At 59.6% G+C, this 114,940-nt stretch carries 114 protein-coding genes (2 of these 114 cut by a window edge); 91 read left to right on the forward strand and 23 right to left on the reverse strand.

Annotated elements, in window-relative coordinates; translation table 11 throughout:
• The 3 genes from BZL43_RS23025 to BZL43_RS23035 form a co-directional block, all read right to left on the reverse strand.
• Positions 1-11, reverse strand: partial view of a translation initiation factor 2 gene (locus BZL43_RS23025; RefSeq protein WP_095634423.1) — the 5' portion only. Its footprint begins 400 nt before the window's first position; 11 of the gene's 411 nt are visible here — the first part of the coding sequence; it begins with the start codon at positions 9-11; the stop codon falls past the left edge of the window.
• Between the two features lie 110 nt (positions 12-121).
• Positions 122-421 (reverse strand): YciI family protein, encoded by a 300-nt coding sequence (locus BZL43_RS23030; protein WP_095634424.1) that lies wholly within the window; start codon positions 419-421, stop codon positions 122-124.
• Position 422: 1 nt separating this feature from the next.
• Positions 423-1,019, reverse strand: coding sequence for a septation protein A (locus tag BZL43_RS23035; RefSeq protein ID WP_095634425.1), 597 nt, complete (start codon positions 1,017-1,019; stop codon positions 423-425).
• An 87-nt stretch (positions 1,020-1,106) separates the two neighbouring features.
• Here BZL43_RS23035 and BZL43_RS23040 point away from each other — a divergent pair, with 87 nt between their 5' ends.
• The 5 genes from BZL43_RS23040 to rluB all read left to right on the forward strand — a co-directional run bounded on the left by BZL43_RS23040 (position 1,107) and on the right by rluB (position 6,005).
• On the forward strand, positions 1,107-1,970 hold the full coding sequence (locus BZL43_RS23040) for a PHP domain-containing protein (protein WP_095634426.1): 864 nt from the start codon (positions 1,107-1,109) through the stop codon (positions 1,968-1,970).
• A 13-nt stretch (positions 1,971-1,983) separates the two neighbouring features.
• Positions 1,984-2,613 carry an L-threonylcarbamoyladenylate synthase gene (locus BZL43_RS23045; protein ID WP_095634427.1) on the forward strand — a complete coding sequence of 210 codons (630 nt, stop codon included), beginning with the start codon at positions 1,984-1,986 and terminating at the stop codon, positions 2,611-2,613.
• A gap of 60 nt (positions 2,614-2,673) precedes the next feature.
• Positions 2,674-3,432, forward strand: a complete 759-nt coding sequence (locus BZL43_RS23050) for a ScpA family protein (RefSeq protein WP_177409351.1) — start codon at positions 2,674-2,676, stop codon at positions 3,430-3,432.
• A gap of 11 nt (positions 3,433-3,443) precedes the next feature.
• Positions 3,444-4,424 carry an SMC-Scp complex subunit ScpB gene (gene scpB, locus BZL43_RS23055; RefSeq protein WP_095634429.1) on the forward strand — a complete coding sequence of 327 codons (981 nt, stop codon included), beginning with the start codon at positions 3,444-3,446 and terminating at the stop codon, positions 4,422-4,424.
• 315 nt (positions 4,425-4,739) lie between these two features.
• Positions 4,740-6,005 (forward strand): 23S rRNA pseudouridine(2605) synthase RluB, encoded by a 1,266-nt coding sequence (rluB, locus tag BZL43_RS23060; RefSeq protein ID WP_095634430.1) that lies wholly within the window; start codon positions 4,740-4,742, stop codon positions 6,003-6,005.
• A 195-nt stretch (positions 6,006-6,200) separates the two neighbouring features.
• On the opposite strand, the gene BZL43_RS23065 is transcribed toward rluB, so the two are convergent.
• On the reverse strand, positions 6,201-7,166 hold the full coding sequence (locus tag BZL43_RS23065) for a leucyl aminopeptidase (protein ID WP_095634431.1): 966 nt from the start codon (positions 7,164-7,166) through the stop codon (positions 6,201-6,203).
• A gap of 67 nt (positions 7,167-7,233) precedes the next feature.
• Positions 7,234-7,371 (reverse strand): hypothetical protein, encoded by a 138-nt coding sequence (locus tag BZL43_RS28335; RefSeq protein ID WP_168185136.1) that lies wholly within the window; start codon positions 7,369-7,371, stop codon positions 7,234-7,236.
• Between the two features lie 946 nt (positions 7,372-8,317).
• Here BZL43_RS28335 and BZL43_RS23070 point away from each other — a divergent pair.
• On the forward strand, positions 8,318-9,739 hold the full coding sequence (locus BZL43_RS23070) for an amino acid permease (RefSeq protein ID WP_095634432.1): 1,422 nt from the start codon (positions 8,318-8,320) through the stop codon (positions 9,737-9,739).
• Between the two features lie 221 nt (positions 9,740-9,960).
• Positions 9,961-10,374: an alternative ribosome rescue aminoacyl-tRNA hydrolase ArfB gene (gene arfB, locus BZL43_RS23075; RefSeq protein ID WP_008074893.1), complete on the forward strand. Its 414-nt coding sequence runs from the start codon at positions 9,961-9,963 to the stop codon at positions 10,372-10,374.
• Here the strand turns inward: arfB and BZL43_RS23080 are convergent.
• The 6 genes from BZL43_RS23080 to phhA all read right to left on the reverse strand — a co-directional run bounded on the left by BZL43_RS23080 (position 10,371) and on the right by phhA (position 14,757).
• A complete protein-coding gene (locus tag BZL43_RS23080; RefSeq protein ID WP_095634433.1) occupies positions 10,371-11,570 on the reverse strand; it encodes an MFS transporter in 1,200 nt (399 codons plus the stop codon). The genes arfB and BZL43_RS23080 overlap by 4 nt on opposite strands.
• A gap of 103 nt (positions 11,571-11,673) precedes the next feature.
• Positions 11,674-11,856: a hypothetical protein gene (locus BZL43_RS23085; protein WP_095634434.1), complete on the reverse strand. Its 183-nt coding sequence runs from the start codon at positions 11,854-11,856 to the stop codon at positions 11,674-11,676.
• A 75-nt stretch (positions 11,857-11,931) separates the two neighbouring features.
• A complete protein-coding gene (locus BZL43_RS28660) occupies positions 11,932-12,063 on the reverse strand; it encodes a hypothetical protein (RefSeq protein WP_256348506.1) in 132 nt (43 codons plus the stop codon).
• A 250-nt stretch (positions 12,064-12,313) separates the two neighbouring features.
• The gene (locus BZL43_RS23090) at positions 12,314-13,510 is read right to left on the reverse strand and encodes an amino acid aminotransferase (protein WP_095634435.1); all 1,197 of its coding nucleotides are present in this window, start codon (positions 13,508-13,510) and stop codon (positions 12,314-12,316) included.
• Positions 13,510-13,866, reverse strand: coding sequence for a 4a-hydroxytetrahydrobiopterin dehydratase (locus tag BZL43_RS23095; RefSeq protein ID WP_095634436.1), 357 nt, complete (start codon positions 13,864-13,866; stop codon positions 13,510-13,512). Before BZL43_RS23095 ends, BZL43_RS23090 begins: the two co-directional genes overlap by 1 nt.
• A 105-nt stretch (positions 13,867-13,971) precedes the next feature.
• Positions 13,972-14,757, reverse strand: a complete 786-nt coding sequence (gene phhA, locus BZL43_RS23100; protein WP_095634437.1) for a phenylalanine 4-monooxygenase — start codon at positions 14,755-14,757, stop codon at positions 13,972-13,974.
• Positions 14,758-15,038: 281 nt separating this feature from the next.
• Between phhA and BZL43_RS23105 the strand changes: the two genes are divergently transcribed.
• The 65 genes from BZL43_RS23105 to BZL43_RS23430 all read left to right on the forward strand — a co-directional run bounded on the left by BZL43_RS23105 (position 15,039) and on the right by BZL43_RS23430 (position 85,656).
• Positions 15,039-16,598, forward strand: a complete 1,560-nt coding sequence (locus BZL43_RS23105) for a sigma-54-dependent phenylalanine hydroxylase transcriptional regulator PhhR (protein WP_007902506.1) — start codon at positions 15,039-15,041, stop codon at positions 16,596-16,598.
• Between the two features lie 354 nt (positions 16,599-16,952).
• Positions 16,953-17,693, forward strand: a complete 741-nt coding sequence (locus tag BZL43_RS23115) for a flagellar basal body rod protein FlgF (protein WP_008074885.1) — start codon at positions 16,953-16,955, stop codon at positions 17,691-17,693.
• A 45-nt stretch (positions 17,694-17,738) separates the two neighbouring features.
• The gene (gene flgG / locus BZL43_RS23120; RefSeq protein WP_008011001.1) at positions 17,739-18,524 is read left to right on the forward strand and encodes a flagellar basal-body rod protein FlgG; all 786 of its coding nucleotides are present in this window, start codon (positions 17,739-17,741) and stop codon (positions 18,522-18,524) included.
• Between the two features lie 52 nt (positions 18,525-18,576).
• Positions 18,577-19,272, forward strand: coding sequence for a flagellar basal body L-ring protein FlgH (gene flgH / locus BZL43_RS23125; RefSeq protein ID WP_095634438.1), 696 nt, complete (start codon positions 18,577-18,579; stop codon positions 19,270-19,272).
• Positions 19,273-19,290: 18 nt separating this feature from the next.
• The gene (locus tag BZL43_RS23130) at positions 19,291-20,400 is read left to right on the forward strand and encodes a flagellar basal body P-ring protein FlgI (RefSeq protein ID WP_008072568.1); all 1,110 of its coding nucleotides are present in this window, start codon (positions 19,291-19,293) and stop codon (positions 20,398-20,400) included.
• Positions 20,401-20,411: 11 nt separating this feature from the next.
• Positions 20,412-21,719 (forward strand): flagellar assembly peptidoglycan hydrolase FlgJ, encoded by a 1,308-nt coding sequence (gene flgJ / locus BZL43_RS23135; RefSeq protein WP_095634439.1) that lies wholly within the window; start codon positions 20,412-20,414, stop codon positions 21,717-21,719.
• Between the two features lie 23 nt (positions 21,720-21,742).
• Positions 21,743-23,803, forward strand: a complete 2,061-nt coding sequence (flgK, locus tag BZL43_RS23140; RefSeq protein WP_095634440.1) for a flagellar hook-associated protein FlgK — start codon at positions 21,743-21,745, stop codon at positions 23,801-23,803.
• Positions 23,804-23,816: 13 nt separating this feature from the next.
• A complete protein-coding gene (locus BZL43_RS23145) occupies positions 23,817-25,382 on the forward strand; it encodes a flagellar hook-associated protein 3 (protein WP_095634441.1) in 1,566 nt (521 codons plus the stop codon).
• Positions 25,383-25,476: 94 nt separating this feature from the next.
• Positions 25,477-29,049: a glycosyltransferase gene (locus BZL43_RS23150; protein ID WP_095634442.1), complete on the forward strand. Its 3,573-nt coding sequence runs from the start codon at positions 25,477-25,479 to the stop codon at positions 29,047-29,049.
• A gap of 254 nt (positions 29,050-29,303) precedes the next feature.
• Positions 29,304-30,077 carry a glucose-1-phosphate cytidylyltransferase gene (gene rfbF, locus BZL43_RS23155; RefSeq protein ID WP_095634443.1) on the forward strand — a complete coding sequence of 258 codons (774 nt, stop codon included), beginning with the start codon at positions 29,304-29,306 and terminating at the stop codon, positions 30,075-30,077.
• Positions 30,059-31,141, forward strand: coding sequence for a CDP-glucose 4,6-dehydratase (gene rfbG / locus BZL43_RS23160; RefSeq protein ID WP_095634444.1), 1,083 nt, complete (start codon positions 30,059-30,061; stop codon positions 31,139-31,141). Before rfbF ends, rfbG begins: the two co-directional genes overlap by 19 nt.
• Entirely contained in the window at positions 31,138-31,698 is a 561-nt protein-coding gene (locus BZL43_RS23165; RefSeq protein ID WP_095634445.1) for a dTDP-4-dehydrorhamnose 3,5-epimerase family protein, read from the forward strand. The genes rfbG and BZL43_RS23165 overlap by 4 nt, the downstream gene beginning before the upstream one ends.
• Positions 31,695-32,921 carry a class I SAM-dependent methyltransferase gene (locus BZL43_RS23170; RefSeq protein WP_095634446.1) on the forward strand — a complete coding sequence of 409 codons (1,227 nt, stop codon included), beginning with the start codon at positions 31,695-31,697 and terminating at the stop codon, positions 32,919-32,921. Before BZL43_RS23165 ends, BZL43_RS23170 begins: the two co-directional genes overlap by 4 nt.
• A complete protein-coding gene (locus BZL43_RS23175) occupies positions 32,918-33,775 on the forward strand; it encodes an NAD(P)-dependent oxidoreductase (protein WP_095634447.1) in 858 nt (285 codons plus the stop codon). Before BZL43_RS23170 ends, BZL43_RS23175 begins: the two co-directional genes overlap by 4 nt.
• Positions 33,765-34,835 carry a class I SAM-dependent methyltransferase gene (locus BZL43_RS23180; protein WP_095634448.1) on the forward strand — a complete coding sequence of 357 codons (1,071 nt, stop codon included), beginning with the start codon at positions 33,765-33,767 and terminating at the stop codon, positions 34,833-34,835. Before BZL43_RS23175 ends, BZL43_RS23180 begins: the two co-directional genes overlap by 11 nt.
• 17 nt (positions 34,836-34,852) lie before the next feature.
• Complete coding sequence (locus BZL43_RS23185) at positions 34,853-35,590, forward strand: cephalosporin hydroxylase family protein (protein WP_095634449.1); 738 nt, start codon at positions 34,853-34,855, stop codon at positions 35,588-35,590.
• Positions 35,591-35,641: 51 nt separating this feature from the next.
• A complete protein-coding gene (locus BZL43_RS23190) occupies positions 35,642-38,578 on the forward strand; it encodes a TIGR00180 family glycosyltransferase (RefSeq protein ID WP_095634450.1) in 2,937 nt (978 codons plus the stop codon).
• 30 nt (positions 38,579-38,608) lie between these two features.
• Positions 38,609-39,610 (forward strand): UDP-N-acetylglucosamine 4,6-dehydratase (inverting), encoded by a 1,002-nt coding sequence (gene pseB, locus BZL43_RS23195; protein ID WP_095634451.1) that lies wholly within the window; start codon positions 38,609-38,611, stop codon positions 39,608-39,610.
• Positions 39,607-40,770: a UDP-4-amino-4,6-dideoxy-N-acetyl-beta-L-altrosamine transaminase gene (gene pseC, locus BZL43_RS23200; RefSeq protein WP_095634452.1), complete on the forward strand. Its 1,164-nt coding sequence runs from the start codon at positions 39,607-39,609 to the stop codon at positions 40,768-40,770. Before pseB ends, pseC begins: the two co-directional genes overlap by 4 nt.
• A 6-nt stretch (positions 40,771-40,776) precedes the next feature.
• The gene (pseF, locus tag BZL43_RS23205; protein ID WP_095634453.1) at positions 40,777-41,472 is read left to right on the forward strand and encodes a pseudaminic acid cytidylyltransferase; all 696 of its coding nucleotides are present in this window, start codon (positions 40,777-40,779) and stop codon (positions 41,470-41,472) included.
• Positions 41,469-42,968 carry a UDP-2,4-diacetamido-2,4,6-trideoxy-beta-L-altropyranose hydrolase gene (pseG, locus tag BZL43_RS23210; protein WP_095634454.1) on the forward strand — a complete coding sequence of 500 codons (1,500 nt, stop codon included), beginning with the start codon at positions 41,469-41,471 and terminating at the stop codon, positions 42,966-42,968. The genes pseF and pseG overlap by 4 nt, the downstream gene beginning before the upstream one ends.
• On the forward strand, positions 42,965-44,017 hold the full coding sequence (gene pseI, locus BZL43_RS23215; protein WP_095634455.1) for a pseudaminic acid synthase: 1,053 nt from the start codon (positions 42,965-42,967) through the stop codon (positions 44,015-44,017). Before pseG ends, pseI begins: the two co-directional genes overlap by 4 nt.
• 229 nt (positions 44,018-44,246) lie before the next feature.
• Entirely contained in the window at positions 44,247-45,173 is a 927-nt protein-coding gene (locus tag BZL43_RS23220; protein WP_095634456.1) for a ketoacyl-ACP synthase III, read from the forward strand.
• Between the two features lie 83 nt (positions 45,174-45,256).
• A complete protein-coding gene (locus tag BZL43_RS23225) occupies positions 45,257-46,549 on the forward strand; it encodes a motility associated factor glycosyltransferase family protein (protein ID WP_095634457.1) in 1,293 nt (430 codons plus the stop codon).
• On the forward strand, positions 46,546-46,815 hold the full coding sequence (locus BZL43_RS23230) for a hypothetical protein (protein ID WP_095634458.1): 270 nt from the start codon (positions 46,546-46,548) through the stop codon (positions 46,813-46,815). Before BZL43_RS23225 ends, BZL43_RS23230 begins: the two co-directional genes overlap by 4 nt.
• Before the next feature lie 253 nt (positions 46,816-47,068).
• Positions 47,069-47,920 (forward strand): flagellin domain-containing protein, encoded by an 852-nt coding sequence (locus BZL43_RS23235; protein ID WP_008072599.1) that lies wholly within the window; start codon positions 47,069-47,071, stop codon positions 47,918-47,920.
• A 71-nt stretch (positions 47,921-47,991) separates the two neighbouring features.
• On the forward strand, positions 47,992-48,357 hold the full coding sequence (locus BZL43_RS23240; protein ID WP_095634459.1) for a flagellar protein FlaG: 366 nt from the start codon (positions 47,992-47,994) through the stop codon (positions 48,355-48,357).
• 82 nt (positions 48,358-48,439) lie between these two features.
• Entirely contained in the window at positions 48,440-49,870 is a 1,431-nt protein-coding gene (gene fliD / locus BZL43_RS23245) for a flagellar filament capping protein FliD (RefSeq protein ID WP_095634460.1), read from the forward strand.
• Between the two features lie 128 nt (positions 49,871-49,998).
• Entirely contained in the window at positions 49,999-50,394 is a 396-nt protein-coding gene (gene fliS / locus BZL43_RS23250) for a flagellar export chaperone FliS (RefSeq protein ID WP_095634461.1), read from the forward strand.
• A gap of 10 nt (positions 50,395-50,404) precedes the next feature.
• On the forward strand, positions 50,405-50,701 hold the full coding sequence (locus BZL43_RS23255; protein ID WP_008006639.1) for a hypothetical protein: 297 nt from the start codon (positions 50,405-50,407) through the stop codon (positions 50,699-50,701).
• A gap of 169 nt (positions 50,702-50,870) precedes the next feature.
• Entirely contained in the window at positions 50,871-52,346 is a 1,476-nt protein-coding gene (locus BZL43_RS23260; RefSeq protein ID WP_095634462.1) for a sigma-54 dependent transcriptional regulator, read from the forward strand.
• A 128-nt stretch (positions 52,347-52,474) separates the two neighbouring features.
• Positions 52,475-53,680, forward strand: a complete 1,206-nt coding sequence (locus BZL43_RS23265; RefSeq protein ID WP_168185140.1) for a PAS domain-containing sensor histidine kinase — start codon at positions 52,475-52,477, stop codon at positions 53,678-53,680.
• A 5-nt stretch (positions 53,681-53,685) separates the two neighbouring features.
• Positions 53,686-55,071 (forward strand): sigma-54 dependent transcriptional regulator, encoded by a 1,386-nt coding sequence (locus BZL43_RS23270; protein WP_095634571.1) that lies wholly within the window; start codon positions 53,686-53,688, stop codon positions 55,069-55,071.
• A gap of 336 nt (positions 55,072-55,407) precedes the next feature.
• Positions 55,408-55,737 (forward strand): flagellar hook-basal body complex protein FliE, encoded by a 330-nt coding sequence (gene fliE, locus BZL43_RS23275; protein WP_095634464.1) that lies wholly within the window; start codon positions 55,408-55,410, stop codon positions 55,735-55,737.
• A gap of 15 nt (positions 55,738-55,752) precedes the next feature.
• The gene (gene fliF / locus BZL43_RS23280; protein WP_095634465.1) at positions 55,753-57,540 is read left to right on the forward strand and encodes a flagellar basal-body MS-ring/collar protein FliF; all 1,788 of its coding nucleotides are present in this window, start codon (positions 55,753-55,755) and stop codon (positions 57,538-57,540) included.
• A complete protein-coding gene (gene fliG / locus BZL43_RS23285; protein WP_007894195.1) occupies positions 57,533-58,552 on the forward strand; it encodes a flagellar motor switch protein FliG in 1,020 nt (339 codons plus the stop codon). Before fliF ends, fliG begins: the two co-directional genes overlap by 8 nt.
• Positions 58,553-58,559: 7 nt before the next feature.
• The gene (fliH, locus tag BZL43_RS23290) at positions 58,560-59,369 is read left to right on the forward strand and encodes a flagellar assembly protein FliH (RefSeq protein WP_095634466.1); all 810 of its coding nucleotides are present in this window, start codon (positions 58,560-58,562) and stop codon (positions 59,367-59,369) included.
• Positions 59,359-60,717, forward strand: a complete 1,359-nt coding sequence (fliI, locus tag BZL43_RS23295; protein ID WP_095634467.1) for a flagellar protein export ATPase FliI — start codon at positions 59,359-59,361, stop codon at positions 60,715-60,717. Before fliH ends, fliI begins: the two co-directional genes overlap by 11 nt.
• A gap of 6 nt (positions 60,718-60,723) precedes the next feature.
• The gene (fliJ, locus tag BZL43_RS23300) at positions 60,724-61,173 is read left to right on the forward strand and encodes a flagellar export protein FliJ (protein WP_095634468.1); all 450 of its coding nucleotides are present in this window, start codon (positions 60,724-60,726) and stop codon (positions 61,171-61,173) included.
• 218 nt (positions 61,174-61,391) lie between these two features.
• Positions 61,392-61,697: an STAS domain-containing protein gene (locus BZL43_RS23305; protein ID WP_095634469.1), complete on the forward strand. Its 306-nt coding sequence runs from the start codon at positions 61,392-61,394 to the stop codon at positions 61,695-61,697.
• 5 nt (positions 61,698-61,702) lie between these two features.
• Positions 61,703-63,406, forward strand: a complete 1,704-nt coding sequence (locus tag BZL43_RS23310; RefSeq protein WP_095634470.1) for a fused response regulator/phosphatase — start codon at positions 61,703-61,705, stop codon at positions 63,404-63,406.
• Between the two features lie 31 nt (positions 63,407-63,437).
• Complete coding sequence (locus BZL43_RS23315; RefSeq protein WP_095634471.1) at positions 63,438-63,785, forward strand: Hpt domain-containing protein; 348 nt, start codon at positions 63,438-63,440, stop codon at positions 63,783-63,785.
• A gap of 254 nt (positions 63,786-64,039) precedes the next feature.
• The gene (locus BZL43_RS23320) at positions 64,040-65,392 is read left to right on the forward strand and encodes a flagellar hook-length control protein FliK (RefSeq protein ID WP_095634472.1); all 1,353 of its coding nucleotides are present in this window, start codon (positions 64,040-64,042) and stop codon (positions 65,390-65,392) included.
• Between the two features lie 218 nt (positions 65,393-65,610).
• Positions 65,611-66,114: a flagellar basal body-associated protein FliL gene (gene fliL, locus BZL43_RS23325; RefSeq protein WP_008072628.1), complete on the forward strand. Its 504-nt coding sequence runs from the start codon at positions 65,611-65,613 to the stop codon at positions 66,112-66,114.
• 9 nt (positions 66,115-66,123) lie between these two features.
• The gene (fliM, locus tag BZL43_RS23330) at positions 66,124-67,092 is read left to right on the forward strand and encodes a flagellar motor switch protein FliM (RefSeq protein WP_008072629.1); all 969 of its coding nucleotides are present in this window, start codon (positions 66,124-66,126) and stop codon (positions 67,090-67,092) included.
• 67 nt (positions 67,093-67,159) lie between these two features.
• The gene (fliN, locus tag BZL43_RS23335; protein ID WP_095634473.1) at positions 67,160-67,618 is read left to right on the forward strand and encodes a flagellar motor switch protein FliN; all 459 of its coding nucleotides are present in this window, start codon (positions 67,160-67,162) and stop codon (positions 67,616-67,618) included.
• Positions 67,619-68,080 carry a flagellar biosynthetic protein FliO gene (fliO, locus tag BZL43_RS23340; RefSeq protein WP_095634474.1) on the forward strand — a complete coding sequence of 154 codons (462 nt, stop codon included), beginning with the start codon at positions 67,619-67,621 and terminating at the stop codon, positions 68,078-68,080.
• Positions 68,080-68,838: a flagellar type III secretion system pore protein FliP gene (gene fliP / locus BZL43_RS23345; protein WP_095634475.1), complete on the forward strand. Its 759-nt coding sequence runs from the start codon at positions 68,080-68,082 to the stop codon at positions 68,836-68,838. The genes fliO and fliP overlap by 1 nt, the downstream gene beginning before the upstream one ends.
• Positions 68,835-69,104 (forward strand): flagellar biosynthesis protein FliQ, encoded by a 270-nt coding sequence (gene fliQ / locus BZL43_RS23350; RefSeq protein WP_063342917.1) that lies wholly within the window; start codon positions 68,835-68,837, stop codon positions 69,102-69,104. Before fliP ends, fliQ begins: the two co-directional genes overlap by 4 nt.
• Positions 69,105-69,106: 2 nt before the next feature.
• Positions 69,107-69,889 (forward strand): flagellar biosynthetic protein FliR, encoded by a 783-nt coding sequence (fliR, locus tag BZL43_RS23355; protein ID WP_095634476.1) that lies wholly within the window; start codon positions 69,107-69,109, stop codon positions 69,887-69,889.
• 3 nt (positions 69,890-69,892) lie between these two features.
• Positions 69,893-71,032, forward strand: coding sequence for a flagellar biosynthesis protein FlhB (flhB, locus tag BZL43_RS23360; protein WP_095634477.1), 1,140 nt, complete (start codon positions 69,893-69,895; stop codon positions 71,030-71,032).
• A 223-nt stretch (positions 71,033-71,255) separates the two neighbouring features.
• Complete coding sequence (gene flhA / locus BZL43_RS23365) at positions 71,256-73,385, forward strand: flagellar biosynthesis protein FlhA (protein ID WP_095634478.1); 2,130 nt, start codon at positions 71,256-71,258, stop codon at positions 73,383-73,385.
• 11 nt (positions 73,386-73,396) lie between these two features.
• Complete coding sequence (gene flhF / locus BZL43_RS23370; RefSeq protein ID WP_095634479.1) at positions 73,397-74,725, forward strand: flagellar biosynthesis protein FlhF; 1,329 nt, start codon at positions 73,397-73,399, stop codon at positions 74,723-74,725.
• Positions 74,726-74,841: 116 nt separating this feature from the next.
• On the forward strand, positions 74,842-75,672 hold the full coding sequence (fleN, locus tag BZL43_RS23375; protein WP_003222917.1) for a flagellar synthesis regulator FleN: 831 nt from the start codon (positions 74,842-74,844) through the stop codon (positions 75,670-75,672).
• The gene (gene fliA, locus BZL43_RS23380; protein ID WP_007894214.1) at positions 75,669-76,409 is read left to right on the forward strand and encodes an RNA polymerase sigma factor FliA; all 741 of its coding nucleotides are present in this window, start codon (positions 75,669-75,671) and stop codon (positions 76,407-76,409) included. The genes fleN and fliA overlap by 4 nt, the downstream gene beginning before the upstream one ends.
• 168 nt (positions 76,410-76,577) lie before the next feature.
• Positions 76,578-76,949 carry a chemotaxis response regulator CheY gene (locus BZL43_RS23385; RefSeq protein WP_024012118.1) on the forward strand — a complete coding sequence of 124 codons (372 nt, stop codon included), beginning with the start codon at positions 76,578-76,580 and terminating at the stop codon, positions 76,947-76,949.
• Between the two features lie 30 nt (positions 76,950-76,979).
• Positions 76,980-77,768, forward strand: a complete 789-nt coding sequence (locus BZL43_RS23390; RefSeq protein WP_095634480.1) for a protein phosphatase CheZ — start codon at positions 76,980-76,982, stop codon at positions 77,766-77,768.
• Positions 77,769-77,794: 26 nt separating this feature from the next.
• A complete protein-coding gene (locus BZL43_RS23395; RefSeq protein ID WP_095634481.1) occupies positions 77,795-80,038 on the forward strand; it encodes a chemotaxis protein CheA in 2,244 nt (747 codons plus the stop codon).
• A gap of 49 nt (positions 80,039-80,087) precedes the next feature.
• A complete protein-coding gene (locus BZL43_RS23400; protein WP_095634482.1) occupies positions 80,088-81,221 on the forward strand; it encodes a chemotaxis response regulator protein-glutamate methylesterase in 1,134 nt (377 codons plus the stop codon).
• Positions 81,221-81,961, forward strand: a complete 741-nt coding sequence (locus BZL43_RS23405) for a flagellar motor protein (RefSeq protein WP_008014925.1) — start codon at positions 81,221-81,223, stop codon at positions 81,959-81,961. The genes BZL43_RS23400 and BZL43_RS23405 overlap by 1 nt, the downstream gene beginning before the upstream one ends.
• 12 nt (positions 81,962-81,973) lie before the next feature.
• Positions 81,974-82,867 (forward strand): flagellar motor protein MotD, encoded by an 894-nt coding sequence (gene motD, locus BZL43_RS23410; RefSeq protein WP_095634483.1) that lies wholly within the window; start codon positions 81,974-81,976, stop codon positions 82,865-82,867.
• A 43-nt stretch (positions 82,868-82,910) separates the two neighbouring features.
• Positions 82,911-83,699 (forward strand): ParA family protein, encoded by a 789-nt coding sequence (locus tag BZL43_RS23415; RefSeq protein ID WP_095634484.1) that lies wholly within the window; start codon positions 82,911-82,913, stop codon positions 83,697-83,699.
• A 115-nt stretch (positions 83,700-83,814) separates the two neighbouring features.
• Positions 83,815-84,690: a CheW domain-containing protein gene (locus BZL43_RS23420; RefSeq protein ID WP_095634485.1), complete on the forward strand. Its 876-nt coding sequence runs from the start codon at positions 83,815-83,817 to the stop codon at positions 84,688-84,690.
• 87 nt (positions 84,691-84,777) lie between these two features.
• Positions 84,778-85,263: a chemotaxis protein CheW gene (locus BZL43_RS23425; RefSeq protein WP_095634486.1), complete on the forward strand. Its 486-nt coding sequence runs from the start codon at positions 84,778-84,780 to the stop codon at positions 85,261-85,263.
• Positions 85,264-85,656: a DUF2802 domain-containing protein gene (locus BZL43_RS23430; protein ID WP_095634487.1), complete on the forward strand. Its 393-nt coding sequence runs from the start codon at positions 85,264-85,266 to the stop codon at positions 85,654-85,656. It begins immediately after the preceding gene.
• Between the two features lie 170 nt (positions 85,657-85,826).
• On the opposite strand, the gene BZL43_RS23435 is transcribed toward BZL43_RS23430, so the two are convergent.
• Together BZL43_RS23435 and BZL43_RS23440 are read right to left on the reverse strand one after the other, a co-directional pair.
• Positions 85,827-86,156: an EscU/YscU/HrcU family type III secretion system export apparatus switch protein gene (locus BZL43_RS23435; protein ID WP_095634488.1), complete on the reverse strand. Its 330-nt coding sequence runs from the start codon at positions 86,154-86,156 to the stop codon at positions 85,827-85,829.
• Positions 86,153-87,727, reverse strand: coding sequence for a flagellar hook-length control protein FliK (locus BZL43_RS23440; protein WP_095634489.1), 1,575 nt, complete (start codon positions 87,725-87,727; stop codon positions 86,153-86,155). Before BZL43_RS23440 ends, BZL43_RS23435 begins: the two co-directional genes overlap by 4 nt.
• A gap of 197 nt (positions 87,728-87,924) precedes the next feature.
• On the opposite strand from BZL43_RS23440, the gene ccmA reads away from it, so the two are divergent.
• The 12 genes from ccmA (at position 87,925) to BZL43_RS23500 (ending at position 96,305) form a co-directional block, all read left to right on the forward strand.
• Positions 87,925-88,560 carry a cytochrome c biogenesis heme-transporting ATPase CcmA gene (gene ccmA / locus BZL43_RS23445; protein WP_095634490.1) on the forward strand — a complete coding sequence of 212 codons (636 nt, stop codon included), beginning with the start codon at positions 87,925-87,927 and terminating at the stop codon, positions 88,558-88,560.
• Positions 88,557-89,225, forward strand: coding sequence for a heme exporter protein CcmB (gene ccmB, locus BZL43_RS23450; RefSeq protein WP_008072659.1), 669 nt, complete (start codon positions 88,557-88,559; stop codon positions 89,223-89,225). The genes ccmA and ccmB overlap by 4 nt, the downstream gene beginning before the upstream one ends.
• A 90-nt stretch (positions 89,226-89,315) precedes the next feature.
• Entirely contained in the window at positions 89,316-90,071 is a 756-nt protein-coding gene (locus BZL43_RS23455) for a heme ABC transporter permease (RefSeq protein ID WP_095634491.1), read from the forward strand.
• The gene (gene ccmD / locus BZL43_RS23460) at positions 90,068-90,244 is read left to right on the forward strand and encodes a heme exporter protein CcmD (protein WP_007894243.1); all 177 of its coding nucleotides are present in this window, start codon (positions 90,068-90,070) and stop codon (positions 90,242-90,244) included. The genes BZL43_RS23455 and ccmD overlap by 4 nt, the downstream gene beginning before the upstream one ends.
• Positions 90,241-90,696 carry a cytochrome c maturation protein CcmE gene (ccmE, locus tag BZL43_RS23465; protein ID WP_095634492.1) on the forward strand — a complete coding sequence of 152 codons (456 nt, stop codon included), beginning with the start codon at positions 90,241-90,243 and terminating at the stop codon, positions 90,694-90,696. Before ccmD ends, ccmE begins: the two co-directional genes overlap by 4 nt.
• Positions 90,697-90,699: 3 nt before the next feature.
• The gene (locus BZL43_RS23470; protein WP_095634493.1) at positions 90,700-92,688 is read left to right on the forward strand and encodes a heme lyase CcmF/NrfE family subunit; all 1,989 of its coding nucleotides are present in this window, start codon (positions 90,700-90,702) and stop codon (positions 92,686-92,688) included.
• Positions 92,685-93,221 (forward strand): DsbE family thiol:disulfide interchange protein, encoded by a 537-nt coding sequence (locus BZL43_RS23475; RefSeq protein ID WP_008073023.1) that lies wholly within the window; start codon positions 92,685-92,687, stop codon positions 93,219-93,221. Before BZL43_RS23470 ends, BZL43_RS23475 begins: the two co-directional genes overlap by 4 nt.
• Positions 93,218-93,691, forward strand: coding sequence for a cytochrome c-type biogenesis protein (locus tag BZL43_RS23480; protein WP_007894247.1), 474 nt, complete (start codon positions 93,218-93,220; stop codon positions 93,689-93,691). Before BZL43_RS23475 ends, BZL43_RS23480 begins: the two co-directional genes overlap by 4 nt.
• Complete coding sequence (gene ccmI / locus BZL43_RS23485; RefSeq protein ID WP_095634494.1) at positions 93,684-94,883, forward strand: c-type cytochrome biogenesis protein CcmI; 1,200 nt, start codon at positions 93,684-93,686, stop codon at positions 94,881-94,883. The genes BZL43_RS23480 and ccmI overlap by 8 nt, the downstream gene beginning before the upstream one ends.
• A 14-nt stretch (positions 94,884-94,897) precedes the next feature.
• Complete coding sequence (locus BZL43_RS23490; protein ID WP_095634495.1) at positions 94,898-95,299, forward strand: hypothetical protein; 402 nt, start codon at positions 94,898-94,900, stop codon at positions 95,297-95,299.
• A 389-nt stretch (positions 95,300-95,688) separates the two neighbouring features.
• Positions 95,689-95,901: a type II toxin-antitoxin system HicA family toxin gene (locus BZL43_RS23495; RefSeq protein ID WP_095634496.1), complete on the forward strand. Its 213-nt coding sequence runs from the start codon at positions 95,689-95,691 to the stop codon at positions 95,899-95,901.
• Positions 95,901-96,305: a type II toxin-antitoxin system HicB family antitoxin gene (locus tag BZL43_RS23500; protein WP_095634497.1), complete on the forward strand. Its 405-nt coding sequence runs from the start codon at positions 95,901-95,903 to the stop codon at positions 96,303-96,305. Before BZL43_RS23495 ends, BZL43_RS23500 begins: the two co-directional genes overlap by 1 nt.
• Positions 96,306-96,395: 90 nt before the next feature.
• Here the strand turns inward: BZL43_RS23500 and BZL43_RS23505 are convergent, their stop codons facing one another.
• From BZL43_RS23505 to gcl, 9 genes are all read right to left on the reverse strand, one after another.
• The gene (locus tag BZL43_RS23505) at positions 96,396-97,601 is read right to left on the reverse strand and encodes an MFS transporter (RefSeq protein WP_095634498.1); all 1,206 of its coding nucleotides are present in this window, start codon (positions 97,599-97,601) and stop codon (positions 96,396-96,398) included.
• A 184-nt stretch (positions 97,602-97,785) separates the two neighbouring features.
• Positions 97,786-98,784: a sulfate ABC transporter substrate-binding protein gene (locus BZL43_RS23510; RefSeq protein ID WP_095634499.1), complete on the reverse strand. Its 999-nt coding sequence runs from the start codon at positions 98,782-98,784 to the stop codon at positions 97,786-97,788.
• 106 nt (positions 98,785-98,890) lie between these two features.
• Positions 98,891-99,715, reverse strand: coding sequence for an ion transporter (locus BZL43_RS23515; protein WP_095634500.1), 825 nt, complete (start codon positions 99,713-99,715; stop codon positions 98,891-98,893).
• 21 nt (positions 99,716-99,736) lie between these two features.
• Positions 99,737-100,651: an urea transporter gene (locus BZL43_RS23520; protein ID WP_095634501.1), complete on the reverse strand. Its 915-nt coding sequence runs from the start codon at positions 100,649-100,651 to the stop codon at positions 99,737-99,739.
• Between the two features lie 139 nt (positions 100,652-100,790).
• Positions 100,791-102,206: a pyruvate kinase gene (pyk, locus tag BZL43_RS23530; RefSeq protein ID WP_095634503.1), complete on the reverse strand. Its 1,416-nt coding sequence runs from the start codon at positions 102,204-102,206 to the stop codon at positions 100,791-100,793.
• Complete coding sequence (locus BZL43_RS23535; RefSeq protein WP_095634504.1) at positions 102,196-103,476, reverse strand: glycerate kinase; 1,281 nt, start codon at positions 103,474-103,476, stop codon at positions 102,196-102,198. The genes pyk and BZL43_RS23535 overlap by 11 nt, the downstream gene beginning before the upstream one ends.
• A 201-nt stretch (positions 103,477-103,677) precedes the next feature.
• Positions 103,678-104,568, reverse strand: a complete 891-nt coding sequence (locus tag BZL43_RS23540; protein WP_095634505.1) for a 2-hydroxy-3-oxopropionate reductase — start codon at positions 104,566-104,568, stop codon at positions 103,678-103,680.
• 134 nt (positions 104,569-104,702) lie between these two features.
• Positions 104,703-105,485: a hydroxypyruvate isomerase gene (gene hyi, locus BZL43_RS23545; protein ID WP_095634506.1), complete on the reverse strand. Its 783-nt coding sequence runs from the start codon at positions 105,483-105,485 to the stop codon at positions 104,703-104,705.
• Between the two features lie 141 nt (positions 105,486-105,626).
• The gene (gene gcl / locus BZL43_RS23550; protein WP_095634507.1) at positions 105,627-107,402 is read right to left on the reverse strand and encodes a glyoxylate carboligase; all 1,776 of its coding nucleotides are present in this window, start codon (positions 107,400-107,402) and stop codon (positions 105,627-105,629) included.
• A 266-nt stretch (positions 107,403-107,668) separates the two neighbouring features.
• On the opposite strand from gcl, the gene BZL43_RS23555 reads away from it, so the two are divergent.
• The 5 genes from BZL43_RS23555 to BZL43_RS23575 all read left to right on the forward strand — a co-directional run bounded on the left by BZL43_RS23555 (position 107,669) and on the right by BZL43_RS23575 (position 112,632).
• On the forward strand, positions 107,669-108,109 hold the full coding sequence (locus BZL43_RS23555) for a heme-binding protein (RefSeq protein ID WP_095634508.1): 441 nt from the start codon (positions 107,669-107,671) through the stop codon (positions 108,107-108,109).
• A 346-nt stretch (positions 108,110-108,455) separates the two neighbouring features.
• The gene (gene kynB, locus BZL43_RS23560) at positions 108,456-109,121 is read left to right on the forward strand and encodes an arylformamidase (protein ID WP_095634509.1); all 666 of its coding nucleotides are present in this window, start codon (positions 108,456-108,458) and stop codon (positions 109,119-109,121) included.
• Complete coding sequence (gene kynA / locus BZL43_RS23565) at positions 109,118-109,972, forward strand: tryptophan 2,3-dioxygenase (RefSeq protein WP_095634510.1); 855 nt, start codon at positions 109,118-109,120, stop codon at positions 109,970-109,972. Before kynB ends, kynA begins: the two co-directional genes overlap by 4 nt.
• A gap of 97 nt (positions 109,973-110,069) precedes the next feature.
• Positions 110,070-111,473: an amino acid permease gene (locus BZL43_RS23570; RefSeq protein WP_095634511.1), complete on the forward strand. Its 1,404-nt coding sequence runs from the start codon at positions 110,070-110,072 to the stop codon at positions 111,471-111,473.
• A 145-nt stretch (positions 111,474-111,618) separates the two neighbouring features.
• Positions 111,619-112,632: a helix-turn-helix domain-containing protein gene (locus tag BZL43_RS23575; protein ID WP_095634512.1), complete on the forward strand. Its 1,014-nt coding sequence runs from the start codon at positions 111,619-111,621 to the stop codon at positions 112,630-112,632.
• A 119-nt stretch (positions 112,633-112,751) separates the two neighbouring features.
• On the opposite strand, the gene BZL43_RS23580 is transcribed toward BZL43_RS23575, so the two are convergent.
• Positions 112,752-113,225 carry an Lrp/AsnC family transcriptional regulator gene (locus BZL43_RS23580; protein WP_095634513.1) on the reverse strand — a complete coding sequence of 158 codons (474 nt, stop codon included), beginning with the start codon at positions 113,223-113,225 and terminating at the stop codon, positions 112,752-112,754.
• A gap of 210 nt (positions 113,226-113,435) precedes the next feature.
• Between BZL43_RS23580 and kynU the strand changes: the two genes are divergently transcribed.
• Both kynU and BZL43_RS23590 read left to right on the forward strand, forming a co-directional pair.
• Entirely contained in the window at positions 113,436-114,686 is a 1,251-nt protein-coding gene (gene kynU, locus BZL43_RS23585) for a kynureninase (protein ID WP_095634514.1), read from the forward strand.
• Between the two features lie 106 nt (positions 114,687-114,792).
• A protein-coding gene (locus BZL43_RS23590) for an OprD family porin (protein ID WP_095634515.1) crosses the window boundary here: on the forward strand, positions 114,793-114,940 show its start. It continues 1,166 nt past the right edge of the window; 148 of the gene's 1,314 nt are visible here — the first part of the coding sequence; its start codon is at positions 114,793-114,795; its stop codon lies off the right edge, out of view.

A 114,940-nucleotide genomic window follows, 5' to 3' on the forward strand; every position in this document is an offset into this window, starting at 1 on the left:
CCTTTGCGCATCGCAACTCCTGATTCCAATACGGGTATTGGGCAGGTTGTCGGCCGGTAAACGAGAATAATGAGCGATTGAACGCGCGATGAACCGACAAGGCCCATCGCGCGACAGGGTACTAAGGCAGGACTTGCTTGAAGGGCTTGACCAAAACATTGGCGTAGACGCCTGCGGCAATGTACGGATCAGCGTCGGCCCAGGCTTGGGCGGCGCTCAAGGAATCGAATTCGGCAACGATCAGGCTGCCGGTGAAACCCGCCGCGCCCGGATCATTGCTGTCGACGGCCGGGTGCGGACCGGCCAATACGATGCGACCTTCACCTTTAAGCACTTGCAGGCGCTCAAGGTGCGCAGGCCGTGCGGCCAGGCGGGCTTGCAGGGAATCGGCAACGTCTGTGGCAATGATTGCGTAAAGCATGTCAGTCCTCGGTTTTTGGTGTTGTGGTGTCGGCATCGTGCAAGTGGCGGGACAGGTAAATGCCCTGGCCGACCAGGAACAGCAACGTCATGCCCAGGCTGCCGAAGACCTTGAAGTCGACCCAGTAGCTCTGGAAGGTGAACGCAACAAACAGGTTAGCGGCGCCGCAAAACAGGAAAAAACCGATCCAGGCGATGTTCAGGCGGGTCCAGACCGGCTCTGGCAGTGTCAGCGCGTGGCCCATGATGCGTTTGATCAACAGTTGATCACCGATGAAGTGGCTACCGATGAACGTGAGGGCGAACAGCCAGTTGACCACCGGAGCTTTCCATTTCAGGAACGTCTCGCTGTGGAACGCCAGGGTCAGGCTACCGAAGACCAGGCAGGCGATGAGGGTCAGCCACTGGCTCTTCTCCAGTGTGCGCTGCTTGATGAACAGCGTGCCGTAGACCACCAGGGAGCTGATGATCAGTACGGCGGTGGCGCTGTAAATGCCACCGATAGACAGTTGAAAGCCGCCGATGTCGACGATCTGTGGATCGATTTTGAAGGCGATGAAAAACAGCAGAAGCGGGATGAAGTCGATGAATTGTTTCACAGTGGCAGCCAGAAGCAGGATGTGGCGGCATAATAACAAACATATTGACGCGCGATAGCGCCAGCTGATTTGAGGTTACACAGTCCTGTGAATGTTGATTTGCACTGCCATAGCACGGCTTCCGATGGCGCCCTCGCGCCGGCGGCACTGGTTGCGCGTGCGTTCGAGAAAGGTGTGCGAGTCCTGGCCTTGACCGATCACGATACCCTTGAAGGCCTCGACGAGGCCCGTAGCGCCGCGACGGCGCTGGGCATGCAGCTGGTCAATGGCGTTGAATTGTCCTGCACCTGGGGCGGGGCGACCATTCATGTTTTGGGCTACGGTTTCGACGTCAAAGCGCCGCCGTTGGCCGAGGCCATCGCAAAATTGCACGATGGCCGCTGGCTACGGTCCGAAGAAATAAGCCGCAAGTTGGCGCTTAAAGGCATGCCGGGGGCGCTCGAGGGCGCCCGGGCCATCCAACAGGAACTGGGCGACAGCGGTAACGCGCCGGCCCGTCCGCATTTCGCCGACTGGATGGTGCGTGAAGGTTTCGTCAAGGATCGCGCCGAAGCGTTTCGCAAATGGCTGGGCGCCGGCAAGTTGGGGGACGTCAAACAACACTGGCCAACCCTCGAAGACACCGTCGCCACCCTGCGCGCCGCGGGTGCCTGGGTCAGCCTGGCGCATCCCTGGCACTACGATTTCACTCGCAGCAAGCGTCGCCGCCTGATTGCCGACTATATTCAAGCAGGGGGCCACGCGATTGAAGTGGTCAATGGCCATCAGCCCGCCGAACAAGTGGGCAGCCTGGCCATTCTTGCCCGCGAGTTTGGTCTGCTGGTCAGCGCCGGCAGTGATTTTCATGGCCCTGGAGGCTGGTCCGAGATCGGTGAATACCGCCCGCTTCCAGAGGATCTGCCACCACTGTGGTGTCGATTCAAACATGACCCAATTATTGCCGTCGTCTGAACAGGTAGAGAATGTGAGTCAATTTTTCCAGATTCATCCGGAAAACCCGCAAGCGCGCCTGATCAAACAGGCTGTCGAGATCATCCGCAACGGCGGGGTGGTGATTTATCCCACAGACTCGTCCTACGCAATTGGTTGCCAGATCGGCGACAAAAACGCCGTGGAGCGCGTGCGCCGGCTGCGTCAGCTGGACGAGAAACACAACTTCGCGCTGATTTGCAGCGACCTGTCGCAGTTGGGGCTGTTTGCCAAGATCGATACCGGCACCTTTCGGGTGCTCAAGGCTCACTTGCCGGGTCCTTACACCTTCATTCTTAACGCCACTCGCGAAGTCCCGCGGTTGTTGCTGCATCCAAAAAAACGCACCATCGGCCTGCGTGTGCCCAGCCATCCGATAGCGCTGGCGTTGCTGGAACAACTCGGTGAGCCGCTGATGAGCGTGACCCTGATCATGCCCGGCGACACTGACCCGTTGACCGATCCTTATGAGATGCGTCAGCTGCTTGAGCATCAAGTGGACCTGATCATCGACGGCGGTTACGGCGGGATCAAGGCATCCACCGTGATCAGCCTCGCCGACGGCGAACCGGAAGTTCTGCGTGTCGGTTGCGGCGACCCTGCGCCTTTCATGGCCGAGGCCTAGATGTCTGCAGTAGAACCCGTCGACAGCCAGGCCGGTGCCCAGCAAGAACTGCCTTTCGCCATGGTCTATGGCCAGGCAGTCATGGAAATGCCCCTGGACCTGTACATCCCGCCGGATGCGCTCGAGGTCTTTCTTGAGGCCTTCGAAGGCCCGCTCGACTTGCTGCTGTACCTGATCCGCAAACAGAACATCAACATCCTCGACATTCCGGTGGCGGAAATCACCCGTCAGTACATGGGCTATGTCGAGTTGATGCAGTCGGTGCGCCTGGAGCTGGCCGCCGAGTATCTGGTGATGGCCGCGATGCTGGCCGAGATCAAGTCGCGGATGTTGTTGCCCCGTGCCGAAACGATTGAGGACGAAGAGGACGATCCTCGCGCCGAGCTGATTCGCCGCTTGCAGGAGTACGAGCGGTTCAAGGCTGCCGCCGAAGGCATCGATGGTCTGAGCCGCGTCGGTCGTGACGTGGTGGTGCCCAAGCTCGAGGCCCCGCAAGCCCGGGCGCGCAAACTGTTGCCAGATGTGAGCCTGGAAGAGTTGCTGATGTCCATGGCCGAGGTGCTGCGCCGTGGCGACATGTTCGAAAGCCACCAGGTCAGCCGTGAAGCGCTGTCCACCCGCGAGCGAATGAGCGATGTACTGGAACGGCTCAAGGGCGGTGGTTTTGTGCCATTTGTCGAGCTGTTCACCGCTGAAGAAGGGCGCCTGGGCGTGGTGGTGACCTTTATGGCAATCCTCGAACTGGTCAAGGAATCCTTGGTCGAGCTGGTGCAGAATGAGCCGTTCGCGGCGATCCATGTCCGGGCCCGAGCCGAATAACGAGTTGAATCATGAACCTGACTGAACCCCGCGAGCTGGCGCCACTGCTTGAAGCCTTTCTGTTGGCCTCGGGAAAACCGCAATCGCTTGAACGCCTGTTTGAATTGTTCGAAGAAGGCGAGCGGCCCGAGCCACCTGTTTTCAAGAAAGCGCTGACGATTCTGGCAAAGTCCTGCGACGGCCGTGCTTTCGAGTTGAAGGAAGTCGCTTCCGGGTATCGCCTGCAAATCCGCGAAAAGTTCGCGCCGTGGGTCGGACGTTTGTGGGAAGAACGGCCGCAACGCTATTCCCGCGCCATGCTCGAAACCATGGCCCTGATCGCCTATCGCCAACCGATCACCCGGGGCGAGATCGAAGACGTGCGCGGCGTGGCCGTCAACAGCCACATTGTGAAAACCCTGCTGGAGCGTGAGTGGATCCGCATCGTCGGTTACCGCGATGTGCCCGGCAAACCGGCGATGTTCGCCACCACCAAGGCGTTTCTCGATCACTTCAACTTGAAAAACCTCGACGACTTGCCGCCGCTGGCTGAACTGCGTGAGCTGGAACCGGATCCTGTGCTCGATTTCGACGACGCTGCGGTGCCGCAAGGCTTGCAGGACCTGGCCGACGCCAGTGCCGAGCCGGAAGAACCAAAGGAAGAAACCAGTTTCCACACACTGTTGCTGGAACTGGACACCATGGAAGAGGGGCTCAAGACCGACTTCGACGATTTGTTGCGAGATGGGGCGGTGAACGAGAGCGAAGGGGAGTTGGCTCAACCCGAGTCTGAAACCGAAGTTGAACCTCGGATTGAGGCTGAAGTCGAACCCGAACCCGAACCCGAACAGGAAGATGACATTCTTGGTGTCGCCGAAGCCCGTGAAAAACTCCTGGCCGCCGTCGCCGCGCTCGAACAGTCGAAACCTGAGCCCGAATTGACCGACGAAGAAGCCGAAGCCAAGGCTTTGGCAGAAGCAATTGAGGCCGAACGTCGCCAGTTCGAAGATTGATCAAATCCTGTGGACAATGGAAATCCCTGTGGGAGCGGGCTTGCCCACGAAGAGGGAGTGTCAGTCAAATCATTGCTGTCTGACCCACCGCAATCGCGGGCAAGCCCGCTCCCACAGTGTTTTGTGTCGGCAATCAAAGACCCCGGCACCACCGTTCGGCGCAAAAGCAAATAACCGACTGTCGATCAGCTAGTCTCTGATGCGCGAACGTCTCCATGAGCGTATGATTCGCGACCCTTTGGCGATCTTCGTCAAACGACCAGCTTTCACATCTTCAGGCAAAAGCCTGAACAGACCACACCGGGAGGTGCCCAGATGAGTATCAACGACCAGAAAGACGACCAGGAAATCGGCCCTGCAGGCGAAAAGCTGCAGAAAGTCCTCGCCCGTATCGGCGTCGGTTCGCGCCGTGACGTAGAAGCCTGGATCAGCCACGGCCGCATCAAGGTCAATGGCAAAGACGCCACCCTCGGCCAGCGCGTCGACCTGCATGACGCCATTACCATCGATGGCCGGGTGATCAAGCGCGAAGAAGCCGCCGAGTCGGTACGCCGCGTGATCATGTACAACAAGCCCGACGGTGAAATCTGCACCCGTAACGACCCTGAAGGTCGTCCGACCGTGTTCGACAAGATGCCGCGCCCCAAAGAAGGTCGCTGGATCAACATCGGTCGTCTGGACATCAACACCACCGGTTTGCTGATGTTCACCACCGACGGCGAATTGGCTAACCGCCTGATGCACCCCTCCTACGAAATGGACCGTGAATACGCGGTACGTGTACGTGGCGAAGTCGACGACGAGATGATTGAACGCCTGAAGGCAGGCGTGGTGCTCGAAGACGGCCCGGCCAAGTTCACCGACATCAAACAGGCTCCGGGTGGCGAAGGTTTCAACCACTGGTATCACTGCGTGGTGATGGAAGGTCGCAACCGCGAAGTCCGTCGTCTGTGGGAATCCCAGGGCCTGGTGGTCAGCCGCCTGAAGCGCGTGCGTTTCGGTCCGGTGTTCCTCAACTCCGACCTGCCGATGGGCCGCTGGCGCGAAATGAGCCAGTACGAAGTCGACATTCTCAGTGCTGAAGTCGGTCTGACCCCGGTGGCAATGCCGCAAATGAACGCCAAGAGCAAAGACAAGCTTGAGCGTATGCAGCGCAAATCGTCCCGTCCGGTGGGCAAGACCGAACGGGTGCGTACCCTGCGTCCAGCCGCGGGTTCGGCCGCTGTCAGCCCGCGCGAATCCCGCGAGCCACAGATCGAGGGCGAGCGCCCGGCCCGCAAGCCTGCGCCACGTCAGGATGGCGAGCGCGGTCCACGCACGCCGCGCCCGGCCAACGGTCGCACTGAGCGTGGCGAAGGCCGTGGCGCTCCGGCTGGTGGTCGTAGCGATCGCGGTGCGCCTGCCGGTCGTGGCACGCCTGTGGCAGACCGCCCGGCCGATACCAAGCGCCCGGCCAAGCCGGCGCCGAAGAAACGCCCAGGCATCGTACTGGTCGACCGTGACGCGCCATCAGGCAAACGCCGCGGCGCACCCGCCGGTTCCGGCCAGCGCCCGGGCTTCGGTCGTCGCAAACCTGAATAATCGGTAAGCGCCGCATGAAAAACGCCATCCTTCGGGGTGGCGTTTTTTTTGAGGTCTGGTTTTAGGGATGTGGTGTTTTTTGATCGTTCCCACGCTCTGCGTGGGAATGCAGCCTGTGACGCTCCGCGTCACCTCTCGAAAGCGGACGCGGAGCGTCCATTGAGGCATTCCCACGCGGAGCGTGGGAACGATCAGCTAGAACACAAACCGCCGATCAAACACCGGGTCATCATCCAGTGCCAACATGCCACTGGAGAAGATCAGGTCCAGATGATGGCTACCCTTGGCGCCTCCACCCAACCCCAGGTGCAAGCCGCAATGGCGCTCCTCGAACCCGGCATTGCGCGCATACAAATCTTTCACGCCTTCATTGGTGCCGATCCCCAATTCCTCGATTCGCCGATTGGACGGATTGGCGTCCAGGTACTTGTTGAAGTCATGTTCCAGCCCCGGTACATCGGTGGCGATTTTGCTGATGGTCGAGTTTTCGATCCACAACTCCAGCGGTGACGCCAATACGCCGTACTTGCGGGCAAATGGAATCGTACCGAGGAAAGTCCCCATGAATTTCACCCGCCCGTTAATGGCTTCGCTATGGGTAGCGATCTCGCCAGGCGCCAGGTCGAAATTGCCGATCCCGTTGATGTCGGTCCACTTCTTGATACTGCTCAAGGGTGTTTCGAACCACGACCCGTGCTCATCTTTGAAATTCAGGGTAGTGGCGTGGGACATGCGCTGGATCAAATGGCTATTCAACCCGGCAATTCGCTGCGGGGTGACACTGAACGTGTCGTAGAAGTAATCGCCGTAATCCTTGAACAACAATGACTTCTTCCAGTTCTGCGCCATCACGCCTTGCAGCGCACGGACAAACTCCGGTCCATCGGGACGCGGGTTGGGCAGGGTGGAAGAATCGTAGAAGAAAATGTACAGATCGCTGTCGGTAATCGCCTGTGTCAGCCATTCGGTGGGTTCGAGGTCCAGACGCATCGCGCTGAAGCTGAACCGTGGGCTGTTACCGGCCTGTTCGACGATGGCGCGGGTATATGTCTCGTAATCAGCGGTATGGCCAAGCAAGACCTTCGCCGGGTTGATACCGGCAACGGCAGGGTGATGTTCGAGGTAGTAAAGGAAATGCGAGACGGCGCGTTGCTTATCCATGGAGTCCTCCCTGACGAACCGAATAAGTGGCAGGCACGACCGGCCGGATCGTGCCTGCCTGGATGTCTTACAGAGGCCACATCGCCGTGCCAAACGGAACAACCGCATCGGCTTGCATCATCTCGACGGCGGCATCATGGGTCGGTGCTGCAAACCAATCGTCCAGTTGCAGTTCAGTGTCCAGGTCTTTGTCCAATGCTTGCATGGTGAGTCTCCTAGATGATTCCTTCGGTAAGAACAGCTTCGCTGAGAACAGCGGCGTGCTTTTCACTCATTGAAGAGCGCGTTAACGTGCCGATCGATGCCGCTCGGCAAGTCGCTGAAAACCTAGTTCACAGGATTTTGAAATGCAAAAAAATAATTAAACAATTTCAATTTGAACTATTTATTCCATTTTTCAAAAGCCGATATTTTTAATGGAAAACAGAAAACTAGGCAGGACATTTCCTTAGGAAGCTTCCTATCGTCAATTTACAGTCACCGGGCTTCTGAATCTGATTTGGAAAATTTACGTTACGCCTTGTCAATAAAATCTTACAAAAAGCGCAGTTGAATCCCGTGGAATGCCACGAGAAAAAGTTCTGTAAGGAAAACCTGCCGCCAGCCGCCGAGTTGGTGGCCTTCCACGGCTCTGGCACGCTTGTTTCGGCAGCGTATCAAGGGTGAGATGCGCCCCATGCCTGTCGTGCAGGACATAACAAGAAGGAGGCGCAATGTACGCCGTGACTCATCTCCATCTCCCCCAAAAGGGCGCTTTTCCCGCTGCCCTTATCGACGACCTGCAAAGGTCTGACTCCATTTTTGCAGTCGCCCGAGACTCTCGAGGCGGACACAGGCAATCCCGGCAACCGACACGCTGATCCAGTGGTGTCTGGCAGCAGGGGGTTACAGGTGTACAATGCGCCGCGTTTTAACTGTGACCCTCTGCGCAACAGCGCAAACCTCAAGGCTAATCGCTTTGTTCACTCCGCCGCGTCACGAGCGTGTCGGGTTCGATTTCGTCACAGATAAAAACAAACAGGTGACGCATGACTGTCGTAAAAACGCTGAACTCCTGGTGCCTGCGCTGGGGTTTGATCGGCGCTGCTTGAAATCGCAACTGAGCAGCAACGTCTACTGAACATCATCAAACCTTGCGTGAGACCCTTTTCATGAGTGGACAAAACTCGCATTCAGGCGAGCTGAAACGCGGCCTGAAAAATCGCCATATTCAACTGATCGCCCTCGGTGGCGCGATCGGTACCGGGTTGTTTCTCGGCTCGGCCGGCGTGCTCAAATCCGCCGGCCCGTCGATGATCCTGGGCTACGCCATCTGCGGCTTCATCGCTTTCATGATCATGCGCCAACTGGGTGAAATGATCGTCGAAGAGCCAGTCGCCGGTTCCTTCAGCCACTTCGCCCACAAATACTGGGGCGGTTTTGCCGGCTTCCTGTCGGGCTGGAACTGCTGGATCCTGTACATCCTGGTGGGCATGTCCGAGCTGACCGCGGTCGGCAAATACATCCATTACTGGGCGCCGGACATCCCGACCTGGGTCTCGGCAGCCGGTTTCTTCGTATTGATCAACCTGATCAACCTGGCCAACGTCAAAGTCTTTGGCGAGGCCGAGTTCTGGTTTGCGATCATCAAGGTCGTGGCCATCGTCGGCATGATTGCGCTCGGCAGCTACCTGCTGGTCAGCGGCGACGGCGGCCCCCAAGCCTCTGTCACCAACCTGTGGGAACACGGCGGCTTCTTCCCGAACGGCGTCGGCGGACTGGTGATGGCCATGGCCATCATCATGTTCTCCTTCGGTGGCCTGGAAATGCTCGGTTTCACCGCTGCCGAAGCCGACAAACCGAAAACCGTGATCCCGAAGGCGATCAACCAGGTGATCTACCGGATCTTGATTTTCTACATCGGCGCATTGGTGGTTCTGTTGTCGCTGACCCCTTGGGACAGCCTGCTGACGACGCTGAACGCGTCCGGCGATGCCTACAGCGGCAGCCCGTTCGTGCAAGTGTTCTCGATGCTGGGCAGTGATACCGCCGCGCACATTCTCAACTTCGTGGTCCTGACCGCGGCGCTGTCGGTATACAACAGTGGCACCTACTGCAACAGCCGTATGCTGCTGGGCATGGCGGAACAGGGCGATGCGCCGAAGGCCCTGTCGAAGATCGACAAGCGTGGCGTACCGGTGCGTTCGATTCTGGCTTCGGCCGCCGTGACCCTGGTCGCGGTGCTGCTGAACTACCTGGTTCCGCAACATGCGCTGGAACTGTTGATGTCGTTGGTGGTGGCCACCCTGGTGATCAACTGGGCGATGATCAGCTTCTCGCACTTCAAGTTCCGTCAGCATATGAACAAGACCAAACAGACGCCGTTGTTCAAGGCCCTGTGGTACCCGTACGGCAACTATGTTTGCCTGGCGTTCGTGGTGTTCATCCTTGGCGTGATGCTGCTGATCCCGGGCATCCAGATCTCGGTGTATGCGATTCCTGTGTGGGTCGTCTTCATGTGGATCTGCTACGGCATCAAGAACAAGCGCAGTGCGCAGCAGGCGTTGCTGGCCGCGGGTTCCACCGCGAAGTAAGTGCAAAGCGCAGAAACAACAAACCCGGCCATGTGCCGGGTTTTTCATTTGTGGGTCCATACAAAAACCTGTGGGAGCGTGGCTTGCCCGCGATTCAGGCGCCGCGGTTCATCAGGCAAACCGCGTTATCGTTCATCGCGGGCAAGCCACGCTCCCACAGGGGCCGCATTCCTTCTGTCTATTCGCGGTATCCTGCTTGTTCTGAATACGGACCTTTTTCCATGCTGGTGATTTCCAACAACGTGCATCTGCCGGATGCCGAGATCGAGTTGACGGCCATTCGCGCCCAGGGCGCCGGTGGGCAGAACGTCAATAAGGTTTCCAGCGCCGTGCACCTGCGCTTCGACATTCCGGCCTCATCCTTGCCCGAGTTCTACAAGGAGCGGCTGCTGGCGCTGCGTGACAGTCGCATCACCAGCGACGGCGTGTTGATCATCAAGGCCCAGCAATATCGTACGCAGGAGCAGAACCGTGCCGATGCGCTGGAGCGCCTGACCGAGTTGATCCTCAGCGCCACCAAGGTCGAGAAGAAGCGCCGTCCGACCAAACCGACACTCGGTTCGAAAAAGCGTCGGCTCGAATCAAAGACCAAGCGCGGCAGCATCAAGGCTGGGCGCGGAAAGGTCGACTTTTAACGCGCTTCTCTTTCTTCACGATACTTTGGCGCCTGCCGGTACAAGTAAACGCTTAGTATCAATCCGCTCAAAGCGGCGAGGGCGGCAAACAGAAAGATCGAGGCAAAACCAAACCCCGCAGCTATCGCGCCGGCCAGCGGCCCGGTGATCCCCAGCGACAAATCGATGAACAACGAATACGCCCCGACTGCCGCGCCACGGCTGGAGGCGGGTACCAGGTTAACCGCTTCCACGCCCAAGGCCGGGAACACCAGCGAAAAACCGAAACCGCTCAGCGCCGCGCCGGCCAGTGCCCAATGGGCATCGGGTGCCAGCCACAGCAGCAACAGCCCGAGGGTTTCCACCGAGAGGCAGGCAATCGCCACGCGAAAGCCGCCGAGGCGATTGATCAGGTTGCCGAACAACAATCGCGCACCGATAAAACTGGCGCCAAACAGGCTCAGGCACAGTACCGCGTTGGACCACTGCTGAGTGGCGTAATACAGGGTGATGAATGTGGCGATGGTGCCAAAGCCGATGGAACCCAAGGCCAGGCCACAGCCGTGAGGAAACACCCGCCCCAGCACGTGCATGAACGGCAGGCGTTCGCCGGCTACGATCGGTGCAGCGGTTTTTGGCCAGGCCAGCGCCAGGCCCAGAATGGCCAACAGCACGATGCTAACGCCCATGCTCCACAACCCCAGCTGATTCACCAGCAGCACCCCCAGCGGTGCGCCGACCGCCAGCGCGCCGTAACTGGCGATGCCGTTCCAGGAGATGACCTTGGCGGTGTTCGCTGCGCCGACCCGGCCGATGCCCCAGCCGATCGAACCGGAACCGACCAGGCTTTCTGCGCTGCCGAGCACCAGCCGGCCGATCAACAGGCTGATCAGGCTTAACATCGGCAGGCTTTGTGTCCAGGCCGAAATCAACATGAATACTCCGCTCAAACCGCAGCCGGCGAGGCCATACATCACCGCCAGTTTACTGCCCTTGTTATCGATGATGCGCCCGGCGTAAGGACGGCTGAGCAGGGTGGCCAGGTATTGCACGCTGATCACCAGCCCGGCGATCACGGCGCCGAAGCCTAAGTCGCTGTGGACATAGCCGGGCAACACGGCCAAGGGAATGCCGATATTCAGGTAACCGATGAAGGTGAACAGGACGATGGAAACGACTTGCAGCGTGACCGCCATGGGGCGCTGGGTTTCTGGCATGGGTAAAGGTCCACGGGGCAGCAGGATAGATAGGCTGCTTATGATAGCGGCGTGGACGGTCGCGGGGCGTGAAAAAGTAAAACTATTTGGCGGGCTGGGATAATCAGGATTTTGCGGGGGCTACCAGGTGCGTAGTGACCAGGGCGGCCAAGGCGTTTTCTTCACTGCCGAAGCGGGCCAGCAGCGCGGCTTGTTTCTCGGGGGAAAGGCGGTTCCAGATCTCGATCATCTTCTCGGCGGTGCCGATCAGGACGCTGGCCTGGGCTTCAGTGAAATCATCGCTCATGGTGCGGGCTCGCGGTTCAGGCAGTGTGGAAAGCGCATGTTAGCGCTTTCCACACGGTCTGGCATTGCAGGTGTATCAGTCTTCGCTGTCGGCCTGGCGGCGTTCAGGTGCTTCTTTCATTTCGGGCTGTTGGGCACCGGCTTGTTGCGTGGTTGTCTGCTCAGTTTCGTGCAGGCTTGGGAAGGGGAGATTAGGGATCTCGTGCATGTTCGCGCTCCTCGCTAAGTCTGTTGATAGATCTGGTAGATCCGCGCTTTTAAAAAAGCCTGCGCAGGATACAGCAGGAGAAATGACAAATAGACTTTTATATCCATTTGTTGCGACGGATGGGATTGTCTAGACAGGTCTGTGTAGGCGCTAGCGCAGCCTGGAGATCAAAATCAAAAGATCGCAGCCTCCGGCAGCTCCTACACTGGATTGGCGTACATCCTGTAGGAGCTGCCGAAGGCTGCGATCTTTAAGGGCGGCAAACCTCAGCGATGGCTTCGGCCAGCAGATCCAGACGCGTCGCATCGATCCCCGCGACGTTCGCCCGACCTGAGCTGACCATATAAACGCTGTGGCGTTCGCGCAGTTGCTTGACCTGTTCCGGCGACAAACCGGTGTAGGAAAACATCCCGCGTTGCACGCCGATGTGCGCAAATCGCTCGCGCAAGCCATAAGGTTCAAGCGCTTCGACCAGGCCGCTGCGCAACTGGGCGATACGCAAACGCATGGCTTCCACTTCGTCAGCCCAACGGCTTTTCAGCTCTGGATCGCCGAGAATGGTCGCGACCACGGCAGCGCCATGATCCGGTGGCGTCGACCACAGGTTACGGGCGATGTTGGCCAGTTGGCTGCGGATATCCACCAGCTTGTCGGCGGTTTTCGCGCAGACAATCAATGCGCCGGTGCGGTCGCGGTACAGGCCGAAGTTCTTCGAGCAAGAACTGGTGATCAGCACTTCCGGTAACTCGGCGGCGAACAGCCGGGTCGACCAGGCATCCTGCTCCAGGCCGTCACCGAAACCCTGATAGGCGAAGTCGATCAGTGGCAGCAAATCGCGACTGCGCACCAGGTCCAGCACTCGACGCCAATCGTCATGGGACAGATCGAAACCGGTCGGGTTGTGGCAGCAGGCATGCAGCAGAACGACGTCGCCCTTGGGGGCTTCATTGAGCACCGCCAGCATTGCTTCCACATCGAGACGGTTGTCGCTGCCCACGTAAGGGTAATGACTGACCTTGACCCCGGCTGCCGCGAAAATGGTTTCGTGGATCGGCCAGGTCGGGTTGCTCAACCAAACGCCACGGCCCGGCAGGCATTGGGCAATGAAGTCGGCGCTCAAACGCAACGCGCCAGTGCCACCCGGCGTCTGAGTGGCGCCGGCCCGTTGTTCGGCGATCAGCGCCGAATCGGAGCCAAGCACCAACTCGTTGATCACTTTGCCGAACGCTACATTGCCGTGGCCGCCGATGTAGGTTTTGGTGGATTGACGATCCACCAGCTGCTGCTCGGCGAGCTTCACCGCTTCGGGGATGGGCGTCTGGCCCTGGGCGTCTTTGTAAACGCCCACGCCAAGGTCGAACTTGCGCGGATCAGGGTCCAGCGCATAGGCCTCCATCAGGCCGAGAATCGGGTCGCCGGGCACTCGACCGATGGCGTCGAAATGCATTATTTGCGGCCCTCGGCGCTCTTCGCCACTTCGTCAGTGCGCGCGGCCATGATGAAGTCGTTGCGGTGCAGGCCTTTGATGGAGTGGCTCCACCAGGTCACAGTGACTTTGCCCCACTCGGTCAGCAGGCCCGGATGGTGACCTTCGGCCTCGGAGATTTCACCGACGGCGTTAGTGAACGCCAGTGCGTGTTTGAAGTTCTTGAACAGGAAAACTTTTTCCAGCTGCATCACCCCGTCGCGCACTTCGATGTTCCAGTCAGGGATCTGCTTGATCAGGATCGGCAATTCTTCGTCGCTGACCTGTGGGGCGTCGGCGCGGCAGGCTTCGCAATGGGCTTGGTTCAATGTGGACATGATGTGTTCCTGAAATCGAGTGTTTTGAAAAACGGTCGTCAGTGGGATCACGCTAAAGCAAAGCGGCGATCCGTAACAGACTCACTTGATGCCAAAAGGCGCGGGTCACGCGGCTTTTGGCGGAAATTTCGGCGCGTGCAACCCCAGCTGCATACCTTGCTTGACCATGCCCATGATGTCTTCGTGGGCCAGGTCGAACAGGCGCTTGAGGTTCGGCAGGACAAAGTACAGCGGTTGCAAGATGTCGATGCGGTACGGCGTGCGCATGCATTCCAGCGGGTCGAAGGCTTGGTGCTCAGGCTCGTTCGACAAGCAGTAAACGGTTTCTTTGGGCGAGGACAGAATGCCGCCACCGTAGATGCGCAGGCCCTGTGGCGTATCGACCAGGCCGAACTCGATGGTCATCCAGTACAGGCGCGCCAGGTACACCCGTTCTTCCTTGGAAGCCTTTAGGCCAAGTTTGCCGTAGGTGTGGGTGAATTCGGCGAACCAGGGGTTGGTCAGCAGCGGACAGTGGCCAAAAATCTCGTGGAAAATATCCGGCTCTTGCAGGTAATCCAGCTCTTCGCGGGTACGAATGAACGTCGCCACCGGGAACTGCTTGTTCGCCAGCAATTCGAAAAAGGTCTGGAAGGGAATCAGTGCGGGAACTCGGGCAACCTGCCAGCCGGTGGTTTCACCCAGGACCTTGTTGATTTCACCGAGTTGCGGAATGCGGTCGTGGGGCAGACCGAGTTTTTCGATACCGTCCAGGTATTCCTGGCACGCACGGCCCTCGACCACTTTCAGTTGGCGAGTGATCAGCGTGTTCCACACCGCGTGTTCTTCGGCGGGGTAGTCGATAAAACCTTGCGCATCGGGCTCACGAGCCACGTATTGCGTCTGCTTCATGCTGCTCTCCTGCTAGGGGATTCGTTCTTGTTGTGTGTACAGCTATGGACCTAGAAATACCCCAAGGCGTGCGGTGTTACAGCAGGGGGTTCGCGGTAAAAGCAGGAAAAGCCCGTGTTTTTTGTAAAATATTCGTTACGGTTTGATTGGTGTGGCGTAAGTATTGATATTTTCGGGTTTGAAATGGCCCACGGGTGTCACATAATCTTGACGACTAACTGGGTGCCCGCGCAAAAATTTTCTTGCGCCGGGCCTCATTCATCGCTGTTACGGGCCTTTCTATGCGTATCAAAGTTCACTGCCAGAACCGCATCGGTATTCTGCGCGACATTCTCAACCTGCTGGTCGAGTACGGGATCAACGTCGCTCGCGGCGAAGTGGGCGGTGAGCACGGCAATGCGATCTACTTGCACTGCCCGAACCTGATCAATATTCAGTTCCAGGCGTTGCGTCCGAAGTTCGAGGCGATTGGCGGGGTATTCGGCGTCAAACGCGTCGGGCTGATGCCCAGCGAGCGTCGGCACATGGAACTCAATGCCTTGCTCGGCGCCCTGGAGTTTCCGGTGCTGTCGATCGACATGGGCGGCTCCATCGTCGCGGCCAACCGTGCGGCGGCGCAATTGCTCGGGGTGCGGGTGGACGAGGTGCCAGGTATTCCGCTGTCACGGTACGCCGAGGATTTCGATTTGCCGGAACTGGTGCGCGCCAACAAGTCACGGATCAACGGCTTGCGGGTCAAGGTCAAGGGTGACGTGTTTCTCGCCGATATCGCCCCGCTGCAATCGGAGCATGACGAAAGCGAGGCCATGGCCGGGGCGGTGTTGACGCTGCACCGGGCGGACCGGGTGGGCGAGCGCATTTATAACGTGCGCAAGCAGGAACTGCGCGGCTTCGATAGCATTTTCCAGAGCTCGAAAGTGATGGCAGCAGTGGTGCGCGAAGCGCGGCGCATGGCCCCGCTGGATGCGCCGCTATTGATAGAAGGCGAAACCGGCACCGGCAAAGAGTTGTTGGCGCGGGCCTGTCACCTGGCAAGCCCCCGTGGGCAGTCACCGTTGATGGCGCTCAACTGCGCCGGTTTGCCGGAGTCCATGGCCGAAACCGAATTGTTCGGCTACGGTCCCGGTGCCTTCGAAGGCGCGCGGGCCGAAGGCAAGCTTGGGCTGTTGGAACTGACGGCGGGCGGTACGTTATTCCTCGACGGCGTCGGCGAAATGAGCCCGCGCTTGCAGGTGAAATTGCTGCGCTTCCTGCAGGACGGTTGCTTCCGTCGTGTCGGCAGCGATGAAGAGGTTTATCTGGATGTGCGGGTGATCTGCGCAACGCAAGTGGATTTGTCCGAGCTGTGTGCGCGCGGTGAGTTTCGCCAGGATTTGTACCACCGCTTGAACGTGCTCTCGCTGCACATCCCGCCGCTGCGCGAATGCCTCGATGGGCTGGCACCGCTGGTGGAGCACTTCCTCGATCAGGCCAGCCGGCAGATCGGTTGCCCGTTGCCGAAACTGGCGCCAGCGGCGATGGAACGGCTCAGTCACTATCACTGGCCGGGCAATGTACGGCAGTTGGAAAACGTACTGTTCCAGGCGGTTTCCCTGTGCGACGGCGGGACGGTCAAGGCGGAACATATTCGTCTGCCGGATTACGGCGTGCGTCAGCCCCTGGGCGATTTCTCGCTGGAGGGCGGCCTGGACGAGATTGTCGGGCGCTTTGAAAAAGCGGTGCTGGAGCGTTTGTATTCCGAGCATCCGAGCAGTCGGCAACTGGGCAAGCGGTTGGGGGTTTCGCATACCACCATTGCCAACAAGTTGCGTGAGTATGAGGTCGGTAAAGACAATACCTGATGTGGCGAGGGAGCTTTTGTGGCGAGGGGGCTTGCCCCCGTTGGGCTGCAAAGCAGCCCCCTTGCAATCTTTCAGATCCGTCGAGTTGTCCGTATTTACGACTGCTGCGCAGCCGAACGGGGGCAAGCCCCCTCGCCACAGGAATCTGTGTTGGCTGCAAAGGTCGATGCTTGCCGCAAGCGGCATAACACCGCCGGTTTTTCGTCTTCGAAACATTCCCTCAATCCCCTCTGAATCCCTCAAGTCCTTTGTTTGCCGGGCGCAGCGCCGCCAGAAAAAAGTTGGTCTGCTAATTGCTTATGGCTCAGCAGTACAGCGGTGGGCGGCAAACGTCCGGCATGCAGAGGAAAGAGTGTGGACAAGTACCTTTATGTGGCAATGACCGGCGCCAGCCAGAATGCACTGGCGCAGAAGGCTCATGCCAACAACCTGGCGAACATCTCTACCAACGGTTTTCAGAAGGACCTGGAACAGGCCCGTTCGATGCCGGTGTTTGGTGACAGCTTTCCGGCGCGTGCGTTTGCCATGAGCGAACGTCCAGCCACCGACTTCTCTCCTGGCTCGCTGGTGGAAACCGGTCGCGACCTCGACGTCGCGGTGCAGGGCAACGGCTGGATCGCCGTGCAGAACCCCGATGGCGGCGAAAGCTACGTGCGCACCGGCAGCTTGAACGTTGACGCCCTGGGCGTGCTGCGTGCCGGCAACGGTATGCCGGTGGTAGGCAATGGCGGACCGATTGCGGTGCCGCCCGAGCAGCAAATCGAAGTCGGCGAAGACGGCACCATCAGCATCCGGGCGATGGGTGAAGGCCCACGCGTAATGGCTGAAGTCGACCGGATCAAACTGGTCAACCCGGACTTCAAGAACATGACCAAAGGCCTGGACGGTTCGATCCACACCAAGGACGGCAAGCCGGCGCAGGCCGATGCCAATGTCAAACTGGTGTCCGGTTTCCTTGAGTCGAGCAACGTCAATGCCGTGGAAGAAATGACCTCGGTGCTGGCGCTGGCCAAGCAGTTCGAGCTGCACATCAAGATGATGAACACCGCCAAAGACGACGACCAGGCCATGGCTCGGGTCTTGCAGATCAGCTAATTATCAGAACGTCGCGCCGTAAAACAGGCGCACGAGGAGAATCGAATGCTTCCGGCTCTATGGGTTGCCAAAACAGGTCTGTCCGCCCAGGACACCAACCTCACCACCATTTCCAACAACCTGGCGAACGTATCGACCACGGGTTTCAAACGTGACCGCGCCGAGTTCCAGGACTTGCTGTATCAAATCAAACGCCAGCCAGGCGCCCAGTCGACCCAGGACAGCGAATTGCCGTCGGGTCTGCAAGTGGGTACCGGTGTGCGCATTGTCGGCACCCAGAAGAACTTCACCGCCGGCAGCCTGCAAACCACCGAGCAACCGTTGGACATGGCCATCGACGGTCGCGGTTTCTTCCAGATCCTGCAGCCGGACGGCACCACGTCCTACACCCGTGACGGTACATTCCACCTCGATTCCAACGGCCAGATCGTCAACGCCAGCGGTTTCGCCCTGGAGCCGGCCATTGTCATTCCCAACGATGCCCAGACCTTCACCGTCGGCCGTGACGGCACCGTGTCCATCACCGTTGCCGGCAACCCGGCCTCCCAGGTGATCGGCAACCTGCAAACCGCCGACTTCATCAACCCGGCTGGTCTGCAAGCGGTGGGTAACAACCTGTTCCTGGAAACCGCTGCCAGTGGCGCGCCGCAAGTCGGCACCCCGGGCCTTGCCGGTTTCGGCACCACGCTGCAGAACACCCTGGAAACGTCCAACGTCAGCACCGTTGAAGAGATGGTCAACATGATCACCACTCAGCGCGCCTACGAGATGAACTCCAAGGTGATCTCCACCGCCGACCAGATGCTCTCGTTCGTAACGCAGAATCTGTAATCAAGTCTATGAGGCGGCCATGAGGTCGCCTGCAACACCGTGAGGTAGGGTCATGAATCGCTTTGTATCTGTTCTGGCACTGAGTGGGGTCGTCGCGCTTGCGGGCTGCGTTGCCCCGCCGCCCAAGCCCAATGACCCTTACTACGCCCCGGTGTTGCCGCGCACGCCGCTGCCGGCTGCCGCCAATAACGGCTCGATCTACCAGGCCGGTTTCGAACAGAACCTGTACAGCGACCGCAAGGCGTTCCGGGTCGGTGACATCATCACCATCACCCTGAATGAGCGTACCCAGGCGAGCAAGAACGCCAACTCGCAGATCGACAAGAACAGCAAGACCGACATCGGCCTGAGCTCGTTTTTCGGGGGCGGCCTGAGCACCAGTGATCCAGTGGGCAGCGGTAGCCTGAGCCTGGACGTCGGTTATGAAGGTGACCGCGCCACCAAGGGCGACAGCAAGTCCGGCCAGAGCAACAGCCTGACCGGTTCGATCACCGTGACTGTCGCCGACGTGTTGCCCAACGGCATCATCGCCGTGCGCGGCGAGAAGTGGCTGACCCTCAACACCGGTGATGAGCTGGTGCGGATCGCCGGCCTCGTTCGCGCCGATGACATCGCCACCGACAACACCGTGTCGTCGACCCGCGTCGCCGATGCGCGCATCACCTATTCGGGCACCGGTGCGTTTGCCGATGCGAGTCAGCCAGGCTGGTTCGACCGTTTCTTCCTCAGCCCGCTGTTCCCTTTCTAGGTGGCTTCTCTGGTGAGCATGTTGAACTTCAAACACCTGATGGTGGCTGCGCTCCTGATGTCCGCAGCCTTCGACGCTCAAGCCGAGCGGCTGAAGGATATCGCCAGTATTTCCGGGGTGCGTTCCAACCAATTGATCGGCTACGGCCTGGTGGTCGGGCTTAACGGCACCGGCGACCAGACGACCCAGACCCCGTTCACCCTGCAGACCTTCAACAACATGCTTTCGCAGTTCGGCATCAAGGTGCCGGCAGGTTCGGGCAACGTGCAATTGAAGAACGTCGCGGCGGTGTCGATCAGTGCTGATCTGCCGGCGTTCGCCAAGCCGGGTCAACAGATAGATATCACCGTTGCGTCCATCGGTAACTCCAAGAGCCTGCGTGGCGGTACCTTGTTGCTGACGCCGCTCAAGGGTATCGACGGCAACGTCTATGCCGTCGCTCAGGGCAACCTGGTGGTGGGTGGTTTCGATGCCGAAGGGCGTGACGGTTCGAAGATCACCGTCAACGTTCCGTCGGCCGGTCGCATCCCTGGCGGTGCGTCGGTCGAGCGTGCCGTGCCAAGCGGTTTCAATCAGGGCAACAGCCTGACCCTGAACCTCAACCGTTCGGACTTCACTACCGCCAAGCGCATCGTCGACAAGATCAACAACATGCTTGGCCCTGGCGTCGCTCAGGCCATCGACGGTGGTTCGATCCGCGTGACTGCGCCACTTGATCCGAGCCAGCGGGTCGACTATTTGTCGATCCTCGAAAACCTCGAAGTCGACCCGGGTCAGGCGGTGGCGAAAGTCATCATCAACTCGCGCACCGGCACTATCGTGATCGGCCAGAACGTCAAGGTTTCTCCGGCCGCCGTGACCCACGGCAGCCTGACCGTGACCATCACCGAAGACCCGATCGTCAGCCAGCCCGGCCCTCTGTCCAACGGGCAGACGGCAGTGGTGCCGCGCTCGCGGGTCAACGCCCAGCAAGAAGCCAAGCCGATGTTCAAATTCGGCCCGGGCACCACCCTCGACGAAATCGTCCGTGCGGTGAACCAGGTCGGCGCGGCACCGGGTGACTTGATGGCGATCCTCGAAGCGCTGAAGCAGGCCGGCGCGTTGCAAGCCGATCTGATTGTGATCTGAGGGCGGCGACCATGGATATGCGTAAAAGCGGTCTGGTCAGCAGCAGCGATTCGGGTTCCTACTCGGACCTCAATCGCCTGAACCAGCTCAAGGTCGGCGACAAGAACAGCGATGCGAACCTGCGCAAAGTGGCGCAGGAATTCGAATCGCTGTTTCTGGGTGAAATGCTCAAGTCCATGCGTTCGGCCACCGAAGCGCTGGGCCAGGACAACCCGCTCAACACACCGGCCGCCAAGCAATACCAGGAAATGTACGACCAGCAGTTGGCCGTTTCCCTGTCCCGCGAAGGCGGCGGTATTGGCCTGGCGGACGTGCTGATGCGCCAGATGTCGAAGAACAAACCAATGGCGCCGGGTGAGGCCGCGGCAGCGTCTGCCGCCAAGCAAGCGGCCGCGAAAGCCGCCGTGGAAACGCCGATTGCCGCTGGTACGGCTGCCACCCACGGGCCGCTGTCGCGTCTCAACGGTGAGCGCCCGTTGTGGGCTTCGCGCTCGGTGAAAACGCCGGAAAGCGCGGGCGAGGGCGCTCATCGCAATGACATGGCGCTGATCAATCAGCGGCGTCTGGCACTGCCGCCGAAACTGGCTGATCGTTTGCTCGCCGGGCTGGTGCCGTCGGCATCGAGCACTGCAACAACTGCAACAACCGCCACAACGGCGCAGAGCACTATCGCGATGCCGCAGAGCACCAGGACCGGTTCCGGCCCTCTGTACAACGGCGATTGGCTGGCTGCGCAAACGGATACGACAGCCCGCGGGCGCCTGCAGATTTATGGGCGTGCCATGGCTCAAATCCCCTTGGCTCCGCCGAAAAAAGCCTTCAGTTCCGCCGACGAATTCGTCAACACCATGCTGCCGATGGCCAAAGAAGCTGCCGACCGTATCGGAGTCGATCCACGTTACCTGGTGGCTCAGGCTGCCCTGGAAACCGGTTGGGGTAAATCAGTCATGCGCGCCCAGGATGGCAGCAGCAGCCACAACCTGTTCGGCATCAAGGCCAGCAGTAACTGGAAGGGCGATTCGGCGCGGGCGATCACCAGCGAATTCAGAGATGGGGCGATGGTCAAGGAGACGGCCGAGTTCCGTTCCTACGGCTCTTTCAAAGACAGCTTCCATGACCTTGTAACGCTGCTGCAAAGCAATAATCGCTATCAAGATGTGCTGAAGTCGGCCGATAACCCAGAACAGTTTGTACGCGAGTTGCAAAAAGCCGGGTATGCAACCGACCCGGATTACGCAAGCAAGATTTCGCAGATAGCCAAGCAGATGACCAGTTACCAAAACTACGCTGCGGCGGGCGCTTCCATTACGCCTTTATAGGCACAAGGCATAAGGTCTGAACCATGAGTTTGCTCAATATCGGGATGTCGGGTTTATCCGCGGGTCAAACCGCGTTGATGGTGACCGGCAATAACATTGCCAACGCCGACACCGCCGGGTACTCACGCCAGCAAACCGTGCAGGGCACCAAGGCTTCGAATCCGTTCGGCAATGTCTACATTGGCACCGGTACGACCCTGGCCGATGTGCGTCGGGTGTACAACAGCTACCTCGATGCGCAGCTGCAGACCACCACTTCGCTTAACAGCGACTCGGCTGCCTACGCTGGGCAGATCAGCCCGCTCGATAAATTGCTCTCGGACAGCGGCACCGGCCTCAATGGTGCCTTGACCAAGTTCTTCGCCTCGGTACAGAACGTCAACGCCAAGCCGGGCGACGATGCTTCCCGCCAACTGCTGCTCAGCGATGCGCAAGCCCTGAGCAACCGGTTCAATTCGATCTCCAGCCAGTTGACGCAGCAGAACGCCAACGTCAACGGCAACCTGGCGGACATGGCTGATCAGGTCAATAAACTGGCCGCCACCGTGGCCCAGCTGAACCAGAAGATTTCCGAAGTTTCCAAAGCCGGCGGCCAGCCCAACGACTTGCTCGATGCGCGCAACGAGACGGTACGCCAACTGTCCACTTTCACCGGTGCGCAGGTGATGGAGCGTGACGGTAACCTCGACATTTACCTGGGCAGCGGTCAGCCGCTGGTCATGGGCAGCACCGCCAGCAAACTGGAAGTGGTGCCGAGCAAAGACGACCCATCGCGCTCGGCCATTCAGCTCAATCGTGGTTCGAGCACCATCGACATCACCTCGGTGATGAGCGGTGGTGAAATGGGCGGCTTGCTGCGCTATCGCAGCACCGTGCTGGACCCGGCCATGAACGAGCTGGGACGTGTGGCGCTGGTCGTCGCCGATCAGATGAATACCATCCAGGCCCAGGGCATCGACAAGAACGGTGACTTCGGTTCGAACCTGTTCAACAGCATCAACAGCGCCGCGCAAATGGCTCAGCGCAGCGTTGCCACGGTCGGCAACAGCGCCGGCTCGGGCAACTTCGAGGTGAGCATCGAGGACAGCGGCAAGCTGACCATCAACGATTACAAGGTCATCTTCACCAGCGCCACCAACTACACCGTGCAGCGCCTGCCTGAAGGCACCGCCATGGGCGCATTCAGCACGCTGACCACGCCGCCGCCAGTGATCGATGGTTTCTCGATGAAGCTCACCGGTGGCACCGCAGCCGCCGGCGACACCTTCAAGATCACCCCGACCCGCAACGCGGCGACCACCATCAAGACCGAGATGACCGACGCCAAGCGTCTGGCCATCGCGGCCCCGTTGGGCGCGGCCATTGCAGCGGGCGGCAGCGGCACATTGACGATTCCGGCCAGCGGTCAACCGACCCTGACCACGAAATTCGATATCTACGACACGGCGACCAGCACCACGATCCAGAACGGTCTGAAGACCTCGACTCCGGTCAAGATTGTGTTCGGCGCGACGGGCGGTGCGACCCAGACTTACGAACTGCTCGATGCCCAAGGCAACTCGCTCAGCACAGGCACCATTGTGCCGGGTCAAAACAATACGCTGAGCCTGACCATTCCACTGGTCGACGCCAGCGGTGCGGCGATCAATGATCCGGGACCGCCAATCGTGCAGCGCACGGTGTCGTTTGACATGACCGTGGCCGGTTCGCCAGGCCAAGGCTCTGCGATCAATGTCTCGCTCAGCCAGCCGGGTACGCTGGACAACCGCAACGGTACCGCACTGGCCGGCTTGCAGACCAAACAGACCGTGGACACCGGTTCGGCGAGCAAAGGCATTTCCCTGAACGATGCCTACGGCAAACTGGTTGAGGGCGTAGGCGCCAAAGCCGCCCAAGGCAAGCTCGACAGCGCGGCCACCGAAGCGATCCTGGCCAACGCCAAGGGCGCTCGCGACTCGTTGTCCGGGGTCGACCTCGATGAGGAAACCGGCAACCTGGTCAAGTACCAGCAGTACTACACCGCGTCTTCGCAGATCATCAAGGCTGCGCAGGAAATCTTCAGCACACTGATCAACAGTCTTTAAGGAGTCGTAGCCCATGCGCATTTCTACCGCCCAGTTTTACGAGTCCTCGGCCGCCAACTATCAGAAGAATTTCGCCAACGTGGTCAAGAGCAGCGAAGAGGCCAGCAGCCTGGTTCGTGTGAATACCGCGGCGGATGATCCGGTCGGTGCCTCGCGTTTGCTGCAACTGGGTCAGCAGGCGTCGATGCTTGATCAGTACGAGGCCAACACCACCACCATCAAGGCGACCCTGGGCACCACTGAAGCCGTGATGACCAGCATCAATAATGTGCTGCAACGCGCCAAGGAATTGGCCGTGGGCGCAGGCAACGCCGGTTATACCGATGCCGACCGCCAGGCCAACGCCTCGGAGCTGGGGCAGATCGAAGAGCAGTTGCTGAGCCTGATGAACAGCAAGGACGAGAACGGTAAATACATCTTCGCCGGCTCCAAGGGCGATACCGTGCCGTTCACACGCAACAACGATGGTACCTACAGCTACAACGGTGACCAGGTAACGCTTGACCTGGCGATCGGCGACACCATGTCGATGGCCACCAACAGCACCGGTTGGGACGTATTCCAACAGGCGATCAACACCAGCCGTAGCGAGGTCACCCGGACCGCGCCGGTCGTGGATGACGGCCGCGTGACCTTGTCCAACGGCCAAGTGTCTTCGAACGTCACCTACAACGCCAAATTCCGCAGCGGCGAGCCGTATACCGTGGACTTCGTCAGTGGCACCCAACTGAAAATCACTGACTCGGGCGGCAATGATGTGACTGCCGAAGCCAGTCAGGGTGGCGCATTCGATCCTGCCAGCAAGGCCGGCCAGGCCGTCACTTTCCGTGGCGTCGAGCTGACCCTGAACATCAACCTGAACGCCGGCGACACGGCGGCGACCGCGCTGCCTGGCCACACGTTTACCCTGGCGGCCAAGCCAGATACTTTCAGCGCAACCGGCAGCCCGGGCAATCCTTCGGCGGCGCAGGTCACCAACAGCAGCATCACCAACCCGGCGGATTACCACGCCAGTTTTCCTGGTGGCTCGGCGATCCTCAAGTTCACCAGCGCTACCGCCTTCGAGTTGTACGCAGCGCCTTTGACGGCCAGCAGTAAGCCGGTGTCGAGTGGAACCATGGCCGGCAGCGTCGCCACCGCCTCGGGTGTGAGCTTCACTGTCAGCGGTACGCCGGCTGCCAACGATCAGTTCAGCATTGCGGTCAACACTCATGAAACCCAGAACATCCTGGACACCGTGAGCCAGTTGAAAACCGCGTTGAATACACCAACCAATGGTGACCCGATCGCTACTCAGAAGCTGCAAGCGTCATTGGCGTCGGGTATTGCCAACCTGGCCAGCGGCACCGATCAGCTGTCCAGTGCCATTAGCTCGGTCGGTGGTCGCGGTGCTGCCCTGGATACCCAGAGCGATACCAACCAGAGTCTGAAACTGGCCAATGCCCAGACCCAGTCATCGATCCGCGATTCCGATCCGGCTGAAGTGATGACCCGTCTGACCTTGCAACAAACCATGTTGCAAGCCTCGCAACTGGCCTTCAGCAAAATTGCTCAGCTGGGCCTGTTCAACAAGGTCTGAGCCTGCGCCTGCCGAGCAGTCAACCGTCTTTTTTTAAGCGGTTCCGGGGCCTCTGCCTGAAAGGGTAGAGGCCCGCCGCTCGAGAGTTCCCGCCGTGAATCAACGTCCCCTCGTCAGCATCGTCATCCCAGCCTTCAACCCGCGCTTCTTCAGTCAGGCACTGGAAAGCGCGCTCGCCCAGACCTACGAGCACATCGAGATCGTCATCTGCGACGATTCGTCCAGCGACGAAATCCGCAACATTGTCGAGACCTTCGTCGAGCCGGCTCATCCGATTCGTTACTTGCGCAATCCGCTGCGTCTGGGGTTGCAGAAAAACGTATTGCGTTGCGTCGAGCAAGCCCGGGGCGAGTTCATTAAAGTGCTGTGCGACGACGATCGTCTGTTTTCACCGAGCATTGCCTTACAGGCACAGGTGTTGATTGATCACGCGGACGTGAATGTAGTGTTTGCCCTGCGGATGCTCAGCGACGCCGGCAATTTCATCTTGCCGCCACGGGTCGACAACTGCCGGTTCTCACCGAACGACGCCTTGCTCAAGGGCGATGACATGCTGGCGATCTTTGAAGGTACGCCAAAGAATTTCCTCGGCAATTTCAGTTCGACCCTGATGCGCCGCACCGATGTGCTGGAGCTGTTGCCGGCGCTGATTCAGGACGGTGCCGGTTTCGTCGCCATGCTCGATTTCGCCTTGTTCGTGTGCTTGATGCGTCGCGGCAATCTGGTGTCGCTGAGCACTGTGTTGAGCACTGAACGTCTGTACCCGGAGCGCCTGAGCAAAACCCCTGAAATGGTCAAGGCCGCAGCCGTGGAGTGGAGCTGGCTTTCGCAGATGCTCGCGGCGCGCAGCGGTGAATCGGCACCGGCATCGGGTTGGGTGCGTTACATCGAACTGACCAAAATCACCGACCAGCCCCACGCCTGGGAAGAGTTGTGCGTGGTGCGCATTCTGGGCAACCGCAACACGGTGGTAAATGGCCGGGTGGGCGGGGAGAGCGAAAGCTACGCTGATTTCTATCGCGAATGGCTGGCGATCCGCAGGTTCTCCGATGTCGAGCAACGGCTCATGCCGCAACGCCTCGACAGTTGGGCGTACCGTCCGCAGATCGTGCCTATCGTGATCGACAGCGGCACCGATAGCGCTGCGCTGAACACTACATTGCAAAGCATCAGTCGTCAGCTTTACGCGCCGCAAGCGGTGGTGGTGCTCTCCGATGCATGCTGCGCCGCCGATGATCGCATCGTGCAGTTACCGTTTCAGTCTGACTGGGCGCGACAGCTCAACGCCGTGGTTCCACAACTGGAAGGTGCCCACTGGTTTTATCTGCTGCACGCTGGTGACATCTTGCGCGAGTCGGCTCTGCTGATCCTGGCCGAACGCATTGCTGGTTCGGCAGGCTTTCTCTGTGCCTACAGTGACGAAGGGGCGCTGGTCGATGGCGAGTCGATCGATCCGGTATTCAAACCCGATTTCAATCTGGATCTGATGCGCGCCTATCCCTACGTCGGTCGAACCTTGGCCTTCGAGCGGCAGCGCTTCATGGCGCTGGGCGGTTTCGATTCGGCTCACGGTGAGCTGGCGCCGCACGATTTGTTATGGCGTCTGGTGGAAGAGTCCGGGCCGCAAACCATCGAGCACATCGCCGAAATCCAGGTAGAGTCGACTCAGTCTTTCGCCGCCTGGCTGTCATTGCCCGAAGTGATCGAGAGCAACGCCGGCATGGTCAGTGCGCATCTTGATCGTATTGGCGTGGCGCACGCGATCCGGCAGGAAGCGTTGCCGCTGATCAACCGCATCGACTACCTCCATGGGGTGCGACCGCTGGTGTCGATCATCATCCAGACCGGCGATTCGCTGTACGCGTTGCAGCGGTGCATCGAAGGCCTGATCGAACGTACGGCCTATAGCCAATACGAAATCCTGATCGTCGACAGTGGCACGGACGACCCGGCGATGCTCGACTGGCTGGAGGCGATGGCACAGCTGGGCGCCGCAATGCTGCGCGTGTTGCGTTATGCCGGCGACGCCAACGACGCGGCGATCCGTAACTTTGCCGCGAGCCTGGCGCATGGCGAGTACTTGCTGTTGCTCAGTGCGCAGACGGTAATCTGCGACAGCGACTGGCTGGACGAGTTGCTCAATCATGCCCAGCGTCCCGAAGTGGGTGTGGTTGGTGCCCGCCTCCTCAGCCCCGAGGGTTCGATCGTCAGTGCCGGGTTGATTCTTGGTCTTGCCGGACCCGTCGGTTCGCCATTTTATGGCGAAGCGGCCGGTTCTCGCGGCTACATGCAGCGTTTGCACGTGACCCAGAACTGGAGTGCGGTGAGCAGTCACTGCCTGATGGTGCGCAAGCAAGTGTTCGATGAACTCGAGCAGTTCGATGAGGCGACCTTCACCCAGGGCCTCAGCGACGTCGACTTGTGTTTGCGGGCGACCAAGGATGGCTACCTGGTGGTCTGGACGCCTTATTCCAGTGTGGTGTGGGTGCCGCAAGATGTGTCGCCGGCACAGCCTTCGACACTGGCGCTGCGCGAGCGTGAACAGGAGGATTTTTATCGCAAATGGCTGCCGAAGATCGCCAAGGATCCGGCCTACAGCCCGGCGCTGAGCCTCGGGATTTCCAGCTTCAGTCTGGAGCCGTCATTGCGCAATAACTGGAATCCGTTCTGCACCCGTGCCTTGCCGTTGATTCTCGGTCTGCCGGTCAACAGCACCGCCGTGGGCCATTACCGGGTAACCGCGCCGCTGGCCGAACTCGAAGCAGCCGGTCGGGTGATCGCGCGGGTGGCCTATGAGTCGCCCTCGACCGTGGAGATCGAGCGTCTGTCACCCGACACGATCATTCTGCAAGGGCGTTACAGCGAAGGCGCCGCGGGTGACATTCTGCGGATGAAAAAGTATTCCAGTGCGCTACGAATTTTCGAGCTCGACGACTACATCGTCAGTGCGCCGAAGAAAAACACCCACGCACGCAACAAACCGGTCAATACCGAGCAGCTGTTGCGCGAAGGCATTGGCCTGTGCGATCGCGTAGTGGTCACCACTCAGCCGCTGGCCGATGCCTTGTCGAGTATGCACAGCGAGATCCGCGTGGTGCCGAACATGCTATCGCCGGACCCTTGGGCGACACTGACCAGTCACCGTCGCACCTCCAGCAAGCCGCGAGTCGGCTGGGGGGGTGGAACCAGCCACACCGGTGATCTGGAGATCATTGCCGAGGTTGTGCGCGAACTGGCGAACGACGTCGAGTGGGTGTTCTTCGGCATGTGCCCTGACGCCTTGCGTCCGTATGTTCACGAGTTTCACTCCACCATCGGTTTGCAGAGCTACCCATTCAAACTGGCCAGCCTGAACCTTGACTTGGCGCTGGCACCGCTGGAATTCCATATTTTCAACGACTGCAAAAGCAACCTGCGCCTGCTGGAATACGGCGCCTGCGGGTACCCGGTGATCTGCACCGACACCGAGGCCTATCGCGGCCACTTGCCGTGTACCAAGGTCTATAGCAACAGCACGGACGAATGGCTGCAGGCGATCCGCATGCATTTGGCTGACCCGGATGCCAGCTACCGCATGGGCGATGAACTGCGTGAAGCGGTGCATCGGGATTTCATGTTGCGTGGCGACAACCTCAATCACTGGTTATGGGGCTGGTTGCCGGACTGATTCTGCTATTACCTTCCAGGTATCAAAAATCGCAGTCTTCGACAGCTTCACAGCAATGTGTTGGCAGGCGAAGGCTGCGATCTTTTTTGTGCTGCGCAATTGGCTCACTTCCTGCAAGTCGCCCCGTATATCGCCATAAAACCTTCACCCCCGAGGGGATGACCGGCCCAATGGCTGCGGGTAAATGATGTGCATGACGGCTCGCCAACCCTTGCGGGGGGCTGCCGCGCCGCGCGAAGAGCAAGAGGACAGCGATGAAGGCAGTAATTCTGGCGGGTGGTCTCGGTACGCGCATCAGCGAAGAGTCGCACCTCAAGCCCAAGCCGATGATCGAGATCGGCGGCAAGCCAATTCTTTGGCACATCATGAAACAGTACTCTGCCCACGGGATTCATGATTTCGTGATCTGCCTTGGCTACAAGGGCTATGCGATCAAGGACTTCTTCGCCAACTACTTCCTGCACACCTCCGACGTCACCTTCGACATGCGCAACAACCGCATGGACGTGCATCAGAATTACAGCGAGCCGTGGAGCGTCACCCTCATCGACACCGGAGAGGAAACCATGACCGGTGGCCGCTTGCTGCGCGCCGGCCGTTACCTCAAGGACGAAGAGGCGTTTTGCTTCACCTATGGCGACGGCGTCTCCGATATCAACATCCGTCAGCTGGTGGACTACCACCGCGCCCACGGTCGGCTGGCGACCGTCACCGCCGTGCAACCGCCAGGCCGTTACGGGGCCCTGGAGCGTTATGGCGATCAGGTGCTCGGTTTCACCGAGAAGCCCCGTGGCGACGGTGGCTGGATCAATGGCGGGTTCTTTGTGCTTTCGCCCAACGTGTTGTCATACATCGGCGGTGACGAAACCACTTGGGAAGCCGAGCCCTTGGCGCGTCTGGCCCAGGATGAACAATTGAAGGCCTTCGAGCACGAAGGTTTCTGGCACCCGATGGATACCCTGCGCGACAAGAACCACCTCGAAGCGCTGTGGCAGAGCGGGGAGGCCCCATGGAAGCAATGGGACTGAGCCCGCAATTCTGGCGCGGAAAACGTGTTCTGCTGACCGGCCACACCGGTTTCAAAGGCAGCTGGCTGACATTGTGGCTGCAAAGCCTCGGTGCCGAGGTCAGCGGGTTTTCGCTCGATCCGTCCACTGAGCCGAGCCTGTTCGAACTGGCGCGGGTACACGAGGGCATCAATGATCAGCGCGGTGACCTGCGTGATCTCGGTGCCTTACTGGAACTGATCGCCGAAACCCAGCCGCAAATCGTTCTGCACCTGGCGGCCCAACCGCTGGTGCGCGAAGGCTATCGCGATCCGCTGGGGACCTACTCCAGCAACGTCATGGGCACCCTCAATCTGCTTGAAGCGATCCGCCAGGTCGGCGGCGTGCGCGCCTGCGTGCTGGTGACCACCGACAAGGTCTACGCCAACAAGGAATGGCTGTGGCCGTACCGCGAGGATGAAGCCCTCGGCGGCCATGACCCTTACAGCAGCAGCAAGGCTTGTTGCGAATTGTTGGCGCAGTCTTACGCCGCATCGTTTTTCCCGGCTGACAAGTACGCCGAACACGGCCTGGCGTTGGCCACCGCGCGTGCCGGCAATGTGCTGGGCGGCGGTGACTTTGCACCAGAGCGCCTGATTCCCGATGTGCTCAAAGCCTGGTCGGCGGATGAGCCGGTGACCCTGCGCTACCCGCAAGCCGTGCGCCCATGGCAGCACGCATTGGAACCATTGGCCGGTTACCTGCAACTGGCCGCCGGCCTCTACGAGCAAGGCCCCAAGTTTGCCGGTGCGTGGAACTTTGGCCCGAGCGAAGCGGACATGTGCAGCGTCGGTGAAGTGGTCGAATTGCTCGCCAGCCGCTGGCCGCAAGCGCGCGGTTTGCGCATCGAACCGAGTGATTTGCATGAGGCCGGCCTGCTGCGCCTGGACAGCAGTCGCGCGCGTCAGTTGCTGGCCTGGCAACCGCGCTGGTCGTTGCAGCAGTGCCTGACCCAGACCCTCGACTGGCACCTGGCGTGGCAGAACGGCGATGACATGCGGGAAGTCACCCTGAACCAGTTGAACCTGTACCGAGGCGCGCTGTGAGTGAGTTCCTGTTGAAAGCCTTGCCGCTGGCCGGCCTGTTCAGTGTCCAGCACAAACGCTTCGAAGATGATCGCGGTCACTTCGCTCGGCTGTTTTGCGAAGGCAGCCTGAACGCCTTCGGCCAGACGTTTCATATCCGCCAGATCAACCACTCCTGCACCCGCGAGCGAGGCAGTGTGCGCGGCCTGCATTATCAGAATTCCAATGCGCCGGAAGCCAAGTTGATCACTTGCCTGCGCGGTGAAGTCTGGGATGTGGCGGTGGATTTACGCCCCGACTCCGAGACCTTTCTGCACTGGCACGCCGAACACTTGCGCGCCGGCGACGGTCGCAGCCTGCTGATCCCGGCCGGGTTCGCCCATGGTTTCCAGACCCTCACCGACGACGCCGAATTGCTCTACCTGCACAGCGCCGATTACACGCCTGCGCATGAGGGCGGTTTGAGCGTGAATGATCCACGGCTGGCGATTGTCTGGCCGTTGCCTGTCAATAATCTGTCGGCCCGGGACTCCAGCCATCCCTTGCTCGATGAACACTTCGCTGGAGTGCGTCTATGAACTGCCGTGGTTGCGCTGCACCGCTGAGCCTGCCGCTGATCGATCTCGGCACCTCGCCGCCGTCCAATGCCTACGTGCATGCGGATCGCCTGGAACAAGCCGAGCAATGGGTGCCGCTGAAGGTCGCGGTGTGTCAACAGTGCTGGCTGGTGCAGACCGAGGATTACACCCGCGCCGACAGCCTGTTCGATGCCGAGTATGCATATTTCAGTTCGTTCTCCAGCACCTGGCTGGCCCATGCCGAGCGCTATGTCCCCGAGATGGTCGAACGCTTCGGCCTGACCGCCGACAGCCGCGTGGTGGAAATCGCGGCCAATGATGGTTACCTGTTGCAGTACGTGGCGGGGCGCGGCATCCCGTGTCTGGGCGTCGAACCGACCCGCAGCACCGCGCAGGCGGCACGGGAAAAAGGCCTGCAGATTCGCGAACTGTTTTTCGGTCGCGACACCGCTGCGCAGCTGAAAAATGAAGGCTGGGCCGCTGACCTGATGGCGGCCAACAACGTGCTCGCCCATGTGCCGGACATCAATGATTTCCTCGGTGGTTTCGCCACCTTGCTCAAGCCGACAGGCGTGGCGACGTTCGAATTTCCGCAGCTGCTGACGCTGATGGCGGGGCAGCAGTTCGACACGCTGTATCACGAGCACTATTCCTATCTGTCCCTGACTGCCGTGCAGACGCTGTGCGAGCGCAATGGGCTGGAGGTGTTCGATGTCAGCCAGTTGACCACCCATGGCGGATCGCTGCGGGTGTTCGTGCAGCGCAAGGACGGTGAGCGCCGCGCCGTGCAATCGACGGTGCGCGAGCAGTTGCAGGCTGAACTTGATGCGGGTGTGAAAACCACCGAGTACTACGCGACCCTGGCGCCCGCTGCCGAACGCATCAAGCATGATTTGTTGCGCTTCCTGCTGCAGGCCAAGGCCGACGGCAAGCGCGTGGTCGGTTATGGCGCGGCGGCCAAGGGCAACACCTTGCTCAACTACGCCGGGGTCAAACCGGACCTGCTGGCCTGGGTGGCCGACGCCAACCCGCACAAACAGGGCAAGTACTTGCCGGGCAGTCGCATTCCGATCGTTTCGCCAACGCAGATCGATCTGGAAAAACCGGATTACATCCTGGTGTTGCCATGGAACCTGCTGCACGAAGTCAGCCAGCAACTGGCGCAGGTACGGCAGTGGAACGGCCGTTTCGTGATCGCCGTGCCCGAGTTGACCGTACTGTGAAAGTGCTGGTGACCGGTGCCACCGGGTTCGTCGGCCGCCATTTGGTCGAAGCCTTGCTCGCGCGTGGCTGTGAAGTCCGGGCCGTGGCGCGTAACGCCGAAGCCGCTGCGAGTTTGCCGTGGATCAATGCCGTGGAGTTCATCGCGGCAGATATTCACGCCGACGATCGGAACATCGCAGCGCTGACCGATGGCATCGACGCCCTGGCGCATCTCGCCTGGCCAGGCTTGCCGAACTATCAGGCGCTGTTTCACTTCGAGCACAACCTGATGGCCGATTACCGATTCATCAAGGGGGCGGTCGAGGCGGGCGTGTCGCAGGTGTTGGTGACAGGCACCTGTTTTGAATACGGCCTGCAAAGTGGACCGCTCAGCGAGCAGAGCGAGGCTCGGCCGAGTAACCCTTACGGGTTGGCGAAGAACACGCTACGGCTGTTCCTCGAAAATCTGCAGCGCATTCAACCGTTCACTCTGCAATGGGCGCGGCTGTTTTACCTGCATGGGGAAGGGCAGAACCCCAACAGTTTACTGGCGGCACTGGACCGGGCAATCGAGGCTGGGGACCACCGCTTCAACATGTCGGCCGGCGAGCAATTGCGCGATTACCTGGCGATCGGCACGGCGGCCGGTTACCTCGCCGCAATCCTGCAACAGCGCGAATTTGATGGCCTGATCAATTGCTGCAGCGGCCAGCCGATATCGGTCAGAGCGCTGGTCGAGCAGCGCTTGCGTGAGCGCGGCGCGTCAATCGATTTGAACCTGGGTCATTACCCATACCCGACCCATGAACCAATGGCGTTCTGGGGCGTGGCGGACCGCTTGCAACAGCTACTGGGAGCAGAGCATGAGGCATGAGTTGTATCGGGTCGCCGACCTGCCGGTGTTGCAGAACCGTACCTTTGCCGACCCGGAGTCGGCCAGGGCTTCGGCCAGCGCCGACATGCTGTTGGTGCAGGACGAGGCGAGCGGGCTGATCTTCAATCAGGCCTTCGATGCCGACAAGCTCAGCTACGACGCCGACTATCAGAACGAGCAGGCGCATTCCGGCCAGTTCCAGAAGCACTTGAACGATGTCGAAGCAATCATTGCTCGCCACTTCAAGGGGCAAGAGCTGATCGAAGTCGGCTGCGGCAAGGGCTATTTTCTAGAACTGCTCAAAGGCCTGGGTTACTCGATCACCGGCATCGATCCGGCCTACGAAGGCGACAACGGCGATGTGATCAAGGCACCGTTCACACGTGGCCTGGGCCTGTCGGCGGAGGCCATCGTGCTGCGCCATGTGCTGGAGCATATTCAGGATCCGTTGAGCTTTCTGGCGGTCATCGCCGAGGCCAATCAGGGCGGGCAAATCTATATCGAAGTGCCGTGTTTCGACTGGATTCTCGAGCATCGCGCCTGGTTCGACCTGTTCTACGAGCACGTCAATTATTTCCGCCTCGATGACCTGCGCCGAATGTTCGGCACGGTGCACGAGGCCGGTCACCTGTTTGGTGGCCAGTACCTGTACATCGTCGCCGACCTTGCGACATTGCGGCTGACTCCGGAACAACCGGTGCCGCGCCTGACGCTGCCCGAAGGTTTCACCGCCAGCCTCGACCGCGCCGTGCAGATCATCCAGGCCGCGCCTGAGCAAGGCTCGGCGATCTGGGGCGCGTCGTCCAAAGGCGTGATTTATTCGCTATTTCTGCAACGCGCGGGTGTGGCGGTGGATCGCGTGGTGGATATCAACCCGGCTAAACAGGGCCGATATCTGCCCCTGAGCGGCGCGCGGGTGTCCTCGCCGCAAGAGGCCATGGATGCTCTGCCCGAAGGCGCCAACCTGTTTGTGATGAACTCCAATTACCTCGAAGAAATCAAGCGGATGACCGGTGGACGCTACGTCTATCACGCCGTCGATAGCGCTTCGTTCCAGTGACCATTGAGAATTTTGAAATGACCGACAACAGCATCAACAAAGCCTTCGAAGCTGAATGCCAGGCAGAAATCGCCCGCCAAGGCGATGACCAGAAACTCACCGGCCTGGCCCGGGATTTCTTCAATGAATCGGCCAGGCACAAATACAGCTACCACTTCTCGTGGATGGGCCGTCCGATCATTCAGCTGCCGCAAGACATGATGGCAATGCAGGAAATCATCTGGCAGGTCAAACCGGACCTGGTCATCGAGTGTGGCATTGCCCACGGCGGTTCGATCATCTACTACGCATCGTTGCTGGAGCTGCAAGGCCACGGTGAAGTGCTGGGCATCGACCTGGACATCCGTGCGCACAACCGCGAAGCCATCGAAAGCCATCCGATGAGCAAGCGTATCAAGATGATTGAAGGTTCGAGCATCGATCCTGCGATCGCCGCACAAGTGCGCGCTGCCGCCGAAGGCAAGAAAGTGATTTTGGTGCTGGATTCCAACCACACCCACGACCACGTGCTCGAAGAGCTGCGTCTGTATGCGCCGTTGGTTTCGGTGGACAGCTATTGCGTGGTGATGGACACCGTTGTTGAAGACATGCCGGCCGACTTCTTCCCGGATCGTCCATGGGGCCCGGGCGACAACCCGAAAACTGCGGTATGGAAGTACCTGGAAGAGAACAAGGACTTCGAGATCGACCAGCAGATGCAAAACAAACTGCTGATCACCGTGGCGCCTGACGGCTATCTACGTCGCGTTCGTTAATAAAAAGTGGCTTCAGGTTCTTGGCGATTGGCCGGTTGTGGGGATAGGAAAATGCAGGTTCAAAGCAGTGCTCAAAACAACGTTGCTCCGCTGAACGAGCGCTTTACGGTCGTGGTGATTTCTCACAACCGGAACGCGTTTCTGCGGCGTACCCTGCAGTACTACAGCAACTATCCCTGCACGGTTCTGGTCCTGGACTCGTCCGCTGAGGGTGACGAGAACATGGCCCGGGACTTCCCGTCGGTCGACTATCGCCACTTGCCGCAATACACCTACAAGGGACTGCAGGAAAAACTCACCTATGGCGTCAACCAGGTCACCACGCCTTACATGGTATTTGCCGCCGACGATGACTTCCTGCTGCACCGCGCACTGACCGAGTCGGTGGCGTTTCTCGAAGCCAATCCCGACTACGGCTTGTGCCATGGCTACGGGATCATGTACCTGACCCGTGCCACTGAAGTGAACTACTTCCGTCGCGACCGCAAGGTTCAAGAGGATTACAACTCGGAGCAGGCCGAAGACCGTGTGTTGCGGTTCATGGATAATTTCCTGCCGCCGTTCTATGCGGTCACCCGTACCGACTTGCTGCAACAGTGGTACAGCCTGCTGCCAGCGGGCACCAGTTTCGAATGGCAGGAAATCGGTCACACCTTCTATTTATTGGCCTGCGCGAAAGCGCGGATCCTGCCGATTCCGTTCGCCGTGCGGGAAATGAACTATGGCGCTTCGGACCACAACACCAACGTGTTGACGGTGCTGACTTTCAAAGACGCCAAAAGCGTTGCCGAGCGTGAGCAGTTTGCCCAATTCCTGGCCTCGATCCCGACGCCACTCAGCGACAACAAGGATCCGGCCCGGGTCAAACAAATTGCCCTGGACAGTTTTGCCGCCATGGCCGACTGCCTGATCGAAGGCCGCTCGCTCAAAGGCACCATGATTATTCGCTCGGCCTGGCGTGAGGCGGGGGAAGAGCCGATTCGTTCATTCGGCCCGGAGCAATTCGTCGAAATGCCGTTCTACAACAAACCGGTATTCGATCTGCTGACCGAGTTCGAATTCCTGCTGCACGCGATGCCTGCCGGTCGCCTGCAACTTCAGGAACTGGAAGGCATCCTGCTCAAGCAGCATGAGTTGATGCGCGTTCACCCCAACGACACCGACCGCACCGTGCGGAGCCGGTTGTGGGAGGCCTTGAGCCTGAACGTGTTCAATCGCGCGGTGGTCAAGCGCCTGGCGGAGTCATTGAAAGACAGTGACGAGCAGGAAGAAGGCCTCAAGCTTCAAGCCTGGGCCGAGCGACTGAACGCTTTACCGGGTCAGCAACACCACCGACTGCTTGAGAACATGCCGTCCGGCCGCTTGCTGAGCTGGCTCGAAGCGCGCAACCCGGATGCCGCGCAGCTCAAGGCAATCGCTGCACAGTTGGCCAAACAGAATGGCGGTCCTCAGTTCGGCATCCTGTTGCTGGATCTGGATGCCGATAGGGTCAAGTTGCAGGCGACCTTCGACAGCTTGGTCGGTGGTTACTGCAAAGCGTTCAACGTGGTGGTGTTCACTACCGGTGATTTACCGGCGACCACATCCGTGCGCGACACCGTGCACTTCGTCAAAGTCACCGCGACCAATTATGTGGAGCGCATCAACCAGATTGTCGGTCAGTCCACCGCCGATTGGCTGTTGCTGGCCGAGGCCGGTGATCAGTTCACTGCCAGCGGTTTACTGCGCGCCAGCCTCGAGCTGGCCGGTGCCGAGGGTGTACGTGCAGTGGCGATGGACGAGCTTCAGCGTCAGGCCAACGGTGCACTGGCGGATGTATTCCGGCCGGGGGTCAACCTCGATCTGCTGCAAAGCGTGCCGTCGCTGATGGCTCGCCACTGGTTGATCCGGCGTGATGTGCTGGCTCAGGCACGCGGTTTCTCCGCCGAGTACAGCCTGGCACTGGAATTCGATCTGTTGCTGCGTCTGATCGAGGACGGCGGGCTGGCGGGCCTGGCACATCTGGCCGAGCCGCTGCTGATTTGCAATGCCCCGGTAGAGGACGTCAGCGTTCAGGAGCGCCAGGTGCTGACCCGTTCGCTGGCGGCAAGGGGATATCGCGCTCAGGTCAGCTCGACGCTGCCGCTGACTTACCAGATCGACTATCAGCACGCTGCGCGGCCGCTGGTGTCGATCATCCTCCAGAGCCAGGACAACCTTGAGTCGCTGCAACGAGCGCTGATCAGCGTGTTGCAGCGCACCCGTTATCAACGTCACGAAGTGCTGATTGCCGACAATTACAGCCAATCCGAAGAACTCGTAACCTGGCTGAGCAGCCTTGAAGGCAAGGGCGATCGACTTCGCGTAGTGCGCAGCGATCAGCGCCTGAGTACCTCGGCGCTGAACAACTTTGCCTGTGCCGAGGCGAAGGGGAGCTACCTGGTGTTGCTGTCGGCGGAATCCGAAGTGGTCAATGCCAATTGGCTCGACGCCATGCTCAACCAGGCCCAGCGTCCGGAGGTCGGCATTGTTGGCGCCAAGCTGATGGATATTCGTGGTGTCACCACCCAGGCCGGTCTGGTCCTGGGTTTGAATGGCGAGATCGGCTCGGTCTTTGTCGATGAACGTAAGGACGCCAAGGGCTACATGAACGGCCATCAGGTCGAGCAGAACTATTCGGCAATATCCGGTGCCTGTCTGATGGTTCGCAAGGACGTGTTCGAAGCAGTGGGCGGTCTGGACGAGGAACATTTCGACCAGGCTTTTGGCGATATCGACTTGTGCCTGAAAGTCGCCGATGCCGGTTACCTGATTGTCTGGACGCCACAAGCACAATTACTGCACCCGGGCCTGCTGCCCGATGCGCCTCAAGCACGCGCCGCTTTGCGCGACAAGTGGCAGGCCCGCTTCGAACACGACTCGGCCTGCAACCAGAACCTGGCCTTGACTGGCAAGGGCTTTACTCTCGGCGAACCGACCAGCGTGAACTGGGCGCAGTTGCTCGCATAAGCCTGGCTGACAGGTAAAAGGATTCAAGGCATGTTCAACGGTAAATCGATTTTCATCTCTGGCGGCACCGGCTCGTTCGGGCGCAATTTCATCCGCCGCTTGCTGGAGCAATACCAGCCCAAGCGGGTGGTGGTGTTCTCCCGCGATGAGCTCAAGCAGTACGAGATGCAACAGACGTTCAACGCGCCGTGCATGCGTTACTTCATCGGCGATGTGCGCGATGCCGAGCGCTTGCGTCAGGCCATGCGCGGGATCGATTACGTGGTGCATGCAGCGGCCCTCAAGCAAGTGCCGGCGGCGGAATACAACCCCACCGAATGCATCCGCACCAACGTCAACGGCGCGGAAAACATCATTGCCGCGGCCATCGATAACGGCGTGAAAAAAGTCGTGGCGCTGTCTACCGACAAGGCCGCCAGCCCGATCAACCTGTACGGCGCGACCAAGCTGCTGTCGGACAAGCTGTTCGTTGCTGCGAACAATATCGCCGGGGATCAGAACACACGTTTTTCGGTGGTCCGTTATGGCAACGTCGCCGGTTCGCGCGGTTCGGTGGTGCCGTTCTTCAGCAAACTGATTGCCGAAGGCGCCAAAGAGCTGCCGATCACCGATGAGCGCATGACGCGTTTCTGGATCACCCTCGATCACGGTGTGAAGTTTGTGCTCGACAGTTTTGCCCGCATGCACGGCGGTGAAGTGTTCGTGCCGAAGATCCCGTCGATTCGCATCGTCGATCTGGCGCGGGGCATGGCTGGACATTTGCCGCACAAGAACGTCGGCATTCGTCCGGGGGAAAAACTCCATGAACTGATGGTGCCGCTGGACGACGCGCGCATGACCCTGGAGTTCGATGATCACTACACCATCCAGCCGTCGATTCGCTTCACCAGCGTCGACGTGGATTTTGCTGTCGACAAACTGGGCGAGCAGGGCCGGCCGGTGAGCGAAGATTTCGAGTACCGCTCCGACACCAACCCGCACTTCCTCTCGGTCGGCCAGATCGCTGACCTGCATGCGGAGCTGTCGGCATGATTCCCTACGGTCGGCAAAGTCTGGATCAGGCAGACATCGACGCGGTGGTTGCCGTGTTGCAGTCCGACTGGCTGACGCAAGGGCCGACCATCGAGCGTTTCGAACAGGCCATGGCCGAGCGTTGCCAGGCCGATTTCGCGGTGGCGGTGTGCAATGCCACGGCGGCGCTGCACATTGCCTGTCTCGCCGCCGGCCTCGGGCCGGGCGATCGGTTATGGACCACGCCGAACACCTTTTTGGCCTCGGCCAACTGCGGGCGCTACTGCGGCGCGGAGGTCGACTTCGTCGATATCGATCCACTGACCTGGAACCTCGACGCTTACACCTTGGCGTCGAAGCTTGAGCTCGCCGAGCGCGACGGCAAGCTGCCGAAAGTGCTGGTGGCGGTGGCGTTTTCCGGGCAGAGCTGCGATATGCGCATGATTGCCGAACTGGCCGAGCGCTATGGTTTTACGGTGATCGAGGACGCTTCCCATGCGGTCGGCGCATCCTATGCCGGGCGTCCGGTGGGGTGTGGCGAATTCGCGGCAATGACCGTGTTCAGTTTCCATCCGGTGAAGATCATCACCAGTGCCGAAGGCGGCATGGTGTTGACCAATCGCCCGGAACTGGCCGAGCGCTTGCAGCGCCTGCGCAGCCACGGCATGACCCGTGATCCCGACCAGATGACCGAACCCAGCCACGGCCCCTGGTACTACCAGCAGGTAGAACTGGGTTTCAATTACCGCATCACTGACCTGCAAGCGGCCCTCGGTCTGTCACAGCTGAACAAGCTCGACGGTTTCATCGAGCGTCGGCGTGAACTGGCGGCGCGTTACGACCGGTTGCTGGCGTACCTGCCGCTGACCTTGCCCAGCGCGCAGCCCGAGGCCGAGTCGGCGTGGCATCTGTACGTGGTGCGCTTGCAGACGGAACGGATCAACCTCAGTCATCGACAGGTGTTCGAAGGTTTGCGAGCAGCCGGGGTGGGTGTGAACCTGCACTATATTCCGCTGCACTTGCAGCCGTACTATCGCGACCTGGGTTTTGCCGAGGGTGATTTCCCCCAGGCCGAACGTTATTACGCCGAGGCCATCAGCCTGCCGCTGTTTCCTCTGCTGAGCGATGAACAGCAGGATTATGTGGTCGAGCAATTGCGCCGACTGATTCTTGAGGAGTAGAGACTCTTGAGTTGTGTTGCGATCATTCCGGCCCGCGGTGGCAGCGAGCGAATCCCACGCAAGAACCTCAAGCCGTTCGATGGCGTGCCGATGATCGTCCGTTCGATTCGCACGGCGCTGGCATCGAACTTGTTCGATAAGGTGATCGTCAGCACCGACGATGAGGAAATCGCTGAGCTCGCGCGAGCCCATGGCGCTCAGGTGCCGTTCATGCGGCCCGCGGCGCTGGCCGACGATTTCACCGGGACCGCAGCGGTGATCGTGCATGCCTTGCAGCAATTGCCAGCGTTCGACTATGCCTGCTGCGTCTATGCGACGGCGCCGTTGTTGCAGGCGCGTTATCTGCATCAGGGGCTCGAGTTGCTGGAGCGGCACCCGGACAAATCCTTTGCGTTTTCAGTCGCCGGTTTTGGCTTCCCGGTACAACGGGCCTTGACCCTCGACGAGCAGGGCGCCTTGACCTCGCTCTATCCGGAATTTCGCGAGGTCCGGTCCCAGGACTTGCCCGAAGCTTTTCAGGATGCCGGCCAGTTCTATTGGGGGCGCAGCGAGGCCTGGTTGCGTGGCGATGTGTTGTTCTCGCCAGCAAGCTTGCCGGTGATTCTGCCGCGCCATTTGGTGCAAGACATCGACACCCTCGAAGACTGGAAACGCGCCGAATACCTCTATGCCGCCTTGAAGGCGAGTGGTGAGCTGCAATGAGAGTGCTGATCCGCGCCGACGCGTCGCCAACCATTGGCAGTGGCCACGTCGCCCGCTGCCTGACCCTGGCCAGGGTTTTGCGCAAGCAGGGCACGCACGTTGCCTTCGCCTGTCGTCTGTTGCCCGGGCATCGACTGGACAGTCTGCGGGCCGAAGGTTTCGAGACCTTTGCGCTGCCGGAGCGCTATCGCGATGAAGACCCGCAGCAGGCCATCGAGTCGATGCTGCCGTGGCAGGCGGAGATCGCAGCGCTGGGGCAGGCATTGGACAGTCATCCGGCGTTCGACTGGATCATCGTCGACCACTACGGTCTCGACCACCATTGGCAGACTGCCGCGCGCCGCTGGGCTCCGCGAATCGCGGCGGTGGATGATTTGGCCACTCGGCAATACCGCGTCGATCTGCTGCTCAATCAAAATCTGTCGGGCACGCCAGAAGCTTATGCCTCGCTGCTGACGCCCGATTGCCAGGCATTGCTCGGCCCCCGCTTTGCCTTGCTGCGCGATGAGTTCCGTTGCCCGGCAATCGAGATCAAACCTCGAGCCCGGCGCGTGCTGGTGAACTTCGGCGGCTTCGACGCGGCCATGCAGACTCACCACGCGATGTTGGCGCTGGCGGACCTCCATGAGCTGGAAGTCGATTTCGTGGCGGGTGCCGATAACCCGGCCTGGGAGCAGATGCAGAGTCTGGTGGACTATCGCCCGAACTGGCGCCTGCACCGTTTTGTCAGCGACTTCTACCGGCTGATGACCGAGGCCGATCTGTTCATCGGTGCCGGTGGTGGTACCAGTTGGGAGCGGGCGGCCATGGGGCTGCCGACGATCTGCATTGCGGTCGCGAATAATCAGCAGGCCAACGGCGAAGTAATGGCGACCTCCGGTGCCCATGTGTTTTTGGGCAACCGTGAACAGGTCAGCGTCGAGCAGTTGCGCCAAGCTATCGGTTTTGTCGTGGGCAATCAGGGGATTCGTCAGAGTCTGGCCGAACGTTCGCGGCAGTTGGTCGATGGCCGCGGGGCGCAGCGGGTGGCGGCAGCGCTGGCGGGTGCGGTGTTGCAGGTTCGTCAGGCCACTCAGGACGATGCGCGATTGTTGTTCGATGGGCGCAATGCCCAGGCGGTTCGGCGCTGGTCGCTGGACACCCACGTCATCGACTGGCAACGGCATCAGGCCTGGGTGGCCGCGAGCCTGAGCAATCCGCGGCGGTTGCTGTTGATCGCCGAGGCGGATGATGGCCCGGTTGGTGTGCTGCGTTATGACCTCGATGAAGCTCGCGCCGAAGTCTCGATTTATCTGTTCGAAGGCCGAATCGGCCTGGGTTGGGGCAGGGCGCTGCTGGCGCGGGGCGAAGCCTTTGTCACCGCTCATTGGCCGCAACTGGAAGCCATCACCGCTCAGGTGCTGCCGGCCAATTCAGCGTCGCTGAAAGTTTTTCGCGAGGCAGGTTTCACTCAGAGTGCTTGTGCGTTCACACGCGTTTTAAAGGATCACCCATGACCAGTTTCAAGATCGGCAATCGCTCGATCGGTGCCGATGCGCCGCCGTTCATCATTGCCGAGATGAGCGGCAACCATAACCAATCGCTGGACGTGGCGCTGCACATCGTCGAAGCCGCCGCCAAGGCCGGCGCACATGCCCTGAAGCTGCAAACCTACACCGCCGAGACCATGACCCTGGACCTGTCCGAAGGCGAATTTTTCATCAAGGACCCCAACAGCCTGTGGGCCGGATCTTCGCTGTACGCGCTGTACGAGAAGGCTCATACGCCGTGGGAATGGCACGCGCCGATTTTCGCCCGGGCCAAGGAATTGGGCATGCTGGCGTTCTCTACTCCGTTCGATGACACCGCCGTGGACTTCCTCGAAAGCCTGGACGTGCCGGCCTACAAGATCGCCAGTTTCGAGAACACCGATCTGCCGTTGATCCGGCGAGTCGCTGCCACCGGCAAACCGCTGATCATCTCCACCGGCATGGCCAGCATCGCTGAACTCGACGAAACCGTGCGTGCCGCCCGTGAAGCCGGTTGCAAGGACCTGGTGTTGCTCAAGTGCACCAGCACCTACCCGGCGACGCCGGCCAACAGCAATGTGCGCACGCTCCCTCATCTGCGGGAGCTGTTTGGTTGTGAGGTCGGTTTGTCCGATCATTCGATGGGCGTCGGAGTGTCCGTCGCCGCGGTAGCGCTGGGGGCAACGGTGATTGAAAAACACTTCACCCTCGACCGTGCCGCCGGTGGCGTGGACGCCAGTTTTTCCCTGGAACCGGCTGAACTCGCCAGCCTGGTGATCGAAACCGAACGCGCCTGGCAGGCCATGGGCCAGGTGCATTACGGCGTGACCCAAGCCGAGCGCAAATCTCTGGTATACCGACGTTCGCTCTACATTACTCAGGACATGGCCGCCGGTGAGCCTTTCACTGTTGCCAATCTGCGAGCCATCCGCCCTGGCCTGGGGCTGGCCCCCAAACACGCTGAAACCCTGCTGGGCCGCCGTGCGCGCCAGGCCATCAAGCGCGGAACACCGCTGGATTGGTCGTTGGTTGAATAACCGCTTGTGAGGTTGATTCGGCAAAATAGCGTGACCTGCGAGTCATAACGCGCATCTTCACTGTATTGTATAAAAAGGGAAGATGGCGCCTGGACTGCTCTTGGACCGGTGATGGCCTTTTATTCTTTCCGTTGTCACCCCTTTGAGGGCGACGTTATTCGTTGTTTGTCGGCGCCCCTCGGATCCTTGCGAGCGGTGGTATTGGGCTGTTTATTATTGGGAAGCCGTAATGATTGGCATAAAGAGCATTGCGAGCTACGTTCCTGTAGCCGGCGTGGACAATTACGCACAAGGTGCAAAATTCGAAAAGGATGAAGAATTCATCCTGGGCAAAATCGGTTCGGCCTTCCTGCCACGCAAAGATGCAGGGCAAGAAACTTCGGACCTGTGTGTCGAAGCGGTCAACGAGCTGTTCGCCAACAATCCCGAATTGAAGCGTGAAGCCATCGACGTGCTGATCGTCGTTACCCAGAACGGCGACGAAGAAGGTTTGCCGCACACCGCCGCCATCGTTCAGGACAAACTGGGCCTGCCAACGACCGTGGCGGCGTTCGATATTTCCCTGGGCTGCTCGGGTTACGTCTACGGCATCTACGCCATCAAGGGCTTCATGGAAGCCGCGGGCCTGAAGAATGGTTTGCTGGTGACCGCCGATCCGTACTCCAAGATCGTCGACCCGGAAGACCGTAACACCACCATGCTCTTCGGCGATGCCGCCACGGCGACCTGGATGGGCGAAGACGCGCCATGGCAGCTGGGCAAGGCCAAATTCGGCACCGACGGTTCCGGCGCGCCGCACTTGAAGGTTTCCGACGGGGTGTTCTTCATGAACGGTCGTCAGGTTTTCAACTTCGCGCTGCTCAAAGTGCCGGCGCATTTGCATGAGCTGCTCGGTGACTCGGGCCTGACGGCCGATGATATCGATGCCTTCTGCATTCACCAGGGCAGCGCGGCAATTGTCGACGCCGTGGCGCGGCGTTTCGAAGGCGAGCCTGAGAAATTCATCAAGGACATGGTTGAAACCGGTAATACCGTGTCGTCGAGCATTCCGTTGCTGCTGGAAAAACACGTGCTCGATTCCAAGTGGAAGCGCGTGGCGCTCAGCGGTTTCGGTGTTGGTTTGTCCTGGGGCTCGGCGATTATCTATCGTCCTTGAGCTTCTAAAAGCCAGGCACAAAAAAAGCGTTCAAGGTGTAACCTTGAACGCTATTTTTTTGCCCGAATGAAAAGCGAGGCTCCATGAGCGAGTTCTTTGAGCGCAACGTCGAGGTCATACAGCGCCGCTGGCCGGCCGTGGCTGAGCGTTTGCTGACTGAAGATCCGGGTCTGTTGCAGGCCGATCTGGTGGAAGGTCTGGGCTCGACGTTGAGCATCAATGGCATTCAGTTGACCAGTCGCCATGACCGGACTCGTGAGGCCAGGCTTCAGGCCGACAGCCTGCCTACCGACAGTTCGGTGGTGCATGCCTACGGCACCGGATTGGGCGATCTGCAGATGGAGTTACTGCAGCGCGCGGGGCTTGAGCGTTTGTATGTGCACATTCTCAACGGTGCGGTGTTTGCGCTGGTGCTGCAACTACTCGATCAACAGCAGTGGCTCAGCGATCCACGAGTTGAATTGTTATATGCCGGCGATATGGCGGAAATCCAGCTGCCGTTCTTTGCGTTGCCGTCCGAACTGGTGCTGGCCGATGACTTCAATGCCAAGATTCGTGATCGGTTGATCAGCGAAACTCACCTGGCGTTCAATAATCGCGAGTTCGACCCTCAGGCTCCGGACATCGTCGACCGCTTGCAGGCAAGCCTGGAACTGGTGCAGGGCGATCGGGATGTGGCCGAGTTATTCGGCTCGCGCAAAGGTCAGGAGGTGTTCGTCATTGCCACGGGCCCGAGCCTTGAGCAGCACTTCGAGACCTTGCTCGCGATTCGTAATCAGGCCGAACGACCGTTGTTCATTTGTGTCGATACAGCCTACCGACCACTGATCAATCACGGGATCCGACCTGATGTGGTGGTCAGCATCGACCAGCGCATTTCGGTGCGCCATCTACCCTCTGGAGGTACAACCGATATCATCCTGGCCTATATGCCCATGGTCGATCCCCTTGTGCTTGAAGCCTGGCAGGGACCGCGCTATGCCAGTTATTCTGCCAGCCCGATTTATCAGCAGATGCGTCTACAACAGCCCAAAGGCGAGCTGTATGTCGGCGGGAGCGTAATTCATCCCGCAGTAGATCTTGCGGTGAAGATGGGCGCGGCGCAGATCACCTTGCTCGGGGCCGACTTTGCCTTTCCCAATGACAAAACCCATGCGGGCTGGAACGATGGCGACCTGGGACCGCAACTGGGCGCCGCCAAGCATTGGGTGCTCGATGGTAACGGTCAGCGCATCAAGACCCAGCTCAATTTTCGCAGTTACCTGTGTGAGCTGGAGCGCTTTATCGCCGGCCATCCTCAGGTGCGCTTCTATAACAGCAGCCGGGCAGGGGCGATGATTGCCGGTACGGCATTTCATCCGGAGTGGGCGTCATGATCGGACTTGAATCCTTTGTCGTCGACTCAGAGCAATGTGCAACATTGTTCCGTTTGGGGCGTGATGTAGAAGCCGGGCTGGCGATGATCGAATTGATCGGAGCGGTGCAGCCGTCTTTCGATTTGTTGCCACAAGCTATTCAGCAACAGTGGCTTCTCTTGCTCGGCCGGATGCTCGAATGCCAGGAGGCGCAAAACTGGCTGGCGCTGGCGGACTATCTTGAATACGAACTGATCCAGTTGCTGCGCGACAGTCTGTCCATTTAAACAGTTTCTCCTCCGCCGGTGCGGGCGAGTCCTCGCCACTCTGTCACCGGCATTTCCCTGACGTCATTTTTTCGCTGCTTGAACATAGCCAAGCCCTTGATTTGCAGGGGGTGGCAACGTGATGGCAAATATTTTTCAAAATCCCCTAAAGCAAGTTCCGATCCCGACGATAACTATTACGAAGGTTCTCTAGGCCATACCCGGCGGTTGCCAGGGCCGGAAGCCGCAGTACCCAACCAACGAGGAATTCGTCATGGCTTTAACAGTAAACACCAACGTCACATCGTTGAACGTTCAGAAAAACCTGAACCGCGCTTCCGACGCTCTGTCGACGTCGATGACTCGCCTGTCTTCCGGCCTGAAAATCAACAGCGCTAAAGACGACGCCGCTGGCCTGCAAATCGCTACCCGTATGACTTCGCAGATCCGCGGTCAGACCATGGCTATCAAAAACGCCAACGACGGTATCTCGATCGCTCAGACCGCTGAAGGCGCGATGCAAGAATCGACCAACATTCTGCAGCGTATGCGTGAACTGGCTGTTCAATCGCGAAACGACTCGAACGGTACTGCTGACCGTGCTGCTCTGAACAAAGAATTCGCTTCGATGTCGGACGAGCTGACTCGTATCGCCAAGTCGACCAACCTGAACGGCAAGAACCTGATCGACGGCACCGCTGGTACCATGACCTTCCAGGTTGGTTCCAACACCGGCGCTACCAACCAGATCACTCTGACCCTGGACAGCGGCTTCGACGCAGCTACCCTGTCGGTTGACTCGGCTACCGTTCAGATCACTGGTAACAACTCGGCAACTGCCGAAGCTTCGATGAACAACGCGCTGACCAAAATCGACGCCGCTCTGGCCAAGATCAACTCCAGCCGTGCTGACCTCGGTGCTGCACAAAACCGTCTGTCCAGCACCATCTCCAACCTGCAGAACATCAACGAAAACGCCAGTGCTGCACTGGGTCGTGTACAAGATACCGACTTCGCTGCTGAAACTGCACAGCTGACCAAGCAACAAACTCTGCAACAAGCTTCGACCGCAGTTCTGGCTCAAGCCAACCAACTGCCTTCCGCTGTACTGAAACTGCTTCAGTAATAGCTGATGCGTTTTGGCGGGGGAGTGCGCATGCGCGCTCTCTCGCTTTTTCAGTTTAAGAGGTGATGGACATGGATATGAGCGTGAAGCTGAACTTGTCTTATCCTGCGGCCAAGCAGGCGACGACTGTTGCCGACAAGCCGGCGGAAAAGCCTCGAACGGTAGTTGCTCCAGTAACTGTCGTGAAAGAAAAAGAGAAGAGCGAACAGACCGAGCAGGACAAACTGAAGATGGCTGTTCAGGAAATTGAAAAATTCGTTCAGTCGGTCAAGCGCAATCTGGAATTCTCGATCGATGAGCCATCGGGCAAAGTGGTCGTCAAAGTCATTGCCAGCGAATCCGGTGAGGTGATCCGTCAGATCCCCAACGAAGAAGTCCTGAAACTGGCCAATAGTTTGAATGATGCAAGCAGCTTGTTGTTCAGCGCTAAAGCCTGACAGCTGGCACGAATTTTGTTGCTATGTTCTTTTGGGCGTTGTAGTGGTCAAAAGGCCGGCGACACACTGAAGGGAGTTCCACATGGCAAGTCCAATTCTACCGGGCACAGGTTTAGGTTCCGGCCTTGATACTGGTGCTATCGTCAAAGCCTTGGTAAACGCTGACAAAGCGGCCAAGCAAGGTCAGATCGATCGTGGAACGGCCACTAATACGGCGAGTATTTCCGGGATTGGTACCTTGAAGTCGCTGTTGGCCACGTTTCAGAAAGCGCTTACCGATCTGGGTAGTACGACAAGCCCTCAATTCACGGGTTTCGCCGCGACATCGTCCGATGTAAAAGTGTTGACCGCTACGTCCAGCAACACGGCTGTCGCCGGTAACTACGTGGTCGACGTCACCGCGCTGGCGACCTCCTCGAAAGTCGCCTCTGCTGCGTTTGCCGGGGGTACAACCAGTGCGATCCCTGCTGGTACGCTGACCATCACGCAAAATGGCAAGAGCTATCCAGTTACTGTGGGCGCAGGCGCCACACTGCAATCGGTGCGTGATTCGATCAACAGCCAATACCAGTCCAGTGGCTTGAGCGCCAACATTGTGACCGACAGCTTCGGCTCGCGCCTGGTGCTGGGTTCCACGACCACTGGCGCGGGTTCCGATATCTCCGCCAGCGGTATTGCCGGCCTGGAAATCGATGGGACCGCCGCGATGGCCACCCCGCCGACTGCCACTTCTTCGGGGGCTATCGGCGCTCCGGCCCAGGATGCGGTGTTTAGCGTCGACGGTCTGGCAATGACCAGCAAGTCCAACACCATTGACAAGACGATCTCCGGGCTGAGTCTGAGTTTGCTCACCACCGGCAAATCGACCGTTACCGTGGCGTCCAACAATGACGGTCTGAAGGCGTCGATCCAGAAGTTCGTCGATGCGTACAACGCTGTCGCCAACGCGGTGACTTCTTTGACCAAGCCGTCCCTGGATGACGATGGCAAGCTGACCGTCTCCGCGGCATTGACCGGTGATCCGCTGCCGCGTTCGATTCTGGATTCCTTGCGAGGTCCGCTGTCTCAGACCGGTGCGGGCGACAAACTGACTGTGCTTTCTCAGTTGGGTATCACCACCAACCAGAAGACCGGCGCACTGGATTTCGATAGCACCAAGTTCAACGCTGCAATGAACGACAAGAAGCTGGGCGGTGAGGTTCAAACACTGTTCACCGGTACCAACGGTCTGATTGAGCGTATGAACAATGCGATCAAGCCTTACACCGAAGGTAAAACCGTCAATGGCAAAGCAGTCGATTCCATCCTGGATGCGCGCGCCAAGAGCCTTGATTCAACCAAGAAAAAGCTGAGCAATGACCAGGCGGCCCTGGATCGCCGAATCGAAACCCTGACCGCGGTACTGACCAAAAAGTACAACGACATGGATTCTCTTGTCGGCAAGCTGAAGGCGACAGCCAGCAACATCACGTCGATGTTCGAAGCGATGACCGCGCAGCAGAAGAACTCGTAACACTCAGAGTGCCAAAAGCCCGGCAGCGTTTTCACGCTCCCGGGCTTTTTGTTTTTGAATCTAAAGTTTTTTGACGCGTCGTCGATACATTTGTTTATACGAACCACAGAATTCTGATGAGGTACAACATGAATCCAATGTTAGCCCTTCGCCAATACCAGAAGATTGGCGCTCAGGCGCAAACTTCCGAAGCCAGCCCGCATCGTCTGGTGCAGATGCTGATGGAAGGCGGCCTGGATCGTATTGCCCAGGCCAAAGGCGCGATGGAGCGCAAGGATATTCCGAACAAGGGCATTCTGATCGGCAAGGCCATTGGCATCATCGGTGGTCTGCGCGAAGGTCTGGACCTGGAAAATCAGGCCGACTCGGTGACTGAGCTGGATAATCTTTACGCTTACATGATGAAACGCCTGGCTGAAGCCAATCTCAGGACCGATCCAAAAATTCTTGACGAAGTCGCCGATCTGCTCCGTACGGTCAAAGACGGTTGGGATGCCATTGGCGCCCCTGCTCCCCAGTTCTAAGGAGATCACCATGAGTCTTGTCTTGCAGCGAATCGAACAAACCCGGGATGCCCTCGTGGGTGCATTGGCCGAGCGCAACTGGGAAGCCATCGGTGAATTGGACCTGGCTTGCCGTTCCTGCATGGAAGACGTCTTGAGTGAAGCTTCGGTGGACGAGGCCGCGTTGCGCGACAACCTTGAGGAGTTGCTGGGGGTGTATAAACAGCTTCTGGAGGCAGCGACGGGGGAGCGCCAAGCGATAGTCGACGAGATGTCGCAGATCCACCAAGCGCAGAGCGCGGCAAAGGTTTACCATCTGTTTGGTTAAACCCCCAGTTAATCCAAACATAGTGCGCCATAAATTTGACTGTGCACGGTTTTTTGACTTAACTAGTGGCTGGTTCCAGATTTCAGGCGTCTACAGGCATAACGTGTCTGCAAGCGTCTAGCTTGCCCCTCATTTTGGGCATTGAGTTGACTAGGGAAGTTGCTATTGCATGTGGCGTGAAACCAAAATTCTGCTGATTGATGACGATAGCGTCCGCCGCCGCGATTTGGCGGTGATTTTAAATTTTCTTGGCGAAGAAAATTTACCCTGTGGCAGCCATGACTGGCAGCAGGCTGTCGGCTCTTTGTCATCAAGTCGTGAAGTAATCTGTGTCCTCATCGGGACGGTAAATGCTCCTGGTGCACTTTTGGGCCTGTTAAAGACACTCTCAACCTGGGATGAGTTCCTTCCAGTTTTGTTAATGGGTGATAATTCTTCCATTGACTTGCCGGAAGACCAGCGTCGTCGAGTGCTTTCGACTCTCGAAATGCCACCCAGCTACAGCAAATTGCTCGACTCGCTGCACCGTGCACAGGTTTATCGCGAGATGTATGACCAGGCGCGTGAGCGCGGTCGTCATCGTGAACCCAATCTTTTCCGTAGCCTCGTCGGCACCAGCCGGGCGATTCAACACGTCCGCCAGATGATGCAGCAAGTGGCCGACACTGATGCCAGCGTGCTGATCCTCGGTGAGTCCGGGACCGGCAAGGAAGTGGTCGCGCGCAACCTGCACTACCATTCCAAGCGGCGTGATGCGCCGTTCGTGCCGGTCAACTGCGGTGCTATTCCGGCCGAGCTGCTCGAAAGCGAATTGTTCGGTCACGAGAAAGGCGCCTTCACCGGAGCGATCACCAGTCGCGCCGGGCGTTTCGAGCTGGCCAACGGCGGTACCTTGTTCCTTGACGAAATCGGCGACATGCCGTTACCGATGCAGGTCAAGCTGCTGCGTGTCTTGCAGGAACGTACCTTCGAGCGCGTGGGCAGCAACAAGACCCAAAGCGTCGATGTGCGGATCATTGCGGCGACCCACAAGAATCTCGAAAGCATGATCGAGATCGGCACTTTCCGCGAAGACCTCTACTATCGCTTGAACGTGTTCCCGATCGAGATGGCGCCGTTGCGCGAACGCGTCGAAGACATTCCGTTGCTGATGAACGAGTTGATCTCGCGCATGGAGCACGAGAAGCGCGGTTCGATCCGTTTCAATTCGGCGGCGATCATGTCGCTGTGTCGTCATGCCTGGCCGGGCAACGTTCGCGAGCTTGCCAACCTGGTGGAGCGCATGGCGATCATGCATCCGTACGGGGTGATCGGCGTGGTCGAATTGCCGAAAAAATTCCGCTACGTCGATGACGAAGATGAGCAACTGGTCGACAGCCTGCGCAGCGATCTTGAAGAACGGGTGGCCATCAACGGTCATACCCCGGACTTCACCGCCAATGCCCTGCTGCCGCCGGAAGGCCTGGACCTGAAAGACTACCTCGGTGGTCTGGAACAAGGGCTGATTCAGCAGGCGCTGGATGATGCCAATGGCATTGTGGCGCGGGCGGCAGAACGGCTGCGTATTCGTCGTACCACGTTGGTGGAGAAGATGCGCAAGTACGGCATGAGTCGTCGTGACGGTGATGAACAGGCGGATGATTGACGCCTGTTTTTCAACTCCTTCACTTATAAGGAGTTTTTTTTAGGCACGGGTATTGCTATGTCCCTCGCAACGTTCCGTTTAACTGACGGTCAACCCTGCGAGAGAGTCCGATGCCCCAAGCCGTCCAGATGTCTCCTGCCCTCGATGCTTCGGGGCAACCGTCGTCCGTAGAGCAGGCAAGCCGGCTTGGCCTTGAGCAGGCATTTGCGCTGTTCAGCCAGATGTCGAGCCAATTGACCGATTCCTACAGCATGCTCGAAGCCCGGGTCACCGAACTCAAGGGCGAGCTGGCGGTGGTCAGTGCTCAGCGCATGCAGGAGCTGTCGGAAAAAGAACGTCTGGCCAATCGCCTGCAAAACCTCCTCGATCTGTTGCCCGGCGGCGTCATCGTCATCGACGCCCAAGGCATCGTGCGCGAAGCGAATCCCGCTGCGAGTGAGCTGCTCGGGCTGCCTCTGGAAGGCGAGTTGTGGCGTCATGTGATTGCTCGATGCTTTGCGCCGCGCGAAGACGACGGCCACGAAATCTCTCTCAAGGACGGTCGGCGTCTGTCAATCGCTACCCGTTCGCTGGACGCCGAGCCCGGTCAGTTGGTGCTGCTCAACGACCTGACTGAAACCCGTCATCTGCAAGATCAACTGGCTCGCCACGAACGCCTGTCGTCTCTGGGGCGTATGGTGGCCTCGTTGGCTCATCAGATTCGCACGCCGTTGTCCGCTGCGCTGCTCTACGCCAGTCATTTGACTGAGCAGGCGTTGCCGGTCGAGACCCAGCAGCGTTTTGCCGGGCGCCTGAAAGAGCGTCTGCATGAACTCGAGCACCAGGTTCGCGACATGCTGGTGTTCGCTCGCGGCGAGTTGCCGCTGACCGATCGCGTGAGTCCCAGGATGCTGATGCAGGCGCTGCAAGCGGCGGCGCTGACTCACGTTCAGGACTTGCCGATTCGCTGGCAGTGCGACAGTCATGCAGGTGAGTTGTTGTGCAATCGCGACACCTTGGTCGGGGCGATCCTCAACCTGATCGAGAACGCCATCCAGGCCAGCGCCGGCGGCGTTCGTTTGAAGGTTCACCTGTATACCCGTGGCAACAATCTGCGCCTGTGCGTCAGCGACCGCGGCAGCGGTATCGACACCAAGGTACTGGCGCGTCTGGGTGAACCGTTTTTCACCACTAAAACCACCGGCACCGGCCTGGGCCTGACCGTGGTCAAGGCAGTCGTCCGTGCCCATCAGGGAGAATTGCAATTGCGCTCGCGGCCGGGTCGCGGCACTTGCGCGCAGGTGATTTTGCCGATTTTTTCGGGTGATCAACCCGACGCTCAGGGAGCGAAGTGAAGGACATGACGATCAAGGTTTTACTGGTCGAGGATGACCGCGCACTGCGGGAAGCATTGGCCGATACGCTGCTGCTTGCCGGGCACGATTACACGGCGGTCGGTTCGGCGGAAGAGGCGCTGACGGCGGTCGGCGCCGAGGCATTTGGTCTGGTGCTCAGCGATGTCAACATGCCGGGCATGGATGGTCACCAACTGCTGGGATTGCTGCGGGCTCGTCAGCCACAACTGCCTGTATTACTGATGACCGCTCACGGTGCGGTCGAGCGGGCGGTCGACGCCATGCGTCAGGGCGCAGTGGACTATCTGGTCAAACCCTTCGAGCCCAAAGCCTTGCTTGATCTGGTGGCTCGTCACGCACTGGGCAGTCTGGGCGCGACCGAGGGCGAAGGACCTGTGGCGTTCGAGCCCGCCAGTGCGCAATTGCTCGAATTGGCCGCGCGGGTGGCGCGCAGTGACTCCACGGTGTTGATCTCCGGTGAGTCCGGGACCGGCAAGGAAGTGCTGGCGCGTTACATCCATCAACACTCTCACCGCGCCAGTCGGCCGTTCATTGCGATCAACTGTGCAGCGATCCCGGACAACATGCTTGAAGCCACCTTGTTCGGTCACGAAAAGGGCTCGTTCACAGGCGCCATTGCGGCGCAGGCCGGGAAGTTCGAGCAGGCCGATGGCGGCACGATCCTGCTCGATGAAATCTCCGAAATGCCCCTAAGTCTGCAGGCCAAGTTACTGCGCGTATTGCAGGAGCGTGAAGTCGAGCGAGTCGGCGCACGCAAACCAATCACGCTGGACATTCGAGTGGTCGCCACCACTAACCGTGACCTGGCCGCCGAAGTGGCGGCGGGGCGTTTTCGTGAAGACCTTTACTATCGCCTGTCGGTGTTCCCGCTGGCCTGGCGTCCGCTGCGCGAGCGCACCGCCGATATCCTGCCGCTGGCCGAGCGACTGCTGGCCAAACACGTCAATAAAATGAAGCATGCCGCGGCGAAGCTTTCGCCCGAGGCGCAAGTTTGCCTGATCGCTTATCCGTGGCCGGGCAACGTGCGTGAGCTGGATAACGCGATCCAGCGGGCTTTGATTCTGCAGCAAGGCGGCTTGATCCAGCCGCAGGATTTTTGCCTGGCCGGGCCTGTGGCGTGCGCGCCATTGCCGCCATTGGTGTCGACCTCCACGCGGGCCGTAACCGTCGAAGCCGAACCGGCGGGCGCCCTCGGCGATGACCTGCGGCGCCGTGAATTTCAGATGATCATCGACACCTTGCGTTCCGAGCGCGGCCGTCGCAAAGAAGCCGCCGAACGACTGGGCATCAGCCCGCGCACCTTGCGCTACAAGCTGGCGCAGATGCGTGATGCCGGAATGGACGTGGAAGGCTACTTGTTCGCCACCTGAGAGTTGATGCAAGCAAAATCTGGAAGCACGCCTTTGTGGTGAGGGAGTTTTGTAGTGAGGGAGCTTTTGTGGCGAGGGGGCTTGCCCCCGTTGGAGCGCGAAGCGGTCCTTCTTTTTGCTGTGTGCTCAGATTTTGCGACTGCTGCGCAGCCGAACGGGCAAGCCCCCTCGCCACAAAGGGCTCGCTCCCACCCTGTTTTGCGGTTAAGGCAAAGCATGGAAGGCTTTTGTTTCAAGCGATCACCGAGCTGGCACCCTTGTTGCTAACACCTGACTACCCGCCGAGTGAGTGTCAAAAAATTGCGGGTAGCCGTAGCTTCGTCAAAGAGAGAAACCATGAGCCAAGGTATTGAATTCAATCGGTTGATGCTGGATATGCGCTCCATTCAAATGGATGCCATGTCTGCGCCGAAATCGACTGCCGCAGTCCCTGAATTGGGTGGCAGCAGCTTTTCCGACATGCTCGGTCAGGCCGTCAATAAAGTGAACGAGACCCAGCAGGCATCCACTCAGTTGGCCAGTGCTTTCGAGATCGGTAAAAGCGGCGTCGACCTGACGGACGTGATGATTTCCTCGCAGAAGGCCAGCGTGTCTTTTCAAGCGTTGACCCAAGTGCGTAACAAGCTGGTTCAGGCATACCAAGACATCATGCAGATGCCGGTTTAAGGACGAGATTGAGTCATGGCAGAAGCAATCGCCGATAATGTTCCGGCCAAGGCCACTCCAATAGACGGCAAACCGCCGCTGTTCGGGTTGTCCTTCCTGGAAAACCTCTCCGAGATGACCATGTTGCGTCAGGTGGGCCTATTGGTCGGCCTGGCCGCGAGCGTGGCGATTGGTTTTGCCGTGGTGTTGTGGTCCCAGCAGCCAGACTACCGGCCTCTGTACGGCAGCCTTGCCGGTATGGACGCCAAGCAGGTCATGGAAACCCTGGCCGCCGCCGACATTCCCTATACCGTTGAACCGAACTCCGGTGCCTTGCTGGTCAAGGCCGAGGACCTTTCCCGTGCGCGGCTCAAGCTCGCGGGCGCTGGTGTCACTCCCAGCGATGGCAACATCGGTTTCGAGATCCTCGACAAGGAACAAGGGCTGGGCACCAGTCAGTTCATGGAAGCGACCCGTTATCGTCGTGGCCTTGAAGGCGAACTGGCACGGACCATTTCCAGCTTGAACAACGTCAAAGGTGCACGCGTGCACCTGGCGATTCCGAAAAGCTCGGTGTTCGTGCGTGACGAACGCAAGCCCAGCGCTTCGGTTCTGGTTGAACTCTATTCCGGTCGCTCGCTGGAGCCGGGCCAGGTTGTCGCCATCGTCAATCTGGTGGCGACCAGCGTTCCGGAACTGAGCAAGTCCCAGATCACTGTGGTCGATCAGAAGGGCAACCTGCTGTCGGATCAGGCGGAAAACTCCGAACTGACCATGGCCGGCAAGCAATTCGATTACAGCCGTCGCATGGAAAGCATGCTGACTCAGCGTGTGCACAACATCCTGCAACCGGTGTTGGGCAATGATCGCTATAAAGCCGAAGTGTCTGCCGATGTGGACTTCAGCGCCGTCGAGTCGACTTCCGAGCAGTTCAACCCCGATCAACCGGCGTTGCGCAGTGAGCAATCGGTCAACGAACAGCGCACCGCCAGCAATGGCCCGCAAGGTGTACCGGGTGCCCTGAGCAACCAGCCGCCATCGCCGGCCTCGGCGCCGCAAACCACCGGTGGCGCTACCGCGTCGGCCGGCATGGTGCAGCCAGGCCAGCCATTGCTCGATGCCAATGGTCAGCAAATCATGGACCCGGCCACCGGCCAGCCGATGCTGGCGCCGTACCCGGCGGACAAGCGTCAACAATCCACCAAGAACTTCGAACTCGACCGTTCCATCAGCCACACCAAACAACAGCAGGGCCGTTTGAATCGCCTGTCGGTGTCGGTGGTGGTGGATGATCAGGTCAAGGTCAACGCGGCCAACGGCGAAACGACTCGCGCGCCGTGGAGCGCCGATGAATTGGCGCGCTTCACTCGCCTGGTACAGGACGCGGTCGGTTTCGACGCCAGCCGTGGCGACAGCGTCAGTGTGATCAACATGCCGTTCTCCGCCGAGCGCGGTGAAGTGATTGCCGAGATTCCGTTCTATTCCCAGCCGTGGTTCTGGGACATCGTCAAGCAAGTGCTGGGTGTGTTGTTCATCCTGGTGCTGGTGTTCGGTGTGCTGCGTCCGGTGCTCAACAACATCACCGGTGGCGGCAAAGACAAGCAACTCGCAGGCCTGGGCAGTGACGTCGAGCTCGGTGGCATGGGCGGCCTGGACGGTGAACTGTCCAACGACCGCGTCAGCCTCGGTGGCCCGACCAGCATCCTGCTGCCGAGCCCGAGCGAAGGCTATGACGCACAGTTGAACGCAATCAAGAGTCTGGTGGCAGAAGATCCGGGTCGCGTGGCCCAGGTCGTGAAAGAGTGGATTAACGCAGATGAGTGATAACCGAGCCGTTGCCGCCAAACTGACCAAGGTCGACAAAGCCGCGATTCTGCTGCTGTCCCTCGGTTCCACCGATGCTGCGCAAGTGCTGCGCCACATGGGGCCCAAAGAGGTCCAGCGTGTGGGCGTGGCGATGGCCCAGATGGGCAACGTTCACCGCGAGCAGGTCGAACAGGTGATGAGCGAATTCGTCGACATCGTCGGCGACCAGACCAGCCTGGGCGTCGGCTCCGATGACTACGTGCGCAAAATGCTCACCCAGGCCTTGGGCGAAGACAAGGCCAACGGCCTGATCGACCGGATCCTGCTGGGCGGCAATACCAGTGGTCTCGACAGCCTGAAGTGGATGGAGCCGCGCGCCGTCGCCGATGTGATTCGTTACGAGCACCCGCAGATCCAGGCCATCGTGGTCGCCTACCTCGATCCGGATCAGGCCGGTGAGGTGCTGGGCAACTTCGACCACAAGGTCCGGTTGGACATCATCCTGCGAGTCTCTTCGCTGAACACCGTGCAACCGGCAGCCCTGAAAGAACTCAACCAGATTCTCGAGAAGCAGTTCTCCGGCAACTCGAATGCCTCGCGCACCACCCTGGGTGGCATCAAGCGTGCGGCCGACATCATGAACTTCCTCGACAGTTCGATCGAAGGTCAGCTGATGGACTCGATCCGCGAAGTCGACGAAGACCTGTCCGGTCAGATCGAAGACCTCATGTTCGTGTTCAACAACTTGTCCGATGTCGACGACCGCGGCATTCAGGCGCTGTTGCGCGAAGTGTCCTCGGACGTCCTGGTGCTGGCCCTCAAAGGCTCGGACGAAGGCGTCAAGGAGAAGATCTTCAAGAACATGTCCAAACGGGCGGCCGAACTGTTGCGCGACGACCTCGAGGCCAAAGGCCCGGTACGCGTCAGCGACGTGGAAACCGCACAGAAAGAAATCCTCACCATTGCCCGCCGTATGGCCGAAGCCGGAGAAATCGTTCTCGGCGGGAAGGGCGGCGAAGAGATGATCTAAGGTCACTATGTCGTCCAAACATGATGAGTCTCATACCGACCTGATCCGTGCCAAGGACGTCGGTGGTTTCGATATCTGGTCGCTGCCCAGTTTCGATCCGTTTGTGCCGGAACCCGAACCGGAGCCAGAACCCGAACCGCCGGAAATGGAAGAAGTGCCGCTGGAAGAAGTCCAGCCGCTGACCCTTGAAGAGCTCGAAAGCATTCGTCAGGAGGCCTACAACGAAGGCTTCGCCGTTGGCGAAAAAGAAGGTTTCCACAGCACCACGCTCAAGGTCCGTCAGGAAGCCGAAGTGGCCCTGGCGGCCAAGATCACTGGCCTGGAACAACTGATGGCCAACCTGTTCGAGCCGATTGCCGAGCAGGACACGCAGATCGAAAAATCGCTGGTCGACCTTGTGCAGCACATCACCAGGCAGGTGATTCAGCGCGAACTGGCCATCGACTCGACGCAGATCGAACACGTCATGCGCCAAGCGCTCAAGCTCTTGCCGCTGGGGGTGGGCAATGTGCGGCTGTACATCAATCCGCAGGATTTCGAGCAAGTCAAAGCCCTTCGCGAGCGCCATGAAGAAACCTGGCGCATCGTCGAGGACGAGTCCTTGTTGCCGGGCGGTTGCCGGATCGAGACCGAACACAGCCGCATCGATGCCACCATCGAAACCCGTGTTACCCAAGTCATGGCCAAGCTGTTCGATCAATTGCACGATCAGGCGCTGCACCCGGCCGCACCGGACCTGAGCCTGGAACTGCCAATCGACGAAAAACCCGCGGTTGCACCGGTCGACCCGACACTGGACGCTCCCGATGCGCCTTGACCGCACCAGCTTCGCCAAGCGCCTCGGTAGTTACGCCGAGGCCACGGAGCTTGCCGGTGCGCCGATCCTCGAAGGTCGCTTGCTGCGCATGGTCGGCCTGACCCTCGAAGCCGAAGGCTTGCGCGCCGCCATGGGCAGCCGCTGCATGGTCATCAACGATGACAGCTATCACCCGGTGCAGGTCGAAGCCGAGGTCATGGGTTTCTCTGGCAGCAAAGTCTTTCTGATGCCGGTCGGCAGCGTCGCCGGCATCGCCCCCGGTGCCCGTGTGGTGCCCCTGGCTGATACCGGTCGCTTGCCGATGGGCATGAGTATGCTTGGGCGGGTACTCGATGGCGCCGGGCGTGCGCTGGATGGCAAGGGTGGCATGAAGGCTGAGGACTGGGTGCCGATGGACGGCCCGACCATCAACCCGCTCAAGCGCGAACCCATCAGCGAGCCGCTGGACGTGGGCATTCGCTGCATCAACGGTTTGTTGACGGTCGGTCGCGGTCAGCGGCTCGGGCTGTTCGCCGGTACTGGCGTGGGCAAGAGTGTGCTGCTGGGCATGATGACCCGCTTCACCGAGGCCGACATCATCGTGGTTGGCCTGATCGGTGAGCGGGGGCGTGAAGTCAAAGAATTCATCGAACACATCCTCGGTGAAGAAGGCCTCAAGCGTTCGGTGGTGGTGGCGTCGCCAGCAGACGATGCGCCGCTGATGCGTCTGCGCGCGGCCATGTACTGCACGCGAATCGCCGAGTATTTTCGCGACAAGGGCAAAAATGTCCTGTTGCTCATGGATTCCCTGACCCGTTTCGCCCAGGCCCAGCGGGAAATCGCCCTGGCCATCGGCGAACCTCCAGCGACCAAGGGCTATCCGCCGTCAGTGTTCGCCAAGTTGCCGAAACTGGTGGAGCGGGCCGGTAACGCTGAAAAGGGCGGCGGTTCGATCACCGCGTTCTACACGGTATTGTCCGAAGGCGACGATCAGCAAGACCCGATCGCCGACTCGGCGCGAGGTGTGCTTGACGGGCACATCGTGCTGTCCCGGCGTCTGGCCGAGGAAGGGCATTACCCGGCCATCGATATCGAAGCCTCCATCAGCCGGGTCATGCCGTCGGTGGTAGGCATCAAGCACATGAACCACGCGCAGACGTTCAAGCAATACTGGTCGCGCTATCAGCAGAGCCGCGATTTGATCAGTGTCGGCGCCTATGTATCCGGCGGTGATCGGGAAACCGATACCGCGATCAGTCTGCAACCGGCCATGACCATGTACCTGCGCCAGGGTTTGAATGACAACATCAGCATGGGCGCCAGCGAGAACCATCTCGCTTCGATCTTTGCGCCAGCGCCGGGCGGTTGACCCGTCATGGCCTCTAGCCGCGCCGCACGTCTGGCGCCTGTGGTGGAAATGGCTGAAAAGGCCGAAAAGACCGCTGTCCTGCGCCTGGGGCACTTTCAGGGCCAGGTTCGCCTGGCGGAAAGCAAACTCGCCGACCTGGAAAACTTTCGCCTCGAATACCAGGAACAATGGATCGTACGCGGCAGTGGCGGCGTGTCGGGCCAGTGGTTGCTGGGTTATCAGGGCTTTCTCGCGCAATTGGGCACGGCCATCGACCAGCAGCGTCAGAGCCTGAACTGGCACCAAAACAACCTGAACAAATCCCGGGATGCCTGGCAGCAGGCGTTTGCCCGAGTCGAAGGCTTGCGCAAACTGGTTCAGCGCTACAGGGATGAAGCGCGGCAACTGGAAGACAAGCGCGAGCAGAAACTGCTCGATGAGCTGTCCCAGCGGTTGCCGCGTCAGGATCCGTATTGAATCAGGTAGCCCGCGTTATCGTTCTTCGCGAACAAGCCTCGCGCCTACAGAGGCCGTGTCGAACGACAACGGTGTGTTCGACCATTTTTCGTAGGAGCGAGGCTTGCCCGCGAAGGCGATTTCACAAACCGAACAACTCTTCAGCCTTGCTCCAGCCCCCAACAGGTGCTAAACCTTGTACACGTACGTATGTTCGCCAATGACAAGGAAGCCGTGAAATGTCAGTCGTTACAGAAGTATCCCCGGATGGGCAAAAGCTGACGATTTCGATCAAGGGTCGATTCGATTTTGGTCGGCATCAGGAGTTTCGTGAGTCCTACGAGCGACTCAATAAGAAACCCGAATCCATAGTCGTGGACCTCAAGGAAGCCACCTATCTCGACAGCTCCGCGCTGGGCATGTTGCTCCTGCTGCGTGATCACGCCGGTGGCGACAGCTCCGATATTCGCGTCGTCAACAGCAGTTCCGATGTGAAGAAAATCCTCGCCATTTCCAATTTCGACAAGCTGTTCGACATCAGTTGACCGTCATGCAGTCGCTCGAACCGCTGACGATTCTGATCGCCGAAGACAGCGCGGCCGATCGCTTGCTGCTGTCGACGATCGTCCGGCGTCAGGGCCATGAGGTGTTGACGGCTGCCGATGGCGCCGAGGCGGTCGAAGTATTCCGCTCGCAGCGACCGCATCTGGTACTGATGGACGCCATGATGCCGGTCATGGACGGTTTCGAGGCTGCGCAGCAGATCAAGGCGCTGGCCGGCGAAACCCTGGTGCCGATCATCTTTTTGACGTCGCTGACCGAAAGCGAAGCGCTGGCCCGTTGTCTGGAGGCCGGCGGCGACGATTTTCTGGCAAAGCCTTACAACCAGGTGATCCTCGCGGCCAAGATCAAGGCCATGGATCGCTTGCGACGTTTGCAGGCAACTGTGCTGGAACAGCGAGACCTGATCGCCAGGCACCACGATTACCTGCTCAACGAACAACGGGTGGCCAAAGCCGTGTTCGACAAGGTCGCCCACTCCGGTTGCCTGAATGCCCCGAACATCCGTTACCTGCAATCGCCCTACGCGCTGTTCAACGGCGATCTGTTGCTGGCCGCGTTCACCCCGGCTGGCGACATGCATGTGCTGCTCGGTGATTTTACCGGCCATGGTTTACCGGCCGCGGTCGGTGCCATGCCGTTGGCCGAAGTCTTCTATGGGATGACGGCCAAGGGTTACGGTTTGTCCGAAACCCTGCGCGAGATGAACGCCAAGCTCAAACGTATTCTGCCGGTGGACATGTTCTGCTGTGCGGCGCTGCTGTGCCTGAGCTTTCAGCGAGGGTCGGTGGAAGTCTGGAACGGCGGAATGCCGGACGGTTACCTGCACAATATCGCCAGTGGCGAGCGCACGGCGCTGACGGCACGGCACTTGCCGCTGGGGGTGCTGAGCTCGCAAACCTTCGATGATCGCACCGAGGTGTTTCCGATGGCCGTCGGCGATCGGGTGTTCCTGCTGTCCGATGGGGTGATCGATACTTGTGATGCCAATGAGCAGTTGTTCGGCGTAGAGCGGCTGGAACAAGTGTTTGCAGCCAATCGCCAGCCCGACGCACTGTTTGAAGAAATCGAGCAGGCACTACGGGACTTTCGTGGCGAAGCTCGTGATGACGTGAGCATGGTCGAGGTCCGTCTGCTGGAGGCCGCGCAACTGAGCCCGCCGACGCCGGTGTATTCCGATAGCGGCCAGTCTTGCCCGCTGGACTGGTCAGTGAGTTTCGAGTTCCGCGCCGCCACCCTCAAGCGCTTCAATCCACTGCCGTACTTGTTGCAGTTGCTGCTTGAGGTGCATGGTTTGCGGGCTCAGAGCGGCGCGCTCTACAGTGTGCTGGCAGAGCTTTATTCCAATGCCCTGGAGCATGGCGTGCTGGGCCTGGATTCGAGTTTGAAACGCGATGCGGCAGGTTTTGCGCGTTATTATCAACAGCGCAATGCACGCCTGGACGAGTTGCGCGATGGCTATGTGCGGGTGCATTTGCAGGTGACGCCAAAAGGCGAGGGCGGTTGCCTGGTGGTCCGGGTCGAGGACAGTGGCAAAGGCTTCGATGTGGCGCGGGTCATGGCGCGTCCCCTCGATGATGTCCGTCTGTCAGGCCGAGGGGTCAATTTGATTCGCCAGTTGAGCGATCATGCGACCTGGTCCGATAATGGTCGCAGTGCTCGCGTGGAGTTTTTCTGGGAGGCTCTGGCATAATGCCAGGCGTTCTTGATCAAGGAGTGAACAAGTGGACAACACACATCTGGACCGCGACGTGCTGAGCGCGTTGCAGGAAGTGATGGAGGACGGGTATCCAGAATTGCTCGATACCTTTCTCGCCGATTCCGAAGAGCGTTTGAGTCTGCTGCGGCAAGTTGACGATGCCGATAAACTGGGCGCCACGGCGCACAGTTTCAAAGGCAGCAGCAGCAATATGGGCGCTACCCGGCTGGCTGAGTTATGCAATGAACTGGAACAGCGAGCCAAGCAAAAAAGCCTTGAAGGCATTGAAGCGCTAGTCGGGGAAATTGACGGCGAATTCGCGATTGTCCGGCCTCTCTACGAAGCGGAGCGTCAACGCTCCCTGGCTGAATAAAGCAACCGTCCGGGTAGCAGCTGGCGAAACCTGGCTGCGAAGCAGTCGTGAATCCGCCTGACACATTCTGCCTGACGTATCGCAACTTCATTTTACGACTGCTGCGCAGCCGAACGCAGGCTTCGCCAGCGCTACAGATCGCATTACCCCATAGCCGTCCGGCGCTTTTACCGACCAGTGAAGAAAACTGGCTCGACCCTTGCAGTGAACTTGCTCAACTGTACCTACGATCCCAGTGCAGCGGAGACCGTTTTATGCCCGTTACCCCAAACATTCTTCTTCAGGCCGCTGCGACGGCCAAGGCCCAAGCCGCGTCCGCCAATGCCCCGGCGCTGACCGCTGAGCCCGGGGACAAGGCCTCCAGCTTCGCTCAGGTCTATGCCAATCAGGCGCAGACTAAACCCGGCGCGATGGCGGACAGCTCGGCTAAACCGGCACGCGACAAAGTCTCGGACAACGTCGACAAAAAGGACGCGAGTAACGACAAGTCTGCCGCCCCGGAACCGACGGTTGCCGATAGCGGCAAATCCTTGCCCGCCGATAAACCGGCGCAGGCTGACCACACGACGGTCAGCGATGATGCGTCGGAATCGGCCGAGGCGTCGACGCCGGTGGCTGATTCCGCGCCTGTCGATCCGGCCCTCGACCCTGCATTGATCCAGCCAGTGATGCCAGCCGCTGTACCGCAAACCCCGGCAGTCGTGGCCACTGTGCAACCCGTTGAAGCACCTGCCGCCGTGGTTACCGCGGCAGCGGCGCAGACTGTTGCAACCCTCGATCCGGATTTCGATCCCGAAGCCGATCCTCTCGATGCCCTGCCAGCCGTGCGCATGGCCATGGAGCAGGGCGGGCACGTTTCACCCGCCAGCCAGGCCCAGCCCAAAGCGGCACTGACCCCGGCTCAAATCGATGGCGAGCCAACGTCGGCGCAGAACTTTGCCACGGGGATGTCGAACATGCTCGATGTGCAAGCCGATCAGGACAGCACCAGCCAGGGCGGCGAGAAGGCTTTCAGCGGCTTGATCGATGACGGCCTCAAGGATCTCAAGTCCGCCAGCAGCGACACCCGCGTCGATGATTTCGCCAACCGTCTGGCGGCACTGACACAGGCGGCAACGCCCAAGACTGCCAATGCATTACCGGTGAACCAGCCCATCGCCATGCATCAAAGCGGCTGGACCGAAGAGGTGGTCAACCGGGTCATGTACCTGTCCAGCGCCAATCTCAAGGCGGCCGACATTCAGTTGCAACCGGCCGAGCTGGGACGCCTGGATATTCGGGTGAACATGGTGCCGGATCAGCAGACCCAAGTGACCTTCATGAGTGCCCATCCGAGCGTTCGCGAAGCGCTCGACGGGCAAATGCATCGCCTGCGTGACATGTTCGCGCAACAGGGCATGGGCCAGGTCGACGTCAACGTTTCCGATCAGTCCCGTGGCTGGCAGGGGCAGGGTCAGGAGCAGGCTCAACAAGGGCAGGGTGGGCGTACCAACGCCAATGGCGGTCGCCTCGATTCTGCCGATGAAGAGCTTCCCGCGACTGTCGCCGAGGTGGCCGCCAACACCACCAGCGTGATTGGCTCCAGCGCCGTCGATTATTACGCCTGATCAAACGCAATACCCCTGTAGGAGCGAGGCTTGCCCGCGAAGAACGATAACGCGGTTTAACCGATAAACCGCGTTATCGTTCTTCGCGGGCAAGCCTCGCTCCTACGGTTCCTTCGATCTAAGCCTGCGCCTCAACTCCCTCCCGACACTTCTGGCATAACACTTGCTCTGGCCTTGCCGTGCGACTGTGAAAACCCGAATAGTGACGGATTATTGGCATGGCTAAGAGCGACGCAGCACCCGTGAAAGACCCCGCAACCAAAGGCAAAATCAAGCTGATCATTGTGATCGTCGTGGCCTTGTTGCTGGCGATCGGCTTGTCCGTGGGGGCGACCTGGTTCTTCATGCACAGCGCCCAGAGCAAACCTGCCCCCGCGGCTGAAACGGCGGTGATTGGCAAGCAGCCAGCGATCTTCGAACCCATGGCGCCGGCCTTCGTGGCCAACTACAACCAGAACGGCCGTCAGCGCTACATGCAGGTGAGCATTACCCTGCAGGGCCGCAATCAGGCTGATCTGGAAGCGCTCAAAGTCCACATGCCGGTAATTCGCAATAACCTGGTGATGCTGTTTTCCGGTCAGGATTTCGCCACGCTGGCGACGCCGGTCGGCCAGGAAATGTTGCGTCAGAAGGCCACGGCCAGCGTCCAGGAAGTGGCGCAGAAAGAGCTTGGCAAAGTGGTGATCGAACAGTTGCTTTTCACTAATTTCGTACTGCAGTAGGAACACGACATGGCCGTGCAGGACCTGCTGTCCCAGGATGAGATCGATGCGCTGTTGCATGGTGTCGACGATGGTCTGGTACAGACCGATAACGCTGCCGAACCCGGCAGCGTCAAAAGCTACGACCTGACCAGCCAGGATCGCATCGTCCGTGGACGCATGCCGACCCTGGAAATGATCAACGAGCGTTTCGCCCGCTACACCCGCATCAGCATGTTCAACATGCTGCGCCGCTCGGCGGACGTTGCCGTCGGTGGCGTGCAGGTGATGAAGTTCGGCGAATACGTGCACTCGCTGTACGTACCGACCAGCCTCAACCTGGTCAAGATCAAACCCTTGCGCGGCACCGCGCTGTTCATCCTCGACGCCAAACTGGTGTTCAAGCTGGTGGACAACTTCTTCGGCGGCGATGGCCGTCACGCGAAGATTGAAGGGCGTGAATTCACCCCCACCGAGCTGCGTGTGGTGCGCATGGTGCTGGAGCAGGCCTTCGTCGATTTGAAGGAAGCCTGGCAGGCGATCATGGAAGTGAACTTCGAGTACATCAACTCGGAAGTGAACCCGGCCATGGCCAACATCGTCGGCCCGAGCGAAGCGGTTGTGGTGTCGACGTTCCACATCGAACTCGATGGTGGTGGCGGTGACCTGCACGTGACCATGCCGTACTCGATGATCGAGCCGGTGCGCGAAATGCTCGACGCCGGCTTCCAGTCGGACCTCGACGATCAGGACGAACGCTGGATCAACGCCTTGCGCCAGGACGTGCTGGACGTCGATGTACCGATCGGTGCCACCGTGGCCCGCCGTCAGCTGCGCCTTCGCGACATCCTGCATATGCAGCCCGGGGACATTATTCCGGTCGAAATGCCGGAAGAAATGATCATGCGCGCCAACGGCGTACCGGCCTTCAAGGTCAAGATGGGCTCGCACAAAGGCAACCTCGCGTTACAGGTGATCGAGCCGATCGAGCGCCGCTGACCGGCGCTCTTGTTTCCCCCTTTAATTGACTGCTCTTGAGTGAGCAGGTGCCCGCCGAGGACAAATGATGAACGACGATATGAACGCCCAGGACGACCAGGCACTGGCTGATGAGTGGGCTGCGGCCCTGGAAGAAACCGGTGACGCCGGGCAGGACGATATCGATGCCTTGCTGGCTGCCGATGCCAGCGGTTCGTCGTCCAACCGCTTGCCAATGGAAGAGTTCGGCAGCGTGCCGAGGAACAACGATCCGGTGACTCTGGATGGTCCGAACCTGGACGTGATCCTCGATATTCCGGTGTCGATTTCCATGGAAGTGGGCAGCACCGATATCAACATCCGCAACCTGCTGCAACTCAACCAGGGGTCGGTGATCGAGCTCGATCGCCTGGCCGGCGAGCCGCTGGACGTGCTGGTCAACGGCACGCTCATCGCTCACGGTGAAGTGGTGGTGGTCAACGAAAAGTTCGGCATCCGCCTGACCGACGTGATCAGCCCAAGCGAACGCATCAAGAAGCTGCGCTGAGTGAAAAAGGTTCCGGGTTTTGTACTGGGGTTAGTGCTGGCCTTGCCATTCAGCGCGTTGGCGGCCGAGCCGGTCACGACAGCTGCAACAGCCGCCGCCACGCCGGCCGTCAGCAGCGGTGTGGCTGGGCAGTTGACGCAATTGGTATTCGGCTTGGTGCTGGTGCTGGGGGTGATTTTCTTCCTCGCCTGGTTGCTGCGCCGGGTCCAGCAGGCCGGGCCGGCCGGCAAGGGGCAGGTGATCGAGCTGATCGGTTCGCGCGCGCTGGGTCCCCGTGACCGTTTGATGCTGGTGCAGGTCGGCACCGAACAGATTCTGCTCGGCCTGAGCCCCGGCAGCATCACCGCATTGCATGTGCTCAAGGAGCCGGTGCAGGTGCCGGACAATGCCGAGAAAGCCACGCCGGAATTTGCCCAGCATCTGCTGAGGATGCTCGGCAAGGATCAGAAGGATAAGAAGTAATGGGTGCGTTACGCATCGTGTTGACGCTGGCCCTGCTGCTGGCCGCGCCGCTGGCGTTCGCCGCCGAGCCGTTGTCGATCCCGGCAATCACCCTGGGCACTAACGCCGAAGGCGCTCAGGAATATTCGGTCAGCCTGCAAATCCTGCTGATCATGACGGCGCTGAGTTTCATTCCGGCGTTCGTCATGCTGATGACCAGTTTCACCCGGATCATCATCGTGTTCTCGATCCTGCGTCAGGCCCTGGGCTTGCAACAGACACCGTCGAACCAGATCCTCACCGGCATGGCGCTGTTTCTGACCATGTTCATCATGGCGCCGGTATTCGATCGAGTGAATCAGGATGCCTTACAGCCGTATCTGGCGGAAAAACTTACCGCACAGGACGCCGTGACCAAGGCCCAGGTGCCGATCAAGGACTTCATGCTGGCCCAGACTCGCAGCAGCGATCTGGAGCTGTTCATGCGTCTTTCCAAACGCACCGACATCGCTTCGCCTGACCAGGCGCCGCTGACGATTCTGGTGCCGGCATTCGTGACTTCGGAGCTGAAAACCGCGTTCCAGATCGGCTTCATGATCTTCATCCCGTTCCTGATCATCGATCTTGTGGTGGCTAGCGTGTTGATGGCGATGGGGATGATGATGCTTTCGCCACTGATCATTTCCCTGCCGTTCAAAATCATGTTGTTCGTGCTGGTGGATGGCTGGGCGTTGATCATCGGTACCTTGGCCAGCAGCTTCGGCGGCGTTTCACCATGACGCCGGAAGTGGCCGTAGACATCTTTCGCGAAGCGCTGTGGCTGACCACCCTGATGGTTGCTGTGCTGGTGATTCCCAGCTTGCTGGTGGGTTTGCTGGTGGCAATGTTCCAGGCCGCCACCCAGATCAACGAACAGACCCTCAGCTTCCTGCCGCGCCTGCTGGTGATGCTGGTGACGCTGATCGTTGCCGGCCCGTGGCTGGTGCAGACTTTCATGGAATACATCCTGCAGCTGTATCACAGCATTCCTCAGGTCATCGGTTAGCCATGTCGCTGCTGCAGTTGACCGACACCCAAATCAGCACTTGGGTGGCAACGTTCATGTTGCCCTTGTTTCGCATCGGTTCGCTGCTGATGGTCATGCCGATTTTCGGCACGACGCTGGTGCCCATTCGCGTGCGTCTGTATTTCGCCCTGGCGATCACCTTGGTGATCGCGCCCGGCCTGCCGCCGATGCCGCCGGTCAATGCCCTGGACCTGAGTGCACTGCTGTTGATTGCCGAGCAGATCATTATTGGCGCGGTGTTGGGTTTCTCGTTGCAGCTGTTCTTCCAGGCTTTCGTGGTTGCCGGACAAATTGTCGCGATCCAGATGGGCATGGGCTTCGCCTCGATGGTCGACCCTGCGAATGGTGTGTCGGTGGCGGTGATCGGGCAGTTCTTCACCATGCTGGTGACCCTGCTGTTCCTGTCGATGAATGGCCATCTGGTGGTGTTCGAAGTGCTCACCGAAAGCTTCACTACGCTGCCGGTCGGCGGCGGCTTGATGGTCCATCATTTCTGGGAACTGGCCGGCAAACTCGGCTGGGTGCTCGGTGCGGCGCTGTTGCTGGTGCTGCCTGCGATCACCGCGTTGCTGGTGGTCAACATTGCGTTTGGCGTGATGACCCGTGCGGCACCGCAGCTGAATATCTTCTCGATCGGCTTCCCGCTGACCCTGGTGCTCGGGCTGTTCATTGTCTGGGTCGGCCTGGCGGACATTCTCAATCAGTATCAGCCGCTGGCCGCCGAGGCTTTGCAGTTGCTACGCGAACTGGCACGGACGCGCTGAGTCATGGCTGAGAGCGAAAGCGGTCAGGACAAAACAGAAGACCCCACGGAGAAACGCAAAAAGGACTCCCGTGAGAAGGGCGAGATTGCGCGCTCCAAGGAACTCAACACCTTGGCGGTCATGCTCGCTGGCGCCGGTGGATTGCTGGTTTTTGGCGGCGCACTGGCACAGGACATGATGGAGCTGATGCGCATGAACTTCTCGCTCTCGCGGGAAGTGATTCTGGATCAGCGCTCCATGGGCACTTATCTGCTGCATTCGGGGCAGATTGCCCTGATTGCGATTCAGCCGGTGATGATCATCATGCTGCTGGCGGCGCTGATCGGTCCGATCTCCCTGGGTGGCTGGCTATTTGCGGCTGGTTCCATGGCACCCAAGTTCAGTCGCATGAATCCGGGGGCGGGCCTGAAACGGATGTTCTCGGCCAAGGCATTGGTGGAGTTGCTCAAGGCCCTGGCAAAGTTTTTCATCGTGTTGTTCGTGGCGTTGGCGGTCTTGTCGGCGGACATCGACGATCTGCTGCGCATCGCCCACGAACCATTGGATCTGGCAATCATTCACAGCCTGCAAGTGGTCGGCTGGAGCACCTTGTGGATGGCTTGCGGGCTGATCATCATCGCGGCGGTCGACGTGCCAGTGCAGCTGTGGGAAAGCCACAAGAAACTGCTGATGACCAAGCAGGAAGTGCGCGACGAGCACAAGGATCAGGAAGGTAAACCGGAGGTCAAGCAGCGCATTCGCCAGTTGCAGCGCGAGATGTCGCAGCGGCGGATGATGGCGGCCATTCCCGAGGCCGACGTGGTCATCACCAACCCGACTCACTACGCCGTAGCCCTCAAGTACGACCCGGACAAAGGCAATGCGCCGGTGCTGTTGGCCAAGGGGAGTGATTTCCTGGCCTTGAAAATCCGCGAAATCGCCGTGGCCAACAATGTGCTGCTGCTTGAGTCGCCGGCACTGGCGCGTTCGATCTACTACTCCACGGAGCTGGAGCAGGAAATCCCCGGTGGGTTGTATCTGGCGGTCGCTCAGGTATTGGCCTACGTCTACCAGATTCGCCAGTACCGCGCGGGCAAGGGCAAGCGTCCGGACCCGCTCCAGGATGATTTGCCGATTCCAGCGGATTTGCGCCGCGATTCCTAAACGCGGAAAGATCGCAGCCTCGTTGCACTCGACAGCTCCTACGCAGCCCCTGCTTGCGCCCTGTAGGAGCTGTCGAGTGCAACGAGGCTGCGATCTTTTGATCTTCCGCACTTGAAAACACCTCTATTCCAAACCCCGGCAAAAGTTGGAAGGCTTCTTGCAATAGCCGCCCTGCGCCTGCTTCAGGCGTCAAAGATTTGCTTTAAAGGAACGGGGAAAACCGGTGGATCGCTCTCAGTTAATCAACACTGCACGCACAAACGTTGCCGACCTCAGTCGGGGCAATCTGGGCGTGCCGCTGTTGCTGCTGGTCATGCTGGCCATGATGATGTTGCCAGTGCCGCCGTTCCTGCTGGACGTGTTTTTCACCTTCAACATTGCCTTGTCCATCGTCGTGTTGCTGGTCTGCGTGTACGCCTTGCGGCCGCTGGATTTTGCCGTGTTCCCGACCATTCTGCTGGTGGCGACGTTGCTGCGACTGGCGTTGAACGTGGCCTCGACGCGAGTGGTAATGCTCCACGGTCAGGATGGCCATGCCGCCGCCGGTAAGGTGATTCAGGCCTTCGGTGAGGTGGTGATCGGCGGTAACTACGTGGTCGGTATCGTGGTCTTCGCGATTTTGATGATCATCAACTTCGTCGTAGTGACCAAGGGTGCCGGGCGGATTTCCGAGGTGAGCGCGCGTTTCACCCTCGACGCAATGCCGGGTAAACAGATGGCGATCGACGCCGACTTGAACGCCGGCCTGATCGACCAGAACCAGGCGAAATTGCGCCGGATGGAAGTGGCCCAGGAAGCCGAGTTCTACGGTTCCATGGACGGTGCCAGCAAGTTCGTGCGCGGTGACGCCATCGCCGGCCTGCTGATTCTGTTCATCAACCTGATCGGCGGCATGGCGGTCGGTATCTTCCAGCACGGCATGACCTTTGGCGATGCCGGTCGGGTGTATGCCTTGTTGACCATCGGTGACGGTTTGGTGGCGCAATTGCCATCACTGTTGTTGTCGACTGCCGCTGCGATCATGGTGACCCGTGCTTCCGGCTCGGAAGACATGGGCAAGCAGATCAATCGTCAGATGTTCGCCTCGCCGAAAGCCTTGGCAGTGGCCGCTGGCTTGATGGCGGTGATGGGCCTGGTGCCGGGCATGCCGCACTTCTCCTTTCTCAGCATGGCCGCCTTGGCAGCCGGCGGCGCTTACCTGTTCTGGAAGAAGCAGAACACAGTCAAGCTTCAGGCCCTGCAAGAGGTCAAGCGTCAGCAGGAGCTGCTGCCATCGCCGTCCCGCGCCCAGGAAACCAAGGAGCTTGGCTGGGATGACGTGACCCCGATCGACATGATTGGCCTGGAAGTCGGCTACCGCCTGATTCCGCTGGTGGATCGCAACCAGGGTGGTCAGTTGCTGGCGCGGATCAAGGGTGTGCGTAAAAAGCTCTCCCAGGACCTGGGTTTCCTGATGCCGACTGTGCATATCCGTGACAACCTCGATCTGGCGCCAAGCGCCTACCGCCTGACCCTGATGGGCGTGATCCTGGCCGAGGCCGAGATTTACCCGGACCGCGAACTGGCGATCAACCCGGGTCAGGTCTACGGCACGCTCAATGGCATTACCGCCAAAGATCCGGCTTTTGGCCTGGAGGCGGTCTGGATCGAAATCAGCCAACGGGCCCAGGCGCAATCGCTCGGTTACACCGTGGTCGATGCCAGTACGGTAGTGGCAACCCATTTGAACCAGATTTTGTACAAGCACTCCAGCGAGCTGATTGGCCACGAAGAAGTCCAGCAACTCATGCAATTGCTGGCCAAAAGCTCGCCGAAACTGGCCGAAGAACTGGTGCCGGGGGTGGTTTCGCTGTCGCAGTTGCTCAAGGTCTTGCAGGCATTGCTGGCCGAACAGGTGCCGGTACGGGACATTCGCAGCATCGCCGAAGCCATCGCGAACAACGCCGCCAAGAGTCAAGATACTGCCGCTTTGGTGGCCGCGGTGCGCGTCGGCGTATCCCGTGCAATCGTGCAAAGCATTGTAGGCACTGAGTCGCAGCTGCCTGTGATCACCTTGGAGCCAAGGTTGGAACAAATATTGCTCAATAGTCTTCAGAAAGCAGGACAAGGCTCGGAAGAGGGCGTTCTGCTGGAGCCAAGCATGGCAGAGAAGCTGCAACGTTCGTTGATCGAAGCGGCGCAGCGTCAAGAGATGCAAGGTCAACCGGTGATTCTGCTGGTGGCCGGTCCGGTTCGCGCGATGCTCTCGCGATTCGGTCGGCTGGCAGTACCGGGTTTGCATGTGTTGGCTTACCAGGAAATTCCTGACAACAAGCAAGTGACCATCGTTGCGACAGTAGGGCCCAACGGCTGAGGTAGTGGTTTATGCAAGTTAAGCGTTTTTTCGCCGCCGATATGCGTCAGGCCATGAAGCTGGTTCGTGATGAGCTGGGCGCTGATGCCGCCATCATTGGCAATCGCCGGATCGCCGGCGGTGTCGAGCTGACGGCTGCCCTGGATTACAAATTGTCGGCGCTGGCCCCGCGTGTTCCGAACATGGAACTGGAGGATGAGCTGCGCAAGACCCAGTCGCGGATCGTGACCGCCCAGGCCGAACTGAGCCTGCGTAGCGATGGCGAGAGCGACAACAGCACCAATCGCCAATTGTTCGCCGGCCTGCCGCTGACCGCCGCCGAGCCGCTGATCGAACCGACTTACGCTGAACCTCGTCGTGCTGCACCCGCCCCCGCGCCAGCCTCCGGCGCAGTTGATCCGCGAGCCTTCGATTCGATGCGTTTCGAGCTCAACAGCTTGCGTGAGCTGATGGAAGTGCAACTCGGCTCGCTGGCCTGGAATCAGCTGCAAGGCAGCCGTCCGGCCCAGGCCAACCTCTGGCGTCGCCTGCAACGCATCGGTCTGTCCGGCCCGTTATCGCGCGATCTGCTGGCACTGATCACCGATATCGAAGAGCCTCGGCAGGCCTGGCGCATGTTGCTCGCGCACTTGGCGCGGATGATCGCCACGCCGGAAGTCGAGCCGTTGGAGGAGGGGGGTGTGATTGCCATGGTTGGCCCGGCCGGCATGGGCAAGACCACCACACTGGCCAAGCTCGCGGCGCGTTATGTGCTCAAGTACGGCGCGCAAAACATCGCGCTGGTGAGCATGGACAGCTATCGCATCGGCGCTCAGGAACAGCTCAAGACCCTGGGCCGCATCCTCAATGTGTCGGTCACTCACGTCGACCCGGGCCAATCGCTGGTGCAGGCGCTGGAGCCTTTGCTGCGCAAACGCGTGGTGCTGATCGATACCGCCGGCCTTCAGGCCAGCGACCCGGCACTGCGCATGCAGCTCGAAAGTCTGGCCGGACGGGGCATCAAATCAAAAAATTATCTGGTCTTGGCAACCACCAGCCAGAAACAGGTTCTAACCGCCGCTTATCACAGTTACAAACGTTGCGGCCTCGCCGGCTGCATCCTGACTAAACTGGATGAAACGGCAAGCTTGGGCGAGGTGTTGAGCCTGGCCATCAGTCATGAACTGCCGGTGGCTTACCTCACCGATGGCCCGCGGATCCCGGATGATTTGCATCTGCCGCGTCGTCATCAGCTGGTCAGTCGCGCCGTTAGCGTGCAAATGCAGGAAGAACCCAGCGAAGAAGCCATGGCTGACATGTTCGCTGATATTTACCACAGCCCGACCAAGCAGGTTGGCTGAGGTGCTAATGAACAGTTTTTGTACCTACATCGATGGTCTGCCATGCATTGTTCAGTTGGTGAACGCGCAGCCAGTAATGTGGCCTCCGTCTAAGTAAGACAAGGTAAAGAAATAACATGGGCAGCATGCATCCCGTACAGGTGATCGCGGTGACCGGCGGCAAAGGTGGCGTCGGCAAGACTAACGTGTCAGTGAACTTGTCCCTGGCTCTAGCGGAGCTCGGCCGGCGCGTCATGCTGCTGGACGCCGATCTGGGGCTGGCGAACGTCGACGTCCTGCTGGGACTGACACCCAAACGCACATTGGCCGACGTGATCGAAGGCCGCTGTGAGCTGCGCGACGTCCTGTTGCAAGGGCCCGGCGGTATTCGCATCGTGCCGGCGGCGTCCGGAACCCAGAGCATGGTTCATCTGAGCCCGGCCCAGCATGCCGGCCTGATCCAGGCGTTCAGCGACATTGGCGACAACCTTGACGTATTGGTGATCGACACTGCTGCGGGTATCGGTGACTCGGTGGTCAGTTTCGTTCGCGCCGCTCAGGAAGTGCTGCTGGTGGTGTGCGATGAGCCGACGTCAATTACCGACGCCTACGCGCTGATCAAATTGCTGAATCGCGACTACGGCATGAATCGTTTCCGCGTCCTGGCCAACATGGCGCAGAGCCCGCAGGAAGGTCGCAACCTGTTCGCCAAGTTGACCAAGGTCACGGATCGTTTCCTCGACGTCGCCTTACAATACGTCGGTGCCGTGCCTTACGACGAAAGCGTGCGCAAGGCCGTGCAGAAGCAGCGTGCTGTCTACGAAGCCTTCCCGCGCTCCAAATGTGCCCTGGCGTTCAAGGCCATTGCGCAAAAGGTCGACACCTGGCCACTGCCGGCCAACCCACGCGGGCACCTGGAGTTTTTCGTCGAGCGCCTCGTGCAACAGACCGCAGGACCCGTCCTATGACAGCCAGTGGCTACAACCTCTACAAGAAGTCGGCGCGTGACGCGCAGTACGAGCTGATCGAGCGTTACGCGCCACTGGTCAAACGCATTGCCTACCACTTGCTGGCGCGTCTGCCGGCCAGTGTCCAGGTCGAAGACCTGATCCAGGCCGGGATGATCGGCCTGCTTGAAGTATCAACCAAATACGACGCCAGCAAAGGCGCGAGCTTCGAGACGTACGCGGGCATTCGAATCCGTGGCGCGATGCTCGATGAAGTGCGCAAGGGGGACTGGGCGCCACGTTCGGTTCACCGTAATACCCGCATGGTCAGCGACGCCATTCGCTCGATTGAAGCTAAAACCGGCCGTGACGCTAAAGATCACGAAGTTGCGGCCGAACTCCAATTGAGTCTCGACGATTACTACGGGATTTTGAACGACACCCTGGGCAGCCGGTTATTCAGTTTCGACGATCTGTTGCAGGACGGCGAACACGAAGGGCTGCACGAGGATGGCGCCAGTGCTCATCTCGAGCCGTCACGCGATCTGGAAGATGAACGCTTCCAGGCAGCGCTGGCGGACGCGATTGCCAATTTGCCGGAGCGTGAGCGACTGGTGTTGGCGCTGTACTACGACGAAGAGTTGAACCTCAAGGAAATCGGTGAGGTCCTGGGGGTCAGCGAATCGCGGGTCAGCCAGTTACACAGCCAGTGCGCGGCCCGTTTGCGGGGGCGTTTGGGGGAGTGGCGAGCGCGCTGACAGGCAGTGTGGGGACACTGCGAACGAGGTGGGTACGGCATTTTGCTGCATCTGCCACGGCCCGTTGTAATCCATGCAACTGTTGAGTGTTACGCCGAATTGATTGAACGGCGCGTTCAGGTGCTGCGCGCGTTTTAAGACTGCTTGGAGGTCGAATTGGACAAGAATATGAAAATCCTCATCGTTGATGACTTCTCAACGATGCGGCGAATCATAAAAAACCTGTTGCGTGACCTTGGGTTCACCAACACGGTCGAGGCTGACGATGGCACCACCGCCATTCCGGTCCTCAACAGCGGGAGCATCGACTTTCTGGTAACGGACTGGAACATGCCCGGCATGACCGGTATTGATCTGCTGCGCCACGTGCGTGCCGATGAAAAGCTCAAACACCTGCCGGTGTTGATGGTCACCGCCGAAGCCAAGCGCGAGCAAATCATCGAAGCCGCTCAGGCGGGTGTGAACGGTTATGTGGTCAAGCCATTCACGGCTCAGGCGTTGAAAGACAAGATTGAAAAGATCTTCGAACGCATCGGTTGATGTGCAAAGCCAGTCCGTCACGGGGGAGCTATGGGGCATAACGAATCTTCGCAGGGCGATTTTGAATCGACTCTGAAAAAACACGCGGTCGAACTGGTCGAGAGCCTTGAAAAAGGCAGGTTCGGCGACGCTGTGCAACTGATCCATGAGCTCAACCAGACCCGTGACCGCGGCCTGTACCAGGAAGTGGGCAAGCTCACCCGCGAGCTGCATAGCGCGATCGTCAATTTCCAGATTGACCCGCACATGCCGCAAGCCGAGGAAGTGTCTCAGATCACGGATGCCACCGAGCGCCTGGGTTATGTGGTCAAGCTGACCGAGGCCGCAGCCAACCGCACCATGGACCTGGTGGAAAACGCCACGCCGCTGATCAACAGCCTGAGCGATGAAGCCCAGGCGCTGAGCGCGGATTGGGGACGGTTCATGCGTCGTGAAGTCGGGGCTGAAGAGTTTCGGGAACTGGCGCGGCGGGTCGAGGGTTTCCTGGCACGCAGCAGTGAAGACAATCGCGTCGTGTCGAGCAATCTCAACGACATTCTGCTGGCCCAGGATTACCAGGACCTCACCGGCCAGGTGATCAAGCGCGTGACCCAGTTGGTCACCGAAGTGGAAAGCAACCTGCTCAAGCTCGTGCTAATGGCCAGTCAGGTCGATCGCTTTGCGGGTATCGAACATGACCGTGAAGCGATGCTGGCTGAAAAAGATCCGCAAAAACATCTCTCTCAGGGTGAAGGTCCGCAGATTCATGCCGATAAAAGAGAAGACGTTGTGTCCGGTCAGGACGATGTGGACGATTTGCTATCCAGTCTTGGATTTTAGGTTAGACCTTTAGGAGCACCCCCTTAATGAGCTTCGGCGCCGATGAAGAGATCCTTCAGGATTTCCTGGTTGAGGCCGGCGAGATTCTAGAGCAACTGTCCGAACAGCTGGTCGAGCTTGAAAGCCGACCGGATGATGCGGATTTGCTCAATGCAATTTTTCGCGGTTTTCACACTGTAAAAGGGGGCGCCGGCTTCCTCCAGCTCAACGAGTTGGTGGAGTGCTGTCACATCGCCGAGAACGTGTTCGACATCCTGCGCAAGGGAGAGCGACGCGTTGACTCGGAACTGATGGACGTGGTTCTCGAGGCACTGGACGCGGTGAACGGCATGTTCAGCGAAGTTCGCGAACGCAGCCCGATTACGGCTGCCACGCCTGAGTTGCTTGCAGCGTTGGCCCGTCTGGCCGAGCCGCAAACCGCCGATGAAGCGGCACCTGTCGCGCAAATGATGGAAGAGCCTGCCGCCGAAAGCGACTCAGGCGACATTACCGATAACGAATTCGAACAACTGCTGGACTCACTGAATGCCGTCAAGGCTCAGGCCGAGGCTCCGGCGGCTGCGCCAATGCCGACCAGCGATGCGGCGCCCAGTGACGAAATCACCGATGCCGAGTTCGAGTCGTTGCTCGATCAATTGCACGGCAAAGGCCAGTTCGCCGTCGATGCCGTGGTCCCGGCGCCCGCAGCACCGTCTGCCCCGAAAGCCGCAGGCGACAGCTCCGACATCACCGACGACGAGTTCGAAGCACTGCTCGACCAGTTGCACGGCAAAGGCAACTTTGCCGTCGATGCATTGGAGTCGGCGATTGCTGCGGCCCCGGCCCCGGCTGCGCCAACCGCTAAAGCGGCCGGCGACGATCTGATCTCCGATCACGAGTTCGAATCGCTGCTCGACGAATTGCATGGCAAGGGCAAGTTCACCGAGGTGGGCACTGGCGCAGTGGTTTCTGCTCCTGTCGCCAAGGCGCCCACACCGGTTGTGACACCTGTGGCCAAAGCGCCCGAGCCAAAAGCCGAAGCCCCGAAACCGGCCGCCGCTGCCGCACCGGCACCTGCTCGTGCCCCGGCCGCACCGCCACCGGAAAAACCGGCCAGCGAAGCCGAGACCACCGTGCGGGTCGATACCGCGCGTCTCGACGAGATCATGAACATGGTCGGCGAGTTGGTACTGGTGCGTAACCGCCTGGTCCGCCTGGGCCTCAACAGCGGCGACGAAGCCATGTCCAAGGCCGTGTCGAACCTCGATGTGGTCACGGCCGACCTGCAAACCGCGGTCATGAAGACCCGGATGCAGCCGATCAAGAAAGTTTTCGGGCGCTTCCCGCGTCTGGTTCGCGACCTGGCTCGCCAGCTCAAGAAAGAGATCAACCTGGAACTGGTGGGCGAAGAAACCGACCTCGACAAGAACCTCGTCGAGGCCCTGGCCGACCCGCTGGTCCACTTGGTGCGCAACTCGGTCGACCACGGTATCGAAGAGCCGGCTGAGCGCGAAGCGATGGGCAAGCCCCGCAGCGGCAAAGTGATCCTGTCCGCGGAACAGGAAGGCGACCACATCCTGCTGTCCATCTCCGATGACGGCAAGGGCATGGACGCCGATGTCCTGCGCGGTATCGCCGTGAAGAAAGGCCTGATGGACAAGGATGCGGCGGACCGTCTCAGCGAGTCGGATTGCTTCAACCTGATCTTTGCGCCGGGCTTCTCGACCAAGACCGAGATTTCCGACGTCTCCGGGCGCGGCGTGGGCATGGACGTGGTGAAAACCAAGATCGCCCAGCTCAACGGCACCATCAATATCTACTCGACCAAGGGCAAAGGCTCGAAGATCGTCATCAAGGTCCCGCTGACCCTGGCGATCATGCCGACGCTGATGGTCATGCTCGGCAACCAGGCGTTCGCGTTCCCGCTGGTGAACGTCAATGAGATCTTCCACCTCGACCTGTCGCGCACCAACGTGGTGGACGGCCAGGAAGTGGTGATCGTGCGGGACAAGGCGCTGCCATTGTTCTACCTCAAGCGCTGGCTGGTCAGCTCCGCGGCTCACGAAGAGCAGCGCGAAGGCCATGTGGTGATCCTTTCGGTGGGCACCCAGCGGATCGGCTTTGTCGTCGATCAGCTGGTGGGTCAGGAAGAAGTGGTCATCAAGCCATTGGGCAAAATGCTCCAGGGAACACCGGGCATGTCAGGCGCCACCATTACCGGTGACGGCCGCATTGCACTGATTCTCGATGTGCCGAGCATGCTCAAGCGTTACGCCGCACGGCGTATTTGATTCTGCGGGAGCGGGGCGACGGAGCCTCGCCCCGTCTAACGGAGTGTTTATGGCAGTCAAAGTCCTGGTGGTGGACGATTCGGGGTTTTTCCGCCGCCGCGTCTCGGAAATTCTTTCAGCGGATTCCAATATCCAGGTCGTCGGTACGGCGACCAACGGCAAAGAGGCGATCGATCAGGCGCTGGCGCTCAAGCCAGACGTGATCACCATGGACTACGAGATGCCGATGATGGATGGCATCACGGCCGTGCGGCACATCATGCAACGCTGCCCGACCCCGGTGTTGATGTTCTCCTCGCTGACTCATGAAGGCGCGCGGGTCACCCTCGATGCGCTGGACGCCGGCGCGGTGGACTTCCTGCCGAAGAATTTCGAAGACATCTCGCGTAACCCGGAGAAGGTCAAGCAACTGCTGTGCGAGAAAATTCTCAGCATTTCGCGCAGTAACCGTCGTGTCAGCGCCTACAGTGCCCCGGCTCCAATGGCCGCACCAGTCCCGACGCCGGCGCCTTCGAGCATCAGCAGCCATGGCAGCAGCAGTGCGCCTGCGCGTCCGGCCCCGGCACCGATTCCGCCTCGCAGCCATGCAGCGACGCCGTCGTCCCCGGCACCCAAACGCAAAGCCTACAAACTGGTCGCCATCGGTACTTCGACCGGTGGCCCGGTTGCCTTGCAACGGGTGCTGACACAGTTGCCGGGCAACTTCCCGGCACCGATCGTGTTGATCCAGCACATGCCGGCCGCCTTCACCAAGGCCTTCGCCGAGCGTCTGGACAAGCTGTGCCGCATCAGCGTCAAGGAAGCCGAGGACGGCGACATCCTGCGTCCGGGCCTGGCGCTGCTGGCGCCGGGTGGCAAGCAAATGATGATCGACGGCCGCGGCGCGGTGAAAATCCTGCCGGGCGACGAGCGTCTGAACTACAAGCCTTGCGTGGACATCACCTTCGGTTCCGCGGCCAAATCCTACGGCGACAAAGTTCTGGCGGTGGTACTCACCGGCATGGGCGCCGATGGTCGCGAAGGCGCGCGTCTGCTCAAGCAGGGCGGCAGTGCGATCTGGGCTCAGGATGAAGCCAGCTGCGTGATCTATGGGATGCCAATGGCGATCGTCAAAGCCGAACTCGCGGACGCGGTGTACAGCCTGGACGACATCGGCCGTCACCTGGTCGAGGCGTGTCTGTGATGGATGTGCTCAGCCTTATCGGAATCATCATGGCGTTCGTCGCCATCATTGGCGGCAACTACCTTGAAGGCGGTCACCTCGGCGCGTTGGCCAACGGCCCGGCAGCGTTGATCGTACTGGGTGGGACCATCGGTGCGGCGCTGCTGCAATCACCCATGAGCGCCTTCAAGCGCGCCATGCAGATTCTCGCCTGGATCCTGTTTCCACCGCGCGTGGACCTGGCTGGCGGCATCGATCGCGTCGTGAACTGGAGCCTGACTGCCCGCAAGGAAGGTTTGCTCGGTCTGGAAGGGGTGGCCGATGCCGAACCTGACAGCTACTCGCGCAAAGGCCTGCAACTGCTGGTGGACGGCGCCGAGCCGGAAGCGATTCGCAGCATTCTGGAAGTGGATTTCTACACCCAGGAAAGCCGCGACATCGAAGCCGCCAAAGTTTTTGAAAGCATGGGCGGCTACGCGCCAACCATCGGCATCATCGGTGCGGTAATGGGCCTGATCCACGTCATGGGCAACCTGGCCGATCCGTCGCAACTGGGCAGCGGCATTGCCGTCGCGTTCGTTGCCACTATCTATGGCGTGGCCAGTGCCAACCTGATACTGCTGCCGGTTGCCGCCAAGCTCAAGTCCATCGCGTTGCGGCAGTCGCGTTATCGCGAGATGTTGCTGGAAGGGATCCTGTCGATCGCCGAAGGTGAGAACCCTCGCTCAATCGAGTTGAAGCTTCAGGGCTTCATGGATTAAGGGAATAACCTCATGGCTCGTCGTCGGCAACCTGAAGAACACGTAAACCATGAACGCTGGCTCGTTTCCTACGCCGACTTCATTACGTTGCTGTTCGCTTTCTTCGTGGTGATGTACTCGATTTCTTCGATCAACGAAGGCAAGTACAAGGTCATTTCCGAGGCGTTGATCGGGGTGTTTACCGACTCTGATCGCGCCCTCAAGCCGATCCCGATTGGTGACGAGCGACTGAAGACCGTGACCCCGGCCAAGCCACTGGTCAAGGACAGCGAACAGGTCGACGCTGGCATCGCCCAGGCCGCCAACGATCCGCTCAAAAGCATTGCCGATGACATCAGCGCGGCGTTTGGCGACTTGATCAGTTCCAACCAGATGACCGTGCGCGGCAATGAGTTGTGGGTCGAGATCGAGCTCAATTCCAGCCTGTTGTTCGGCAGCGGCGATGCGATGCCCAGCGACATCGCCTTCACCATTATCGATAAGGTCGCGGCGATCCTGCGACCGTTCGACAACCCGATACACGTCGAAGGCTTTACCGACGATCAGCCGATTCGCACCGCGCAATACCCGACCAACTGGGAGCTGTCCTCGGCCCGTTCGGCGAGCATCGTGCGCATGCTGGCGATGCAGGGCGTGAACCCCGGTCGTCTGGCGTCGGTGGGTTACGGCGAGTTCCAGCCGGTGGCCAACAATGCCACCGCCGAAGGCCGGGCGCGCAATCGTCGGGTGGTGTTGGTGGTTTCCCGAAACCTCGATGTCCGCCGCAGCCTCACCGGTACCGGAACGGCTCATGCACAGCCGGATGCCGCGTTGAAGCGGGCTGGCACACAAACTGCACCGGCTGCGGTCAAGTCGCCGGGACGAGAGAGCTCCGTCAATTCTCCGTCACCCGCATTAATACGTTGAGCTATTTCTCGGTCGACCTGTTCGAGCGGGAGGAACAATCCGAATGAGAGTCTGGGCAGTCGCCAATCAAAAGGGTGGTGTCGGTAAAACCACTTCCTCCATCGCTTTAGCCGGTTTGCTGGCCGAGGCGGGCAAGCGCGTGGTTGTGGTCGATCTCGACCCTCACGGCTCCATGACCAGCTACTTCGGTTACGACCCCGACAGCCTGGAACACAGCAGTTACGACCTGTTTCTGCACAAGGGCAGCGTGCCGCAAGGCTTGCCCGGCCAGTTGCTGATGCCCACCAGTGACGAACGCATTTCGCTGTTGCCGTCGAGCACCGCGCTGGCGACCCTCGAGCGTCAGTCACCGGGCCAGAGTGGACTGGGCCTGGTGATCGCCAAGAGCCTGGCGCAGTTGTGGCAAGACTTCGATTACGCGTTGATCGACAGCCCGCCGTTGCTCGGTGTGCTGATGGTCAATGCCTTGGCGGCCAGCCAGCAGTTGGTGATTCCGGTGCAGACCGAACACTTGGCCGTCAAAGGCCTGGAACGCATGGTCAACACCCTGGCGATGATCAACCGCTCGCGCAAACAGGCGTTGCCCTTCAGCATCGTCCCGACCCTGTTCGACCGTCGCACCCAAGCCTCTCTCGGCACCCTTCGCGTGCTGCGCGACAAGTACCCGGAAGAAATCTGGCAAGGCTATATCCCGATCGACACCCGCTTGCGTGACGCGAGCCGGGCAGGGCTGACGCCTTCGCAATTCGACGGCAAGAGCCGTGGCGTTCTCGCTTATCGTGCACTACTCAAGCACCTGTTGGCCGCACAACTTGTCCCGGCGGTGGCCTGATGAACCCAATTCCTGTAGGAGCTGCCGCAGGCTGCGATCTTTTGATCTTGCTTTGTGACACCTTCGAATCCGCCAAAAGATCGCAGCCTTCGGCAGCTCCTACGATGGTGGGCGCATGACTCGTCCGGTGAAAATCACCTCGCGTCCGCAACTGGCCCTCCAGTCTTATCTGGACAGCTTGCTGCAAGACGCGACCGAAGAGTTGCCGGCAGAAGTCGAGGCGCTGCCCGAGGTTGTCGAGGTTATCGAGGTTGAGGCCGCGCTGGATGAGTTCCAGGCTGCCGTGCTTGAAGAGCAGGCCCGTGATGCGCAGAAACCGGCCGTGGCCGCTGCCCCCATCGTTGCGCCAGTGGTGAAAGCTCCGGTGGCCGTGATTGAGTCACCGGCACCGATCCTGATGCCCGTATCGACGATTGCACCCTTGTTGCAAGCGTTGGTGCCGCCGTTGGTTGAAGTTCATCTGCCGCCCGGCAACACGCCGCCACCGGTGGAAACCGACGGTCGTCCGGCATGGGCTGCCGAGCCGTTCGAGTGCCTGTTGTTCGACGTCGCCGGGTTGACCCTGGCGGTGCCGCTGGTGTGCCTGGGCTCGATTTATTCTTTAGCCGGTCATGAGCTGACGCCATTGTTCGGTCAGCCGGAATGGTTCCTCGGGATCCTGCCGAGCCAGGCCGGCAACCTGAAAGTACTGGATACCGCGCGTTGGGTCATGCCGGATCGTTATCGCGATGATTTCCGCCAGGGTCTGCAATACGTTATTTCGGTTCAGGGCTACGAGTGGGGGCTGGCGGTGCATCAGGTCAGCCGCTCATTGCGCCTGGACCCGAACGAAATCAAATGGCGCAGTCACCGGGGTCAACGGCCATGGCTGGCGGGTACGGTCATTGAACACATGTGTGCCTTGCTCGACGTTTCGGCACTGGCCGAGCTGATCGCCAGCGGTGGGGCAAAGCACATGGGCGGCGGCAAGCCGCTACACAAACCGACATAGCTGCCGACATAACAAGTATGCGACGGCATTGTTGAATGCCGCCTACAGAACACACACCGCCAGAAGCGGTTTTTCGAGGGGTCAGGTATGAGTAATCAAGCGACGAATGCAAAAGGTTCTGAAGATCCGATCCTGCAATGGGTAACCTTCAAACTGGACAACGAAACCTACGGCATTAACGTGATGCGCGTTCAGGAAGTCCTGCGCTACACCGAAATCGCCCCGGTCCCGGGTGCTCCAAGCTACGTGCTGGGCATCATCAACCTGCGCGGTAACGTGGTCACCGTGATCGACACCCGTCAGCGCTTCGGCCTGATGAATGCCGAGATCAGCGACAACACCCGTATCGTCATCATCGAAGCCGACAAGCAAGTGGTCGGAATCATGGTCGACAGCGTGGCTGAAGTGGTTTACCTGCGTCAGTCGGAAATCGAGACGGCGCCGAACGTCGGTAACGAAGAGTCCGCCAAGTTCATACAAGGCGTGTGCAACAAGAACAACGAACTGCTGATCCTGGTCGAGCTGGACAAGATGATGAGCGAAGAAGAATGGTCGGAACTGGAGAATATCTGATTGATTCTTGAGGTGGCTGTCATTGTCCTGTTTCTGTTCTGGGCAGGCACGCTGGCGATGTTCCTGGCGTACGTCCGCGCTCAGCGGCAGATCGCCGCGCAACAGGCCGTGGGCGATGCGCTGCGTGATCAGCGCATCAAGGACCTGGCCAAACGCGTGGATGACTACCAGAACGGCAACGTGCGCATGGGGGAAGACCTGCACGAACTGCGCGCCGTCGTCAGCCCGTTGCCGGACAAACTGGCGCAGCTGGAACAGCGTGATCCGTCGAGCCTTTCATTCGCCCAGGCGGCACGCCTGGTGGGGATGGGTGCCAGCGTCAGTGAGCTGACGCAGTCCTGCGGGTTGACCCAGGCTGAGGCGGAGTTGATGAGCAAGTTGCACAAGAACTGAGAAGATCAAAAGATCGCAGCCTCGTTGCATTCGACAGCTCCTACAGGATGTACACCGATGGAGATCGTTCCCACGCTCTGCGTGGGAATGCCTCTTGGGACGCTCTGCGTTCCGCTGTTGTGTGACGCAAAGCGTCACGGGCTGCATTCCCACGCAGAGCATGGGAACGATCAGTAGTCATCCCCTCGATCGGTGACATCCTTCTCCAGCATCACCGCATGCGGATCATGCCCCTGGGGAAACTTGCCCTTCAAATTCCACGCAAACGCAATGATCTCCGCAATCGTGCGGTACAACGCCTCTGGAATACTCTCTCCCAATTCCATCCGCGCCAGCAATTTCACCAGCTCGGCGTTTTCGTAGATCGGCACTTCGTAATCCCGGGCGATCCGCAGAATTTCTTCCGCTAATTCCTCGTCACCTTTGGCCGTGAGGGTAGGGGCGTGGGTGCCGTCGTATTTGAGGGCGATGGCCTGGCGCGGTGCAGTGGATTCGTTCATGCGGTTTCGTCGACCCAGCGTTGTTCGAGACGGGTTTGAGGGCCTTGGGGCGGTGTGCCAAGGTGGCAATCCAGATCGCCGACGTTCAGGCCTGAGGCCAAGAGGCGTTCGCGCAGCCCGGCCAGATTGCTTTCGATCAGGCTGGCGGTGTATGGCCGTTCAGCCCACAACTGACTGGAGAGGCTGCCTCTGATCAGCTGCGCCTGAATCTGCAACGGCCCCAGCGGTTCCATGTCGAATGCCAGCTCAACGCGCCACAGCTGTTGCCGGGGTTCGTGTTCGTCGCGGCGGTCGTGCGGGTGTTCTTTCTCGGGTGCTTCTTCGCGCTGGAATTTGACCTGCAACGGCACGATGTCCTGCAGGTTGCGCATGGGGATTTCCAGTTGCCAGGTACTGAGCAGCCGACCGTCGTTGGTGAGGCCGGTCTGTTCCAGGCTCGACAGCTGATGGCTTTGCAGGCGCGAGACGGCCGCTGCCGCCAGGCGCAGCAAATGTTCCAGATCGCCTTCACCGTCCTGATGTTGCAGCACGCGCTCGGGGAGCGGGAAACTGATCGGTAACGGTTTGGCGCTGACCTGGCCGAGCATGCCGAGAGCGCTACGCACGAAACCGGGTAATGCTTGCGCCAGTGTATTGGCGGCGATGATCGCGTGAAGGTTGGTATTGGCTGGCAGGCCCGGCGTCAGTTGCGCGATCAGTTTGAGCAGGTCGCCCTTCATGTCTGGTGTCAGCGTCGGGTTTTGCCCGGTCAGCAGTTTCGCTTCAAGAAACAGACCGCTGTTGGCCAATGCCTGGGCCAGGCCTTTGGGTGTACTCAATTGCTGAACGTCCGGCAGGCCGGCGAGCAATTTGTCTACGGCGGCGCGCAGGGCGCTGGAGCTCTGATCCGATGGCGGCAGGTTTTGCAGAACTTTGAGCAAGCCATCCAGAGAGCCCTGGCGACTTTGCTGGCTGACCAATTGCTGGGTCACCGCCAACTGTTCCTGACGGCTGCTCAACGGGACGAATGTCAGGGTCTGGGTGTCTTGCACCAAGGCGCTCAGCAAGGTGCCAATGCGCAGTGGCGTCGGGCTGTCGATGCTCAGCGTGCTGCCACTCAACGCGGTGTTAAGCAAGCTCACCATCGAGCGAAACACCATCGGTTGGCCCGGTACCTGCGGCATGACCTGAGAGGTCAGTACTTTGCCTTGCAGCAAGGTGCCGACCGGCAGTTGCGCCGTGTCGATGCGAGTGAGGGTGGCGACGCTGGAGGCGATGGCCTGTTGCACCGTGACCGCCAGGTTGCCCGCCGATGGTTGAGTGATTGCCAGGCTGGTGCCCTGGGGCAACGGCTGAGTACTGGTGGCCTGAACCGTGGTCTGGCGACCGTTGTCGAGGGTCACCTTGAGCAACAATTGAAAAGTCTGATCCGCCTGCTTGAGCGACAGCACTTCGGCCCTGGCAGTCTGACCGGCACTGATCAGACCCTCCATCGGCGTCAGTAACTTGAGTAGTTCACCACTCACCACCAGCGGCCGCGAAGTCACGGGCGTGCTCGGCGGCAGCGGGAGGATGTTCATTTCGCCTGTCATATGCGGTCACAACCTGTGGAAATTGCGCTCTTTAGAGTCGGGCATGGCATGTATAATGCCGCCCGTCTTCGGGGCGTGGCGAAAACATTGCATTTGTTTGACCTGGCTCTCTAGAACAAGCCGCCAATGCATCTATGCTGCATTCTCTTTAGCGGCCGCTCTGCCGCCGACTTGAACCGCAAAAGGCCCGTGATCTCTTGACCAGTCCTGTTCTGCAAACCGTTGCCCTTGCCTGTGAGCGAGACCTTCGGCTGCTCTTCGAAAATCTCGAATTGAGACTGGCCAGTGGCGAAATGTTGCAGATCAGCGGCCCCAACGGCAGCGGCAAGACCAGCCTTTTACGTTTGCTTTGCGGTTTGATGCACCCCACTGCCGGGCAAGTGCTGCTCAACGGCTTGCCACTGAGCGAACAGCGCAGCGAACTGGCGCGCAACCTGTTGTGGATCGGCCATGCCGCCGGCATCAAGGACTTGCTGACCCCCGAGGAAAACCTCAGTTGGCTCTGCGCCTTGCATCAACCGGCCTCCCATGAGGCGATCGGGCAGGCGCTGGAGGCTGTGGGGCTGCGCGGTTTCGAGGATGTTCCCTGCCACACGCTCTCCGCCGGGCAACAACGCCGGGTCGCGTTGGCGCGGTTGTATCTGGACAGCCCACCGCTGTGGATCCTCGATGAGCCGTTTACCGCGCTCGACAAACAAGGGGTGGCACAACTCGAAGAACACCTGGCTGCGCACTGCGAGCGAGGTGGCATGGTGGTGCTGACCACTCACCACACGCTCACCCGGATGCCTGCCGGCTATCGTGACATTGATTTGGGGAACTGGGCCGTATGAGTGTTTTCGGCCTGTTGGTCGCCCGCGAGGCACGTTTGCTGTTCCGTCGTCCTGCCGAACTGGCGAATCCGCTGGTGTTCTTCGCTATCGTCGTCTCTTTGTTCCCGTTGGCGGTCGGCGCAGGGCCTCAATTGTTGCAAACCTTGTCCCCGGGACTGGTCTGGGTAGCGGCGCTTTTATCGGTCTTGCTCTCGCTGGACGGGCTCTTTCGCAGTGATTTCGAAGACGGATCGCTTGAGCAGTGGGTCCTTTCGCCGCACCCTCTGCCTATTCTGGTTTTGGCCAAGGTACTGGCACACTGGGCCTTTTCCGGCCTGGCACTGGTTTTGCTCGCACCCTTGCTGGCGTTGATGCTGGGTTTGCCTGCCGCCTGTCTGCCGGTGTTGCTGCTTTCTCTATTGCTGGGTACACCGGTGCTGAGCCTGCTCGGTGCGGTGGGCGCGGCATTGACGGTGGGATTGAAGCGCGGTGGCCTGTTATTGGCGCTGCTGATTCTGCCGCTGTACATCCCGGTGTTGATTCTCGGCAGCGGCGCCTTGCAGGCGGCATTGCAGGGCATGCCGGCGACCGGTTATCTCTTGTGGCTTGGTAGCCTGACCGCCCTGGCGATAACCCTGACACCTTTTGCAATAGCTGCTGGCCTGAAGATCAGCGTCGGCGAATAATAATGAGGCCTGGTTGTTTTTTAACCACTTCTTTTTGAAGAAAGGCAGACCCGCTCTTCATAGCGAAGAGCACCCGTGATGGAAACAGCAATGAACTGGACCTGGTTTCATAAGCTCGGCTCACCCAAATGGTTTTACGCGATCAGTGGCAAACTGCTGCCATGGCTGAGCGTTGCGGCGTTGTTGCTAATCAGCATCGGCGTGGTTTGGGGGCTGGCCTTCGCGCCTCCCGACTACCAGCAAGGCAACAGCTTTCGCATCATCTATATCCACGTTCCGGCCGCCATGCTGGCGCAATCCATTTACGTGATGCTGGCCGTGTGCGGCATTGTCGGGCTGGTCTGGAAGATGAAACTGGCCGACGTCGCCCTGCAATGCGCCGCCCCGATCGGTGCCTGGATGACCGCCGTGGCGCTGGTCACTGGCGCGATCTGGGGCAAACCGACCTGGGGTTCGTGGTGGGTCTGGGATGCGCGACTTACGTCCATGCTTATTCTGCTGTTTCTGTACTTCGGTCTTATTGCACTGGGCAACGCCATCAGCAATCGTGACAGTGCGGCCAAGGCCTGCGCGGTGCTGGCAATCGTTGGCGTGATCAACATCCCGATCATCAAGTACTCGGTGGAGTGGTGGAACACCCTGCACCAGGGCGCGACTTTCACCCTCACCGAGAAACCGGCGATGCCCGCCGAGATGTGGCTGCCGCTGCTGTTGTCGGTGCTGGGTTTCTACTGTTTCTTCGGCGCAGTGCTGTTGCTGCGCATGCGCCTTGAAGTGCTCAAGCGCGAAGCCCGGGCAAGCTGGGTGAAAACCGAAGTGCAGAACAGTCTGGAGGCTGCTCGATGAGTTTCGCTTCATTCGGCGACTTTCTCGCCATGGGCCATCACGGCCTGTATGTCTGGTCAGCCTATGGCATAAGCCTGGCGGTGCTGGCCCTCAACGTGGCGGCGCCGATCCTGGCCCGCAAGCGGTATCTGCAACAAGAGGCGCGTCGTCTGCGCCGGGAGAACGGCAAGTGAATCCGCTGCGTAAAAAGCGTCTTATCATCATTCTCGCGATCCTGGTCGGTGTCGGCGCTGCCGTCGGCCTGGCCCTGAGCGCCCTGCAGCAGAACATCAATCTGTTTTACACCCCGACCCAGATTGCCAACGGCGAAGCGCCGAAAGACACGCGCATCCGTGCGGGCGGCATGGTCGAGGCGGGCTCGCTGCAGCGTTCCGGCGATTCCCTGGATGTGAAATTCATCGTCACCGACTTCAACAAGTCCGTGACCATCAGCTATCGCGGCATCCTGCCGGACCTGTTCCGTGAAGGGCAGGGCATCGTCGCTCTTGGCAAGCTCAACGCTGACGGCGTGGTGGTGGCCGACGAAGTGCTGGCCAAGCACGATGAAAAGTACATGCCGCCGGAAGTGACCAAGGCCCTGAAAGACAGCGGTCAATCCGCTCCGACACCTGCGAAGGAGGGTTGATCCATGACTTCCGGCATCTTTATCCCGGAGCTTGGCCACCTGGCCATGATCCTGGCGCTGTGTTTTGCCCTGGTCCAGGCCGTGGTGCCGTTGCTCGGCGCCTGGCGCGGTGACCGTCTGTGGATGAGCCTGGCTCAGCCCGCGGCATGGGGGCAGTTCGCGTTTTTGCTGTTCGCTTTCGGTTGCCTGACGTATGCCTTCATGGCGGACGACTTCTCCGTTGCTTACGTGGCCAGCAACTCCAACAGCGCCTTGCCGTGGTACTACAAATTCAGCGCGGTCTGGGGTGCCCATGAAGGTTCCTTGCTGCTGTGGGCATTGATCCTCGGCGGTTGGACCTTCGCGGTGTCGGTGTTCTCCCGGCAGTTGCCGCAAGTGATGCTGGCCCGCGTATTGGCCGTGATGGGCATGATCAGCACCGGTTTCTTGCTGTTCCTGATCCTGACCTCCAACCCTTTCGCCCGAATCCTGCCGCAGATGCCGACGGATGGGCGTGACCTCAATCCCTTGCTGCAAGACATCGGCCTGATCGTTCACCCACCGATGTTGTACATGGGTTACGTCGGTTTCTCCGTGGCTTTCGCCTTCGCCATTGCCGCGTTGCTGGGCGGTCGTCTTGATGCGGCGTGGGCGCGCTGGTCCCGTCCATGGACCATCGTTGCCTGGGCCTTCCTCGGTATCGGTATTACGTTGGGCTCCTGGTGGGCCTATTACGAACTCGGCTGGGGCGGCTGGTGGTTCTGGGACCCGGTGGAGAACGCATCCTTCATGCCTTGGCTGGTGGGTACGGCGCTGATTCACTCATTGGCGGTCACGGAAAAGCGTGGCGTGTTCAAGAGCTGGACCGTGTTGCTGGCGATCGCCGCGTTCTCATTGAGTTTGCTCGGCACCTTCCTCGTGCGTTCCGGCGTACTGACGTCGGTTCACGCCTTTGCCTCCGATCCTGAGCGCGGTGTGTTCATCCTGATCTTCCTGCTGTTCGTGGTCGGTGGTTCGCTGACGCTGTTTGCCCTGCGCGCCCCAGTGGTCAAGAGCCACGTCGGCTTCAACCTCTGGTCCCGGGAAACCCTGTTGCTGGGCAATAACCTGGTGCTGGTGGTGGCTGCTTCGATGATCCTGCTGGGCACCTTGTATCCATTGATTCTCGATGCAATGACCGGCGCCAAACTGTCGGTCGGCCCGCCGTACTTCAACGCGCTGTTCATTCCGTTGATGGCCATACTGATGGTGGTGATGGCGGTCGGCATGCTGGTGCGCTGGAAAGACACGCCGGTCAAATGGCTGATGAGCATGTTGACCCCGGTGTTGCTCGGCAGCGCTGCGCTGGCCGTCGTCGCGGGTGTCGCTTATGGCGATTTCAACTGGGCGGTGCTGGCGACCTTCATGCTCGCTGCCTGGGTGTTGCTGGCCGGTGTGCGGGATATTTTCGACAAGACCCGTCACAAGGGTTTGATCAAAGGTCTGCCAACCCTGACCCGCAGCTATTGGGGCATGCAGATCGCGCATTTGGGCATTGCCGTGTGCGCGCTGGGTGTCGTGTTGTCGAGCCAGAACAGCGCCGAACGCGATTTGCGCCTGGCGCCGGGTGAGTCCATGAGCCTGGCCGGTTATCAGTTTGTGTTCGAAGGCGCCAAACACTTCGAAGGGCCGAACTTCACCTCCGACAAGGGCACCGTGCGGGTGATCCGCGATGGCAAGGTCATCAGTGTGCTGCACCCGGAAAAACGCCTCTACACCGTGCAGAACTCAGTGATGACCGAAGCCGGGATCGACGCCGGTTTCACCCGTGACCTTTATGTCGCGCTGGGCGAGCCACTGGGCGAGGGCGCCTGGGCGGTTCGGGTGCACGTCAAACCGTTTGTGCGCTGGATCTGGTTCGGCGGGTTGCTCACAGGTATTGGCGGTTTGCTGGCGGCGCTGGATCGTCGTTATCGGGTCAAGGTGAAAAGCCGCGTGCGTGAAGCACTCGGCATGACGGGAGCCACCGCATGAGACGTTGGTTAATGTTGTTGCCACTGGCGATTTTTTTGGTGGTTGCTGTTTTTCTGTATCGGGGGCTGTATTTGAACCCGGCCGAATTGCCTTCGGCGATGATCAACAAACCGTTCCCGGAATTTTCGCTGCCCTCGGTGCAGGGTGACAAAACCCTGACCAAAGCCGATCTTCTGGGTAAACCGGCACTGGTCAACGTCTGGGGCACGTGGTGCATTTCCTGCCGGGTCGAGCACCCGGTGTTGAACAAACTGGCGCAGCAAGGCGTGGTGATCTACGGCGTCAACTACAAGGACGTCAATGCCGATGCCTTGAAGTGGCTGGCCGAGTTCCACAACCCGTATCAACTGGACATCCGTGACGATGCCGGCACCCTGGGCCTGAACCTCGGCGTATACGGCGCACCGGAAACGTTCTTCATCGACGCCAAGGGCATCATCCGCGACAAATTCGTCGGTGTGATCGACGAACAAGTCTGGCGCGAAAAACTGGCGGCCAAGTATCAGGCGCTGGTCGACGAGGCGAAGCCATGAAGCGCTGGATTGCCGCTGCCGTGCTGGGTTTGAGCATGGCCGGGGTGGCCCATGCGGCCATCGACACCTATGAGTTCGCCAAAGAAGGCGACCGTGAGCGTTTTCGCGAGCTGACCAAAGAGCTGCGTTGCCCCAAGTGCCAGAATCAGGACATCGCCGATTCCAATGCCCCGATCGCCGCCGACCTGCGCAAAGAGATTTTTCGCATGCTCGGCGAGGGCAAGGACAACCAGCAAATCATCGATTTCATGGTCGACCGCTACGGTGACTTCGTCCGCTACAAACCTGCCCTCAACGCCAAAACCGCGCTGCTCTGGTTCGGCCCCGCCGGCCTGTTGCTGGGCGGTTTTGTAATCATCGCCGTGATCGTCCGCCGTCGTCGCGTGCAACGCACTGACAGCCCGGACACGCTTTCTGCCGAGGAGCGCGAGCGCCTCGACCACCTGTTGGATAAAACCAAGAATGATTGATTTCTGGCTCGCTGCAGGCCTGCTGCTCCTGGTTGCCCTGAGTTTTCTGCTGATCCCCGTTCTGCGGGGTCGCCGCGCTCAGCTGGAAGAAGACCGCACGGCACTGAACGTCGCGCTTTATCAGGAGCGCGTGGCTGAGTTGCAGACTCAGCAGGAAGAGGGCGTGCTCAACGCCGAACAAATGGACACCGGCCGCGCCGAAGCCGCCCGTGAACTGCTCGCCGACACCGAAGGCGTCGAGGCACCGCGGGTGTCGCGTCTGGGCAAGCCGCTGCCATTGCTGGCGGCCGTTCTGGTGCCGGTGTTGGGCCTTGGGTTGTACCTGCATTTCGGCGCCAGCGACAAAGTCGAGCTGACCCGCGAATTCGCCCAGGCGCCGCAGTCGATGGAAGAAATGACCCGTCGCCTGGAGCGTGCGGTCGCCGCCCAACCGGATTCGGCCGAGGGCCTGTACTTCCTCGGCCGCACCTACATGGCTCAGGATCGTCCGGGGGATGCGGCGAAGATCTTCGAACGCACCGTGGCGTTGGCCGGGCGGCAGCCCGAACTGCTCGGGCAGTGGGCCCAGGCGCAATATTTCGCCGATGGCAAGAAGTGGTCGGACAAGGTCCAGGCCCTGACCGACGAAGCGCTGAAAGCTGATCCGAAAGAAGTCACCAGCCTCGGTCTGCTGGGCATTGCGGCCTTCGAAGGCGAGCGTTATCAGGACGCCATCGACTACTGGAATCGCCTGCTGGCGCAATTACCGCCGGATGATAAATCCCGCGTCGCGCTGCAAGGCGGCATTACTCGGGCCGCCGAGAAGCTGGAAGCCAGTGGTGGCAAGGTTGCCCAGGCGCCTGCGGTTAAAGCTGCAGTGCTCAAAGTGCATGTCGATCTGGCGCCAGAGCTCAAAGCCAAAGTCCTGCCGGGTGACAGCGTGTTCATTTTTGCCCGCGCCATTTCCGGCCCACCCGCGCCGCTGGCCGCCAAGCGTCTGACCGTTGCCGACTTGCCGGCAACCGTCGAACTGGGTGATGCCGATGCCATGATGCCGCAGTTGAAACTGTCGAACTTCCCTGAAGTCCAACTGGTTGCGCGCATCTCCCGCGCCGGCCAACCGACTGCCGGCGAATGGATCGGTCGCAGCCAACCCTTGGCCACCAGCACCACCGCGCAACAAAAACTGACCATCGACACCCCGGATAAATAACAGGAAACGCCACCATGACCGCCATCGCTCGCATCACTCTCCTCAGCATGGTTTTGGGGTTAAGCGCTTGTGCGGTCCAGCAGCCCGAGCCCACACGGCTGCCGCCAATCCCGCCTTCGCAGCCGAGCACCAAACCGGCTCCAACGACACCGAGCAAACCGAGTACCCCGGTCAAACCTTCGAAGCCGATTCCACGCACTTCCGCCAGCTTCGCCCCGCCACCGGGTGGCAACAGCCATTGGGACGCGAAACTTGGCGTTTACGTTCTCGATGATCAAACCAATACCTTCTACCGCCAGCGCACCTACTACCGCTGGAACAACGGCTGGAGCCGCTCGATCAGCCCGAACGGGCCGTGGGAAGAGACGGACATCCGTGGTGTTCCGGGTGGGTTGGGCAGAAAATTCGGGCAGTGATTGGAAACGGCGATCTGAGGATCGCCGTTTTGCTTTTTGGGGGCTGAAAAGATCGCAGGCTTCGCCAGCTCCTACAGGATCGCGTACGACGATGAACGGCGTGTGCACGCAAAGGTAGGCGCTGGCAAAGCCTGCGATCTTTTGATCTTGATTTGTGCCGCTCAGGGAGCGGGTACAAAACACATGTGTCATATACAGCGGTCGTCCTTAACGCTTGTGCTTGCTCGGCGAGGAGCGTTTTTCAGCCTGAAGAGAGTGAGCATTCTCGACGTAGGTCCGATCAAATCAACACCCTGTAAAACAACCGAGCGTCGCGATCCGGGTTTTTGTGCTTGAGTAAAAGTAACTCTAGGGTTATTTTTTGTCAGGCCGGAGCAAGGAGGCTGGTGGTGCAGAGCAGGTTATTGATCAAGGAACTGATAGAAGCGGGCTGGACACTGGACCGTGTCACCGGCAGTCATCACCTCTTCACTCACCGTTACAACCCTTACACGATACCCGTCCCTCATCCGAAGAAGGATTTGCCGGTCGGGACGGTTAAAAGTATCAGGAGGCGAGCCGGGCTTTATTGCCCGGGAGCCAGTTTGGCAGGAGATCCATAATGCAATACCCAATCTGTATCGAGTGGGGCGACGAGAACACCGCCATCGGTATTCAGATCCCCGATATTCCGGGTGCCGTAACGGCCGGGGATACGTTTGAAGAGGCTTACAACGCGGCGGTCGAAATTGCCCACATCATGCTGCAGGAGGTTATGGCAGGCGGGGAGTCCATTCCGATGCCGACCTCAGCGGCTACGCACCGCGTGAACCCGGAATTTGCCGGCATGGGGTGGGGAATGCTGGAACTCGACATCTCGCCGTATCTGGGCAAGACCGAGAAGGTCAACGTGACGCTGCCTGGCTACGTGATCCAGCGCATTGACCGCTATGTGCGAGAGCACAATGTCAAAAGCCGCTCCTCCTTTCTCGCGGATGCGGCGATGGAGAAGCTGGTTCGGCATTGAGTGGTATCAGTCGAATCGCCTTCGCGGGCAAGCCTCAAACCATTACCCCTCAATGTAGGAGCGAGGCTTGCCCGCGAAGCTTTTAGCGTCCTAAGCCGTTGCCAACGAACGCCTCGGCGAAACGCTCAAAAACCGCAACAACGCCAACAACGCAAACGCGCTACCCACAATCACGATCCACAGCCAGCCGCCATGCTCATACACCGCGCTGGCCACCGAAGAACCAAACGCGCCGCCGATGAAGATGCTGGTCATGTACAGCGCATTCAGACGGCCGCGGCTCTTGGCGTCGAGGGCGTAGACCGCTCGTTGGCCGAGGACCATGTTCATTTGCACGCAGAAATCCAGCACCACCCCTGTCACGGCCAGGCCGATAACGCTGTAGACCGGGTGGATGAAGGCGGGCAGGAAGCTCAGGCTGGCGAACAGCAAGGCCAGCAGCGAGGCGATGCGGGTATGGCCGGCGTCTGCCAGTCGACCGGCGATGGGGGCGGCAATCGCGCCGATGGCGCCGACCAGGGCGAAGATCGCGATCTGGGTTTGCGACAAGCCATGATTGCGCGACAGTTCCAGCGGCACTGCAGTCCAGAACAGGCTGAAGGTGGCGAACATGCAGGCTTGGTAAAACGCACGCTGACGCAACACGGGCTGCTGGCGCAACAGCGTCCAGAGCGAACCCAACAACTGACCATAAGAAGCGCTGTGATCAGGCTGGCGCTTGGGAATGGTCAGGGCCAGCACCATGCTGATGGCCGCCATCAATACCGCAGCGATGATGAACATCGCACGCCAGCCGAAGTGGTCGGCTATTACGCTGGATACCGGTCGAGCCAGCAGAATCCCCAGCAACAGACCACCCATGATGCCGCCGACCACGCGACCGCGCGATTCTTCGGGCGCCAGATGGGCGGCCAGTGGAATCAGGATCTGCACCGACACCGAGCTGAACCCCACCAGCAACGAGATGAGCAGAAACACGTTCGGCTGATCGGTGAACGCCGCGCCCAGCAAACTGGCAATCGCCACCACGGTGGTGATGATCATCAAGCGGCGGTTTTCCAGCAGATCACCCAATGGCACCAGGAAAAACAGACCCAACGCATAACCAATCTGCGTCAGCGAAACGATCAGGCTGGCCATGGTGTCGGTCAGGCCGATGTCCGGCGCGATCAGGCCGATGATTGGCTGGGCGTAGTAGATGTTGGCCACGATGGCGCCGCAACAGAAGGCAAAGAGCAACACCATCCCCGGGGTCATTGTCGCGGCACTGACGGGCGCCTGAGTCGTTGGATTCATAACGGGTCTCGTTGAACAAGAAGAAGTGCGCAGAGGCTAATGGGCTGGCTAGAGCGGCGGAAGAGGGTACAGGATGATAGTCATCATGCCTCTGAAGAATGATTGAAAGAGACCGGTCATTGGGTCTTCAAGCTCCCACAAAAAAGGCGACCTATGAAGGTCGCCTTTTCATGGGCCTCAGGAATTACTGACCGCTGTAAATCTGATCAAAAACCCCACCATCATTGAAGTGGGTTTTCTGCACAGTGCGCCAGTCACCAAAGGTCTTCTCCACCGAAAGGAAATCAACTTTCGGGAAGCGATCGGTGTACTTGGCCAATACCGCCGGATCACGCGGACGCAGGTAGTTGGCCGCCGCAATCTCCTGACCTTCCGGCGACCACAGGTACTTCAGGTATTCCTCGGCTGCAGCGCGAGTGCCTTTTTTCTCGACCACTTTGTCGACCACGGACACCGGCGGTTCTGCCTCAGCGGAAACACTGGGGTAAATCACTTCAAACTGATCACGACCAAACTCACGCGCAATCATCTCCGCTTCGTTTTCGAAGGTCACCAGCACGTCGCCGATCTGGTTGGTCATGAACGTGGTAGTCGCCGCACGGCCGCCGGTATCCAGCACTGGCGCTTGTTTGAACAGTTTGCCGACGAAGGCCTTGGCCTTGTTTTCGTCGCCGCCGTTTTTCAGTACATAGCCCCAGGCCGAGAGGTAGGTGTAGCGGCCGTTGCCCGAGGTTTTCGGGTTGGGGACGATCACTTGTACGCCGTCCTTGAGCAGGTCCGGCCAGTCTTTCAGGGCTTTCGGGTTGCCTTTGCGCACGATGAACACGGTGGCCGATGTGAACGGCGCGCTGTTGTTCGGCAGGCGCGTGACCCAGTTGTCCGGGACCAGTTTGCCGTTGTCCGCCAGGGCATTGATATCGGTGGCCATGTTCATGGTGATGACGTCAGCCGGCAGACCATCGATCACTGAACGCGCCTGTTTGCTGGAGCCGCCGAAGGACATTTGCACCGTGATTTTTTCGTTATGCTCGGCTTGCCAGTGTTTCTGGAAGGCAGCGTTGTAGTCCTTGTAGAAATCTCGCATCACGTCGTAGGAAACGTTAAGCAGGGTCGGTGCAGCCTGTGCCACGCTGCCCAGGGCCAGGCCAGCGGCCAGAAGTGAGGCGCCAAAGAGTTTTTTCACTGCGCATTCCTTGTTTTATCAAACATGTTCTATGAAAAGAGTTGGCAATTTGCCCGCGACTATAGCCGGGCTCGCATAGTCCTTTAAAGATTAAAAAGCACTTTGCTTATTCCAGTTTTTTGAACAGTGCATTGCCGCAACGCGAGCAAAATGCGGCGCCGTGTTCGTGGCTGTTTTTTTTGCAAGTCGGGCAATCGTGTTGCAGTTGTTCGCCGCGCATGGCGTTGGCCAGTTCCGCGGTAAAGATGCCTGTGGGCACGGCGATGATCGAGTAACCGGTGATCATCACCAGCGACGAAACCACCTGACCCAGCGGCGTCTTGGGCACGATATCGCCGAAGCCCACGGTGGTCAGTGTGACGATGGCCCAATAGATGCCTTTGGGGATGCTGGTGAAGCCGTGTTCCGGGCCTTCGATCACGTACATCAGCGTGCCGAATACCGTCACCAGGGTGCTGACGCTGAGCAGAAATACCACGATCTTCTGCTTGCTGCCCTGCAACGCGGTCATCAAATAGTTGGCTTGTTTCAGGTACGGGCTGAGCTTGAGCACGCGGAAAATCCGCAGCATCCGAATGATCCGGATAATCAGCAGGTACTGCGCATCGGTGTAATACAGCGCAAGAATGCCGGGCACGATCGCCAGCAAGTCCACCAACCCATAGAAGCTGAATGCATAGCGCAGCGGCTTGGGCGAGCAATACAGGCGCAGAGCGTATTCGATGGCGAAAACGACGGTGAAGCCCCATTCGATGTACGCCAGTATGTCGGCGTAGTTCTGGTGGATGCTGTCGATACTGTCCAGAACCACGATCACCAGGCTTGCCAGGATGATCAGCAGCAGAATGCTGTCGAAGCGGCGACCGGCGGGGGTATCGGATTGGAAAATGATGACGTAAAGGTCTTCACGCCAGTTTTTATTGCTGTCCATGGAGAACGCCTGAGCCAGGAATCAACGAAGCCTAGGTTGATTCTCCCCGGTTGCGCAAGGCGCGCTGTCCCTGGCGGCCTGATGCAACACCCGAATGCCTGCGCGAATCAGCCAGCAGGCAAGGATGAAGGGCGCCGTCAGTGTCGCCAGCCCCAGTGCGGCGAACCCCGGCGTGAGCAACACCGCCAGCAGGATTCCCAACAATGGCAGCCAAGGCTGGCGGCGATTTTGGCTGAAAGCCAGGGCGGCGAGCACGGCGTTGTAACCGCTCAATCCCAGCAGCGCGGTTGCTGTTTCGTGATGCACAAGGGCGAAACCGAGGCCGGTGGCGGAGCCGAACAACGCCCACAGGAAGGCACGACGGTCAGCGACCAGCAAACCCGTAGCAATCAGGGCGCCGGCCAGCGGATGACCGAGAAACAGCACCTGCCCCAACCCTTTTAATGACGCGGCGAGCACATTGAGTGTGGTCATTTCGATCAGCGGCGCGGGTTGCTGGGGCGCGGCAAACGACAGCAGCAACCAGCTTATCCCGACGAAGGGCGCGGTGTAGGCGGGAAGGCAATCATGAGCGCGCGAACGCTTGAGCCATTGCTGGGTGAGCATCGCACTCAGGCCGCCAGCGGCAATGATCAGCGGCGGCAATAATGCTGACCACCGGAAATAAAGGCTCAGCAGCAGACCGAGCAGAATACCGTTGTAACTGAACAGCCCGGCCTGGCGATCAGCCTTTGTGTAACCGCGACGCTGCGCGGTGAGCAACCCGGCGATTCCTCCCAGCAACGCACCGCCGAGCTGGGCCGGGGCGCAGAACATAATTGCCAACAGACACAGCAGCCCGCACAGCGGATGACGCTGGAGAAAGATTTGGCTGAAGCCATTGAGCAGGGCAGTGGCCCAGTCGGGGCAGTGGGTGTTGAAGTGGTGGGCAGGCATGTTAAGGGTCGTTCAGTACGGATCGTTCCCACGCTCTGCGTGGGAATGCCTCAATGGACGCTCTGCGTCTGCTCTTGGGACGCAGAGCGTCCCGGGCTGCACTCTCACGCAGAGCGTGGGAACGATCATCGTGTAGGGGTTAAATCAGGGTTTCGATACGCAACGAATTGGTCGACCCCGGCTGCCCAAACGGCACACCCGCAGTAATCAACAACGTATCGCCGCGTTGAGCCATGCCCTGTGCCTGCGCAATCTCCAGCGCTGTCGAGCACACTTCATCCACCTGGCGCAGCCGATCATTGACCACCGAGTGCACGCCCCACGCCACCGTCAAGCGTCGCGCGGTTTGCAGATTTGGTGTCAGGTTGAGAATCGGCACAGTCGGGCGTTCCCGCGCCGCCCGCAGGCTCGATGTGCCGGACTCGCTGTAATTCACCAGTACCGCCACCGGCAGCACGTTGCTGATGCGGCGGATGGCGCAGCTGATCGCGTCCGACACCGTGGCCTCGGCTTTCGGTCGGCTCACGTCCAGTTGGGCCTGATAGTCCGGGCCGTTTTCCACCTGACGGATGATCTTGCTCATCATCTGCACAGCTTCCAGCGGGTACTCGCCGGACGCGGTTTCCGCCGACAGCATCACCGCATCCGCGCCTTCGGCCACTGCGTTGGCGACGTCGGTGACTTCGGCGCGGGTCGGGGCCGGGGAGAAGCGCATCGACTCCAGCATCTGCGTCGCCACCACCACCGGTTTGCCGAGTTGGCGGCAGGTGCTGATGATGTTTTTCTGGATTTGCGGCACGCTTTCGGCCGGCACTTCCACGCCCAGGTCACCGCGAGCGACCATGATCGCATCGCTCAACTCAGCGATTTCCCGCAGTTGAGTCACGGCCGATGGCTTCTCGATCTTCGCCATCAAAAACGCCTTGTCGCCGATCAGTGCGCGGGCTTCGCGAATGTCTTGCGGGCGTTGCACGAACGACAGCGCGACCCAATCCACCCCCAGCTCCAGTCCGAAGCTCAAGTCGCGACGATCCTTGGCAGTCAATGGGCTCAGATCCAGCACCGCTTGCGGCACGTTGACCCCTTTGCGATCCGACAGCTCGCCACCATTGAGCACCGTGGTGTCGATGGCGTCGGCATATTTGGTCATCACCCGCAGGCGCAGCTTGCCGTCGTCCAGCAGCAAGTCCATGCCTGGTTCCAAGGCTGCAATGATTTCCGGGTGAGGCAAGTTGACCCTGCGCTCGTCGCCCGGCGTCGGGTCCAGGTCCAGACGCAAGGCCTGACCGCGATGCAACTGCACTTTGCCTTGGGCGAATTTGCCGACCCGCAATTTCGGGCCTTGCAGGTCCATCAGAATCCCCAGCGGGTAATTCAGCTGGCGCTCGACTTCACGAATCCATTGATAGCGCTGGGCATGGTCGGCGTGATCACCGTGGCTGAAGTTCAAGCGAAAGATATTGACCCCGGCCTGCACCAGTTCACGGATGTCGTCGATTCCATGAATGGCAGGGCCAAGGGTGGCGAGGATTTTGACCTTTTTATCAGGCGTCATGTTCAGGGCTCTCGAGAATCAGAATGGCGCGGAAATCGTTGACGTTGGTGCGGGTCGGCTCAGTGACGATCAGCGACTCAAGCGCGGCGAAATAGCCATAGCCATTGTTGTTGTCCAGTTCATCGCAGGCAGCGAGGCCGAGGGCGGTGGCGCGGGCGTAACTGTCCGGGGTCATGATGGCGCCGGCATTGTCTTCGGAGCCGTCGATGCCGTCGGTGTCACCCGCCAGGGCGTAGACGCCGGGCAGGCCTTTGAGGCTGTCGGTCAGGCTCAGCAGAAATTCGGCGTTGCGCCCGCCACGGCCATTGCCGCGCACGGTGACGGTTGTTTCGCCGCCGGACAGAATCACGCACGGCGCTGCCAGCGGCTGGCCGTGCTGGACGATCTGCCGCGCAATGCCGGCGTGGACTTTTGCCACGTCCCGGGATTCACCTTCCAGGTCGCCGAGAATCAACGGACTGAAACCGGCTTGGCGGGCTTTCACCGCTGCCGCTTCCAGCGATTGCTGTGGGCGTGCGATCAACTGGAAATGACTGCGGGCCAGGCTCGGATCGCCGGGTTTGACCGTTTCCGATTCCGGGCTTTGCAGCCAGTTACGCACTGAGGCCGGGACGTCGATGCCATAACGCTTGAGGATCGCCAGCGCTTCAGCCGAGGTGCTCGGATCGGCCACGGTGGGGCCGGAGGCAATGACCGTCGCAAGATCGCCCGGCACATCGGAAATCGCATAGGTATAAACCGTGGCCGGCCAGCAGGCTTTGCCCAGACGACCGCCCTTGATGGCCGAGAGGTGCTTGCGCACGCAATTCATCTCGCCGATGGTCGCGCCGGATTTGAGCAGGGCTTTGTTGATCGATTGTTTGTCGGCCAGGGTGATGCCGGCTGCGGGTAAGGCGAGGAGGGCAGAGCCACCACCCGAAAGCAGAAAGATCACGCGGTCGTCTTCGCTCAGGTCGCTGACCAGTTCCAGCACCCGTTTCGCCACAGCCAAACCCGCCGCATCCGGCACCGGGTGCGCGGCTTCGACCACTTCGATTTTTTCGCACGGGGCGCCGTGACCGTAACGAGTCACCACCAGGCCGGACACTTCGCCCTGCCAGCAGCGCTCGACCACCTGGGCCATGGCCGCTGCGGCTTTACCGGCGCCGATGACGATCACCCGACCGCTGCGATCTTTGGGCAAATGCGCTTCGAGGACGTGCTGCGGATGGGCCGCGTCGATGGCTGTGGCAAACAGCTCGCGCAGCAGTTGTTGCGGATCAGCCGACATGGCGGGCTCCCGGAATTCTTGTTATTGGAGGGCGACTCGGTTCCCTGTGGGAGCGAATCTGTGGCGAGGGGGCTTGCCCCCGTTGGGTTGCGAAGCAGCCCCAAAATCTCTGATGCACCAAAGATCTTGTGAGTGCTGCGCACTCAAACGGGGGCAAGCCCCCTCGCCACAGCCTCGTTCCTACAGGGGCGGGTGATGGTGTTATTTATCGCGAATCGAGAAATTCGCCATGTGTTCCAGGCCTTTGATCAGCGCCGAATGGTCCCAGTTGCTGCCACCAATGGCCGCGCAGGTGCTGAACACTTGTTGGGTATTGGCGGTGTTCGGCAGGTTGATGCCCAATTCGCGAGCGCCGGCCAGGGCCAGGTTGAGGTCCTTCTGGTGCAGGCTGATGCGGAAGCCCGGATCGAAGGTGCCCTTGATCATGCGTTCGCCGTGCACTTCAAGAATCTTCGACGACGCGAAACCGCCCATCAGCGCTTCGCGCACCTTGGCCGGATCAGCACCGTTTTTCGAGGCGAACAGCAGCGCTTCGGCCACGGCCTGGATGTTCAGCGCGACGATGATCTGGTTCGCCACTTTCGCGGTTTGACCGTCGCCATTACCGCCCACCAGCGTGATGTTCTTGCCCATGGCCTGGAACAGCGGCAGGGCGCGTTCGAACGCCTCGGCATCGCCACCGACCATGATGCTCAGGGTCGCCGCCTTGGCGCCGACTTCACCGCCGGACACCGGCGCGTCAAGGTACTGTGCGCCTTTCTCGTTGATCTTGGCAGCGAAAGCTTTAGTAGCGGTCGGCGAGATCGAACTCATGTCGATCACCACTTTGCCCTTGCTCACGCCAGCCGCAACGCCATCGGCACGGAACAGCACGTCATCGACCTGCGGAGTATCCGGGACCATGACGATGATGAACTCGGCTTCCTGGGCTACTTCTTTCGGGTTCGCCAGGGCGATGGCGCCAGCGGCCACCAGGTCGGCAGGCGCCGGGTCGTGGTGCGCCGACAGGAACAGGCTGTGACCGGCTTTCTGCAGGTTCAACGCCATTGGGTGGCCCATGATGCCGGTGCCGATAAATCCGATTTTAGCCATGAGAAAATCCTCTTGTTTTTATTGCTCTGTTCGCAAATTCGTGGGGTGACAGCGAGGACGCCTTCGCGGGCAAGACAATTCTGGCCCCCGTAGGAGCGAGGCTTGCCCGCGAAGAACGATAACGCGGTGTCAGATCAAATCGCGTTATGGGTTTTAAGCCAGCCCAGGCCCGCTTCAGTGGTGGTCAGCGGCTTGTACTCGCAGCCAACCCAACCCTGATAACCAATGCGGTCCAGGTATTCGAACAGGAAGCGGTAATTGATTTCACCGGTGCCTGGTTCGTTGCGCCCTGGGTTGTCGGCCAACTGGATGTGGTTGATCTCGTCCAAATGCGCAGCCATGGTGCGGGCCAGGTCGCCCTCCATGATTTGCATGTGATAGATGTCGTATTGCAGGAACAGGTTGGTGCTGCCGACCTGTTCGCGAATCGACAGGGCTTGCGCCGTGTTGTTCAGATAGAAGCCGGGGATGTCCCGGGTATTGATCGCTTCCATCACCAGTTTGATGCCCGCCGCTTGCAGCTTGTCGGCTGCGTACTTGAGGTTGGCGACGAAGGTCTTTTCCACCGTGGCATCGTCGACGCCTTGTGGACGAATACCGGCCAGGCAGTTGATCTGGGTATTGCCCAGCACTTTGGCGTAAGCGATGGCCAGATCGACACCGGCGCGGAATTCTTCGACCCGATCCGGCAAGCACGCAATTCCGCGCTCGCCCTTGGCCCAGTCACCGGCTGGCAGGTTGAACAGTACCTGGGTCAAGCCATTGGCATCGAGCTTGGCCTTGATTTCGGCGGAGCTGAAATCGTAGGGAAACAAGTATTCGACACCACTGAAGCCGGCCTTGGCGGCAGCGTCGAACCGGGCAAGAAAATCCTGCTCGGTGAACAGCATGGACAGGTTGGCTGCGAAACGCGGCATGGTGGTCTCCCGTAAATATAAATCCCTGTAGCAGCTGCCGAGGCACGAGGCTGCGTTGGGTCGCGAAGCGGCCCCCCACGGCGGTCCTGCGGACACGCAACGCAGCCTCGTACCTCGGCAGCTGCTACAGGTGTCAGGTTCTTAATCGAGCAGCGAAATCGCCGTCGGCGCATCGTTGCCGACCAGCGCCAGGTCTTCGAATTCGTTGACGGCGTTGATCTCGGTGCCCATGGAAATGTTGGTCACGCGCTCCAGAATGATTTCGACGATCACCGGCACTTTGAACTCTTCGATCAGTTCCTGAGCCTTGCGCAGGGCAGGCTGGATCTGAGCCGGTTCGAACACCCGCAGCGCCTTGCAACCCAGGCCTTCAGCGACCGCGACGTGGTCGACACCGTAGCCGTTGAGTTCCGGAGCGTTGAGGTTGTCGAAAGACAACTGCACGCAGTAGTCCATGTCGAAACCGCGCTGAGCCTGACGGATCAGCCCCAGGTACGAGTTGTTCACGACCACGTGGATGTATGGCAACTTGAACTGCGCGCCCACCGCCAGTTCTTCGATCATGAACTGGAAGTCGTAGTCGCCCGAAAGCGCCACCACCTTGCGGGTCGGATCAGCCTTGACCACACCGAGCGCCGCCGGAATGGTCCAGCCCAAGGGACCGGCCTGACCGCAGTTGATCCAGTGACGCGGTTTGTACACGTGCAGGAACTGCGCGCCGGCAATCTGCGACAGACCGATGGTGCTGACGTAGCAGGTGTCCTTGCCAAACACCTGGTTCATTTCTTCGTAAACCCGCTGCGGCTTGACCGGCACGTTGTCGAAGTGCGTCTTGCGCTGCAGGCTGGCTTTGCGTTGCTGGCAGTCTTGCAACCAGGCGCTGCGGTTTTTCAGTTTGCCGGCGGCTTGCCATTCGCGGGCGACTTCGATGAACACGATCAACGCGGCTGCGGCGTCGGACACGATGCCCAGGTCTGGCGTGAACACGCGACCGATCTGGGTCGGTTCGATGTCTACATGAATGAATTTGCGGCCTTCGGTGTAAACATCGACCGAACCGGTGTGACGGTTGGCCCAGCGGTTACCGACGCCCAGTACCACGTCCGACTTCAGCATCGTGGCGTTGCCGTAGCGGTGCGAGGTTTGCAGACCGACCATGCCCACCATCAGCGGGTGATCGTCCGGGATGGTGCCCCAGCCCATCAGGGTCGGGATCACTGGAATACCGGTCAGCTCGGCGAACTCCACCAGCAATTCGCTGGCGTCGGCATTGATGATGCCACCACCGGCCACCAGCAACGGGCGCTCAGCCTGGTCGAGCATGGTCAGGGCTTTTTCAACTTGAACGCGGGTCGCGCTCGGCTTGGCCAAGGGCAGTGGCTGATAGGCGTCGATGTCGAATTCGATTTCGGCCATCTGCACGTCGAACGGCAGGTCGATCAGCACTGGGCCAGGACGACCGGAGCGCATTTCATAGAAGGCTTTCTGAAACGCGTAAGGCACCTGGCCCGGTTCCATGACGGTGGTCGACCACTTGGTGACCGGCTTGACGATGCTGGTGATGTCGACGGCCTGGAAGTCTTCCTTGTGCATCCGGGCCCGCGGTGCCTGGCCGGTGATGCACAAGATCGGGATCGAGTCGGCCGAGGCGCTGTAGAGCCCGGTGACCATGTCGGTGCCGGCCGGGCCGGAGGTGCCGATGCACACGCCGATGTTGCCGGCTTTGGTGCGGGTGTAGCCCTCGGCCATGTGCGAGGCGCCTTCAACGTGGCGAGCGAGGACGTGATCGATGCCACCGACCTTCTGCAAGGCGGAGTACAGCGGGTTGATCGCGGCGCCCGGGATGCCAAAAGCGGTATCCACCCCTTCACGGCGCATCACCAGAACGGCGGCTTCGATTGCTCTCATTTTGCTCATTGTTTTGTGCCTCTTACGTTTTGTAATTGTATACAAGTGGCTTTGCGCAGAGTGTATTCACGGCGGACGGCGCAGGTCAATCCATTTTATCAAGCAGCTGTTTCATTCGTCGGAAGCCTAAAGCAGTGTGGCTTTTCGTCGCATGTGGTGCTTTTCGAAAATTATTGTATACAAAAAAATAACTCATTGTGTTCTATTTGTCGCATCGGATTGCGCAACAGAAAGCAATCCAACGGCTTTCCCAATAACAAAATGAGGACGGCACCATGAGCGCTTTAACCTTGAACGTCGCAGTTAACCTGGCCAGCCAAGCCATCACCGCAGGCCGTGCAATCTCTGCCGCGCCATTGACCGTTGCAGTACTGGATGCCGGCGGGCACCTGATAACGCTGCAACGCGAAGACGGCGCCAGCCTGCTGCGCCCGCAAATCGCCATCGGCAAAGCCTGGGGCGCGATCGCCTTAGGTAAGGGCTCACGCCTGCTGGCCCAGGACGCCCAACAGCGCCCGGCGTTCTTCGCCGCGCTGAATAGCCTGGGGCAGGGCAGTGTCGTGCCGGTGCCGGGCGGCGTGTTGATTCGGGAGCAAGACGGGACTGTGTTGGGAGCGGTGGGCATCAGCGGTGACTTGTCTGATGTGGATGAACAGTGTGCGATCAGGGCGATCGAGGGGGTGGGATTGAGGGCGGATGCGGGGGTGGTTGGTTGATCTTCGGCGTCTAATTTACCGCTTTCGCGAGCTTGCTCGCGAAAGCAATTTCCCAGACTCATGCAGCTAAAAGTCTGCGCCATTTCGCGCAGCCATTCGCGAACTACTGTCCTCCATACTTTCGCCCAGGGCATCCAGAAATGCAGCGGTCGGCCTGCATTTGCGCAATGCCTTGCGGATGAAAACAGCTTTTTAGCTGCCTGCTTTTTTCGTTGAAATTTCCATCCGGTAAATTCCAGATTTTTAGAATTTTGTGCGAAACATTTGGGCGTCGCCGAAGATTTTCGCAAGAATATTCACAGGTATCACTCGTATCATTCTCTCGGAACAGGCCGAGAGCTTTGCAATGAAAACAACACTGTCTTGGTGGGATATCAGCCCGCCTTTGAGCACCGCTACACCTACCTGGCCGGGTGACACACCTTTTCAGGAAGAGCGCGTTTGGACGTTCGGACCAGAGTGTCCAGTGAATGTCGGGCGTATCACCCTGTCGCCCCACACGGGTGCCCATGTCGACGCGCCGTTGCATTACAGCGCTGATGGTGCGGCCATTGGCGATGTGTCACTCGATGTCTATATGGGGCCTTGCCGTGTGCTGCATTGCCTGAATAGCGGCCGGCTGGTATACCCCGAGCAGCTTGAAGGTCGCTTGCAAGACCTGCCTGAACGGGTGCTGCTGCGCACTTGGCGACAAGCACCGTTGAGCTCCTGGGATCCGGATTTCACCGCAGTCGCCAAAGAAACCGTCAACCTGCTGGCGAGCCTCGGTGTGCGCTTGATCGGTATCGATACGCCGTCGCTGGATCCTCAGCAATCCAAAACCATGGATTCGCACAATGCCGTAGCCCGACATGGCATGGCCATCCTCGAGGGCATCGTGCTCGATGACGTCCCGGAAGGGGACTATGAATTGATTGCGCTGCCGCTGCGTTTTGCCCATCTGGACGCCAGTCCGGTCAGGGCAATTTTACGTCCACTGAATAAATCGCAACTTGAGGAGCCGACTCAATGAACCAATGCCCCTATTCACATCCAAACCAGACTGGGGAATGGCATAACGCCGAGCTGAATTTTTCCGACTCCATGAGCTACGGCGACTACCTGGATCTGGGGCGCATTCTCAGCGCACAGCACCCGTTATCTCCGGACCATAACGAGATGCTGTTCATCATCCAGCATCAGACGTCAGAGCTGTGGATGAAGCTGATGCTGCACGAGCTCAAAGCCGCCCGTGAACACATTCGACTGGGAGAGTTGCCGCCCGCTTTCAAGATGCTGGCGCGGGTCTCGCGGATTTTTGATCAGCTGGTGCATGCCTGGACGGTGCTAGCCACCATGACACCCACCGAGTACCACGCGATACGGCCCTTTCTGGGGCAGTCTTCGGGCTTTCAGTCGTTCCAGTACCGCGAGATCGAATTCATTCTGGGCAACAAAAGCGCGACCCTGTTGCGCCCCCATGCGCATCGGCCGGAACTGTTGCAGGCGCTTGAAAAGGCGATCGCCACACCGTCGCTGTATGACGAGGCGATTCGCTTGATGGTCAGCACAGGCTTGACCATCGACCCACAGCGTTTCGAGCGTGATCCGACCAGTCCGACGGCGCATGACGCGTCGGTCGAAGCAGCCTGGCGCGAGGTCTATACCGACCCTTCGCGTTATTGGGATCTCTATCAGCTGGCGGAGAAACTCATCGACCTTGAGGATTCTTTCCGTCAATGGCGCTTCCGGCATGTGACCACGGTTGAGCGGATCATCGGCTTTCAACCAGGGACCGGCGGCACAGAAGGTGTCGGTTATCTGCGCAAGATGCTCGATACCGTGCTGTTCCCGGAGTTGTGGCGAGTGCGCTCAACGCTCTAATTACCGAGAGTAATGTCTGAACGCTTAGACCGAGCGGCAATTGAATAAATTGACGCATTCAAACCATGCCTGACCATAACAATTAGAAGGTAACCAGATGGCGGATGAAATCTTGCGACAAGGCGAGCTCAAGCGAGGGCTGAAAAATCGTCATATTCAGCTGATCGCCTTGGGCGGAGCGATAGGTACCGGGTTGTTTCTAGGCTCTGCCGGAGTACTCAAATCGGCCGGGCCGTCGATGATCCTCGGCTATGCGATTGCCGGCTTCATCGCCTTTCTGATCATGCGCCAGCTGGGCGAGATGATTGTCGAGGAACCGGTGGCTGGCTCCTTCAGTCATTTTGCCCACAAGTACTGGGGCGGCTATGCCGGCTTTCTGTCCGGCTGGAACTATTGGGTGCTGTATGTGCTGGTGGGCATGGCTGAGTTGACGGCTGTCGGCAAGTACGTGCAGTTCTGGTGGCCGGAAGTCCCCTCCTGGGTCAGCGCGGCGGTGTTCTTCGTCCTGGTCAATTTGATCAATATGATGAACGTCAAAGTCTTCGGCGAGATGGAGTTCTGGTTCGCAATCATCAAGGTCGTAGCGATCATTGGCATGATCGCCCTGGGGTGCTACATGTTGTTCAGCGGAACGGGCGGCCCGCAGGCCTCGGTCAGCAATCTGTGGAGTCACGGCGGCTTCTTTCCCAACGGCACCACTGGCTTGCTGATGTCCATGGCGTTCATCATGTTCTCCTTTGGCGGTCTTGAGCTGGTTGGCATCACCGCCGCTGAAGCCAGCGAGCCGGGTAAGGTGATTCCCAAGGCGATCAACCAGGTGGTTTATCGCGTGCTGATTTTTTACGTAGGCGCACTCACCGTGTTGCTGTCACTGTATCCGTGGGATCAACTGCTACAGACACTGGGCGCTTCGGGCGATGCCTATAGCGGCAGCCCGTTCGTGCAGATTTTCTCCTTGATCGGCAGCGACACCGCAGCGCACATCCTCAATTTCGTGGTGCTCACTGCGGCGCTTTCTGTCTATAACAGTGGCGTCTACTGCAACAGCCGCATGCTTTATGGCCTGGCCGAACAGGGCGACGCGCCCAAGGCGCTGATGAAACTGAACAAACAGGGCGTGCCTCTACTGGCGCTGGGCGTATCTGCGTTGATCACCATGCTTTCCGTGCTGGTTAACTACCTCGCCCCGCATGAAGCGCTTGAGTTGCTCTTTGCACTGGTGGTCGCATCGCTGATGATCAACTGGGCGATGATCAGCCTGACGCACCTGAAATTTCGCAAAATCATGGGCCAGCGAGGCATCGTGCCGGGTTTCAAGGCGTTTTGGTTCCCCTACAGCAATTACCTGTGCCTGGCCTTCATGGCCATGATCGTCTGCGTCATGCTGATGATTCCAGGGATACGCGCTTCAGTCTTCGCCATACCGGTGTGGGTGTTGATCATCTTCGGTTTTTACCGGATGCGTATGGCCAAGGATCGGGCCTTGTCGGTTGTTCAATAGCCTTCTCCCGATAAAAGCCCCGACACTCAATGAGTGACGGGGCTTTTAAACGGATACAGCCGTGTTGTGGCGTGGGACTTGCTATTTTCAAGCCTGATACGCGCCATCAGAACGCGCTGAAAAATATTGCCGTGGGTGCGCCGTAATGAGTAGCAACGCTGATCCGCAGTTTCGAGACATTCGTATCGATCACTATGACCTCGAGGGTGCAAGGAACTGGATGTCTGGTATCTGCGGGCCGCACCGCCTCCAGACTTCGACGCCAGAGCGGGTCCGCTTTCATCACAGCGCCAATGTGTTCAAGTCGATGGCCACGACTCTGGGCACGCTCTCATACGGCACCGATGTCACCATCGATATCGAAGACGCCGAGCATTTCAGCAGTTACAGCCTGAGTTTGCCTTTGGTGGGCGAGCAGGAGCTGAGCAAGAACGGCAGCGTGGTGAAATCCAACCGCGATCAAGGGGTGATCATTTCCCCGAACGAGAACCAGATGCTGGCGATCTCCGGCGACTGTCGCAAAGTCCAGGTGGTGATCACCCGCGCCGCCATGAGAGTGTCGCTGGAAAGCATGCTGCAGCGACCGCTGGATATGCCGCTGCGTTTCGAACCGGTGATGGATGCGGTAGACGGCGCGTCGGCCTCGTGGTGGCGCATGGCGCGCTATTTCATCGCGGAGCTGGAACACAGCAATGAATTGTACAAACAGGTGGCCTTCACTCGGGACATCGAAAGCTCATTGATCAAAGGCTTGATCCTCGCCCAGCCGAACAACTACTCCGAAGAATTGCGCAACGTGCTCGGCGTGAAACTGCCGCACTACCTGATCAGAGCCAAACAATACATTCACGACAATGCTCGCGAAGCCTTGCACTTGGAGGATATCGAGGTCGCAGCCGGGGTCTCGCGTTTCAAGCTGTTGGAGGCGTTCAAGAAGTACTTCGCCCTGTCGCCGATGGTTTACCTGAAAAAGTACCGGTTGAACGCTGTGCGCCAGGAAATCCTCGAACACGACTCGGTGCGCAATATTTCCGCGATCGCCATGGGCTGGGGCTTTACACATCTGGGACGTTTTTCTGCCGAATACCGTAAGTTATTCGACGAGTCCCCCAGCATGACCTTGCAGCGTAACGAAGCCCGGCGCATGCGCGGGGTCTGAATATCCCGGCATCCAGGATTGAATCAGACCTGCAACAGCCTGATGAAGCGCTATTTGTGGCGAGGGAGCAAGCGCCCTCGCCACAATTCATCACCTGGCCGATATCCATTAATTGGCGCTCACTTACGCACCACCAAATCAAGCAACGTCTCCCGCTCCTTGATTTTCTGCAACACGATTTCCGAGCGGATATCCGTCACCCCCGCTGTTCGGTTCAGTTGGTTGACGATGAAGTCGGAGAAGTGTTTGACGTTACGCGCCTGGACACGCAGCACATAGTTGCTCGCCCCGGTAATCACGTAGGCGGTGACCACTTCCGGCCACAACTGGACCTTCTTGATGAAGGTCTCGTGCCAGTCCTCCACGTCCTGTCGCAATGACACATGGACGATGGCTTCCAGTTCGACTCCCAGCTTCTCTGCGTTCAGCATCGCGCGATAGCCAGTGATGATTCCTTCACTTTCCAGCAGGCGTAAACGGCGCAAACAGGCCGACGGTGACAGTGCGACCTTCTCTGCCATTTCGTGATTGCTGATACGGCCGTCCCGTTGCAAAAGGTGCAAGATCCGCAGGTCTGTCGAGTCGAGAGTCATGGCTAGAATAAATCCGCGATATTTGGAGAGAGATTCGAATTTTCTTCGAAGTAAATACTAGATGGCCACTTACTTTGCACGAAAATTCTCTAAAGCTTCGTTCATTATCTCTTCACCGTGAAGGCCTAAATAACGCCTGACACACGACACTCACACCCGACTATCGCGATCTGCCCGGACGGCACTTCTTTCAAAAAAGCAGGACACCCAATGACTACAAGAAACGATTGTCTGGCGCTTGATGCGCAGGATGCTCTGGCCCCTCTGCGTCAGCAGTTTGCGCTCCCTGAAGGCGTGATCTATCTCGACGGCAACTCCCTGGGCGCGCGCCCGGTCGCAGCGCTGGCGCGTGCTCAAGCGGTGATCGCCGAGGAATGGGGCAATGGCCTGATCCGCAGTTGGAACATCGCTGGCTGGCGCGACCTGCCTGAACGTCTGGGCAATCGACTGGCAGGGCTGATTGGCGCCGGTGACGGCGAAGTGGTGGTGACCGACACCACCTCGATCAACCTGTTCAAGGTGCTCAGCGCCGCCCTGCGCGTGCAGGCCACGCGAGCGCCGACGCGGCGGGTGATCGTCACCGAGACCAGCAACTTCCCGACAGACCTGTACATCGCCGAAGGTCTGGCGGACATGCTGCAGCAGGGCTACACCCTGCGTCTGGTCGACAGCCCGCAAGAGCTGCCGCAAGTGATTGACCAGGACACCGCGGTGGTCATGCTCACCCACGTCAACTACAAGACCGGCTACATGCACGACATGCAGGCCCTGACCGCGCTGACCCATGAATGTGGCGCGCTGGCCATCTGGGACCTGGCGCATTCCGCCGGGGCGGTGCCGGTCGACCTGCATCAGGCGCGTGCCGACTACGCCATCGGTTGCACCTACAAATACCTCAATGGCGGTCCGGGCTCGCAAGCTTTCGTCTGGGTTTCCCCTGAGCTGTGCGATCTGGTGGCGCAACCGCTGTCCGGCTGGTTCGGTCATTCGCGGCAGTTCGCCATGGAGTCGCATTACCAGCCGCGCAGCGGAATCGCCCGCTATTTGTGCGGCACCCAACCCATCACTTCATTGGCGATGGTCGAGTGTGGTCTGGATGTCTTCGCCCAGACCGACATGGCCAGCCTGCGCAGCAAGTCCCTGGCGCTGACGGACCTGTTCATCCAGTTGGTCGAGCAGCGCTGCGCCGCTCACGAACTGACATTGGTCACTCCACGCGAACACGCCAAACGTGGCAGCCATGTCAGCTTCGAACATCCCCAGGGGTATGCGGTGATCCAAGCCTTGATAGCCCGTGGCGTGATCGGCGATTACCGCGAGCCGCGGATCATGCGGTTCGGCTTCACCCCGCTGTACACCAGCTTCACCGAGGTCTGGGATGCGGTGCAGATCCTCGGCGAGATTCTCGATCAGAAAACCTGGGCGCAAGAGCAATTCCAGATCCGCCACAGCGTCACCTGATACCCCTCGACGCCTTTGTCTTGCTGCCGCGAATTTCCCGGCAGCAGGGCTTCGGTCACCTCCGATAAGCACTTCTGTGAAAACACAATAATAAGGAACACGCAGAATGAAACAGTCCCTTTGGCCCGCCTTGCCGCTCGCCGTTACCAGCTGTCTCGGCCAAGTGGCCTATGCCGCACCCGACAATGGATTCGTTGGAGACAGCAGCCTGACCCTGACCAATCGCAATTTCTATTTCTACCGCAACAATCTCA

Origin of the sequence: Pseudomonas sp. PICF141, from assembly GCF_002286815.1 — a bacterium.
Taxonomy (GTDB): domain Bacteria; phylum Pseudomonadota; class Gammaproteobacteria; order Pseudomonadales; family Pseudomonadaceae; genus Aquipseudomonas.

Coding starts and splice junctions, on each gene's coding strand:
- fliR (WP_095634476.1), top strand. CDS start 69,107: ATGTCGCTGCTGCAGTTGACCGACACCCAAATCAGCACTTGGGTGGCA.
- BZL43_RS23105 (WP_007902506.1), top strand. CDS start 15,039: ATGCGTATCAAAGTTCACTGCCAGAACCGCATCGGTATTCTGCGCGAC.
- flgH (WP_095634438.1), top strand. CDS start 18,577: ATGAATCGCTTTGTATCTGTTCTGGCACTGAGTGGGGTCGTCGCGCTT.
- fliG (WP_007894195.1), top strand. CDS start 57,533: ATGAGTGATAACCGAGCCGTTGCCGCCAAACTGACCAAGGTCGACAAA.
- fliH (WP_095634466.1), top strand. CDS start 58,560: ATGTCGTCCAAACATGATGAGTCTCATACCGACCTGATCCGTGCCAAG.
- kynA (WP_095634510.1), top strand. CDS start 109,118: ATGAACCAATGCCCCTATTCACATCCAAACCAGACTGGGGAATGGCAT.
- kynB (WP_095634509.1), top strand. CDS start 108,456: ATGAAAACAACACTGTCTTGGTGGGATATCAGCCCGCCTTTGAGCACC.
- BZL43_RS23255 (WP_008006639.1), top strand. CDS start 50,405: ATGAGTCTTGTCTTGCAGCGAATCGAACAAACCCGGGATGCCCTCGTG.
- flhB (WP_095634477.1), top strand. CDS start 69,893: ATGGCTGAGAGCGAAAGCGGTCAGGACAAAACAGAAGACCCCACGGAG.
- BZL43_RS23265 (WP_168185140.1), top strand. CDS start 52,475: ATGTCTCCTGCCCTCGATGCTTCGGGGCAACCGTCGTCCGTAGAGCAG.
- kynU (WP_095634514.1), top strand. CDS start 113,436: ATGACTACAAGAAACGATTGTCTGGCGCTTGATGCGCAGGATGCTCTG.
- pseI (WP_095634455.1), top strand. CDS start 42,965: ATGACCAGTTTCAAGATCGGCAATCGCTCGATCGGTGCCGATGCGCCG.
- BZL43_RS23420 (WP_095634485.1), top strand. CDS start 83,815: ATGACTCGTCCGGTGAAAATCACCTCGCGTCCGCAACTGGCCCTCCAG.
- BZL43_RS23475 (WP_008073023.1), top strand. CDS start 92,685: ATGAGACGTTGGTTAATGTTGTTGCCACTGGCGATTTTTTTGGTGGTT.
- fliQ (WP_063342917.1), top strand. CDS start 68,835: ATGACGCCGGAAGTGGCCGTAGACATCTTTCGCGAAGCGCTGTGGCTG.
- rluB (WP_095634430.1), top strand. CDS start 4,740: ATGAGTATCAACGACCAGAAAGACGACCAGGAAATCGGCCCTGCAGGC.
- BZL43_RS23080 (WP_095634433.1), bottom strand. CDS start 11,570: ATGCCAGAAACCCAGCGCCCCATGGCGGTCACGCTGCAAGTCGTTTCC.
- BZL43_RS28335 (WP_168185136.1), bottom strand. CDS start 7,371: ATGCAAGCATTGGACAAAGACCTGGACACTGAACTGCAACTGGACGAT.
- BZL43_RS23415 (WP_095634484.1), top strand. CDS start 82,911: ATGAGAGTCTGGGCAGTCGCCAATCAAAAGGGTGGTGTCGGTAAAACC.
- rfbF (WP_095634443.1), top strand. CDS start 29,304: ATGAAGGCAGTAATTCTGGCGGGTGGTCTCGGTACGCGCATCAGCGAA.
- BZL43_RS23580 (WP_095634513.1), bottom strand. CDS start 113,225: ATGACTCTCGACTCGACAGACCTGCGGATCTTGCACCTTTTGCAACGG.
- BZL43_RS23540 (WP_095634505.1), bottom strand. CDS start 104,568: ATGGCTAAAATCGGATTTATCGGCACCGGCATCATGGGCCACCCAATG.
- BZL43_RS23480 (WP_007894247.1), top strand. CDS start 93,218: ATGAAGCGCTGGATTGCCGCTGCCGTGCTGGGTTTGAGCATGGCCGGG.
- pseC (WP_095634452.1), top strand. CDS start 39,607: ATGATTCCCTACGGTCGGCAAAGTCTGGATCAGGCAGACATCGACGCG.
- BZL43_RS23070 (WP_095634432.1), top strand. CDS start 8,318: ATGAGTGGACAAAACTCGCATTCAGGCGAGCTGAAACGCGGCCTGAAA.
- fliI (WP_095634467.1), top strand. CDS start 59,359: ATGCGCCTTGACCGCACCAGCTTCGCCAAGCGCCTCGGTAGTTACGCC.
- scpB (WP_095634429.1), top strand. CDS start 3,444: ATGAACCTGACTGAACCCCGCGAGCTGGCGCCACTGCTTGAAGCCTTT.
- BZL43_RS23425 (WP_095634486.1), top strand. CDS start 84,778: ATGAGTAATCAAGCGACGAATGCAAAAGGTTCTGAAGATCCGATCCTG.
- pseB (WP_095634451.1), top strand. CDS start 38,609: ATGTTCAACGGTAAATCGATTTTCATCTCTGGCGGCACCGGCTCGTTC.
- fleN (WP_003222917.1), top strand. CDS start 74,842: ATGGGCAGCATGCATCCCGTACAGGTGATCGCGGTGACCGGCGGCAAA.
- ccmB (WP_008072659.1), top strand. CDS start 88,557: ATGAGTGTTTTCGGCCTGTTGGTCGCCCGCGAGGCACGTTTGCTGTTC.
- BZL43_RS23505 (WP_095634498.1), bottom strand. CDS start 97,601: ATGAATCCAACGACTCAGGCGCCCGTCAGTGCCGCGACAATGACCCCG.
- flgJ (WP_095634439.1), top strand. CDS start 20,412: ATGGATATGCGTAAAAGCGGTCTGGTCAGCAGCAGCGATTCGGGTTCC.
- gcl (WP_095634507.1), bottom strand. CDS start 107,402: ATGAGCAAAATGAGAGCAATCGAAGCCGCCGTTCTGGTGATGCGCCGT.
- hyi (WP_095634506.1), bottom strand. CDS start 105,485: ATGCCGCGTTTCGCAGCCAACCTGTCCATGCTGTTCACCGAGCAGGAT.
- fliL (WP_008072628.1), top strand. CDS start 65,611: ATGGCTAAGAGCGACGCAGCACCCGTGAAAGACCCCGCAACCAAAGGC.
- BZL43_RS23385 (WP_024012118.1), top strand. CDS start 76,578: ATGAAAATCCTCATCGTTGATGACTTCTCAACGATGCGGCGAATCATA.
- BZL43_RS23470 (WP_095634493.1), top strand. CDS start 90,700: ATGACTTCCGGCATCTTTATCCCGGAGCTTGGCCACCTGGCCATGATC.
- BZL43_RS23030 (WP_095634424.1), bottom strand. CDS start 421: ATGCTTTACGCAATCATTGCCACAGACGTTGCCGATTCCCTGCAAGCC.
- BZL43_RS23260 (WP_095634462.1), top strand. CDS start 50,871: ATGTGGCGTGAAACCAAAATTCTGCTGATTGATGACGATAGCGTCCGC.
- BZL43_RS23310 (WP_095634470.1), top strand. CDS start 61,703: ATGCAGTCGCTCGAACCGCTGACGATTCTGATCGCCGAAGACAGCGCG.
- flgG (WP_008011001.1), top strand. CDS start 17,739: ATGCTTCCGGCTCTATGGGTTGCCAAAACAGGTCTGTCCGCCCAGGAC.
- fliP (WP_095634475.1), top strand. CDS start 68,080: ATGGGTGCGTTACGCATCGTGTTGACGCTGGCCCTGCTGCTGGCCGCG.
- BZL43_RS23085 (WP_095634434.1), bottom strand. CDS start 11,856: ATGAGCGATGATTTCACTGAAGCCCAGGCCAGCGTCCTGATCGGCACC.
- fliE (WP_095634464.1), top strand. CDS start 55,408: ATGAGCCAAGGTATTGAATTCAATCGGTTGATGCTGGATATGCGCTCC.
- BZL43_RS23225 (WP_095634457.1), top strand. CDS start 45,257: ATGAGCGAGTTCTTTGAGCGCAACGTCGAGGTCATACAGCGCCGCTGG.
- pseG (WP_095634454.1), top strand. CDS start 41,469: ATGAGAGTGCTGATCCGCGCCGACGCGTCGCCAACCATTGGCAGTGGC.
- rfbG (WP_095634444.1), top strand. CDS start 30,059: ATGGAAGCAATGGGACTGAGCCCGCAATTCTGGCGCGGAAAACGTGTT.
- BZL43_RS23555 (WP_095634508.1), top strand. CDS start 107,669: ATGAGCGCTTTAACCTTGAACGTCGCAGTTAACCTGGCCAGCCAAGCC.
- fliS (WP_095634461.1), top strand. CDS start 49,999: ATGAATCCAATGTTAGCCCTTCGCCAATACCAGAAGATTGGCGCTCAG.
- BZL43_RS23095 (WP_095634436.1), bottom strand. CDS start 13,866: ATGTCCACATTGAACCAAGCCCATTGCGAAGCCTGCCGCGCCGACGCC.
- BZL43_RS23145 (WP_095634441.1), top strand. CDS start 23,817: ATGCGCATTTCTACCGCCCAGTTTTACGAGTCCTCGGCCGCCAACTAT.
- BZL43_RS23500 (WP_095634497.1), top strand. CDS start 95,901: ATGCAATACCCAATCTGTATCGAGTGGGGCGACGAGAACACCGCCATC.
- pyk (WP_095634503.1), bottom strand. CDS start 102,206: ATGACGCCTGATAAAAAGGTCAAAATCCTCGCCACCCTTGGCCCTGCC.
- BZL43_RS23170 (WP_095634446.1), top strand. CDS start 31,695: ATGAACTGCCGTGGTTGCGCTGCACCGCTGAGCCTGCCGCTGATCGAT.
- fliD (WP_095634460.1), top strand. CDS start 48,440: ATGGCAAGTCCAATTCTACCGGGCACAGGTTTAGGTTCCGGCCTTGAT.
- phhA (WP_095634437.1), bottom strand. CDS start 14,757: ATGAAGCAGACGCAATACGTGGCTCGTGAGCCCGATGCGCAAGGTTTT.
- ccmI (WP_095634494.1), top strand. CDS start 93,684: ATGATTGATTTCTGGCTCGCTGCAGGCCTGCTGCTCCTGGTTGCCCTG.
- BZL43_RS23190 (WP_095634450.1), top strand. CDS start 35,642: ATGCAGGTTCAAAGCAGTGCTCAAAACAACGTTGCTCCGCTGAACGAG.
- BZL43_RS23305 (WP_095634469.1), top strand. CDS start 61,392: ATGTCAGTCGTTACAGAAGTATCCCCGGATGGGCAAAAGCTGACGATT.
- BZL43_RS23320 (WP_095634472.1), top strand. CDS start 64,040: ATGCCCGTTACCCCAAACATTCTTCTTCAGGCCGCTGCGACGGCCAAG.
- BZL43_RS23185 (WP_095634449.1), top strand. CDS start 34,853: ATGACCGACAACAGCATCAACAAAGCCTTCGAAGCTGAATGCCAGGCA.
- BZL43_RS23050 (WP_177409351.1), top strand. CDS start 2,674: ATGGTCTATGGCCAGGCAGTCATGGAAATGCCCCTGGACCTGTACATC.
- BZL43_RS23435 (WP_095634488.1), bottom strand. CDS start 86,156: ATGAACGAATCCACTGCACCGCGCCAGGCCATCGCCCTCAAATACGAC.
- BZL43_RS23240 (WP_095634459.1), top strand. CDS start 47,992: ATGGATATGAGCGTGAAGCTGAACTTGTCTTATCCTGCGGCCAAGCAG.
- fliA (WP_007894214.1), top strand. CDS start 75,669: ATGACAGCCAGTGGCTACAACCTCTACAAGAAGTCGGCGCGTGACGCG.
- BZL43_RS23395 (WP_095634481.1), top strand. CDS start 77,795: ATGAGCTTCGGCGCCGATGAAGAGATCCTTCAGGATTTCCTGGTTGAG.
- BZL43_RS23130 (WP_008072568.1), top strand. CDS start 19,291: ATGTTGAACTTCAAACACCTGATGGTGGCTGCGCTCCTGATGTCCGCA.
- BZL43_RS23440 (WP_095634489.1), bottom strand. CDS start 87,727: ATGACAGGCGAAATGAACATCCTCCCGCTGCCGCCGAGCACGCCCGTG.
- arfB (WP_008074893.1), top strand. CDS start 9,961: ATGCTGGTGATTTCCAACAACGTGCATCTGCCGGATGCCGAGATCGAG.
- fliM (WP_008072629.1), top strand. CDS start 66,124: ATGGCCGTGCAGGACCTGCTGTCCCAGGATGAGATCGATGCGCTGTTG.
- BZL43_RS23570 (WP_095634511.1), top strand. CDS start 110,070: ATGGCGGATGAAATCTTGCGACAAGGCGAGCTCAAGCGAGGGCTGAAA.
- BZL43_RS23390 (WP_095634480.1), top strand. CDS start 76,980: ATGGGGCATAACGAATCTTCGCAGGGCGATTTTGAATCGACTCTGAAA.
- BZL43_RS23235 (WP_008072599.1), top strand. CDS start 47,069: ATGGCTTTAACAGTAAACACCAACGTCACATCGTTGAACGTTCAGAAA.
- motD (WP_095634483.1), top strand. CDS start 81,974: ATGGCTCGTCGTCGGCAACCTGAAGAACACGTAAACCATGAACGCTGG.
- fliJ (WP_095634468.1), top strand. CDS start 60,724: ATGGCCTCTAGCCGCGCCGCACGTCTGGCGCCTGTGGTGGAAATGGCT.
- BZL43_RS23455 (WP_095634491.1), top strand. CDS start 89,316: ATGAACTGGACCTGGTTTCATAAGCTCGGCTCACCCAAATGGTTTTAC.
- BZL43_RS23535 (WP_095634504.1), bottom strand. CDS start 103,476: ATGTCGGCTGATCCGCAACAACTGCTGCGCGAGCTGTTTGCCACAGCC.
- BZL43_RS23490 (WP_095634495.1), top strand. CDS start 94,898: ATGACCGCCATCGCTCGCATCACTCTCCTCAGCATGGTTTTGGGGTTA.
- fliN (WP_095634473.1), top strand. CDS start 67,160: ATGAACGACGATATGAACGCCCAGGACGACCAGGCACTGGCTGATGAG.
- flhF (WP_095634479.1), top strand. CDS start 73,397: ATGCAAGTTAAGCGTTTTTTCGCCGCCGATATGCGTCAGGCCATGAAG.
- fliF (WP_095634465.1), top strand. CDS start 55,753: ATGGCAGAAGCAATCGCCGATAATGTTCCGGCCAAGGCCACTCCAATA.
- BZL43_RS23270 (WP_095634571.1), top strand. CDS start 53,686: ATGACGATCAAGGTTTTACTGGTCGAGGATGACCGCGCACTGCGGGAA.
- BZL43_RS23180 (WP_095634448.1), top strand. CDS start 33,765: ATGAGGCATGAGTTGTATCGGGTCGCCGACCTGCCGGTGTTGCAGAAC.
- BZL43_RS23575 (WP_095634512.1), top strand. CDS start 111,619: ATGAGTAGCAACGCTGATCCGCAGTTTCGAGACATTCGTATCGATCAC.
- BZL43_RS23230 (WP_095634458.1), top strand. CDS start 46,546: ATGATCGGACTTGAATCCTTTGTCGTCGACTCAGAGCAATGTGCAACA.
- BZL43_RS23520 (WP_095634501.1), bottom strand. CDS start 100,651: ATGCCTGCCCACCACTTCAACACCCACTGCCCCGACTGGGCCACTGCC.
- BZL43_RS23405 (WP_008014925.1), top strand. CDS start 81,221: ATGGATGTGCTCAGCCTTATCGGAATCATCATGGCGTTCGTCGCCATC.
- BZL43_RS23090 (WP_095634435.1), bottom strand. CDS start 13,510: ATGCATTTCGACGCCATCGGTCGAGTGCCCGGCGACCCGATTCTCGGC.
- BZL43_RS23400 (WP_095634482.1), top strand. CDS start 80,088: ATGGCAGTCAAAGTCCTGGTGGTGGACGATTCGGGGTTTTTCCGCCGC.
- BZL43_RS23515 (WP_095634500.1), bottom strand. CDS start 99,715: ATGGACAGCAATAAAAACTGGCGTGAAGACCTTTACGTCATCATTTTC.
- BZL43_RS28660 (WP_256348506.1), bottom strand. CDS start 12,063: ATGCACGAGATCCCTAATCTCCCCTTCCCAAGCCTGCACGAAACTGAG.
- ccmD (WP_007894243.1), top strand. CDS start 90,068: ATGAGTTTCGCTTCATTCGGCGACTTTCTCGCCATGGGCCATCACGGC.
- BZL43_RS23220 (WP_095634456.1), top strand. CDS start 44,247: ATGATTGGCATAAAGAGCATTGCGAGCTACGTTCCTGTAGCCGGCGTG.
- BZL43_RS23065 (WP_095634431.1), bottom strand. CDS start 7,166: ATGGATAAGCAACGCGCCGTCTCGCATTTCCTTTACTACCTCGAACAT.
- flgK (WP_095634440.1), top strand. CDS start 21,743: ATGAGTTTGCTCAATATCGGGATGTCGGGTTTATCCGCGGGTCAAACC.